This window comes from Rhizobium leguminosarum, from assembly GCF_004123835.1.
GTDB lineage: Bacteria > Pseudomonadota > Alphaproteobacteria > Rhizobiales > Rhizobiaceae > Rhizobium > Rhizobium leguminosarum_M.
The window spans coordinates 1516099-1628033 of sequence record NZ_MZMU01000003.1 but is presented as its reverse complement, the minus strand read 5'-3'; the positions used below and the strand labels follow the sequence as shown (position 1 = coordinate 1628033).

The following is a 111935-nucleotide window of genomic DNA, read 5'->3' as shown; positions in this document are numbered from 1 at the left end:
GTATTCGGATTGAAGGTGCCGCCGGCGCGATAACCCCAGATGCCGAGCATCTGGATTGCCGCCGACTTCAGCGCCAACTCCTGCGCCTTGTTCAAGGTCTTGATCGTCGGCAGCGCCGTCAAAACCACGCCGCGGCCATAGGCCTCGCCAGGGACGCGGTAATAACGCGGCACGGCGATCGGCTGGGTTCGATATCGCTCTTTGACGATAAATTCGGTGCTTTTCTGGCAATAGGCGCCGAAGTGCCAGCCGGACCCCGAAGGATCCGCCCAGAAGTCCTGCACAAGCTCGATTTCCGTGCCAGGGCTAGTCTTCGCCTTTTCCTTGATCTCGTCCGGAAAGTTGCCTTGCGGAAAAGCGGCGATCAGCTGCTCGTATTCGAGCATCTGTTTCCACGAAACGCGGATGACCCGGCCATAGGCATCGACGCCGATCGCCACCTGGTCGAAGGGAATGCAGCAGAACATCACCGGGTTTTCGCGAGTGCCCTTCACCGGCAGGATGCAGGCGGTGCCGACGGAAAGATCGATGCAGGCTTCATGCACCGCCGTGTCCCAATCGCCGGCCAGGAAGAAGGGGTGGATCAGCGACGAGATCTGCCCGAGCTCGCGGTCGAATGCCTTCGTTCGTTCCGCGCCGAGCAGCATCGCCGCGATCGGGCCGGTCTCAAGTACGAAGGCCGGTTGCCCCGCCGGGAATAGATCCCGCTGCAGGCTACCGGCGAAATACATCGCGCTCATTGGCGCGGTCATGTCGAAAAGGCGATCGGGCGCGTTTTTGCGCTGGCCTTGCCCGCCCGGGCGGCGCATCGGCACCGCGAAATCATAGGCTTCCTGGTAGATCGCATTCCAGGGCGTGCGCAGCGTCCAGAGCCGTTCGCTCTGCCGTTTGTGCGCGACGATATCGATGTCCGCCATCAGCCGAGCACCTCGGCGGCACTGTCCGGCCCGTCCTCGAATAGTCGCCGGCCGCGGGGCGCCCGCCTGGTCGCGGCAACCGCCTTGTCTTCAGTCTGCAGGCTGGCGAGCTGGCGATCGTTCGCCACCTGCTGCAGCTGCCGGCTTTCGGCTGCCGCCTTCTTGGCGCCGTTGTCGCCGCCGCCGAACAGTCCCTGCACAACTTTTCCCATGGCCGCCCCCTTTGAAGATCCAGAGCGTGTCATCCGCGTGGGAGAAGCCGGTGAGCCGCGCCATGCGCTCGCCTGCCCGGTTGCCGACTGCCACATGGCAGATGATCACGCTGCCAGTCTCGGCGAAACGGCCAAGCGTTAAGTGAGCCAACCGGCAGAGTGAAAGCATGCGGGGCGCTGCCTCGGGCTTGACCGCCATGGCGAGCTCGAGGCGACCCTGGCGATCGGGCACGAGGAAGGCGACGGCGAGCAGCTCGCCGGCGGCCGAGATCGACATGCTGTCGCCGATCGACTTCATCATCAGCATGGCCTTACGCGTGTACGCACGCGAGCCCCCCATATCGAGGCAGTCCGTCCAACTGACCGGCGTCTGCAGCGTCAGACGTTCCATACGTCGAATTCTCCCGGTCGCTGTTGTTGCTGATTTCGCCCGTCGCGCAGATCGCGAAGGTGCTGCAGGCTCATCACGTTGTCGCCACGGCCGAGATTGGCGGACGCGGCCATGACGCCGGCAGCGCCTCGATGGCCGAGGCACAGATACTGCAGGGCGTCGTGCGGGTGTGAATATTCGTTCTTGACCACCTCGGCCTTGTTGGTCGCCCCGATCGAGGCGTTCTTCGTCAGCATGTAGTGGGCCTCGAAGCCGCCGATGATCTTCTTGCAGCGCGGATCGATCAGGATCCTCGGCGTTGCTCCATCGATCAGGCCGGAGAGATACCAGCGCACGGCATCCTGGCGCAGGCTGGGCTCGTTGCTTTCCGTCGGCAGAATGCTCAGCGACAGGGCTTTTCCCACCGTCTGCATCCACGAGAGCTCGCCGTTTTCCGTGTCCGCACCCATGAACGCCGCCGGATCGCCGAACGCCTCGAGGAAGGCGAAACCTCGAAACCGCTCGATCAGCAGTTCATGGAATTGGATCGAGAAGCGCGCCGCTCCGGTTCCCGGCTTGGCGCAATGCTCGGCCAGCAGGCGCAGCTGCCCGTTCGGCAGAAATTGCCCAACAATGCCGGCAGGCGATCCGCCGGCGTCGATACCCGTCGATAGCGGCACGCCAGGCAGCGGCTCGAGCGGTTGGTCGGCCACATGTATCGAGCGGTTGAATTCGTCATAGACCGGATCGCCGGCGCCGACGTTGGCTGGTATCGAGTGCACCATCCGTTTGACCAGGCGCTTGTCTGTCGTCGTCGCCGCCTCGAGCTCATACGACGATCGCGGCTTGCCCTTCCGGTTCTCGGCATTCGGTGACAATCCACCGGGCTGCCAGAACCCGTTCCATCCCGGCGTAAAGTTATGGACAATCGACCCGGGCTTTGAGCTTTCGCCGAACGGCTGCAGGTAAGCGGGATGCTCGAGGCTCGGCGGCGGGTTCATGTCGCCCCACACGATGCGCGGCAGCACCGGCTCGTTTTCGTCGACCTGCAGGCCCATCGCCGCCATCGCCGCCCGGCCGTCTCGAGACACGCGCTCGAGCTCGGAAGGCGCGATCTGATCCATCGGCGGATAACGGCCGCAGCGCTGGAAGAACACCGGCAGCGTGTTCGCCGGCATCAGGTCGTATTCGTTCCCCCAAGCCATGGAGATTTCATAGCCCTTGGCGAAGGCCTCGAGGTCGTTGTCGCCGATCGCGCCGGTTTCCATGATGTATTCGACCTTGATCAGGTCGCGACCGCGATAAGCCTCCCAGCGCATCTTATGGACGACGGGCCGATCCTGGCCGCCTTCATGGCTGACGGTCCAGGCATGCTTGATCGGAAACATGTTGTACCAGCTCGCCAGCGCCGTCCTGGCGAAGCTGCGATAGGTGTCGCGAACGCATAGCGTCTTGACGCGCACCCATCCATCCTTGCAGACAGGCATGTACTGCGCCGCGTGCTTCGGTCCCTTGATCACCGACCCGACGGTCTTTCCCGAACCGCCTGGACCCATGATCGCATCGATGGGGCCGCGCGAGTTGATGAACGCCTCGCCGATCGGCCCTGGCGGCTCGTAGTGAGTGACTTCGATACCCAAGACCCGAAACCCTTTCGAAAACCCAGAACCCGCGCGCCCGTGCCCGCTTCCAGAGGTCCAAGGTAATTTCGGCCGAGGGGGGTTCAGTCGGGCACCGGCCGAATGGCCAGGTGTGTGTGTCTGGCGACCCCCGTACGGGGGGGCCTGCTGCGGGTTTTCAAGGCCGGCCCGCCGCGCGCGCCTGCACGCCCGCGAGGGCACCCCCTCTGCCGGCCGAGGTGGCCAGCCGGTTTCCCACGCGCGCGAGGCCCAGCTGGAAACCGTGCCACTAATTTTGGATAAGGGTCTGATGCAGCAATATCAAAGGCTTAGGTGCCGTGAGGCGGGATGCGCCTAGCGCCTCACGGCTAAGCTATTGATATCATTCGGACTGGTCGAAGCGGGTCAGATCGATCGTCTTGGCCTGCCCCGCGGGATCGGATGGCATGACGCCGATCACCATGACGCCCATGGCGCGCGCCTCGCCCGGGTCGATCGGCTGCGTCTTCTTGCTCTCGAAGTAGGGCAGCAGCTCGGCGTTCGCCTTGATGATCATCTGCATCGCCTGCTCGGGGCTGCAGCCGACCCGCCAGATGATGCCGTCCTTCAGCTGGTCGACAGACAGTTCCTTTGCCAGCTCGACGGGATCCGCGTTCGCCAGGGCGGCGAGGTTGAGGCCGGGATGCTTGAAGCCCATCCGCATCAGCGTCTCGCCGAAGGTGCGGGTGGCCTTGTTCTGGCTACCCTTCGGCCTCCCCCGCGCCCGCTGGGCGTTCTCGAGTGTTGACGCGACATGTTTCACGGGGCCGGCGAAGAGGCTGTGTTGAGCGTCCATCTCGTCGAGCAACAAGGATTGCTGCTCGGGTTCGTCGCCCTGGGCGAGCGCGGCCGCCAGGTCCGTCATGTCGGCCTCGATCGCCGCCCTGGTCGCGCCGACCTTCGCCGCGCGCTCGGAATTTTCCGGCGGTGTGCGTGTCTCAAAGAGCCCCGAATTCTCGCCTTCCTGGTCGGCCATCGCATTTCACCCGATTTGTTTATTCCGGCTACCCCGGCTACCGCTCGGCTACCTATGCGGTAGCCGCAAATCTTCAATCTTTACAGGACTATAATCCTCTCAGCTACCAAGCTACCATGAAATGAATGGTCTCACATATGCGCGCGCGCGTGAGAAACCTCTTATCGTCCGGTAGCTCGGTAGCCGCATGGTGCAAATCCCTGATTTCGTTGATTTATCGCGGCTACCGCCTTTGGTAGCCGCTCGGTAGCCGGTGGTAGCCACCCGGACCCGACGCGGCAGACGATCGCCACGCCGCAAGACTGCCACGATGCCTCGCTGTGTTAAGTGCTCGCGCCTCATTCGCTCTGCCCTCTCGTAGCGAGCGGGCACTTTATGGCGCTTGGCGTGTCGCCTTGATCCGCGAGCCTGTTTCGGCGCGGCGCGAGCTCCACTTTTCTCCCCTAGGGGCGGGGGAAAAGAGTTAAGTGCGCGGCGATTTGGGCCGGGGATCGAGGGGTGCGGGATCACTTGAAGGCCCAGATCAGCATGAACACTAGGATGATGACGGCCGAGATCAGCACGGGGATCAGACCGATCGCCGAGAGCTTCATGCCGAAGAACTGGAAGTGGATTTCATTCTGAGATTTGGGCATCGGGCGGTCCTCTCACCAAAACAAGGTTTGAGGACCTATTCCCAAAACAGTTGTCGCCACGAATGACCTAATGAGTCAATCACTATACTTTCAGAAGCGGCCTATGCTCGCCGTTCTATCAAGGCTTTTATGAAGCGTGTCTATTCGGCAACCGGTGTTGTTGCCCTGTCATAGGCGAGCATGTCGACCAGCAGGCACTTCTTATTCTGCCGGTTGATCTTCATCGTCTTGTATCGATCGTCGAGGCCGCGCAGCACGATGTCGGCCGGCGCCTGCTTGAGCACGTTGCTCCAGCCACCCTTGAAATAGTCCGTCTGCTCGAAGATCTTCGTCAGCTGCGGCGAGGAGTGCGGCACCGCCAGGCAGAAGCCTTTCGACGGTTCGCCGGCAGGCCGGAGACCGAGGCCGACCACGGCCAGGCTCGCCCTCGCCTCGTCGATGCTCATCGCCTGGTGTTCGTAGAGCTCGAGGATCTTGCCGACCGTATGCCGCTCGCCGGCCTTCCATTGATCTATCGAGGTCGACAGCAGCTGTTCCATGACGTCCTGCCACTTCTCTACCTGCTCCTCGAGCTCGACGGCCGTCGCGGCGCGCAGCGCGTCGATCGTCCATTGGCGATCGCCGGCCTCGAAGCCGATATCGGCCATGCCGTATTTTCCGACCAGGAGCTCGGCGACGGCGAGCAGCGTGCCATAGGTGTCGATCGCTCGAGCGTCGTAGCCGGCCTCGTGCAGGAGGGTCGCCCAGGCGGGCAAGAGATGGTGCTGCAGCTCGTGCCAGCCATCCATCAGCTGGCGCAGCAGCATGCGGCCCCACTCCTCCTGGATGACGGGCTCGGGCCCGGTCGCCTGCAGGGGATTGAGGTGCAGGATCGCCATGCGGCTGCGGTCCTGCTGCGAGAGCGGCGGCAGGTTGATGGCAGACAGCAGGAACGCCGAATACATCTGGAACTGCACGCCGTCATGATCGCTCGAGCCGCGATAGAGCTTGCTGCCATCATAGGAGTGGCGCGCGAGCTCGATGATGCCTTGCTCTTTATATGATCCCGCCTTGGCTTCGAATTCGTCTATCAGCACCGGCCGGCTGTCCTGCCCCATGTTCTGATAGATGCCGGCGGCCGTCGTGTTCTTGGTCGAATAGATCAGGGGTCCGAAGATCGTCTCGACATAATCGATCAGCGTCGACTTGCCTCGGCCGCGGCCGCCGGTCAGTCCGACGATCGGCCGCTTGCGCAATGCGCCGCCGAGGAAGCCGACGCCGATAAAGCCCAGCATGATGAGCGGATCGAGCCACGGCCGCTCCCACTGCCAGGTGGTCAGATGCTGCAGGATCTTCTGCGCCGGCGTGTCGTCAACGCCGATCGGCTTGCGCCAGGGCGCGAGCGTCTCGGCCGCCTTGGCATAGAGCTTGCCGTCGTGCTGTACCGGCGGCCGGCTGACCAGCTTGAAATCTTCGGCCTTGTTGTTCTTGGCGACGCGATATTCGACGGTCCACAGCTTTTCGCCGGAATGCCAGATGAATTCCTCGGCCGCCCGCCAGCCGCCGCGGCCGCGCACGCTCTGCTGGACGTCGAATGTGCCGCGCCTAGCCGCCTCGCTGATGATGCAGGTGGCGGCCTTGTCGCGCTCGAGGCGCTTGACCTTGACAGCTTCGTCGCCTGTCTCCGGATCCTTGATCGTGCCGAAACCCGGCCAGGCCCAGAGCGCATAATTGGGAAAGGGCGCGCACATGCGCATGATCGCCTGCAGGTCGATCGCCTTGACCTCCATCAGGTGATAGGTGGCGGTCCTGACATAGATGACGTCGCCGGCCTGGCCGAGCACCTCGAAGGGGCAGCCGGGTGGCATGCGGTCCCAGGGCGCGCCTTCCCACTGACCTGGCTTGATGCCGTCGCGGGTGAGTGAGGGGTTGGGATCGTTGACCGGTGTTGCCGCTGCCTGGATCTCGTCGAGCCCGTCCTCGACGATAGCGCGGATGGCGAGACTGCCGCCCTGTATTTTCGTTTTCTTTGCCACGTGCGCCCTGCAATGCTTGAGAATGCGGCCGCCGCGCCGGTTTCAGCGCGGCGGGTATTGTTTACTTCGTGTGGGTGCCTTCGACACCGCGACGCATGCGGGCAAGCGTCCGGCTCTGCAGCCAATGCTGCGCTTCTTCGATCTTCGTCAGCGCACAGGCATTTTCCTTGCAGGAATACGGTCCTGCCTGGAAAGAGCGAAGCCGATCGGCGACGATCGCTAGCAGAACTTCGTGCGTCAGGCCGTTAACCCCGACTTCGTTGATCGGGCCATTCTGGAAATAGATAACGGTCGAGGTCGCGGCATTCTGGACCACGCCGTCGCCGGCGCTGACGTTCGTCGACCGAGCCCGTCGAGGACCGATATCGTCAGCGTGTCGTTGGCTGGATTGACCTTGTGGTCGTCAATCGTTCGCATGTTCTTCTCCTGCGGTTTCCGCCGGCGGAATTGCCGGCGGCTCTTGAAGTTCGCGGATGCGCTTTTCGATCCTCCACATGAGGTCATCGCTCATTCCCTGGCTGCGCTGCGGCAACAGACCGAGAATGGTGCAGATCGCATCGTAAGCATCAGCTTTTGGGCTCAGCCGCCCGACGAGGTTACGAAGATCCTTGATCTCCGCGGCGCAGCGTTGCGCCATCTGGATGAATTCTTGCGTGCTAACTTCCTGCATGTTCTTCTCCTGCTGTTTCCGCCGGCGGGATTACAGGCGGCGACGCGAACACCACGACTTCATCAACTCGGCGTCCGGTATTCATCTGCACCTGGACTGCGCGATCGTCCCAAAGCTCGACCATCGCGAAGTCCTTCACATTCGTCACCTCGAGGAGCGGCAGGCCGTGGTGATGCAGCCAGTTGTGGATGGTTCTAATCACCATCCGGCGCTCTGGATCGGGCCCGCTGACGCGAGCGGTGAAGATCTTCATCGCCTGCCCTTCCGCCTGCCATTGCAGCACCCTCGCTGCCATTGCCGGCACGGGATCGCCGATGTGGCCGATCCCCTTCCATCCGTCGTAGTGAGCGAGAGTGCCGTCGAGGTCGATCCCGATCCATCCCAGCAGCCGCGCCATCAAAAGCCATCCATCGGCTCGTCGACGGCGCGATATGTCGTCTCCTCGATCGGCAAGGGCGGCGCTTCCGGCTTCGGTTTCGCCGCCTCCTGTTCGGCCGCCCAATCCTTTTCGAACTGGTCGAGCTCGGCGACGACGGTCGAGAAGATCCGGACGAGCATCAGCTCGGCCCGGGTGGCGGTCGCCGTCTCGCGGTGCTTGAGAAGCTTGAGCTGCTGCATCAGCACCTCGGGCGTCGCGCGATCGCGGCCGATCTGCCGCAGCAGCTTTGCCATCTCGACGCCGGATCCCCGGGCGTTGCCGGCCAGGTCCTGCATGCGCTCGACTTCGTCCTGCTCGAGCGGGAACATTTCCGTCAGGTAATCGAAGGCCCAATAGACCGCCCGCTCGGCCGTGAAAATCACGGCATCATATCCTTCCGGCTCCGGAGCATCCGGCTCAACAGCTCCCTCGTCGCCGGCGTTGGGTTGCCCTCGATGATCGTCACCGGCAGCCCCCGAAACGTCAGCCTCGCCGGATCCGGCGTCGGGTCCGGAGGCAACAGCTCCCGCAGCGTCTCCACCTCCTCCCGCGTCAGCAGCAGAGGTTCCGGTTCCGGCGCCGGCGGCATCGATGCCAGCATCTCCCGCAGCCTGGCCGCCGTCATCGGCGCCGGCGCCGGCGCCATCCGCGGATCCGTCGCCGTCGTTGGCTGCGCCATCGGTGCTCGAGGCGGGATCACGTTCACCATCTGCCGGACCCTTTGTTCCGGTATCGCCTGCAGATCCTTTCCCGCCGGCGCCGGCTTCAGATGTTTGCCCCGGGGCCAAACCACTTTCATCCGTCCGCCCTTGGCCATCGGTCACAACCTCCCCATCTTTGCCGCCAGTTGTTCCAGCGCCGGCGATTTCCAGCGGCTTGCCCGCGCCATCCACTGCCGTTTGGTGTTGGCCATCTCGGCTCGCTGGGCTTCCGTTGCCCGCCGGATCTGCGCCGGCCAGGTGGCCCGCGCTTCCCGCACCATCTTGAGGCGCTGCAGCTGCAGGTGCCGCCGTCTCTGCGCCAGTTTCCGATCCTGCAGTTGTCGTGACTTTCTCATTGGTCCTGCTCTTTCCTTTGCGCCTGGTCATGCTCGTCTCCTTCGGTTAGCCTTCCGGCGGTTCTTCGATCATGCCGAGCGCATGCAGGTAGGTGTCGAGGATCGCGTCCTCTTCCGCCCGCTGGTCGGCGTCCTTGCGTCGAAGTTGGATGACTTTCTTGAGGATCTTCACGTCGTAGCCCATGGCGCGGGCCTCGCCGTAAATGTCCTTCTTGTCGTCGTTCAGATCCTTGATTTCGCCCTCGACGAACTCGATGCGCTCGACGAAGGCGCGCAGCTGGTCGCGGCCGAGATTGTCGCCCTGCTCACTCATGCTCGCCCCTTTGCTGGAAAGTGCTTGAGTTCAAAGGCTTGGATGAATGCCCGCAGTTCGGCGTCGATCAGCGACATGCGATCGAGGTCCTTTTCGGTCGGCTCGGCGTCGGGTTCGAGGATCGTCATGATGCTGCTGAAGAGGTGATGCGCGCCGGCAAAGAATGCGTTCCGCATCTCTTCCAGTTGTGTTGGCGACGCGTCGAGCGGCACAGCGGCTATTCGCAAGCTGACCCATCCGGCTTCGATCAGCTTGCCCTTGTCAGTCAGATCGCGCGCCAGGCGTTCGAGATAAGCACGATCAGCCATCGACCCGGCCCTCCGGAACAGCGGCGCGGTCAAGCCGTTCAATCTCGGCAACGATCAGCGCGGCAGCGCGCACAAGGTCACGCCGGCGGTCCTTCGGCTTCCACCACATAGCGCCCCAAGGCCAAACCGAGCGGATCAACGAACCTTTGCCGTCAGAGTAAACGGGATGCCCGTTGCACCCGTGCACGGCGTAGCAGGCTGCTGCGAGGGCCATCTCTCCCCTCGTGTTCAGATCGTCTTGCTCGGCAGTGAACCCTTCCTCGGCGACCTGCCGATCACGCTCGAGGAAGATGTCTTTGAAGGCCTGCGAAACATCGTCCGGATCCCACCAGCCGTTTTCGATCGCATCGTCTTTCCAATTCGGGCCATCGTCGCCGTCACCCCAAGCTTCGTTGCTCATCACTCTTCCTCTTGTGCCAAATCGTTAAAATCATTCCCGGCGATGCTTTCGATCACGCCCACCGGTTTGCCGTGCCGCGCCAAGTGCTCGAGCACCTGGTCGAACTGCTTTTCCGTCGTCTTGCTCTTGAAGTGATCCTTCAGCACGATCGCCGAGGAGATGCAGGGCAGCCAAAGCGGCGCGTTCGCCATGTTCGACAGGCTGCCGGCGGCCCAGGCGCGCGCCTCGGGCGCCTCGATCGCCACCGACGTCGTCGTCTCGATGCCTTCGCCGATGATGACGGGGTGCGGGCGGACGGCCGTTTCCGGCGGTTCGCCCTCGGGACCGTGCGAGATCCGGATGACCGCGCCCTTCGCCTCGCCGAACATCAGCTTGGCATTCTCATCCTTGGAAACCGGCAGCTTCTTCGGCCCGAGCGGCGACAGGAATGTCAGATGCACCGCGACCAGCTGCCCGGTCGGCGCCCGCATGGCGGAATGAATGCAGGGAAAGCCCGGCCCGGCCTGCGCCTTGATATGCCGGCCGCCCGAATTGTCCCATTTCGCCCGCGGCCAGAATTCCGTCTCGGCCGAGAAACGGAAGGTGGCAAGATCGCGGTTCGGGATCCGCTCGAGCGGAATTTTGCGCGCCGCGAAATAGGCCCGCGCATAGGCCTCGGCCGCCGAGCCGGCGCCATCAAGCATGCCGGCCATAAACATGCGTTCGGCCTTCTGCAGGCGCTTCAGCCTGACTTCCTCGGCCTTGTCGTCGCTTTCCTTCTTGGCGGTCACCGTGCGCCGCTGCATGTCGTGCAGCTGCTCGCGGCTCATCTGGCGCATACCGAGAAAATCACGCGACCAGGCGATCGCCTCTTTGAAGTCGCACCTCATGCAATATTCGACCAGGCCGAACACGTCGCCCTTTTCACCGCTGCGCCAGTCGATCCAGGCGCCGTGATCGCGATCGAGCGCGACCTTGAATTCCGGGCTCTTCGGCGCGTCCATCGTCACGGGGTTGTTGGCGACCCAGAACCGACCACGCCGGACGCCATCCGGCAGCAGCCGGCGGCAAAGATCCTCGATCTTGTCCTTCAGCCCCTGCTTGATCAGTCCGGTGTCGTCCTGGCGCATCATGAAGAAAAGGCCTCCTCGACGGCTGCCAGCAGCTTTTCGAGAATGGGATCGCCGCGCTCGTCTTCGACGCCGTTCATGGCGATCGAGACGGCGGCCTTGCTCATTCGCGCCGCCCGGGCGAGCTCGGCCTGCGGCACGTTCAAATACTGGTTTGCGATGTAGACGGCCCAGCGCCTGGCGCGCGCCAGCCGCATCCATTCGCGATCGGCGGTCGCCCGGCGCGCCGGATCGGCCGCGAGGATCGCCTCGGGCTGCATCTCGAGCACCATCGCGACATAGGCGACGGCAAGCCGGTAGCTGCCCGATGACAGCACTTCGTTGACATTGGTTTCGCCGCGGCGGATCCGCGCGATCGCCAGCCGCACCCTGGTCAGCACCATGCGCGTCAGCGGCTTGTGACCCTTGCGGATCTTGTAGAGGTAGGCATTCGAAAGACCGGCGCCGCGCTCGATCGAGCCTTCGGAAAAGCCGGATGGAGTGATCAATCGGTCTAGTTCTGCAACGTCGAGCATGTGCCATCCAGAGGGTGGCCGTACGCAATACATGTTCGGCAATGGTGAAAGTCAGAGGTCTGTCGGCGATCCCGCCGGCAGGAGATGCTGGAAAGCGGCGACGCGGCGTTCGAGCTCGGCGACGCCGGCCTCGCCGTCGACGCGGCCGATCTCCTCGATGGCGGGCAAGCCCGTCTCTACGGAGCGCTGCACCTCATCACGGGTAGCGGGGCGGCCGGCGGCAAACCACAGCACCTCGAGCGGCTCGCCGATCGAAAACAGAATGCCCTTCTTGCCGGCATGCGGCCGGAAAGGCCTGTAGCTGTGGGTGAGCCAGACGCCGGTCACGCCCGGGTTGCGCTTCAGCGCGAAGCCGGCCGCATCGCCGGCGCCTTCCGGCATGTCGCTCGCCCGGCGCTTTGCCAGCGGCGAGCTGAGGAATGGGCAGTTGAGCGCCGAGAATATTGCGCACTCCCGATGCGATGGCGGATCCGCGATCGTCCGGTTGATGCCGCACATTGGCCCGATGACGAAAGCCTTGTATTTTCCGAGGCGAACGCCGCAGACCCAGCAGAGGTCATTGCGCACCGCATGCGCCATCTTGTCCGGCGAGACGATGCGGAAGTCACGCTTGCCGTCGATTTCGGCGGCGAAATAGGGAATGGGAAAGCCGCGATCATTGCGCGGCAGCACCTTTATCCGATCGGGCATGTTGTCGAAGATGCGGTCGATGCTCATGACCGCGCTCCAATCTGGATCTGATTGGACTGCAGGCCCTTGTTGTAGATCTCGACCAGCACCTTCGCGAGCGACACAGCCGCGTCGCCGCCGCCGATCCGTTGCAGCGCCGAAGCATCGGCCGAGAGGATCTTTCGATCCTTGCCGTGAAGCTTCGTCGCCATGCGGTCCTGGTCGACGATACTGAGATTGTTCTTGTAGAGCCGGGCAAGCGCCTGGATGATGACGCCGGCAAGCGCCACATTGTCCTTCGGCCACGCCGTGACAATCGTCCTGCAGGCGTCGGTCACCGCCTGGTCGCCGTAGCGGTCGATCGCCCGCTCGATCGCCGAGATCGAGCTCGTGCGTCTCGGCCCTGGTGATTTTGTACCGGGCGGCACGACTTCGCAGCCCGCCTCCTCGAGCACGCTGCAGATCCGCATCATCTTTTCATCGCCGGCCTCGATGCCGGCCCAGTATTTTTCGACCGTCGAGATCGCCGAGCGGTTGATGTTGACGCCGAGGAAGCTCTGCGCCTCCTCAAAAGCCTGGTCGAGGGTGACGATCGCCGCCGGCACTTCGGCAACGCCGGGATGCCGGCAGGCCGCCGCATGGCGATGTTGCCCGTCATAGACGGTAAAGGTGCCGTCGCCCTGGTCGACGAGCATCAGCGTGCCGAACTGTTTCCAGCTGAAATCCCGCAGGATCTGCTTGACACGCCGCTCTTTCAGCGGCCGCTGATAGCTCGCGTCGACGCGGATCAGCTTCTTGTCGATGAAGGCGAGCTCGGGCGCGGTCCCGATCTCCAGATTGATATCGCTCATCAGATCAACCTCGATTGTTTTGGCGGCTCTTCCGCGCGCTTTTCCTCTTCGATCTGCCGTTTGCGGAAAGCGCGCAGCTCGTCGATCGTGGCAAAGGCCTCGCCGGGCCGGATTTCAACGAAGACATAACCGTCCAACACGCCGAGATTGGCGATCACAGAACCCTCCCAGCCGTGGCGTTCGCGAGCCTCGGCGTTAAGGATGGCTAGCAAGGCGGTATAGAAGCCGGTCAGCTCGGCCGGATCCCCCGGCGGCTTGTCGGCAACATGGAGGGCGAGCGAGCTCATAGCGGCGACCATCCCTGTCGGAATGCCAGGAGCTGCTCGCGGCCGACGTCCGTCAATCGGAGATCGCCTTTCAAGCTGTGCCCGTCAGCGACGAGCTCGCCCTCGAGCCAGCCGAGAGAAAGCGCGTCCTTGGTGGGAGACGGTGCCCGGGCGATCGCAATGTGATGCGACACGGGGGCCCCGAGATCGTCGCCCTCCCAGGTGAAATGAAGGCTCGCCAGGACGTCGAAACGGGGATGGCTCATAGCGCCCTGCCCTCGTCGATGCGACGCTGAGCGGCGTTCTTCCAGTTGGCGAGCGCGCCCCATGCGCCACTCGTCGAGCTGGTCTTGATGCCGGCCATCTTCAGCGACGTGCCGTCGAACCGGGTGCCGACAGTCGCCGCCTCTTCCGCGACGAGCTCCTCGAGGATGCGCTCGGCGGCGGCGTGATAGCGACGATGATCGTCGCTATCCCATTCCTTCTTGAGCGGCGGCACCGCGTCCGTCTTCTCCTCGATGATCTGGATCAGCCGATCCAAGAGGTTCTTGCTCGCGCTCATTGGCGCACCTCGCCGCGATCGTCGAACTTGTCGGGGAAGATCGAACGGATGTTCGACTTGGTGCTCGGTTGCAGCCGGCTGTTCTTCGACAGGCCGTTGTAGATGGTCCGCTCGGACACATTGGCCCGGCGCGCAAGCTCGGCCTTTTCCATGCCGCGCTCCTCCCGCCACTCATCAACCGTCTTCCATGTGATGTGCATAGCCAAATTTCCTCATTGCATAATTCATGAAAAAAGTGATTTGCTGTCATCCGTCAATAGATATTTCAGAAATTCATATGTGAACGCCTCCACCTTATGTTCCTCGTTGTGGAAAATGTTCGTCGCAAACAACTGCAATGGCTCGCCTATATCCGAGAGGTTAAGGGCTGGAACGATGCTGAGCTCGCCAGGCGCACGGGCCGCAATGCTGCGACCTTCTCGAAGTTCGAGAATGATCAGGCGAACGAAGCCCAGCTCTCACCAAAGACGGTCACACTGATCGAGCAGGCATCGGGGATCCCGGCCTACCAAAGTGAAAAGATCGTGAAACCTCGCGGCCTGGCCGAAGTGGAAAGCGCGCCTTACGAGGCCGAGCAGCTGACCGCGATCGATGGCGCCGTGAAAGCGTTGAAGGCCGATCGCAACGCCATCGACCCGTGGGTGCTGCATTCGCGCTGCCTCGAGGCGGCCGGCTACATGCCCGGCGATATCCTTATGGTCGATCTCAATGCCCGCCCCACGCCAGGCGACGTCGTCTGCGCCCAGGTCTACGACCGCACCGGCCGGCCAGAGACTATCTTCCGCCTGTATGAGGATCCCTTCCTGGTGGCGGCCACCCTCGACAAGGGTCTGATGAAACCGCACCTGATCGACAACGACCGCGTCGTGGTGCGCGGCGTCGTCATCGCCTCGTTCCGGGAACGTCGAGCCGCTTGACGTTCACACTGAACTGAGGACTAGACGGCAAAAATCGGCGCGCACTGAACTGGGGGTTAGTCCTGACGATTTGCCCGCACTGAACTGAGGCATAGTCCCAGCGACCGGCGCGCACTGAATTGGGGCCTAGTCCTGAGAGGGTCGAATTCATGTACGTGATTTTCATTTATCCCCTCGGTCTCGCCCTTGCCTATCTCCTCTTCTTTCGACTTGCCCTTCCATTGGTCTTCATGACGCTCGTCGAGCGTATCGGCATCCGCCATCACGCGGGCGCGCTCGGCCTCTTCTCAACCGCCGCCTTGTGGTGCGGCTTGCTCTACTTGGCGTCGACTGGCTTTGGTCGATTGATCAACTAGGCGTCGTCTTTGTGTTGCGGGGGCGCAATTACCCACAGCTTTCATCCCAAGATCTTGCTATTTCAGTAACTACTAATCAGTAGAAATTCACGTTTTCATGTCGCGTCATGAATTAGTTGTTGAATTTGTCATGAATTTTTGAGAGCGTCGTGAATGTAGTGATTTGCACTCACATGGAGACGCACCCATGACACTCGCAGAGAACACCGTCGGCGCGGAAGAGATCGCCGCGGCGCTGGAGCTGACGAAGGAACATTTCCTTCGCAAGGTCCGGACGCTGACCGAAATGGAAGGCATGCCGGCGCGCCTGCCCGGCAATGCCAGGCGCCCGCGCTGGTCGCGGACCGCCGTCAGCCGTTGGCTGGATACTTACGGCGATCGCAAGCGCGCCGCCGAAACCAAGGCCGAGGCGGACGAGGCAGTCCTCGCCAACCGCCAGGCGCTCCACCTCGCCTATGTCCGTCCAGACCGCGCCGCCTTCACCGGCCCGCGCCTGGCGATCGACAACACGGGGGCACGGGCATGACGGACCAAACCGAAGTGCCGCGCGCCATCGGCGCAGAAGACGCGCTCACGCATCCCGATCCGATCGTCCGGATCATTGCGCGCGGATCCTTGTCGAAGTGGATCGACGTGTTTCAGGAGTGGGTGAACGAAGAGTTCCAGCGCTGCGACGACAGGCTCGATGTCCTTCACGGCATCAGCCGTCTGCTCGTCATGACGCATTCGTCGATCGCCGCCAACATGATGAAGGAAGGCGGGTTCCCGACGGCTGCAGAGGCGCTGAAGGTCACGGTTGACGAGGTCTATGTCAGCCATGCCGAGCAGTGCCGGATCAGCATCCAGGCAGTGAGGCGCGGCCGATGACACCTTCCGTCACTCCCGTCGCCGACAATCCCGCCGTCACCAATCCGCGCCGGGTTCTGAACATGGCACAGCGCGACGCGCTGCTGTCGATCGACTTCTTCCGCCACCATCGCCCGCGCGGCACGACCTGGGCGATCGGCGACAAGCGCTTCAACGTCCGGACCATCAACGCGCTGGCACGCCTCGACCTGGTCCGCGTCGGTCATCAATCGCTGCGGCTCACCACCGCCGGCCAGATCGCCGCCGCCAAGCTGAAAGGGGCATCCGATGGAACCGCGTGACCTGATAGAGCTGCTCGAGCTGTCGGCCGGCCAGACCGATCATCTGATGACGCGGCTGATTGCCGAGCTCAAGGAGCGCGGCGCCATCCTCGAGGATCTCGCCGCCCTGCAGCTGCGCCAGGTCGCCAGCCAGCAGGCCAATGCAAGCGTCATCGTCGAGGCGGCGATGACCGCCGGCACGCTCAACAGCACCACGCAGCTCCTCGGCCGCATGTATGGGGGGTCGATCCAATGAGCTGCACCGATCTCCCCCTCGGCGCCATCGCCGGCGCGATCCTGCTCAGCGAGATCGTCGGCTTCACCCTCATTCTCTGGGCCTGCAGCCTGCGCTTCCCGGCGGTACTCCCCGTCCGCAAGCGCAAGCGGTAGGCCGGGCGCCGCCACAGTCTCGCGTCTCCATGGCGGCGCGGGGCAGCGACCGCCGCCCTGTTGCTGCCCCACAAATTGCACGGCCTTGCTCACCCCCTTGCGCAAGGCCCTGCCAGCCCGGTTCACCCGGGCACACGAGACGGCCCGGCAGCCTGTGTTTTGCGTAGCTGCCGGGCCGATTTGTTTTCAGGAGGATGTTTTGAGTACCGACCGCACCGATCCCAAAATCACTTATGTCACCTGGCGCCATGGCCGCCCGCGCTTCATCCCGTCGAAGGGTTTGCGCGAGCGCGGCTATGAGGGCGAGGATCTGAAGAACGACGACGGCGCCTGGATGACCGCCGGGCAATGCCTGGAATGGTCCCGCGCCTTCACCCGCCAGCTCGCCCGCGAGGAGGCCGCCAAGCCGAAGAAGAAGGCCAAGGCGAAGAAGCCGACGCCGGCGGCCGTGCCGCTCACCCGTTCCTATTCAGTCGAGCAGCTGTTTGCCGACTGGCTCGAGCCGAAACTCAATCCGCATATGGGCACGCTCGCCAAGAAGACGGTCGACGAATACCGCTACAAGGGCAACGTCTTCAAGAATTACGCCCCCGATATCTGGACGTCGGAAGTAGAGGCGCTCGATAAACCGATCTGCCTCGGGGTCTACGACAAGCTGTTCGTTCTCGCCGGCCACGCATCCGCCCATGGCGCCATGACCATCCTCGGCATCGCCATCGAATGGGCGATCAGCCGCGGGCGCGTGCGAGGCCTGGTCGTTAATCCCGCCCACGGGCTCGGCATGGCAGCGCCGCCGGCGCGGCTGCGCGTCGGCTCGATCGAGGAGATCGACCATTACGTCGCCACCGCAGACGCCGCAGGATGGCCGGAGATTGGCGACATGATCATGCTGGGCGTCTGGACCGGGCAGAGGCAAGGCGACCGCCTGGAGCTGCGCTATGAGGGCGTGAGAGCCCGTCGCATGCACTTCCGGCAGATGAAGACCGGCGCCCGCGTCTCGATCCCGGTCGCGCGCGAGCTGCAGAAGCGCCTGGACGCCGCGATCGTCCGTCGCAAGGATCTCGGCATCGATGACGAGCACGTCGTCGTCTGCGAACGCCTGAAGCGGCCATTCACATCAAGCCACTACCGCCACAAGATCGAGGATATCCGCGCGATCGCCGCCTTGACTATGCCGTCGATCGCCGATCTGCGCGACCAGGACCTGCGCGACACCGCCGTCACCTGGTTGAAGCGCGCCGGCTGCGAGATCCACGAGATCTGCGCCATCACCGGCCACAGCCCCCGGACCATCTTCGACATTCTCAAGCACTACATGGCGATCGAGGAGGAGGATGCCACCGCCGCGATCGAGAAGATGGAAAAGTGGCATGCCAAAGAGCGAAGGAAGAGGAAAACCGCATGACGACCTGGCTACGTGTGAAGGCGTTCGATCTAGCGCAGTTTTATTTGATCGGTGGACTGCCCCCGGTGAAGCGCGACGACGGTACGGTCCTTGAATTTGTCGATCCGGATCCGCGCAGAACGCTGAAGCTCGCATCCATCTATGCCAAGCAGCTGCTGGCGAACGCTCGCAGTGTTCCGTCCTCACAGGCCGAGCTCTTCCACGCGTTGACCATCGCCTTCCATGAGCCCGTCCCGTTTCCCGAGCGAAGCCTTTTGGGCGAAGAACAGCGCCTGCGACAGAAGAGCGCCCACGAGCTCCTGCAGGAAACGATCAGCATCCTCTCGACGATGGATCAAAGCCGGTCATGGCGGCCGATGGAAACGGCACCTCAAGACGGCACCGTCATCGAGGCGTGCGCTCGCGTGGAGGGCGCGACGGCCGGTTTCCCGCAATACATCGATTTCATCGGCGGCCGGTGGATGGCCGCTACCTATGAGCGACGTCCCGTCATTCCTTGGTGCTGGCGCCCGCGCGACCAGTACTGGCCTGACGAGCGCACTTTCCAGGAGAGCGCAGCATGATGAAAGCCCTCACTATCTGGCAGCCATGGGCAACTCTGATCGCTATCGGCGCGAAGCCCTACGAGTTCCGAGGATGGAAGCCGCCCGGATGGCTCATCGGCAAACGGCTCGCCATTCACGCCGCCGCCCGGCCGATGAAGTTCCCCGAGATCTATGACCTTCATGCGCGCCTCTCCAATCCATCGCGAGGCGAAACCCCGTGTCTGCACGCCGCAATCGCCCTCCCTCTGCTGACAAGGATACTCGAGGCAGAGAAACGCGCCTTGCCGTCACTGCTGCCGCTGTCGCACGTCGTCTGCACCGTGATCGTCGGCGATCCAAAGCGGGGCGATGCTTGCGCTGCAGAGTTCGGCGACGCTGCCGGCAATGACAGCGATCGCGATGACACCTTCAACTGGGGCTGGCCGATGCTCGAGGTCGACGAGCTCGCGCCGCCGGCGCCGGCATGCGGCGCACAAGGCGTCTGGAATTGGAGTGGGCCATGAGCGGCGAACCGTTGGAGTTGCGCATGAGCGGCGAACCGCAGATCGAGATCAACGGCACGAAGCTGAGCGAAGGCCAGGCAATGGCGTTGCGGGTAGCCTGCACTTCTTTCTTTCAGAAAATGTCCGAGGGCGACAGCCCGCTCGGCCCCGACGAGCTCGGCCGCAGGATGGCTGCGCTTTACCGCGAAAGGCTGAGAGAGGTTCTTTGGCTGATCTCCGCCGCTTGAATGCGTGAGGCGGCCGTGAGACTTCGTGAGGCGGAGGCGGAAAATAACCGCCTCATATTATTGCGTTTCCGCCTCACGCCATCGCGTAAATATTTGCACCGAAAAGGGGATTTGGTGCCCCCGCCAGGGTTCGAACCCGGGACCCCCTGATTACAAATCAGGTGCTCTACCAACTGAGCTACAAGGGCAATAATTGCCCCAACTAGCAGATTCTGTGATTCTGTAAAGGGAAAATCCGTGCCTGCACGGACAGGTCGGCTGCAGCTCAAAACGCTGCGCGATAGAAAACGTCCTTGTCGCACAAGCCCTTTATCCTTTAGCTAGGGCAGCATCATAAAGGGCATTGCATGGGCCGTTCATTTCAGACGCTTTCCTTTCTCGCCTCACCAACGACGGAGGCGCTTGCCGCGCGCGAGGAGTTGATTGGCATCTATGGTGACGTACCGGCCGACGAAGCCGACGTCATCGTCGCGCTCGGCGGCGACGGTTTCATGCTGCAGACGCTGCACAACACCATGAACTCCGGCAAGCTGGTTTACGGCATGAATCGCGGCTCGGTCGGCTTCCTGATGAACGATTATCGCACCGACCGGCTTCAGGAGCGCATCTGCGTCGCCGTCGAAAACGTCTTTCGGCCATTGCAGATGACGACGGCCAACGCCGACGGCACCAACTCGACGGCGCTCGCCATCAACGAGGTCTATCTTTTTCGCCAGTCCTATCAAGCCGCGAATCTGAGGGTCATGGTGGACGGGCGCGTCCGTCTGGAGGAACTGATCTGCGACGGACTGATGGTCGCGACACCTGCCGGATCGACGGCTTATAATCTTTCCGCCCACGGCCCGATCCTGCCGCTCGAGGCGCCGCTGCTCGCCATGACGCCGGTCAGCGCTTTCCGGCCTCGGCGCTGGAGGGGCGCTCTGCTGCCGAACAAGGTGACCGTCGATATCGACATTCTCGAGCCGGAGAAGCGGCCGGTGAACGCGGTGGCCGACAACACCGAGGTCAAATCGGTGCTGCATATCCGCATCGCCCAGTCGGAGCATGTCACGGCGCGCATTCTTTCTGATCCCGACCGCTCCTGGTCCGACCGTATTCTCGCCGAGCAGTTCAAGGATTGAGACGATGGCAATGCGACGGATATTGATGACCAGCCTCCTGCTTGCGGGATGGAGCGTCACAGCGGAGACGGCGCCGGCGCAGGATGTCTTCCTGCCGGCATCGGTGATTTTCGCGACCAGCACCGGCTATTGGGAGGACGACGGCAACGCACCTGATGTCGAGCGGGCGCCGACGGGCGCCGAGAGCGTTGCCAATCCCGAGGGAGAGGCCGCGCAGCGCCACGGCTACTACAAGCTCTTTGCCGTGCGCCAACCGGACAGGACTTCGAAGGTCTATCTGCAGCAGATTGCCCAGACCGAGACCGGCCCAGCGATCGCCTCGACCATCGAGCTGCAGGAGTTCAGTGACCTGAAGCCTTACGTGACCGATATCCGCCCCGAGAATTCGAACGGCATCATCAAGCAGCCGGGGCTCTTCGCCACGGTCTATCTGAAGACCGACCCTGCGGCGGAGCCGGATGGCTGGACCGTGCTGATCGACGAATTCGGCGACATCACCGTCGAGAAGGCGACGAATTGAACGGCTGGGACGTGTTCAAAGGGCATTCAAGAGATGAAACTGGGCTTTCGCGACGGCGTCCTCTACGACGAGAAAAGGTCGAACTGGGACGCCGCCGGCCCCAGACCGATCAGTTGGTCCCTCTGGTACCCCGCCGCCGATGACGCACAAAGCGACGTCCCGGAAAGAAGCTGGTTCCAGAGGGCGGCCGTCGCCCGCGATGCACCCATCCGGCCGCAGGCCGGGCCCTATCCCCTCGTTCTGTTGTCGCATGGCACCGGCGGATCCGCGGCCGGACTGGAGTGGCTTGCGCGACGCCTGGTCGATCGCGGATTTGCAGCGCTCGGCGTCAGCCATCACGGCAATACCGGCATCGAGCCCTATCGCGCTGAAGGCTTTGCCTGCCTTTGGGAGCGGGCGCCTGACCTAAGCTACATGCTCGACCACCGCGACGAGTGGCTCAGCGATCTCTCTGGCCATATCGATACGAACAGTGTCTTCGCAGCCGGATTTTCGGCCGGAGCTTATAGCGTGATGCTGCTTCTTGGGGCTGTCGCCCAGTTCTCGCAGTTCGAACCATCGAGGATGAAGCCGGGTGGCGCGCGCGGACCAAGGGAGTTTCCTGACCTTGCCGATCATATCCCGGCATTGCTGCACACCAGCGATGTGTTTCGCGATTCGTGGTCCCGGATGTCGAACTCCTACCGAGATGACAGAATCAAGGCCGCACTCGTTTGCGCGCCGGGCCGGTCCGTTCTCGGCTTCGGCGAGGAAAGCTTGAAAGCTGTCGATGCGCCTGCCCTTATCCTGGTCGGTGACGCCGACAGGGCGGCACCGGCGGAAGAATGTTCGTCGTGGCTACATGCGCGGCTCCGGCGCAGCGCTCTTAAAATCTTCGGCGGCGGCCTTGGGCATTATGTCTTCGTGCCAGAGGGTACGGCGCTCGGCCTCGCCTTTGCAGCAGAACTCTTTACCGATCCCCCAGGCATCGAGCGCGCAGCCATTCATGACGAGGTTGCCGATCTGTCGGCAGCGCTGTTTCAAGACAACGACATCAGCGCGATGGCTTGAACAAAAGGAAAAGCCCCGTCTCCGGGGCTTTGCTAACTCAATCCATCGTCAATCCGATCAGTCGACATCCTCGACGACCGCGTCGGCAGCACCGCTGATGCGGTGAGCGAGTGCTGCTTCCATGAACTCGTTCAGGTCGCCGTCGAGAACGTCGTCCGGCGCGCTGCTGGCGACGCCGGTGCGCAAGTCTTTGACCATCTGATAGGGCTGCAACACGTAGGAGCGGATCTGGTGGCCCCAGCCGATCTCCGTCTTGGAAGCGGCTTCGGCGCTGGCGGCGTCCTCACGCTTCTTCAATTCGGCTTCATACATGCGGGCACGCAGCATGTCCCAGGCCTTGGCGCGGTTCTTGTGCTGCGAACGCTCCTGCTGGCACTGCACGACGATGCCGGTCGGGATATGCGTGATGCGCACGGCCGAGTCGGTGGTGTTGACGTGCTGGCCGCCGGCGCCCGACGAACGATAGGTATCGATGCGGCAGTCGCTTTCGTTGATCTCGATCTGAATCGAGTCGTCGACAACCGGATAGACCCAGATCGACGAGAAGGAGGTGTGGCGACGCGCATTGCTGTCGTAGGGCGAGATGCGCACCAGGCGGTGCACGCCCGATTCCGTCTTCAGCCAGCCATAAGCATTGTGGCCCTTGACGAGCAGGGTCGCGGACTTGATGCCCGCCTCTTCGCCGTCATGGACTTCGAGAAGCTCGACCTTGAAGCGCTGGCGTTCGGCCCAGCGGGTGTACATGCGCAAAAGCATGTTCGCCCAGTCCTGGCTTTCGGTGCCGCCGGCGCCGGAATGGACTTCGAGATAGGTGTCGTTGCCATCTGCTTCGCCGGAGAGCATGGCTTCCACCTGGCGGCGCCCGGCCTCGGCCTTCAAGGCCTTCAGCGTGTCTTCGGCTTCCTTGACGACGCTCTGGTCGCCCTCTTCCTCGCCAAGCTCGATCAGCTCGATATTGTCGTTCAGCTGCTGCTCGAGCTGCTTGACGCCGTTGATGCCGTCATCGAGCTGCTGGCGTTCGCGCATCAGCTTCTGCGCTTCCGAAGCGTCGTTCCAGAGATTCGGATCCTCTGCCTTGTTGTTCAACCAGTCCAGCCGTCTTATCGCCTGGTCCCAGTCAAAGATGCCTCCTCAGCAGGGTGATAGCCTGCTTGGTTTCATCGACCACGTTTTCGATTTCCGCTCGCATTTTCCTGCTTCTCTGTCTCGGTCTTCTTCAGGTGCTGGTGAGATAGCGCATTTCTGTTGTTCTCCGAGCCACGGAGATGCTCTATCTTTTTGGTTTCGCGCAATTCCGGACGCAAAACCGCTATGCACTTTTGCTGGAATTGCTCTAGAGACGCCCGCCGCGGATGTAAAGGGCCGCGGCAGGCGTACAAAATTCAGGTCTCGGTCAGAACAGGCCGGGCGTGCCGGTCTGGACGGCCTGGTTCGCCTGCGGCGAGGTCTTCAGGATTTCTTCCGGCGCCATGGTGCTGTCCATGCCGATGACGGAGAAGCTGTCGGCCGGGCCGGTGCCGGGCTTGAACGCCTCGACAATGGTGTTCGGGTCACCGTCGGCGGCCGCCATGCCTGTCTTGCGGTCGATCGGGATCAGGTTCATGCCTGATGGAATGACGAATTTGGATTCCGGCGTGTCCTTGACGGCGGCTTGCATGAATTCGTTGAAGATCGGGGCGGAAAGACCGCCGCCGGTGCCGCCGCGGCCGAGCGGGCCCGGCGTATCGAAGCCCAGATAGAGGCCGGCGACCAGATCCGGCGTGAAGCCGACGAACCAGGCATCCTTCTCGTCGTTGGTGGTGCCGGTCTTTCCGGCGACGTCGCGACCGCCGAGATCGATCTTGCCGGCAGCGGTGCCGCGCTGGATGACGCCCTGCATCATCGAGGTGATCTGGTAGGCGGTCATCGGATCGAGAACGGTTTCGCGATTGTCGACGACATTCGGCTCTTCCTGGTTCTGCCAGTCGCCGGCATTGCAGCCCTCGCAGAGACGCTCCTCATGCTTGAAGATCGTCTTGCCGTAGCGGTCCTGGATGCGGTCGATCAATGTCGGCTTGATCTGCTTGCCGCCATTGGCGATGACCGAATAGGCCGAGACCATGCGCAGCACCGTCGTGTCGCCGGCGCCGAGCGACATGGAGAGAACCGGCAGCATGTGATCGTAGATGCCGAAACGCTCGGCATATTCGGCGACGATGTTCATGCCGAGATCGTTGGCGAGGCGCACTGTCATCAGGTTGCGCGAATGCTCGATGCCCGAACGCAGCGTCGACGGGCCGCCGGATTCGCCGCCGTAGTTTTCCGGCCTCCAGACCTGGCCACCCGAGACGATTTCGATCGGCGCGTCCATGATGACCGAAGCCGGCGTATAACCATTGTCCATCGCCGCCGCGTAGACGAAAGGCTTGAACGAGGAGCCCGGCTGGCGCATCGCCTGGGTGGCGCGGTTGAATTCGGACTGGGCATAGGAGAAGCCGCCGACCATGGCGAGCACGCGGCCGGTCTTCGGATCCATGGCGACCAGGCCACCTTGCACCTTCGGCGGCTGCTGCAGGCGATAGGAGGTCGACGCGTCGTCACCGAGCTTTGCGACATAGACGACGTCACCAGGGGACACGGCGCCGACCGGCGATTTCGTGGTCTTGCGGGCGCCGTCGGCCGAACGGAAGGCCCACTGCATGTTCTTGGCGTCGATCGTGCCGCGCTGGCGGTCGGCGGCAACCTTGCCGCCTCCATCCTTGGCCGGCTGCAGGCCGATGTCGACGGCCGAGTCGGACACGGCGAGCACGACGGCAAGCCGCCATTCCGGCACGTCGGACAGGGTGGGAATATCGGCTAGCGCCTTGCCCCAATCACCGCTTGCATCGATCTGCTTGATCGGGCCGTGGAAACCGCGGCGCTCGTCGTAAGTGACCAGACCGTCCTGCAGCGCCTTGCGGGCAGCGAGCTGCATCTGCGGATCGAGCGACGTGCGCACCGAAAGGCCGCCCTCATAGAGGACCTTTTCGCCGTACTGGTCGATCAGCTGGCGGCGCACGGTTTCGGCGAAATAATCCGAAGCAAAGAGCGAGGGGCCAGTGGTGCGGGCGGTGACGCCGAGCGGCTGCTTCTTGGCCTCTTCGCCGTCGCTCTGGCTGACATAGCCGTTCTCGACCATGCGGTCGATCACCCAGTTGCGGCGCTCGAGCGCAGCTTCCGGGTGGCGGAAAGGATGATAATTGGCAGGGCCCTTCGGCAGCGAGGCCAGATAGGCTGCCTCGGCGACGGTCAGTTCGGTGACGGATTTGTTGAAATAGGTGAGTGCGGCGCCGGCGATGCCGTAGGAGTTCAGACCGAAGAAGATCTCGTTCAGGTAGAGCTCGAGGATCTTGTCCTTGCTATAGGCCTGCTCGATGCGGAAGGAGAGGATCGCTTCCTTGATCTTGCGGTCGATCGTCTGGTCCGAGCTCAAAAGGAAATTCTTGGCCACCTGCTGGGTAATGGTGGAGGCACCGACCGGGCGGCGGCCGGAACCGAAATTCTGCAGGTTGACGAGGATGGCGCGGCCGAGACCTGTGAGATCGACGCCCGGATGATTGTAGAAATTCTTGTCTTCGGCCGACAGGAAAGCGGCCTTGACGCGGTCGGGAATGGCCTGGATCGGCAGGAAAAGGCGCTTTTCCTTGGCGTACTCAGCCATGAGAGCGCCGTTGCCGGCATGAACTCGGGTGGTCACCGGCGGCGCATAGCTGTTCAGAACGGCATAGTCCGGAAGATCCTTGGCGACATTGGTGATATAGATGGCAACACCCGCTGCCGCGACCAGAAACAGGACGCAGGCCATTCCGAAGAAATATCCAAAAAGTCTAACCATATTTCAGCTACCGGTCTTTTCAATCTTCAATCGGCGCAGCCGCAACGATTGCACAGATCAAGGCAATTTGCACGTTGCGCGACTTACTCTATGAGCGCTACCGCCACAAGCCGATTCCGCGCTCAAGGCTTACGAAACATAAGCCGGAGTAACGGCGCGAATGTGAGCAAAATAGGGCTGTCTGCGCCGCATTCACCGCTGCGGCCGCGTTTCATTAGAACTGTCACATCCAAGCAACGCCCGTCGTCGTCGCCAATCTGAGGTATCTTCCTCAGAATTTGATTCATGCGGCGCACTTAAATCTTTGTTTTCATACAGGCCGCCGTGCCGCAACCGCTACAGATTTTTGACGGCGACCGTCAGCCGCCATTTGCCATGACGGCGGCGCGGTATCGCTTGACTGCGTCGGTCAAGAGACCGGCGATCTTGCCGCGCCAGGCCTCGTCGAGCAGCAGTTTCTCGTCCTCGGCATTCGAGAGGAACCCAATCTCGAGAAGGATCGACGGCACGTCGGGGGCCTGAAGCACGCGGAAGCCGGCATGACGGTGCGGATTGTTGATGGTGCCGACCTGATCCTTGAAAGAATTCAGCACGCTCTCGGCCAGCGAGATCGAGAAGGCCTGGGTCTCGCGCCGCGTCAGATCGAGCAGGATGTCGGCAACCTCGGGCGGCTCGGCGACCGTCTCCTTGCCGGCGATCTGGTCAGAGAGGTTTTCACGTTCGGCAAGGTCGGCGGCGAGCTTGTCGGATGCCTTGTCGGAGATCGTGTAGACGGTCGCGCCACGGATATCCTTCTGCTTCAGCGTATCGGCATGCAGCGAAATGAAGAGGCCGGCATGGTTCTGGCGGGCGATCAGCACACGCTGCGAAAGCGACAGGAACTCGTCATCCTCGCGCGTCAGGAAAGCCTTGATGCCCGGTTCCTTGTTCAGCCGGTCGGTCAAAGCCTTGGCGAAGGCAAGCGTCACCTGCTTTTCCTCGGTCTTGGTGTCGACGCCGATCGCACCGGTGTCGATGCCGCCATGGCCGGCGTCGACGGCGATGACGAAATCGCCGGGCGCAGCCTTTTGCGGTGCCGGAATGGCGCTCGTCGTCTGAGCCGCCTCAGTCCGATTGCTCCAGGCCCGATCGTTCCAGGATTGCGTCTTCACCAGTTCGGCAAAGGCCTTCTTGTCGATCATCTCCGCATCGAGCACGAGGCGATGGCCGTTGCCCGCCTCATCGGCTTGCACCTTGGCAAGCGCCAGCTTTACCGGCCCTGCCGTCGTCAGCACGATGCGCGCGCTCTCCTCGTCCATCTTGCCGTAGCGGATATCCTTGAACAGGCCTCGGGCGGCAAGATCCTTCGCCGGAAAACCGAAGGCGGTCGCCGGCAAGTCAACGACGATGCGTTCCGGATTGGCGATATAGTGGACGGAGAAACGCGGTTCGCGATCGAAATCGATGACGATGCGGGTCCTTGCGTCGTCGCCGACGATGCGCGCGCCATAGGCAAGCAGCGGATCCCTGGCCTCGACGGAGCTGGCAGCGGCCGGCAGCAGACTAGCGGCCAAAAGCGCCACCAGAACCCGCCTTGCGAATGTCGATCGCCGCGCTGCGGATTTTGCCGCGATCCGAGCCCTCTTAAACAATAAACCGCCACACCCTATCTGTATTGCGATGGACCGGACGCGGCTGCGGCCAAGGTCCTGTGACGAAACACCCGCTGCAGCCTGCCGAATCGCGATCACTTTATCCCCAGCTTCTATGCGTTGCGAAATCCATCAATATTATGGCACATTTGGCTTTTCCCTTGCTATTGTGACACAGAAAACATACAACGAATTTCAGGGTAAAGTGTTGACGGGATAGAGTCGCCGCAAAGGCTGCCAGCCAGATCAGGACCTGGCGCCACACCGGTCATCGTCCGCCGTCTCATGCGCTTCATCCCTAGAACTGGATCCTGATTTTCCGGCTTATTGTCGGAATTCATTGGTGGATCAGCCACCACGCTCTCAGGGAGCAAACTCATCGGACCCGAACGGGTCTTCGTATTTGTCGATCACGCTTGGTTGTTGATGGTTTCGCAGCAGGTTTTATCTGAAGTGTACAGGCCCCGGACCGAAATGGTTCCGGCTGCGGTCTGGCTGCTGCCCTCCCCCTCGCATCAGGCGCGACTTTCATTATCCGGCGCGGCCACAGTGGACCGCATTCTTTCTGTCTCAACAGCAGTCGGGAATGCGCTCTCGCGGCCACGCCGAGGAGCACAGCTTACATGGCAGACAAAATGCTTATCGATGCGTCTCACGAGGAAGAGACGCGCGTCGTTGTCGTTCGCGGGAACCGCATAGAAGAATTTGACTTCGAGTCCCAGCACAAGAAGCAGATCCGCGGCAACATCTATCTTGCAAAAGTAACGAGGGTTGAACCCTCGCTGCAGGCCGCCTTCGTCGATTACGGCGGCAACCGGCACGGCTTCCTGGCCTTCGCCGAAATCCACCCCGACTATTATCAGATACCGCTTGCCGACCGTCAGGCACTGCTTCGGGCCGAAGCCGAGGAGCATCGCCGCGACGAAGATGTCGAGCATGTCGAAACCGCGCCGATGGTCGATCTTTCCAAGCAGGATCAGCCGGATGTCGGCATCGTTCCGGCAGAGGCGCCGGAAACGGCTGCCGTAACGGAAGAGACCGCAGCGGTAGAGACCGCGGCATCGCTCGATGCCACCGAAGAAGCGCCGGCCAAGAAGGCAAGGCCGCGCCGCAGCCGCAAGAAGGTGGTAGAACCGGTTGCCGAAACGACCGCGACCGAGGACGCCGTTCCCACAGACGTCGAAGCCGAAGGCGCTTCGAGCGTCGACAATGAGGATGACGGTTCGACCGGCGGCGCGATGGCCGCGATGGTGGAAACCGACTCGATCTCCGAGGACGTCGATACCAGCAAGCGTCGCCACGATGACGACGACGACGATGACGATCACGGCGAAGAGGAAGTCATCGAATCCGTCGGCGCCGAAGACGCGATGGAAGAAGTGCCTGACCGCGTGCAGCGCAAGCCGCGCAAGCAGTACCGCATCCAGGAAGTCATCAAGCGCCGCCAGATCCTGCTCGTGCAGGTCGCCAAGGAAGAGCGCGGCAACAAGGGTGCAGCCCTTACCACCTATCTCTCGCTCGCCGGCCGCTACTCCGTGCTGATGCCGAACACGGCGCGCGGCGGCGGCATTTCCCGCAAGATCACCAATCCTGCCGACCGCAAGCGCCTGAAGGAAATTGCGCGCCTACTCGAGGTGCCGCAGGGCATGGGCGTCATCCTTCGCACCGCCGGTGCCAACCGCACCAAGGTCGAGGTCAAGCGCGATTTCGAATATCTGATGCGTCTCTGGGAGAATGTGCGCACGCTGACGCTGGCGTCCACCGCTCCCTGCCTTGTCTATGAGGAAGGCTCGCTGATCAAGCGTTCGATCCGCGACCTCTACAACAAGGATATCAGCGAAGTCATCGTTTCCGGCGAAGAAGGCTATCGTGAAGCGAAAGACTTCATGAAGATGCTGATGCCGAGCCATGCCAAGGTGGTTCAGCCCTACCGCGACATCCATCCGATCTTTTCGCGTTCCGGCATCGAGGCTCAGCTCGACCGCATGCTGCAGCCACAGGTGACGCTGAAGTCTGGCGGCTACTTGATCATGAACCAGACCGAAGCGCTGGTCTCGATCGACGTCAACTCCGGCCGCTCGACCCGCGAACATTCGATCGAGGACACCGCGCTGCAGACGAATCTTGAGGCTGCAGACGAAGTCGCCCGCCAGCTTCGCCTTCGCGACCTTGCCGGCCTGATCGTCATCGACTTCATCGACATGGAAGAGAAGCGCAACAACCGCGCCGTCGAGAAGAAGCTGAAGGAATGCCTGAAGAACGACCGAGCCCGCATCCAGGTCGGCCGGATCTCGCATTTCGGCCTGCTCGAAATGTCGCGCCAGCGCATCCGCGCTTCGGTTCTCGAATCGACCACGCAGGTCTGCTCGCATTGCGGCGGCAGCGGCCATGTGCGTTCGCAGTCCTCCGTCGCCCTGCATGTCCTGCGCGGCATCGAGGAATATCTGCTCAAGAACACCACTCACAACATCACCGTGCGCACCACGCCTGACATCGCGCTCTACCTGCTCAACCACAAGCGCCAGACGATCGTCGATTATGAGAGCCGCTTCGGCGTCGCGATCATCATCGATGCGGACGGCTCGGTCGGCGCGCAACATTTCGCGATCGATCGCGGCGAGCCGGTGGAAAACCCGGTCAAGATCGAAACGCTCTTCAACTTCGCAGCCATTCCCGAGGATGACGACGACGATATCGTCATCGAAGTGGATGAGGAGGAAGACGAGGAACTCGAGGAAAAGCCGGTCGTTTCCGAGCGGCCCGTCGCGGCACGTGCGGAAGGCGAAGCTGACGGCAACCGCAAGCGCAAGCGCCGCAGGCGCCGCCGCGGCCGCAACGGCAATGCCGAACAGCCGGTATCGGCAGGCGAAGCCGGCGACGAGGATGAGGACGGCGACGACGAGGGCGGCGAAGGTGATGAAAACACCGAAGCCACGCCCGAGACACGTGCTGAAAGCGAGGAATCGCAGCGCCGCAAGCGCCGCCGTCGCGGCAAGCGTGGCGGCCGTCGCAATCGCGCCGAGGATGGTTCCGAACTGACGGCTGGCGAAGCCGGTGAAGACAATGGCGGCGACGAGGACGAAGGCGACGACGTTTCGAACGACGGCGCTCCGAGCGAAGCCGTAGCGGTCGAGGCGATTGCCGAACAGGCCGACGAAGGCCAGGCTGCGATGGCAGCCGTCGAGAGCGCGCCTGTTATAACCGAAGAGGTGAAGCCCGCCCGTACCCGCGGCCGCCGTAAACCGGCCGCAGCGCCGGTCGAGGAACCGGTTGCAGAGACGGCCCCTGCGGTCGAGGCCGAACCGGAGTTGGTGGAAGCCTCCGCCGATCTCGGAACGCCCGCTCGGGAAGATGCCCAGGAAGAAGCAAAGCCGGTTCGCGCCAACCGCGAATCCAACATCTCCTCCTCCGAGCCAACGGTGAAATCCACCACCCGCGCCGAGAATGGCGAAGGCGATGACGGCAAGCCGAAGAAAGCCGGTTGGTGGCAGCGCCGTGGCTTCTTCTGAACGCTAATTTTCGGACGTAAGCATTGATATCCGGCCGCGGCGACGCGGCCGGATTTTCGTTTATGGCGAGAGTATCGTTGGAATCAGCGTGGTCTTTGCTGTTGCGCGTCTTCGAGCCCGGCCCCGGGAAGTCGCCGAGACCAGCCCCTCATCCGGCTGCCGCCACCTTCTCCCCGTAAACGGGGCGAAGGGGATATGCCGCACCGGCCTCCCCCAACCTCGACGCTGCGTTTGGTACGTCCCCTCGCCCCGTTTACGGGGAGAGGGTTAGGGTCATAGGCGCTAGGTTAGGGTATAGACAGCCAAGACTATGGATGTGAATCAAACCCGGGATGTCGATTTGACCCGATATTGTGGACCCCTGGCCGAAGGTTGAGGCGCGGCTGCCCGTCGGCTTAGAGCCTAACCTAGCGCCTATGAGGGTTAGGGTGAGGGGCAGCCATCGGCGTAAAGCGCTTCGATATCGCTCGGCTCGACGCCAGCGAAGAGTAACCATCATTCCCGCGGCGGCGATCAGGCCGCCGGCGGATAGAGCAGGTCGACGATGTAGCTGGCGTCGAAGCGGGAATCGAGCATGCCGTAGGTGGAGCGCCAGCCGCCGGCAAGACGCGTCTCGATGAAGGCATCGGCAATGCGCCCTGCCCCAAGGCGATAGAGTTCGGCTGCACCGGCGGCGAGCGCCAGCTGCTCGACGAGCAGGCGTGCGGCGCCCTCATCCTGTTCGCACAGCGCGATTGCGGCGCGCAGCACGTCGATCGTCTTCTTGCCGGCAGGGCCGAGATCGCGGGCAAGGCCGGCAAAGACCGTTTCGAACAGATCCTTGCCGCGGTTGAGCACGCGCAGCACGTCGAGCGCCATGACGTTGCCGGAGCCTTCCCAGATGGCGTTGACGGGAGCCTCGCGGTAATGGCGGGCGATCGGGCGCTCTTCGATGTAGCCGTTGCCGCCGATGCATTCCATCGCCTCGTAGATCAGCGCGGGCGCGATCTTGCAGCACCAGTATTTGGCGACCGGCGTCATGACGCGGGCATAGGCCGCTTCCTCGGCATTGCCGCGCGCCTTGTCGAAGGCGTCGGCTAGACGGAAGGACAGTGCCGTTGCGGCGGCGACATCGAGCGCCATGTCGGCGAGCACGCGCGTCATGATCGGCTGGTTGACGAGCATCTTGCCGAAGACGCTGCGGCCGCGGGTGTGGTGCACAGCTTCGGCGAGCGAGGCGCGCATCATGCCTGACGAGGCCAGCGCGCAGTCGAGCCGGGTCAGCGTCACCATGTCGAGGATGGTGCGGATGCCGGCATCCGGACCACCGAGCAGGAAACCGAACGTGTCTGTAAATTCGACCTCGGAAGAGGCGTTGGAGCGGTTGCCGACCTTGTCCTTCAACCGCTGGAATTGCAGCCCGTTGGCGGAACCATCCTCCAGAAGGCGCGGCACGAGGAAGCAGCCCATGCCTTCCTTCGTCTGCGCCAGCATGATGAAGGCATCGCTCATCGGCGCGGACATGAACCACTTGTGGCCGGAAAGCCGGTAGATGCCCTCGCTGACCTTTTCGGCAGCGCTCCTGTTGGCGCGCACATCCGTGCCGCCCTGCTTTTCCGTCATGCCCATGCCGATGGTCACGGCGGATTTCTGCATGGCGGGCTTGTTCGACGAATCATATTTGCGCGAGAGAATTTTCGGCGCCCAGTCCTTCTGTACCGCGGGCGAAGCCGAGAGCGCCGCGACGGAGGCGCTCGTCATCGTCAGCGGGCAGAGATGGCCGGATTCCAGCTGCGACGTCAGATAAAACCGCGCGGCGCGAACCTTGTGGGCCTCGTCCTTGGCGTCGGTGTCGGCCTGTGGATCCCAGACGGAGGAATGCAGGCCGACCGACATGGAGCGGCGCATCAATGCATGCCAGGCAGGATGGAATTCGACGACGTCGAGGCGCTCGCCACGCGGACCGTGGGTTCGCAGCTGCGGCGCGCCCTGGTTTGCCATGCGCGCCATCTCCTGCGCCTCCGGCGAGGTGACGTAGCGGCCCATGTTTTCCAGGTCTTCGCGGATGCCGCGCGGCAGAGCAGCCGTCAGATCGACGATTAGCGGATCGGATCGATAGGCGTTGATGCCGGACCACAGGCTCGGCTGGTTGAGTTCTGCGAGTTTGTCGTCAGTCCGGTTGGCGGAGGTCATAATTCGCTTCTAGTGTAAGAGCCCGGCAAAGGGAAACCGGAAGTTATGATTCGGTTCATTCTGCTCTATCGGAATTCGGGCGAAAATGCATGGGGACATAAGCCTTTGCCCACAGCACATGCTTGCCCCGGCGGGCAGCACTCTTTATAGACCCGCCAGAGACAGCAAGAGGCAGGGTCATGGTCTTTTTCCCCCACCGCCACCTTATCGGCATCAAGGGCCTCACCGAGCAGGATATCACCTATCTTCTCGACAAGGCGGACGAGGCCGTCAAGATCAGCCGCCAGAGAGAAAAGAAAACGTCGACGCTGCGCGGGCTGACGCAGATCAACCTCTTCTTCGAGGCATCGACCCGCACGCAGGCCTCCTTCGAGCTTGCCGGCAAACGGCTCGGCGCCGACGTCATGAACATGTCGGTCGGCAATTCCTCGGTGAAGAAAGGCGAAACGCTGATCGACACGGCGATGACGCTGAACGCGATGCGCCCCGACGTGCTGGTGATCCGCCATTCGAGCGCGGGTGCGGCCGCCCTTCTCGCTCAGAAGGTCTCCTGCTCGGTCGTCAATGCCGGCGACGGCCAGCACGAACATCCGACCCAGGCACTGCTCGACGCGCTGACGATCCGCCGTGCCAAAGGCAAGCTTTCGCGCATCATCGTGGCGATCTGCGGCGACGTGCTGCATTCGCGGGTGGCGCGCTCCAATATCCTGCTGCTCAATGCGATGGGCGCCCGCGTCCGTGTTGTTGCGCCAGCGACCCTCCTGCCTGCCGGCATCGCCGAGATGGGCGTCGAGGTCTTCCATTCGATGAAGGAAGGGCTGAAGGACGCCGACGTGGTGATGATGCTGCGGCTACAGCGCGAGCGCATGTCCGGCGCCTTCGTGCCCTCGGTGCGCGAATATTATCACTTCTACGGGCTCGACGCCGAAACACTGAAGGCAGCGAAGGATGATGCGCTGGTCATGCATCCCGGCCCGATGAACCGCGGAGTCGAGATCGCCTCGGAAGTGGCGGACGGGCCGCAGAGCGTCATCGCCGAACAGGTGGAAATGGGGGTCGCTGTGCGCATGGCCGTCATGGAGACGCTGCTCGTCTCGCAGAACCAGGGTCCCCGAAGCGATGGAATGATGGCATGAGCAACCCGATCGTCCTCAAGAACGTCCGCATCATCGATCCATCGCGCAATCTCGACGAGGTCGGGACGATCATTGCCGAAAACGGCATGATTCTCGCCGCCGGCCACAAGGCGCTGAACCAGGGCGCGCCGGAAGGCGCCGTCATCCGCGACTGCACGGGCCTTGTCGCGACGCCCGGCCTTGTCGATGCGCGCGTCCATGTCGGCGAACCCGGCGGCGAGCACCGCGAGACGATCGCCTCGGCGAGCCGGGCGGCGGCAGCCGGCGGCGTCACCTCGATCATCATGATGCCGGACACCGATCCCATCATCGACGACATCGCGCTCGTCGAATTCGTCAAGAAGACGGCGCGGGATACGGCCGCCGTCAACGTCTATCCGGCAGCCGCCATCACCAAGGGCCTTGCCGGCGAGGAGATGACGGAGATCGGCCTGCTGATGCAGGCGGGCGCCGTTGCCTTCACCGATGCCCATTCCAGTGTCCACGACACGCAGGTGCTGCGCCGGATCATGACCTATGCGCGCGAATTCGGCGCTGTCGTGTCCTGCGAGACGCGCGACAAATATCTCGGCGCCAACGGCGTCATGCATGAGGGGCTTTTTGCCAGCTGGCTCGGGCTCTCCGGCATTCCAAGGGAAGCCGAGCTCATCCCGCTCGAACGCGATCTCAGGATCGCGCAGCTGACGCGCGGTCGTTATCACGCCGCGATGATCTCGGTGCCGGAATCGGTCGAGGCGATCGAGCGCGCCCGCAGCCGCGGCGCCAAGGTGACCTGCGGCATCTCGATCAACAATCTGGCGCTCAACGAAAACGACATCGGCGAATATCGCACCTTCTTCAAGCTCTATCCGCCGCTGCGCCCGGAAGACGACCGGGTGGCGATGGCCGACGCCGTTGCGAGCGGCGCGATCGATATCATCGTCTCCTCGCATGACCCGCAGGACGTCGATACGAAGCGCCTGCCCTTCGGCGAGGCGGAGGATGGCGCGATTGGCCTCGAAACCATGCTGGCAGCAGCGCTCAGGCTTCACCATGGCGGCCAGGTGAGCCTGATGCGCCTGATCGACGCGATGTCCACCCGCCCCGCTGAGATTTTCGGCCTGAATGCCGGCACGCTGAAGCCGGGCGCTACGGCCGATATCGCGCTGATCGATCTCGATGAGCCTTGGCTTGTCGCCAAAGACATGCTTCTCTCCCGCTCGAAGAATACGCCGTTCGAGGATGCGCGCTTCAGTGGGCGGGCGGTCGCGACATACGTCTCGGGAAAGCTTGTCCACGCAATTTAGAACCGACACGATCGCCGTCCATCCCCCAGCGGGAGAAGGCTGACTCAAGGATAGGCCACGGAGAGGCTGAGGGGGCATATGTTATCCAATCTCATGTCATGGCAGATCACACTGCCGATCGCGCTTGCCGCCGCCGTTATCGGTTATCTCTTCGGCTCGATCCCGTTCGGCCTGATCCTTACGCGCGCCGCCGGCCTCGGCGACGTGCGCAGCATCGGCTCCGGCAATATCGGCGCGACCAATGTGCTGAGAACAGGAAACCGGACGCTCGCCGCGGTGACACTGCTCCTCGATGCGCTGAAGGCATCGGCCGCGGCCTGGGTCGTCGGCTATTTCCTCGGTGAGGAGGCCGCGATCATCGCCGGCTTTTTCGCCTTCATCGGGCATCTCTTCCCGGTCTGGATCGGCTTCAAAGGCGGCAAGGGTGTCGCCACCTATATCGGCACTCTGCTCGGCGTCGCCCCGATCATGGTCGTGCTCTTCGCCGCCGTCTGGCTGGCGGTCGCCTTCACCACCCGCTACTCCTCGCTGTCGGCGCTGGTTGCCATGCTTGTCATTCCAGTTGCGCTGTGGATACTGGGCAACGAAAAGGTTGCGGCAGTGATGGCGATCATGACCCTCATCTCCTACTGGAAGCACAAGGCGAATATTTCGCGCCTGATGGGCGGGACGGAAAGCAAGATCGGGGCAAAGGGATAATGGATGCGCTGAGCGCCGGATCAAAGGGCGTCGTGCTGACCGAGCGGCAAAGAATTGCCTGGCTGCGTCTCATCCGTTCCGACAATATCGGCCCTGCCACCTTTCGCGACCTCATCAATCATTTCGGCTCGGCCGAGGCAGCGCTTGCCGCGCTGCCGGAGCTTTCGGCGCGTGGCGGCGCCATACGGGCAATCCGCATCGCCAGCGAGGCCGAGGCGCATCGGGAACTGGAGGCGGCACGTCGCTTCGGCGCCCGCTTCGTCGGCATCGGTGAGCCGGACTATCCGCAAGCGTTGAAGCAGATCGACGGCGCACCGCCGCTTCTGGCCGTCAAGGGCGCGCTTGCCGCTGCCAAACGACCGGCCGTCGGCATCGTCGGCTCGCGCAACGCCTCGATCGCGGGCGCGAAATTCGCGGCGATGGTGGCGCGCGACTGCGGCCGGGCGGGTTATACCGTGGTCTCCGGCCTGGCGCGCGGCATCGACACCGCTGCCCACCGGGCAAGCCTCGACACAGGCACGATCGCAGCACTCGCCGGCGGCCTCGACCAGCCCTACCCGCCGGAGAATATCGGCCTGCTCGAAGAGATAACCAGTGGCAATGGCCTGGCGGTGAGCGAGATGCCCTTCGGCTGGGAACCCCGCGCCCGCGACTTCCCACGCCGAAACCGGCTGATCGCCGGCATCGGACTCGGCCTCGTCGTCATCGAAGCGGCGACGCGTTCGGGCTCGCTGATCACGGCGCGGCTTGCCGGCGAGTTCGGCCGCCTGGTGTTTGCCGTGCCCGGCTCGCCGCTCGATCCGCGCTGCCATGGCACCAACGGCCTGCTGAAGGACGGCGCTTCGATCGTCACCGCACCCGCCGATGTCGTCGAGGCCTTGGCGCCGCTTGCACAATTCGACCTGTTCCCGTCATCGATGGCGGAGGAACCGGCGCCCGACGGTAAGGCAATGTCGGTGCCGCCCGGCGATTCCGATCGAAACCGCCTCATCGATGCGCTCGGGCCGACGCCGGTCGAGATTGACGACGTCATCCGCCATACCGGCTTGTCGGCATCCGCGGTCTATCTCATCCTTCTGGAACTCGATATTGCCGGCAGGCTGCACCGGCATCAGGGTGGCCTCGTCTCGCTTTCCGATTGAACCTGGGGACGACATTAGGCGGTGGCTTTGCGATTTGCTTAGCATATCTGGAATTGTATTTTGACAATACTCTCGCTTTGGCTGCAGCAGACGCAAGAGGTAAAATTGTATCAAACCCCTTGACCGCGGCGATTTCCCTGTCCATGTCGGAGGGCCGATATCCATGTTGCGGTGTGTGTCGCGCTGGCTTCAACGCTGGCGTCGTTTCCTTTTTAGAGAATCATCATGAATGTTGTAGTGGTGGAATCGCCTGCCAAGGCCAAGACGATCAATAAGTATCTGGGTCCGGGATACAAAGTGCTCGCTTCCTTCGGCCATGTGCGCGATCTGCCTGCCAAGGATGGCTCAGTCCTCCCCGATCAGGATTTCGAAATGCTTTGGGAGGTCGATAGCGCCTCCGCCAAGCGGATGAAAGACATTGCCGACGCGGTGAAGTCTGCCGATGGCCTGTTTCTCGCGACCGACCCGGATCGCGAAGGCGAAGCGATTTCCTGGCACGTTCTCGACATGCTGAACAAGAAGCGCGTGCTGAACGGCAAACCGGTCAAGCGCGTCGTCTTCAATGCGATCACCAAGAAGGCGGTGCTCGACGCGATGGCCGATCCGCGCGACATCGACGTGCCGCTGGTCGACGCCTATCTGGCGCGCCGCGCGCTCGACTATCTCGTCGGCTTCAATCTTTCGCCGGTGCTCTGGCGCAAGCTGCCCGGCGCACGTTCGGCCGGCCGAGTTCAGTCTGTGGCGCTTCGCCTGGTCTGCGACCGCGAATCCGAGATCGAACGCTTCATTTCGGAAGAATACTGGAACATCTCGGCGCTCCTGAAGACGCCGCGCGGCGACGAGTTCGAAGCAAGACTGGTTGCGGCGAACGGCAAACGGTTGCAGCCGCGCGCAATCGGCAACGGTGAGGATGCCGGCCGGCTCAAGGCCTTGCTCGAAGGTGCGAGCTATGTCGTCGATACGGTCGAGGCGAAGCCGGTCAAGCGCAACCCGGGACCGCCGTTTACGACCTCGACGCTGCAGCAGGCGGCCTCCTCCAATCTCGGCTTCTCCGCCTCGCGCACCATGCAGATCGCGCAGAGGCTCTATGAGGGTGTCGATATCGGCGGCGAGACGGTCGGTCTCATCACCTATATGCGAACCGACGGCGTGCAGATGGCGCCCGAGGCGATCGACGCGGCGCGCAGCGCCATCGTCGATCAGTTCGGCGAGCGCTACATGCCGGAGAAGCCGCGCTTCTACTCGACCAAAGCGAAGAACGCCCAGGAGGCGCACGAGGCGATCCGCCCGACCGATTTCTATCGTTCGCCCGATCGTGTGCGCAAATTCCTCGATGCCGACCAGATCCGGCTGTACGAGCTGATCTGGAAGCGCGGCATCGCCAGCCAGATGGCGTCGGCCGAGATCGAGCGCACGACGGCTGAAATCACCGCCGACAACAAGGGCGAGAAAGCCGGGCTTCGCGCCGTAGGTTCGGTCATCCGCTTCGATGGTTTCATCGCCGCCTATACCGACCAGAAGGAAGATGGCGAGCAGAGCGACGACGGCGACGAGGATGGCCGCCTGCCGGAGATCAATGCGCGCGAGGCGCTCGCCAAGCAGAAGATCAATTCGACGCAGCATTTCACCGAACCGCCGCCGCGCTATTCGGAAGCCTCGCTGATCAAGAAGATGGAAGAGCTCGGCATCGGCCGCCCCTCCACTTATGCCGCGACGCTTGCGACGCTACGCGACCGCGACTATGTGACGATCGACAAGCGCAAGCTGATCCCACAGGCCAAGGGCCGGCTGGTGACGGCTTTCCTCGAGAGCTTCTTCACCAAATATGTCGAATACGACTTCACTGCCGATCTCGAGGAAAAGCTCGACCGGATTTCCGCCGGCGAGCTGAACTGGAAGCAGGTGCTGCGCGATTTCTGGAAGGATTTCTTCGCCCAGATCGAAGACACCAAGGAACTGCGCGTCACCAACGTGCTCGATTCGCTGAACGAGGCGCTGGCACCCCTCGTCTTCCCGAAACGGGAGGACGGCAGCGATCCCAGGATCTGTCAGGTCTGCGGCACCGGCAACCTGTCGCTGAAGCTCGGCAAATACGGTGCCTTCGTCGGCTGCTCGAACTATCCGGACTGCAACTACACCCGCCAGCTCTCCTCCGAAAACGGCGGGGAAGCTGACGGTGCTGCGCTCAACGAGCCGAAGAACCTCGGCACCGATCCGACGACCGGCGAGGAGCTGACGCTGCGTTCCGGCCGCTTCGGCCCCTATATCCAGCGTGGCGACGGCAAGGAAGCCAAACGAGCTTCGCTGCCAAAGGGCTGGAAGCCCGAGGAAATCGACTATGAAAAGGCGATGGCGCTGATCTCGCTGCCGCGCGATATCGGCAAACACCCGGAATCGGGCAAGATGATTTCGTCAGGCATCGGCCGCTACGGGCCGTTCCTCCTGCATGACGGCTCCTATGCCAATCTGGAAACTGTCGAGGACGTGTTCTCGGTCGGCCTCAACCGTGCCGTGACGGTCATCGCCGAAAAGGCGAACCAGGGGCCCGGCCGGGGCGCGCGCGGTACGCCGGCGGCGCTGAAGACGCTCGGCGATCATCCCGATGGCGGCGCCATCACCGTTCGCGACGGCAAGTACGGTCCCTACGTCAACTGGGGCAAGGTCAATGCGACACTGCCGAAGGGTAAGGATCCGCAGGCGATCACCGTCGAGGAGGCACTTACGCTGATCGTCGAAAAGGCCGGCAAGGCACCGGTCGGCAAGGCGGCCAAGGCGAAAGCCAAGCCGAAGGCGGCAGCCGCCGAAGCCAAGGCCACCAAGACGGCCGCCAAGCCGAAGGCAGCGAAGGCGAAAGCGCCCGCGAAATCGAAAAAGAGCTGACGTGAGCAGGATACCGCGCGACAGAACGAACCCTGCGGGCAAGCGTCCGGGCAAGACCGGCCGCGCCGGTAAGGATGCTCCCGCCGTCGAGCCGCTGAACATCGTCCACGGCGCGCTGCCTTCGCGCGAGGTGATCCTGCGCTTCATCGCCGATCATCCGCAGAAAGCGTCTAAGCGTGAACTCGCCAAGGCTTTCGGCCTGAAGGGCGACAACCGCGTTGAGCTCAAGCACATGCTGCAGGAGCTCGAGCAGGAAGGCATGCTGCAGAAGAACCGCAAGTCGCTGATCCGGCCCGGTGCGCTGCCGCCTGTCACCGTCCTCGATATCACCACGCGCGACAAGGATGGCGATCTGATCGGCCGGCCGGCGGAATGGCCCGAGGACCAGGGCGTCGCACCCGCCGTCGCCATCCGCCAGCAATCGCCCGCAGGCCGCCAGGGCAAGGGCAAGGCGCCTGTCGCCGGCCTCGGCGACCGCATCCTGGCGAAGATCTTCCCGGCAGTCGATCGCGGCGGACCGGCCTATACGGCGCGGATCATCAAGGTGATCGACAGGCGCCGCGGCGCCTCGATGGGCGTTTTCCGCACTGCACCCGGCGGCGGAGGCCGGCTGCTACCGATCGAACGGCGCGGCGAGGAGATGGTGATCGATCCCGACTTCACCGGCGGCGCCACGGACGGCGACCTGGTCGAAGTCGAAATCGCCCGTCTCGGCCGTTTCGGCCTGCCGCGCGCCAAGGTGCTTTCCGTCGTCGGTTCCGTCGGTTCGGAAAAGGCGATCTCGATGATCGCGATCCATGCGCACGGCATCCCGCATGTCTTCCCGCCGGCCGTCATCGCCGAAGCGGAGGCTGCAAAGGCTGCGACCATGTCGCATCGGGAGGATTGGCGCGACGTGCCGCTGATCACCATCGACCCCGCCGACGCCAAGGACCATGACGACGCCGTCTATGCCGAGCCCGATCCCTCGCCCGACAATCCCGGCGGCGTCCTCGTCACCGTCGCGATCGCCGACGTCTCCTGGTATGTCCGACCCAATTCGCCGCTCGACCGCGAGGCGCTGAAGCGCGGCAACTCGGTCTATTTTCCCGATCGTGTCGTGCCGATGCTGCCGGAGCGCATCTCCAACGATCTCTGCTCGCTGAAAGAAGGCGTCGACCGCCCGGCGCTCGCCGTGCGCATGAGCTTTTCCGGGGAAGGCCGCAAGATCGGCCATACTTTCCATCGCATCATGATGAAGAGTGCCGCCAAGCTCTCCTACCAGCAGGCGCAGGCGGCGGTCGACGGAAAGCCGGACGATCAGACCGGACCGATGCTCGAGCCGATCCTGAAGCCGCTCTGGCACGCCTATGAGGTGATGAAGCGCGGACGCGACCGGCGCCAGCCGCTGGAACTCGATATGCCGGAGCGCAAGATCCTGCTGAAGCCCGACGGCACGGTCGACCGGGTCGTGGTGCCGCCACGGCTCGATGCGCATAAGCTGATCGAAGAGATGATGATCCAGGCGAACGTCTGCGCCGCCGAGACCCTGGAAAAGAAACGTCAGCCGCTGATCTATCGCATCCATGACGGCCCGACGCTTGCCAAGCAGGAGATCCTGCGCGAGTTCCTGGCCACGCTCGGCATCTCGCTTGCCAAGGGTGGCAACATGCGCGCCAACAACTTCAACGGCATTCTTGCGAAGGCGGACGGCACGCCGCATCAGACCATGGTGAGCGAGATGGTGCTGCGTTCGCAGAGCCAGGCGATCTACGGCCCGGAGAATATCGGCCACTTCGGCCTCAACCTGATGAAATACGCCCACTTCACCTCGCCGATCCGCCGTTATGCCGACCTCATCGTGCATCGCGCCCTCGTCGGCTCGCTCGGCTTCGGCGAAGGCGGCATCACGCCCGAAGAAGAGGCGGCGCTCGACGATATCGCCGCCGAAATCTCGACCTTCGAGCGCCGGGCCATGGCAGCCGAGCGCGAGACCGTCGACCGGCTGATCGCGCATCATCTCAGCGGCCGCGTCGGCGAGGAATTTGCCGGGCGGGTCTCGGGCGTGACAAAATCGGGACTTTTTGTTTCCCTGCCGGACTATGGCGCCGACGGTTTCGTCCCTATATCTACGCTCGGCAGCGATTATTTCATCTATGACGAGGCGCATCAGGCACTCTCGGGTGAACGAACAGGGCTCGGCTATCGCCTGGGCGATAGCGTCACCGTGAAACTTGCTGAAGCGATCCCGCTTGCCGGTGCACTGCGTTTCGAGATGATCAGCGAGGGCCGCGAAATGCCGGCGGCGGTGCGCTCCTTCCACAGGGCGGGCCGCCGCGACAGGGGCCAGGTTCGCAAGAAGCCCGGAACGAGGCCGCCGCGCGGACGGCACTAAAGCGCGTCGCAATCTTTCAGATTGGCTCCCCCGCGCTTTAGGTCCTTGTTTTTACGCATGTCGTTATCGCAAACCGCTGCACAGTTTTGCGCGACGTGTTTTAGATCCGAAGAGGAACATGCGATGAGCACACCGACCGATCCGGCCGCCCGCTACGGCGATACGCCCGAGGTCGAGCGTCCGCTTGGGCGCTCCATCATGCGCGGGCTGATGAACCGCTGCCCGGCCTGCGGCAACGGCAAGCTCTTTCGTGCCTTCCTGAAGCCGGTCGATCATTGCGCCGCCTGCGGCGAGGCGATGCATCACCAACGCGCCGACGACTTGCCGCCCTATATCGTCATCCTCGTCCTCGGCCACGTCGTGGTCGGCGGTTATATGCTGACCGACATGACCTACGTGCTGCCGGTCTGGGTGCATCTCGCCATCTGGGCGCCGATTACCGTCATCACCGCTCTCGCCTCGATCCAGCCGATCAAGGGCGGGGTCATCGGTCTGCAATGGGCGCTGCGCATGCACGGCTTCGGTGGCGAGAGTGACGGTCCGGACGATTACGACATCCCCGGCCGGCCGAATTAGAGCATGTCGCGCAAAAGTGTGCAGCGGTTTTGCGAAAACGACATGCGTAAAAACAAAGACCTAAAGCGCGAAGAGCGAATCTGAAAGATCGCGACGCGCTTTAGCGCCTTCACCTTCCAGACATATTTAACGTGTAGTGCCAGCCCTCCACCGACCACCACCCAAATGCGGGAGCCAAGGATCCTCAAGACCTGACATGGTTAGCATTTCTTGCCCGAACGGGCTTTACATTCCGCAGATGGTCACTCACATCGGAAATACTGCGAAGCGGCATCCGTCACCTGGATTTGGCACGTCCGTGTCTATCTATCTGACGGGATCGATCGATTCGTTCGCGCACCTCTCTAAGGATGGATAAATGTCTCAGCCGAGAACCGGCACACCGGGCGATGTCGAAGAAATCCATTGGCCTTCTCTGGTGGCAGCCATCTCGTCCATATCAGCCGTTGGCATAGCAATCGGCCTCGGTCTGCCCCTCCTCAGCATCATCCTCGAAAAACGCGGTATCTCGTCAACCCTGATCGGGCTCAACACGGCGATGGCCGGGGTCGCGGCGATGGCCGCCGCACCGATCACCACCAAACTCGCCCATAAGTATGGTGTGGCGCCGACGATGATCTGGGCCGTGCTGATTTCAGCACTGAGCGCGCTCGGTTTCTATTACGCCCAGGATTTCTGGATGTGGTTTCCGCTGCGTTTCGCCTTCCACGGCGCGACGACGACGCTGTTCATCCTCTCCGAATTCTGGATCAACGCCGCTTCGCCGCCTTCCAAGCGCGGTTTCGTGCTCGGCATCTATGCGACGGTGCTTTCCCTTGGCTTCGCGGCCGGACCGCTGCTGTTTTCGATCCTCGGCAGCGACGGCATCTTCCCCTTTCTGATCGGTGCCGGCGCGATCCTGCTGGCCGCCATCCCGATCTTCATCGCCCGCGACGAAAGCCCGGTGCTCGAGGAAAAACCGGAGCTGCATTTCATGCGCTACGTTTTCCTGGTGCCGACGGCGACGGCAGCGGTCTTCATCTTCGGCGCGGTCGAAGCGGGCGGGCTGTCGCTTTTCCCGATCTTTGCCGTGCGCGCCCATTTCACCGAATCGCAGGCCGCACTTCTGCTCACCATGATGGGCGTCGGCAACGTCATCTTTCAGATCCCGCTCGGCCTGCTTTCCGACCGCATCGCCGATAAGCGGCCGCTTCTGGCCGGTATGGCGCTGATGGGCTTCATCGGCTCGATGATGTTGCCGCTGTTGCTCAACAACTGGCTGCTGATGGCCGGGCTCCTGCTTTTCTGGGGTGGCTGTGTCTCAGGCCTCTATACGGTCGGCCTCAGCCATCTCGGCTCGCGGCTGACGGGCTCCGATCTTGCAGCGGCCAATGCTGCCTTTGTCTTCTGTTATGCGATGGGAACCGTGGCCGGGCCGCAGGCGATCGGCGCGGCGATTGATGTCGCTGGAAATAACGGGTTTGCCTGGGCGATTGCCGCTTTCTTCGGTCTTTACGCCCTACTTTCCGGCATCAGACTGATGTTCATTCGAAAACGGGCTTGACTTTTCGGGCGGGATTCGTAGTTTCGCGCCAGGATTTGCCGTGGAGCCCATCCGGCTTCCACGGCTTTCATTTTCTTAAAGGCAGGACGACCATGGCCAAGGCTACAACAATCAAGATCAAGCTGCTGTCGACAGCCGACACCGGTTTCTTCTACGTCACCACGAAGAACAGCCGTACGATGACGGACAAGATGACGAAGACGAAGTACGACCCGGTTGCAAAGAAGCATGTCGAGTTCAAGGAAACCAAGATCAAGTAATCACTTGGCCTGACGGATTTCACAAAAAGCGCGCGCCTTCGGGTTGCGCGTTTTTTTATTGTCCGGCTTTCTGGTTTTCACGATGATAGCGCAAACAGACAAAACGCCGCCCTTCCATCTTCGGGAAGTGGCGGCGTTTTCGTGAAAGGGGGTCGGCCAGCATGCAAAACGGCACGAGGAACCGCTATAACTTGCCTACTAGCCGACCGACCCCACGACCCAGGAGATGCGGCGGACCTGAGCATCATGGGGTATCGACAACTCCTCAACGGGAGCGCTTCTCTTATGAGCGATAATTTGCGCAAAAATGAAAGAAAATCAACAAATTCTTAATGATGAATTTTCTCATCTTGATTCTATGGTTAAAAGTCCAGATTTGGGACATACAAAGATTTGTCGCCTCTGCTTTGGATCGAAGCGTAGCGCCTGCTCTTTCCAAGAAATTCGACAATATAACTTAATAACTTACGCCTTCCCTCCCCTTACGTGAGGTGACGTCGCCGCAATCTATTTGACCCCGTCGGCGATAGGCATTTTTTATAGTCTTCATTTCATATTGAGCTACGGCCTGACGCTCTCAAGACTATCGCGCGGCAACACATCCGCGGCAACGCGGCGAGTCCATTTTTGGGCTATTGGGCTGCAATTTTTTCTCCCCGCAGTGCACAGGCGGAGATTAAAAATCGGTAACAATTCGCTTACCGCAGTGGAAAACCCGCAAACGGCGCCTAATGGCGGCAAATGATTCGTCAGGCGGCGGCGGCGACCACGCGGTTGCGGCCGGTATTCTTGGCCTCGTAAAGGGCCAGATCCGCCTGTTTCATCAGTTGGTCCGGGGTCAGCACCGACGTAATGCGCGAGGCGATGCCGAAGGAAGCCGTGACGTTCAGTGCTTCCCCGGCGTGTTTCAGCATGAAGGGAGCGTTTTCGATCGCCGCACGCAGGCGCTCTGCGACGGCGGCGGCAATTTCCGGCGAGGTGTCGGGCATCACGACAACGAATTCCTCTCCGCCGTAGCGGCAGGCGAGATCGGCACCGCGGATGGTCGACCGGACGCGATTTGAAAATTCCCGCAGCACCTCGTCGCCGCCGTCATGGCCATAGGTGTCGTTCACATGCTTGAAGCGGTCGATATCGGTGATCAGCACCGAAAGCGGCCGACCCCGCGCCATCGAACGATTGAAGAGCACGTTCAGGTGATTGTCGAGATAGCGCCGGTTATAAAGGCCGGTCAGCGGATCGGTCACGGCAAGCTCGATCGTCTGCTTGACGCTGGCGCGCAGCCGGTCGTTATAGCGCTTGCGGCGGATCTGCGTCAGGCTGCGGGCAACCAGCTCATTGGGATCGACCGGACGGATGATGTAGTCGTTGACGCCGAGATCGAGCGCGCGCACGACCATTTCGTCAGCGCCCTGCTCGGTGATGATCAGGATCGGCAGGAAGCGGGTGCGCTCCAGCGAGCGCAGCTGCGAGCAGAGGCGAAGCGGATCGTAGTCGTCGAAGTTGGCGTTGACGATGACGAGATCGAACGCGCTTTCGGCCGCCTCGAAGAGGGCGGCCTGCGGATCGGAAAGGGCAAGTACGTCGGCGACGGGCTTCAACGCTTTGATGATGCGCTCCTGCGAATTCGCGCGGCCGTCGACGAGCAGGACCTGAGCGGCCTCGTCGGCGCGGCCCTCGCCTGCCCGTGTGAGGTCATCGATGCCCATCGTATGAGCGGTGTCGGCGCGGATGCGCAGCTCATCGCTCAACGTCTTCAGCCGCAGCAGGCTCTTCACCCGGGAGATCAGCTGCAGATCGTTGACCGGTTTGGTGAGAAAATCGTCAGCGCCAGCCTTCAGGCCGCGTACGCGGTCGGTCGGCTGGTCGAGCGCGGTGACCATGACGACTGGAATATGGGCGGTCTTCTGGCTGGCCTTCAGCCGCTCGCAGACCTCGAAACCGTCTATGCCGGGCATCATGATGTCGAGCAGGATGAGATCGACCTGGTTGCGCTCGCAGATCGCCAGTGCCGTATAGCCGTCGGCTGCGGTCATCACGTCGAAATACTCCGCAAGCAGCCGCGCTTCAAGCAGCTTCACGTTGGCCGGAATATCGTCAACCACCAGTATTCGCGCAGTCATCAGCGTCTTTCCGATGCGTCAGGCATCGCCCAGATAGGTCTTGATCGTCTCGATGAATTTCGGAACCGAGATCGGCTTGGAAACATAGGCCTCGCAGCCGCCCTGGCGGATCCGCTCCTCGTCCCCCTTCATCGCGAAAGCCGTAACGGCGATGACGGGAATCACGTGCAGCTCGTCGTCTTCCTTCAGCCATTTCGTGACTTCGAGGCCGGAGACCTCGGGAAGCTGAATATCCATCAGGATGAGGTCGGGGCGATGCTTGCGCGCCAGATCGAGCGCCTCCATACCGTTTCTGGTCTGGATCGTCGTGTAGCCGGACGCCTCGATGAGGTCGCGAAAGAGCTTCATGTTGAGCTCGTTATCTTCTACAATCATCACCTGTTTGGGCATGACAAGCTGTCCCTACGTCCGTTCGCGCAGCGGTTCGTCCCATGAGAAAGGCACATGCGGACAAATAGCTCGTGAAACCGATAGCGCACGCTACCGGTATTTGGTTGAAGAAAAGGTAACTTACCCAGCGAAATGCAAAGCAACTTCAAGACTTCGAAACAACAGGCCGCCGACCCGCACGAGACGGCGATCGCCGTGCTCGGCTGGCTTGCCGACGATCCCGACATGTTCGGCCGCTTCCTCGCCCTGACGGGTGTGGCGCCCGGCCAGGTGCGCAACGCCGTAAACGATCCGGGATTCCTTGCCGGCTTGATGGATTTTCTGATGAACCACGAACCGACGGCCATGGCCTTCTGCGCGGCGAGCGGGATCAGCCCAGAGACGGTGACCGCCGCCTGGCAGCATTTCTCGTCACCGGGCCTCGATTCCGGAGAATACTGACCGTGACCTCCGGGGAACTCGACATCTCGCATATCCGCCTCGGCGAACGGCCGTTGATCGTCTGTGACGTCGACGACGTCGTGTTGCAGTTCATCGGTCCCTTCCAGCTTTTCCTTCAGAGCCAGGGGCACGCGTTTCTGCCGCGATCGTTCCGGCTTCACGGCAACATCGTCTCGCAAGCCGACGGCGTGGAGATCGAGGATCAAGAGGTCAGCCGGCTGATCGAGGAGTTCTTCGAGGCTCAAGAGCTGTGGCAGACGCCGCTCGACCGCGTCGTCGAAACGCTCGACCGGCTTTCGGAAGAGGCCGATGTGCTTTTCCTGACAGCCATGCAGCCACGGTTCCAGGACCAGCGCCGCCGCCTGCTGGACAGGATGGGCCTGCTCTTTCCGCTGCTTGCCACCGAACAACCCAAAGGGCCGATCGTTCACGCATTGCATGCCAGCCGCTCCCTTCCCGTCGTCTTCATTGATGATATGGCGCGCAATCTGCATTCCGTCAGGGATCACGTCGCCGATTGCCTGCTGATTCACCTGATGCCGAACTCGCCCGTCCATCGTTTCGCACCGGCCGCCGCTGACGACATCACCCGCGCTACCGACTGGACCCATGCGGCCGAGCTGATCGAGGCGCATTTTGTTTCCGGCACCTTCACGCACGCAGTTCCAGCCGCATGAGCGGACGGCCGTCCTTGCGCCGTGCTACCGTCTCGAAACCGGCGGCATCGAAGATCGCCGTCGAGCCGATGCAGAGCGTCACGGATTTCGACTGCTTCACATGATCGATCGGACAGGCTTCGAGCAGCCGCGCTCCCTGGCGCCGCGCATGGTCGATCGCCCCGGCGAGCAGACGGTGGCTCATTCCCTTGCCGCGCAGTTTGGGCAGCAGGAAGAAGCAACTGACGGCCCAGATGGATGGATCATGCGCATCGCCCTCCTCCAGCGGCCGCGAGACGGTGCGCGGCGAATTGAACTGCGGCACGTCGTGGCGCGGCCCGACCTGCACCCAGGCGACCGGCGCGCCGTCGGCATAACAGAGGATGCCAGGCGGCGGATCCGCCTTGATCCGCTCCCGCATATGCGCCTTGCGCTCGTTGGCCGCCATCTTGGTCCTCACCGCATGTGGCAGGCGCAACGCGACGCACCAGCAGTTATAGAAGCCACCCTGCGGCCCGAACAAGGTTTCGAAGTCATCCCAGCGTTCTGGCGTTACCGGCTCGAAACGAAGATCGTTATCCAAAGGCAAAGCTTCCACCCTATCTTGTGACTCGGAAGCTTAAGGCGTAACCTCACAATGTTCAATCTTTGTTCCCATGATGACGCCCACGCCTGACAAGACACCCGGCTTCTGTCGCGACTGCCTTGCCGAGCAGAAGGGCGAGGCGCGCCGTTGCGTTTCCTGCGGCAGCCCGCGCCTCGTACGCCATCGCGAACTCTACGCATTGACGCTCGCCCATATCGACTGCGACGCCTTCTACGCAGCCGTCGAGAAACGCGACAATCCGGAACTTGCCGACAAGCCTGTCATTATCGGCGGCGGCAAACGCGGCGTCGTCTCCACCGCCTGCTATATCGCCCGTATCCATGGCGTGCGGTCGGCCATGCCGATGTTCAAGGCGCTGGAAGCATGCCCTCAAGCGATCGTCATCCGCCCCGACATGGAGAAATATGTCCGGGTCGGACGGCAGGTGCGCGCCATGATGCAGGATCTGACGCCGCTGGTGCAGCCGCTATCGATCGACGAGGCCTTCCTGGAGCTCGGCGGCACCGAGAGGCTGCATCACGATCCGCCGGCACGCACGCTGGCCAAATTCGCCCGTCGCATCGAAACGGAGATCGGCATCACCGTTTCGGTCGGGCTTTCCTATTGCAAATTCCTCGCCAAGGTCGCCTCCGATCTGCAGAAGCCACGCGGCTTTTCGGTCATCGGCCGCGAGGAAGCGGTCGAGTTCCTGGCGCCGCGTCCTGTCACTACCATCTGGGGCGTCGGCAAGGCCTTTGCGGCGACGCTGGAAGCCGACGGCATCCGCACCATCAGCCAGTTGCAGCAGATGGAGGAAAACGACCTGATGCGCCGCTACGGCAGCACCGGCCAGCGGCTCGCACGGCTGTCGCGCGGCATCGACGACCGAGAGGTGCATCTCAACGATGCGGCCAAGAGCGTATCGGCCGAGACAACCTTCTTCGACGACATATCGCGCTACGACGACCTGGTGCCGATCCTGCGCAACCTTTCCGAAAAGGTGTCCTGGCGGCTGAAGAAAAACGGCATTGCCGGCCATACCGTCGTCCTGAAGATGAAGACCGCCGATTTCAAATCGCGCACCCGCAACCGCAAGCTCGAAGACCCGACCCAACTTGCCGACAGGATCTTCCGCACCGGGCTCGAACTTGTCGAAAAGGAAACGGACGGCACGAAATTCCGCTTGCTCGGCATCGGCGTCACCGATCTCGGCGATGCCGGCCGCGCCGATCCGCCCGATCTCATCGACCAGCAATCAGGGCGGCGAGCGGCTGCCGAAGCGGCGATGGACAAGCTGCGCGAGAAGTTCGGCAAGAAGACGGTCGAGACCGGCTACACCTTCGGCAGCAAGCGCGATCACTAAGGCGTGAAACCTGCGGGTGATCCAGCCTATAAAATCTTCCTTAAACTTCGTCCCATAATGTGCCGGGCAAGTATTGCGTATGGTTGGGTATCATGTTCTTGCGTCTCGTCTTCGGCCTCGGCTTGCTGTCGGCCACCGCACTCGTGCACCCCGCTCTTGCCGCGGATGTGCGCACGCTGCAGATCATCGTCTCGAAGGACAAGCAGTCGCTTGCGGTCTATGATGGCACCGAGGTCGTCGCGACCTCGAAGGTCTCGACCGGCAAGGACGGCCACACGACGCCGAGCGGCATCTTTTCGGTGCTGGAAAAGCAGAAATACCACGAATCCAATCTCTATTCCAACGCCCCGATGCCGTTCATGCAAAGGCTGACATGGTCCGGCATCGCGCTGCATGAATCGAATTCGGTGCCGCGTTATCCGGCATCGCATGGCTGCGTGCGTATGCCCGGCGCCTTCGCAAAAATGCTCTATGGGATGACCGACCGCGGTGTCCCCGTCATTATCAGCGACGGTGAACTGGCGCCGCAGCCGATCGAGCATCCGACGCTTTTCCATCCGGATGCACCGGCGATGCCGCTGCTGTCAGACGTCGAACTGCGGCCCTCCATGCCCGACAGCCCCGAGAAGCCTGTGCAGGTGGCGATGAACGACACGGCTGCGATGCCGATGCCGGCAGCGCCACCGATTGCAGCGCCCGAACCCGAGCCGCCGTCCGAGCCGATCAGCATGCTCGTTACGCGCCGGACCCTTCGCGAGACGGTGATCGACATCCAGGCCCTCCTCAACCAGCTCGGCTTTTCCGCCGGCAATCCGGACGGCTTCCTCGGTCCGTCGACCGTGCAGGCGATCAAGGCTTTCAGGACATTGCGGCCGACGGAATTCGCCGCCGACAGGAGCCTGGTCTCCGACACACTCCTCAGGGAAGTTTATGCCGCGGCCGGCAAGGGTCAGCCGCCGAACGGCGTCATCATGGTGCGGCAGGCCTTCAAGCCCCTCTTCGAAGCGCCGGTGACGATCGCCGATCCGGGACTGGCGCTTGGCACGCATTTCTTCACGTTGCATGCCGTCGATGCAAAGGCCGGCACAGCGGACTGGCTCGGTATCACGCTCGAGAACAATCTCTCCCGCGAAACGATGAAGCGGATCGGCATCACCAATCAGGAAAGCTCGATCATCACAGGCAAGCCGATCGCCCGTTCGCTCAGCCGGATTACCATCCCCCATGAGACCCGCCGCAAGATCGACGCCCTCATCGCGCCGGGCTCGACGCTGACGATCTCCGATACCGGCCTCGGCCGGGAGACCGGCGAAGGCACGGATTTCATCACAATCACCCGCGGGTGATGGCCATCACACTCTTTGTTTTATGCATGTCGTTATCCCGGAACCGCCGCACACTTCCGGGCGACATGCATTAATCAGACGAGCTCGACGTCGACGACGCCGGGAGCGGCGCGAAGGGCGGCGGCAATCTCCGGCGTGATGCGGTATTTCTCCGACAGCGCCACTTCCACTTCGCGTTTGCCATCCTCCTTGATGACGATGAAGGAAACCAGGCCGTCGCCCTTGGCATTCAAATGGCCGGCCACCATCCTCAGCGGTCCGGAATCGCGGACATAGACGCGTAGCGCCTTCTGCATCTGCAGCGACTTTTCCTCCAGCGACTGGATCGTCTGGATGCGCAGGCCGATGCCCTCCGGCCGCTCCTCGCCCGTCGCGGTCAGCACGAAAGATTTTCCCGATTCGAGCACATCGCGATACTGGTTCAGCATTTCCGAAAACAGCACCGCTTCGAACTGGCCCGAAGAATCCGAAAAGACGATGATGCCCATCTTGTTGCCGGTGCGGGTCTTACGCTCCTGCTTCGAGATGACGGTACCGGCAAGCCGCGCATTGGCCGCGCCCTGTTTGATGGCGGCGGAAAACTCGGCAAAGGTCTGCACCCGCATCTTCTGCAGGATGTTGTTGTAGGAATCGAGCGGGTGGGCTGTGAGATAGAAGCCCAGCACCTGGAATTCCTTAAGCAGCCGCTCGGAGGGGAGCCAGGGCGAGAACGGCGGCAGGGAGATCTTCTCAGGCCCCGACGTCAGCGTGCTGCCGAAAATGTCCGACTGGCCGCTCAGCTTGTTCTCCTGGGCGCGCTGGGCATAACCGAGAACACGGTCGAGGCCGGCTGCCAGCTGGGCGCGGTCCAAGTCGAAACAATCGAAGGCGCCGGCATAGATCAGGCTTTCGAGCACGCGACGATTGACCTGACGCGGATCGATGCGCAGGCAGAAATCCTCGATACTGGCAAAGGGCTTGTCGCCGCGCACCTCGACGATATGGTCGACGGCGGACTCGCCAACGCCCTTGAGGGCGGCGAGCGCGTAATAGATGCGGTTGTCGCCGGTCTCGAAATGGCGGAAGGAGGTCTGCACCGAGGGTGCGATCACCTCGATGCCGAGGCGCTTGGCATCCTGACGGAAATCATTGACCTTTTCCGTGTTGGACATGTCGAGCGTCATTGAGGCGGCGAGGAATTCGACCGGATAATGCGCCTTCATGTAGGCCGTCTGGTAGGAGACGATGGCATAGGCGGCGGCATGCGACTTGTTGAAGCCGTAATTGGCGAACTTCGCCAGCAGCTCGAAGATATTGTCGGCCTGCGGCTTCGATACGCCATTCTTGACGGCGCCAACGACGAAGCGTTCGCGCTGCTGGTCCATCTCGGCCTTGATCTTCTTGCCCATGGCGCGGCGCAGAAGGTCGGCTTCGCCCAGCGAATAGCCGGATAGTACCTGGGCGATCTGCATCACCTGTTCCTGATAGACGATGACACCCTGGGTTTCCTTGAGCAGGTGGTCGATCATCGGATGGATCGATTCCAGCTCTTCGTCGCCGTGCTTGCGGGCATTGTAGGTCGGGATGTTCTCCATCGGGCCTGGACGATAGAGCGCCACCAGCGCGATGATATCCTCAATGCAGTCCGGCTTCATGCCGATCAGCGCCTTGCGCATGCCCGCACTTTCCACCTGGAACACGCCGACCGTCTCGCCGCGCGACAGCATCTCGTAGGTCTTCTTGTCGTCGAGAGGAATGGCCGCGAGGTCGACCTTGACGCCGAGCTTGGCGACGAAATCGACCGCGACTTTCAACACGGTCAGCGTCTTCAGGCCGAGGAAGTCGAACTTGACGAGGCCTGCCTGCTCCACCCATTTCATGTTGAACTGGGTGACCGGCATGTCGGAGCGCGGATCGCGATACATCGGCACCAGCTTGGAAAGCGGGCGGTCGCCGATGACGATGCCGGCGGCATGCGTCGAGGCATGGCGGTAAAGCCCCTCGATCTTCTGGGCGATGTCGAGCAGGCGCGCGACAACAGGTTCTTTCGCCGCCTCCTCCTGCAGCTTCGGCTCCTCCTCGATCGCCTTGGACAGCGGCGTCGGATTGGCCGGGTTGTTCGGCACGAGTTTGCAGATCTTGTCGACCTGGCCGTAGGGCATTTCCAGCACGCGGCCGACGTCGCGAAGGGCGGCGCGCGCCTGCAGCGAACCGAAGGTGATGATCTGCGCCACCTGCTCGCGGCCATATTTGGCCTGGACGTAACGGATGACCTCTTCGCGGCGGTCCTGGCAGAAGTCGATGTCGAAGTCGGGCATCGAGACGCGTTCCGGATTGAGGAAGCGCTCGAAGAGCAGCGAAAAACGCAAGGGATCGACATCGGTGATCGTCAAGGCATAGGCGACCAGCGAACCAGCGCCCGAACCACGGCCGGGACCGACCGGAATGTCATGCTGCTTGGCCCATTTGATGAAGTCGGCAACGATCAGGAAGTAGCCGGGGAAACGCATGCGCTCGATGACGCTGAGCTCGAAATCCAGCCGTTCGCGATAATCCTTTTCCTCGTAACCCGGCGACATGCCGAGCGTTGCAAGCCGCATGTCCAGCCCTTCGACCACCTGGCGGCGCAGCTCGCTCGCCTCGGCGCGTTCGGCCTCCTCGGCATCGTCGGTCGCACCGGTGAAGCGTGGCAGGATCGGCTTTCGCGTCTTCAGCACGAAGGAGCAGCGCGTGGCGATCTCGATCGTATTTTCCAGCGCTTCCGGCAGGTCGGCGAAGAGCTTGACCATCTCGGCCCTGCTCTTCAGATAGTGATCCGGCGTCAGGCGAAAGCGGCTGTCGTCGGAGACGATGGCGTTGTGCGCGACCGCCATCAGCGCATCATGGGCGTCGTAATCGTCGCGGGTCGGAAAAAAGGCCTCGTTGGTCGCAACCAGCGGCAGGTCGTTTGCATAGGCGAGCCCGATAATCTTCTGCTCGTGCCGCTTGTCGTAGGTGCCGTGCCGCTGCAGCTCGACATAGAGCCTGTCGCCGAAGAGGCGCTTCAGCGTGAGCAGCCGGGCTTCCGCCTGAGCGGGATGGCCTTCCTTGATCGCCACGTCGACCGGCCCGGTCAAGGCACCGCTCAATGCGATCAGCCCTTCCGTGCCTGCCTCCTCCAGCCAGGAGGAGCTGATATGAACAGCCTGGTTGCTCTCGCCGCCGAGATAGGCCCGGCTGACGAGATCGACCAGCCGTTCGTAACCGGCATCCGTCGCGGCGAGAAGAACGATCGACGGCAGCTTGACCAGGGCCTGCTGGCCGCCGCGCTTTTCCGTTTCCAACCCGTCTTCCATGTCGATCGAGACCTGGCAGCCGATGATCGGCTGCAGGCCGTCTTCCATCGCTTTCTGGGAGAATTCGAGGGCGACGAACAGATTGTTGGTGTCGGTAATCGCAATCGCCGGCTGGCTGTCGCCGGTCGCCTTGTAGAGGATCTTCTTCAGCGGCAGGGCGCCCTCGAGAAGCGAATAGGCGGAATGGACCCTCAGGTGGATGAAGCCCGGCGTGCCGGTCGCCTCACCCGTTGAACCCTTTGCCGTATCCGCCATGACATGCCTTCCCAATCACCCGAATGAATCGGACGCATTGTCGGCATAGAGGGCGATGATGTCCAGAAGAAGTCCCGCGTCCGGACCGCATGATTGCCATACAGTCCCCTGAAACTTTAGAGCGCCATGACGATGAGCGAGAAGCTGGCAACGAACATTGCGATGGAGGTGAATGCTGCGATATCACGGATCATGTCAGTCATCGGTCTCTCCTTTACTCGTTATGTTTTCACTTTGTTCCATGTATGTTCCGTTGTCAACGGGAATCTTTTCCTTCTTTCTTGTGTTGAAAACTCCCGGATGCGCGGGGCGAATCGCACGAGCTGGCACTGATTGTAATCGGTAGCCGCCATGCCCTTTCCCCGCCCCGCAGATCAGACATCGTGTTCGGGCGGCCGACGTCCACCCAAGGTGATCCGCTTATTTCCCTCCGGGGTTCTCTTTTTGTTCTTTACATGTCGCGGCCTATTTGCCAGCATCGGGCAAGAGGAGAACGACATGCTCGACATTGCGGTGCTGAACGAATTCATCGTAGAGGCGAAGGCTGCGACCTATGTCGGCGGCGGCGTACCGAGCGTACCCTGCCGGCTGGGTGCCCACGATATCGGTTACGAACGCGGCGACTGGCGCTATCTCGACAGCTATTTCGGTGGAACCGATTTCGCCGGACAGGAAGTGGTGTGGTTTGCCGGCGAGCCCGTCTGGGCGATGAATTATTTCGGCTGCGTCATTGCGCCTGATCTCATCGACGGCGCAGCAGCCGGAACGCTGATCAAGGCTGCCCTTTCGGCGATGTATCGCGAGGGCCGGTTTCTTGGCGGGATGGAATTCGACCATCCGTTCGGCCGCTATATCGACAGCAGCGAAGGCGGCTGCGAGCGGTTCAGCGGCCACGAATGCATCATGGTCGATGGCCAGAAGGCCTATATGCTGGACTATCGAGGCGGGCTGGTCATCCCCTGATTGTGGCCCACGGCTGTTCTGTAAAAGTGCATAATATCCCGCCAGGAGATCGGCGAGATCAGCCCCTCATCCGGCTGCCGCCACCTTCTCCCCGTAAACGTGGCGAAGGGACATGCCGCGACCTCTCCGTCCCCACTCGCTCTCACAGGGCACGTCCCCTCGCCCGTTTACGGGGGTCCGAAGGACGAGGCGAGACCAGTGGCTCGACCCCGGTAGGTTAGGGTCAGGGGCAGTCATCGGCGTCAACCGAACAGCCATGGACCGCAGTCTCAGAAATCGACGATCTTGCCGTCGGAGATCGTCACGCGCCGATCCATGCGGCGGGCGAGCTCGTGATTATGGGTGGCGATGAGGGCCGCAAGGCCGGACTGGCGCACCAGCGCTTCCAGCGCGTCGAAGACGTAGCTTGCCGTTTCCGGGTCGAGATTGCCGGTCGGCTCGTCGGCAAGAAGCAGGGTCGGCGCATTGGCGACGGCGCGGGCAATCGCAACGCGCTGCTGCTCGCCGCCGGAAAGTTCGCCCGGGCGATGCGAGCCACGATGGCCGATGCGCATATAATCGAGAAGCTGGCCGGCCCGCTCGCCGGCTTCCTTCCAGGAAAGCCCGGCGATCAGCTGCGGCATCATGATATTTTCGAGCGCCGAGAATTCCGGCAGCAGGTGGTGGAACTGGTAGACGAAGCCGATTTCGCTGCGGCGGATGGCGGTGCGTTTCTCGTCGCTCAGGCCGTCACAGGCATGGCCGTTGATGTTGACCTCACCGCCGTCTGGATGCTCCAGCAGGCCGGCGACATGCAGCAGTGTCGACTTGCCGGTGCCGGAAGGGGCGACGAGAGCGACAATCTCCCCCTTCGATATCGAAAAATCCGCGCCCTTCAGGATCGAGAGCAGCGTACCGCCCTGCCCGTAATGGCGCTCGACGCCGGTAAGCTTGAGAACGACGTTGCGTTTCATGAAGGCGGCATTCCTTATTCGTAGCGCAGGGCCTGCACCGGATCGAGCCTGGAGGCACGCCAGGCCGGGAAGATGGTCGCGATGAAGGAGAGCGTCAGCGCCATGACGACGATCGAGATCGTTTCGCTCAGATCCATCTCGGCCGGCAGTTGGCTGAGGAAATAGACCTGAGGATTGAAGAGCACGGTGCCTGAAATCCAGGAGAAGAACTGGCGGACGGATTCGATGTTGACGCAGACGAGAACGCCGAGCAGCACACCGGCAATAGTGCCGACGATGCCGATCGCCGCCCCGGTCATGAAAAAGATGCGCATGATCGCGCCGGCGCTGGCGCCCATGGTGCGCAGGATAGCGATATCGCTGCCCTTGTCCTTCACCAGCATGATGAGGCCGGAGATGATGTTCAGCGCCGCCACGAGCACGATCAACGTCAGGATCATGAACATGACGTTGCGCTCGACCTGCAGCGCCGAGAAGAAGGTCTGGTTGCGCTGGCGCCAGTCGGTGATGGCGATCTGGCGGCCGGCCGCCTCCTCCACCTTGGGCCTAAGATCGTCGATATCGTCGGGGTTATCGACGAAGAGCTCGATCGACTGCACCAGTCCCTCGGCATTGAAATAGAGCTGCGCTTCCTCGAGCGGCATGAAGATGATCGAGGAGTCATATTCCGACATGCCGATCTCGAAGAGGCCGGAGATCTTGTAGGATTTGATGCGAGGGCTGACGCCCATCGGTGTGATGTCGCCATCCGGTGACGTCAACGTAATGAGATCGCCAACGCGCAGACCTAGTTGATCGGCCATGCGGCTGCCGATCAGCACGCCATCGCCGGAGGCATAACCCACCATATCGCCTGATTTGATGTTGTCGGAGACCGTCGTGAGCTTGGTCAGGTCCTCGGCGCGGGCGCCGCGCACCAGAGCGCCGGTACTGCCGCCGGCTTGGGCTGAGGCGAGCACCTGGCCTTCCACCAGGGGGAGCGCCATCTTGACGCCGGGCACGGCGGCGAGCTTGCTGCTGAGGACAGGATAATCGGTGAAGGGGCCGTCGACCGGCTGGACGATCATGTGGCCGTTGATGCCGAGGATGCGCGAGACGAGCTCGGTGCGAAAGCCGTTCATCACGGCCATGACGATGATCAGCGTCGCAACGCCGAGCATGATGCCGACGAAGGAGAAGCCGGCGATGACCGATATGAAGGCCTCCTTGCGGCGGGCGCGCAGATAACGCCACGCCACGAGGCGTTCAAAGGTGGAAAATGGCTTGCCAGCCGGACCCAAGCCGGATTTCGAACTCCGGTCCACTGCTGCCTCTGCCATTTCGCCTCCGTTTCCTTAAGCCACGAACCGATTGATCGCCGCTTCGATGGTCATCGTTTCGCGGGCGCCGGTCTTGCGGTCTTTCACCTCAACTTCGCCGTTTGCGACCGCGCGCGGGCCGGCGATGATCTGGACGGGTACACCGATCAGGTCGGCGGTCGCGAATTTCGTGCCGGCCCGGTCGTCGGTATCGTCATAGAGCACATCCTTGCCGGCCTTGGTCAGCGCGGCATAGATCAGCTCGCAGGTATCGTCACAGGCCTGATCGCCCGCCTTCATGTTGATCACAACGATATCGAAGGGCGCGACCGATGCCGGCCAGATGATTCCGTTATCATCATGCGATGCTTCGATGATGGCGGGAACAAGGCGTGTCGGGCCGATACCGTAGGAACCCATATGAACGAAATGTTCCTTGCCGTCTGGTCCCTGCACTTTCGCGCCCATCGGCTCGGAATACTTCGTGCCGAAATAGAAGATATGGCCGACCTCGATGCCGCGCGCCGACAGGCGGTCGCCCTCGGGAACGGCGTTGAAGGCCGCCTCGTCGTGCATTTCCGAGGTCGCCGCGTAGAGCGAGGTCCACTTGTCGAAGATCGCCTGCAGACCCTCAACGCTGTCGAAATCTGTGCGCTCGCCCGGAATATCGAAATCGACGAAATCCTTGTGGCAGAAAACCTCGGATTCGCCGGTGTCGGCGAGGATGATGAATTCATGGCTGAGCTTGCCGCCGATCGGGCCGGTATCGGCGCGCATCGGGATGGCGCGCAGGCCGAGCCGGTCGAAAGTGCGCAGGTAGGCGGCGAACATCTTGTTATAGGAATGCTCCGCCGCTTCGCGCGTCAGATCGAAGGAATAGGCATCCTTCATCATGAATTCACGCGAGCGCATGGTGCCGAAGCGCGGACGGATCTCATCACGGAACTTCAGCTGGATATGATAGAGATTGAGCGGCAGGTCCTTATAGGACTTGACGGAGGAGCGGAAAATATCCGTTACCATCTCTTCGTTGGTCGGGCCGTAGAGCATCGGCCGATCCTGACGGTCCTTGATGCGCAGCATCTCCTTGCCGTAGGCGTCGTAGCGGCCGCTTTCCTGCCAGAGCTCGGCCGATTGCAGGGTCGGCATCGACAGTTCGATGGCGCCGGCGCGGTTCTGCTCGTCGCGGATAATGGCGTTGACCTTATCGAGCACGCGCTTGCCGAGCGGCAGCCAGGAATAAATGCCCTGCGACTGCTGGCGGATCATGCCGGCACGCAGCATCAGCCGGTGGGAGACGATTTCCGCCTCCTTGGGGTTTTCCTTGAGGATGGGCATGAAATAGCGGGACAGACGCATGGCGGATTCCGAAGCAGTTGAGATCCCGCAGCAGGCGGAATCGAAAGACCATTGTTAATGTCGGGAGCGTTCATAGCCGCTTCGCGGCAGGAAGGAAACCCGCAACGGATGCCGGCAACCTCCCGGAAGCGCATGTTCGCACCTGCAAAAAGAAAGGGCATGAAAAAGCGCGTGTTTATAAGGACTTGAACGAAAATCTTGTCAACAGAAAAATTTTGCTAGAGTGTAGCAAAAATGCAAAAAAAGCTGATGACAAAGCCCAATGTTTGAGCTAGTTTTAGCTCACAAAACAGGCAGGAAGTTAAATTCTTGCCGAATTCGCGGTCAAGTCTTGGGAGGATCAGATCTTAGGCGCGCTCGTCGCAGCCCCGGCAACGGTTACAGATCACGCGATACTTAAAACAAGGCTTTTAGCCTTGTTTTTTTTTGGCTTTCCAGCCTCCATCCCATCCAAAAAACCAGCTGACTTCCGTAAGGGGATGGCCTTCCTTCCGTTACGAGAGCTGTTTGCCGCAACAGTATGACGCTGGTATGACGAAGTTCGCTATCAATAAGTTTACATCTGCTCAAAGTTTGAGCAAAAGCCACACTCAGTGGAAGCTGGGGCCGAGTTGAGGCAGGGCGTCGAAGCCCCAGCCGAAATAGGTGTCGCAGACGTACCAGAGGCCGTAGACCAGGGCCGAAATCAGCGTCGTCAGCGAAAACACGAAGACGGCGCGAAACCAGGTGGGCGCGCTCGGAACGGTGCCGAGCACGACGTCGTTGTCGTCCGCCTGGGTGCGCAGGCCGATCGGCAGGACGGCGAAAAGCGTCATCCACCAGATGATGAAGTAGACGGCAAATCCCTGAAGAAAGATCTGGAGCATTATGGTTCCCGTTGGTGTCGCGTCGTTATACGGCGGAATGGCGACCAACTCAAAGCGGACGAAAGGTTTAGCCGTCTTCGGGTCACTCTGCCGCAGCAGGGCTTTCACTCTGCCGCAGGGCTCAGGCCTGTTCGAGTTCGATCAGCGTGCCGAAGAAATCCTTGGGGTGCAGAAAGAGCACCGGCTTGCCATGCGCGCCGGTTCTCGGCTGGCCGTCGCCGAGCACCCTCGCGCCCGCCTCTACCAGCCGGTCCCGGGCGAGAAGGATATCGTCCACCTCGTAGCAGATGTGGTGCATGCCGCCGGACGGGTTCTTTTCGAGGAAGGCTGCGATCGGCGAGGCAGCCCCGAGCGGCTGCAGCAATTCGACCTTGGTGTTCGGCAACTCGACGAAGACGACGGTGACGCCGTGCTCAGGCAGAGCCTGCGGCTGCGATACGGCGGCACCCAGCGTATCGCGATAGGCCGCCGTCGCCGCGGCCAGATCGGGCACGGCGATGGCGATATGGTTGACCCGGCCGAGCATGGTCAGACCTTGGTGACGAAGGCGGTGACAAGAGGTTTCTTGCCCCATGTGTTGTTCGCGGCCGAGCGGATGGCGCGGCGCACGGCCTCCTGCAGCATGTCGATATCCTTGCGGCGGGCGCGCGGAATGCTCTCGATGGCGCTGACCGCCGCGTCGAAGAGCGTATCCTCCATATCCTCGCCCTCATCATCGTAGGTCGGCAGGCCGATCGAAATGAGGTCGGGTTCGCCGACGATGTCATAGCGGGCGTCGAGCAAGACGTTAACAGCGACATGGCCGACATAGGAGAGCTTCTTGCGCTCGCCGATACCCATCTCGTCGAAATCGCCGATCAGCGTACCGTCCTTATAAATCCGGCCATGCGGCGCCTCGCCGATCACCTCGACGGGACCGGGCGCCAACCGCAGGATATCGCCGTTGCGCACCCGGGGCACCAGCGCGATGCCGGATTGCTCGGCAAGTTCCTTGTGTGCCGTCAGATGCGTCGCCTCGCCATGCACCGGCACGACAATCTTCGGCCGCGTCCACTCGTACATCCGCTGCAACTCATTGCGGCGCGGATGGCCTGAAACGTGGACCAGCGCCTCGGTATCGGTGATGATGTGCACACCTTGCTCGACGAGGCCGTTCTTGATGTCCTGGATCGCCTTCTCGTTGCCGGGAATGGCGCGCGAGGAAAAGACGACGATATCGCCGGCCGCAAACGCCACATTGCGCATCTCGTCGCGAGAGAGCTTGGCAAGCGCTGCCCGCGCCTCGCCCTGGCTGCCGGTCAAGATGACGACGACCTTATCGCGCGGGATGTAGCCGTATTCGTCCTCGGAGATGAAGGGTTTCACGCCTTCCATCAGGCCGATGTCCTGGGCAACGTTGACGACGCGCTTCAGCGAACTGCCGAGCAGCAGCACTTCGCGGCCTGCCGCCTCTGCAGCCTCGGCAACGGTACGGATGCGCCCGACATTCGACGAGAAGGTGGTGATCGCCACCCGGCCCTCGGCATTCTCGATGATCTTGCGCAGGCTTTCCGACACATCCTTCTCAGAGGGCGAAACACCGTCGCGCAGCGCATTGGTGGAATCGCATATCAGCGCCAGCACGCCCTCGTCGCCGAGCTGGCGGAAGCGTGTCTCGTCGGTCAGAGGCCCGAGCGAAGGCTCGTGGTCGATCTTCCAGTCGCCGGTATGGATGACATTGCCGACCGGCGTGCGGATCATCAGCGACATCGGCTCGGGGATCGAATGGTTGACGGCCACACCTTCGATACTGAAGGGGCCGACATTGATCGTATCGCCTGCCTTGAACGGAGTTACCGGCACTTCGCCGATCGTCGCTTTCTCGAAATTGCGCTTGGCTTCGAGCAGACCTGCGGTAAAACCAGAGGCATAGACCGGCACATTGAGCCCGGGCCAGAGGTCGGCGAGCGCGCCATAATGGTCTTCATGCGCATGGGTGATGATGATCGCCTTGAGGTTTTTGCGTTCGCTGGCGAGGAAGCGGATATCGGGCAATACGAGGTCGACGCCCGGCAGGTCAGGCCCCGGAAAAGTGACGCCACAATCGACCATGATCCACTGGCGATGCTCGGGCGGGCCGTAGCCATAGAGAGCGAGATTCATGCCTATCTCGCCAACGCCGCCCAGAGGCAGGAATACCAGTTCGTCCTGTTTCGCCATAATTTTTGTTTTTTCCGCTATCCAAAAAACACATCACCGGCAGCAATGAGCATTATCCTGCCAGCGCCGGTATCGAGCATCAACAAGCCATTATCATCAATTCCGGCGAATTGTCCGGAAATCGATCTGTCCGGCAAATTCACCGTAATCTTTTCGCCGACGCCGCAGGCGATCGCGCGCCAGAGCGCCGTGATCTCGCCGATGCCGCGGCCCTGATCCCATATTTCAAGCACTTCCGCCGTGGCCGCGAAGAGATGCGCGAAGAGTTCCTCCGGAGACGCCGCACTTCCCTGCTGACGCAGGCAGGTGACGGGATAGAGCGGATTGTCCGGCATCACAGAGATATTGACGCCGATGCCAACGATCAGCGCGTAACGTCCGTCCGGCAACCCCTCGCCTTCGACGAGAATGCCGCAGGTCTTCTTTCGACCGATGAGGATATCGTTCGGCCATTTGACCTCGAGCGGCTCGGCGCCCAGTGGCAGCACCCTGCGGATCGCCTGGTGCACGGCAACGGCGATCGCCAGCGGCAGCGAGCCCAGGCGTTCCATCGGCGCCGGGTCGATCAGAAGAAGAGAAGCGTAGAGATTGCCGCGCTCGGAAACCCAGAGCCTGCCGCGGCGGCCGCGGCCGCCCGTCTGCCTCTCGGCGGTCACCCAGAGATTGCCGCCATCGCCTGCCCGAGCCCGGGCGAGGCATTCGCTGTTGGTAGACGATGTTTCCGACAGAGCCTCGTGCCTGAAATCGCCGAGCGATATCCGGCGCCGTCCGTCGGAAGCCATCAAAAGAGCGTCGCTGCGGCAAGCTCTGCCGCGCCGCCGATCGGGCCGCCGATGAGGACATAGGCGGTGACGAAGAGACCGGAGAGACCGAAGACCAGACGCAGCGCTCCGGAGACACGGGCGAATTCGCCGGTCGCCTCATCGAACCACATCAGTTTGATGACACGCAGATAGTAGTAAGCGCCGACGACCGAGGCAAGGACGCCGATGATGGCGAGCGCATAGAGCTTGGCCTCGATGGCGGCAACGAAGACGAAGTACTTCGCGAAGAAGCCGGCGAGCGGCGGGATGCCGGCGAGCGAGAACATCAGCGCCGTCAGCACCACGGCCATGAACGGGTTGGTTGTGGAGAGGCCGGCGAGATCGTCGACATTTTCGACGACGGTGCCATCCTTGCGGCGCATCGACATGATGATCGCAAAGGTGCCGAGCGTCATGACCATGTAGATGACCATGTAAAGCATGACGCCGGTGACGCCGGTCTGGTTGCCGGCGGCAAGGCCGACCAGCGCATAACCCATGTGGCCGATCGAGGAATAGGCCATCAGTCGCTTGATGTTCTTCTGGCCGATCGCGGCAAACGAGCCGAGCAGCATCGAGGCGATCGAGATGAAGACGACGACCTGCTGCCAATCCGCCAGAACCGGCTGGAAGGCAGTGATGACGATGCGCGTCATCATCGCCATGGCGGCAACCTTGGGTGCTGCGGCAAGGAAGGCGGTGACCGGTGTCGGCGCGCCTTCATAAACATCCGGCGTCCACATATGGAAGGGAACGGCCGAGATCTTGAAGGCGATGCCGGCGAGGATGAAGACCAAGCCGAAGATCAGGCCGAGCGAACGCGCGCCCTCAACGGACAGCGCCTGGGCGATTTCGGAGAAATGGGTATGGCCGGTGAAGCCGTAGACCAGCGACATGCCATAGAGCAGCATGCCGGAGGAAAGCGCGCCGAGGACGAAATATTTCAGGCCGGCTTCGGTCGATTTCAGGCTGTCGCGGTTGATCGCTGCGACGACGTAGAGCGCCAGCGACTGCAGTTCCAGCGCCAGATAGAGCGAGATCAGGTCGTTGGCCGAGATCATCAGCAGGATGCCGAGGGTCGCAAGCACTAGGAGAACCGGGAACTCGAACTTGTCGAGCTGATTTTCGCGGGCGTGGCCGATCGACATGAAGATGGCGACCAGCGAACCGATCAGCGCCACCAGCTTCATGAAGCGCGAGAAGCCGTCGGCCATGTAGACCCCGCCATAGGCAAGGCCTTCTGCGGGCACGAAGAGCAGCCACAGGCCGGAGGCCAGGAGCAGGACGATGGCCAGGCCAGTGACGACAAGGCCTGACCGCTCGCCTGAGAAGACGCCGACCATCAACAGGACAAGGGCGCCGACCGCGAGGATGAGCTCCGGCGCGGAAAGATGCAGACTGAGGAGAATTGTTTCAGCGGTCATGTCCAATAAGTCCCGTCATCATTTCATAGACAGCGCAACATTCTGCGCTGCGTGCACGGCGGCCGTGTAGTTGTTGACCAGCAGATCCACCGAGGCGGCCGTCGCATCGAAGACCGGAGCCGGGTAAACGCCGAAGAAGATGGTCAGCGCGACCAGCGGGTAAAGGATCAGCTGTTCGCGCGGCGAAAGATCGAGCAGCGCCTTCAGCTTTTCCTTCTCCAGCGCGCCGAAGATCACCCGGCGATAAAGCCAGAGCGCGTAAGCGGCCGAGAGGATGACGCCGGTGGCGGCAAAGAGCGCTACCCAGGTATTGACCCGGAAGACGCCGATCAGTGTCAGGAATTCGCCGACGAAGCCCGACGTGCCGGGAAGCCCGACATTGGCCATGGTGAAGACCATCATCGCCACGGCGTATTTCGGCATGTTGTTGACGAGGCCGCCATAGGCGTTGATCTCGCGGGTGTGGGTACGGTCGTAAACGACGCCGACGCAGAGGAAGAGCGCGCCGGAGACGATGCCGTGCGAGAGCATCTGGAAGATCGACCCCTGAACGCCCTGCATGTTGGCGGCAAAGACGCCCATGGTCACGTAGCCCATGTGCGCCACGGAGGAATAGGCGATCAGCTTCTTGATATCGTCCTGCATCATCGCCACCAGAGAGGTGTAGATGATGGCAATGACGGACATGGCGAAGACGAGCGGCGCGAAATAATCGGACGCGACCGGGAACATGCCGAGCGAGAAACGGATGAGGCCGTAGCCCCCGAGCTTCAAGAGCACGCCGGCCAGGATCACCGAGCCTGCGGTCGGCGCCTGAACGTGGGCATCGGGAAGCCAGGTATGGACCGGCCACATCGGCATCTTCACCGCGAAGGAGGCGAAGAAGGCAAGCCATAACCAGGTCTGCAGCGCCGGCGGGAATTTGTAGGCGAGCAGCGCGGTGATGTCGGTCGTGCCGGCCTGCCAGTACATCGCCATGATGGCGAGCAGCATCAGCACCGAGCCGAGCAGCGTATAGAGGAAGAATTTGTAGCTCGCATAGACGCGGTCCTTGCCGCCCCAGACGCCGATGATCAGGAACATCGGAATGAGGCCCGCCTCGAAGAAGACGTAGAAGAGCACGATATCGAGCGAGACGAAGACGCCGATCATCATCGTTTCGAGGATGAGGAAGGCGATCATGTATTCCTTCAGGCGCTTCTCGATCGAGAGCCAGCTCGCCAGCACGCAGAAGGGCATGAGGAAGGTCGACAGGATGACGAACAGCATAGAGATGCCGTCGACGCCGACGTGGTAGCCGATGCCGGTGCCGAGCCAGTTATGCTTCTCGACCATCTGGAAGCCCGGATTGGCATTGTCGAAGCCGATCCAGATGAAGAGCGAGACGACGAAGGTGAAGACGGTGGTGATCAGCGAGATCCACAGCACGTTCTTCCGGCCGGTTTCGCTTTCGCCGTTCATCAGCAGCAGGAGCACCACGCCGACAAGCGGCAGGAAGGTGACCGTTGAAAGAATAGGCCAATCGGTCATCAGAAGGAACTCCCGAGCATCATCCAGGTAACGAGCGCCGCAATGCCGATCAGCATGGCGAAAGCGTAGTGATAGAGGTAACCGGTCTGCAGGCGAACGACCCGATCGGTGACGGCGACGACGCGGGCGGCGACGCCGTTCGGGCCGTAGGTGTCGATGACGCCGACATCACCCTTCTTCCACAGGAAGCGGCCGAGCGCCTTGGCGGAGCGGACGAAGAGGAAGTCGTAGAGTTCGTCGAAATACCACTTGTTCAACAGGAACTTGTAGAGCACGCGGTGCTGCTGCGCGAGGATGCGCGGCGTCTGCGGCGAGCGGATATACATGTACCAGGCGGTGACGAAACCAAGCACCATGGCGATGAACGGGCTCAAAGCCACGAGCGCCGGAACATGGTGGAACTCTTCGACCAGTTCGTTCTCGGCGCCGGTAAAGAGCGCACCCTTCCAGAATTCGGCATATTCCTCGCCATAGAACCGGCCTTCGAAGATCACGCCTGCAAGCACTGCGCCGATCGCGAGCAGATAGAGCGGCACAAGCATGACCTGCGGCGACTCGTGGACATGGTGCATCACCTCGTGCGAGGCGCGCAGCTTGCCGAAGAAGGTCATGAAGATCAGGCGCCAGGAATAAAAGCTGGTGAACAGAGCCGCGATGACGAGCAGCGCGAAGGCAAAGCCGGAGACGGGCGAATGCGAGGCATAGGTCGCCTCGATGATCACGTCCTTGGAGAAGAAGCCGGCAAAGCCGACCGGCGTGAAAGGAATGCCGACGCCGGTGATCGCCAGCGTGCCGATGATCATCAGCACGGCGGTAACTTTAATATGCGGCCACAGGCCGCCCATGTAGCGCATGTCCTGCTCGCCATCGACGGCATGGATGACCGAGCCGGCGCAGAGGAAGAGCAGCGCCTTGAAGAAGGCGTGGGTGAAGAGATGGAAGATCGCTGCGCCATAGGCCCCGGCTCCGAGCGCTACGAACATGTAGCCGAGCTGCGAGCAGGTGGAATAGGCGATGACGCGCTTGATGTCGTTCTGCACGAGAGCAACGGTTGCCGCGAAGAAGGCGGTGATCGCGCCGATCACGGTGACGACAACCAGCGCATCCGGCGACAGTTCGAAGAGCGGCGACATGCGGGCGACGAGGAAGACGCCGGCTGTGACCATGGTGGCGGCATGGATCAGGGCCGAGACCGGGGTCGGGCCTTCCATGGCGTCCGGCAGCCAGGTGTGCAGCAGGAACTGCGCCGACTTGCCCATCGCGCCCATGAAGAGCAGCAGGCAGACGCCGGTCAGCGCATGCGCCTTGTCGAGCTGCATGCCGAAGAGGTTGAGGATCACCTCGCCCGCGTCGCCGCCGCCTTCATGCGGGGCGAAGTTCGAGGCATTGGCGAAGATCGTGTCGAGGTTGATCGAGCCGAACAGTACGAAGACGCCGGCAATGCCGAGCACGAAGCCGAAGTCGCCGACGCGGTTGACGATGAAGGCCTTCATCGCCGCGGCCGTCGCCGACGGCTTCTTGAACCAGAAGCCGATCAGCAGATAGGAGGCGAGACCGACACCTTCCCAGCCGAAGAACATCTGGGCAAGGTTGTCAGCGGTCACCAGCATCAGCATGGCGAAGGTGAAGAGCGAGAGATAGGCGAAGAAGCGCGGACGATGCGGATCGGTATGCATGTAGCCGATCGAATAGACGTGCACGAGCGTCGAGACGGTGTTGACGACGATCAGCATGACTGACGTCAGTGTATCCACGCGCAGCGACCAGGAGACGTCGATGCCGCCGGACTGGATCCAGCGCAGCACCTCGACCTTGATCGGACCGCCTTCGGCATGGCCCATGCCGACGGTGAAGAAGACGACCCAGGACAGGATGGCGGCGATGATCATCAGGCCGCTGGTGACATATTCCGAAGCCTTGGCGCCGATCGCGCGGCCGAAAAGGCCGGCGACGATCGCACCGATCAAGGGAAGAAAGACGATAGCCTTATAGAGGAACATGAGCCACTCAGCCCTTCATCATATTGACGTCTTCGACCGCGATCGAGCCGCGGTTGCGGTAGAAGACAACGAGAATTGCAAGACCGATCGCCGCTTCGGCAGCCGCGACCGTCAGGATGAACAGCGCGAAGACCTGGCCGACGATGTCGTTCAGGAAGGAGGAGAAGGCGACCATGTTGATGTTGACGGCAAGCAGGATCAGCTCGATCGACATCAGGATGACGATGACGTTCTTCCGGTTCAGGAAGATTCCGAAGACGCCAAGCGTGAAGAGGATGGCGCTGACCGTCAGGTAGTGGGAAAGTCCGATGACCATGTTCTTTGTTCCTTGACCTGCCTTTAGACGCCCTGCCCGGGCTTGACCGAAACCACCTCGACGGCAGTGGCGGGCGTGCGGGCAACCTGCCTGGGAATATTCTGCCGCTTGATGTTGGTGCGGTGCCGCAACGTCAGCACGATCGCGCCGATCATGGCGACCAGGAGCACCAGACCGGCGATCTGGAAGAAATAGACGTAGTTGGTGTAGAGCACGTCGCCGAGGGCAGCGGTATTGGTGCGCTCGCTCAGCGCCGGGATCGGCATGGCGACTGATTTGGCGATCTCAGGCGAGATGACGCTGCCGCCGATGACGACGATCAGTTCGGCTGCGAGGATCACCCCGATCAGCCCGCCGATCGGCGCATATTCGAGAACGCCGGCCCTCAGTTCGGTGAAGTCGATATCGAGCATCATCACCACGAACAGGAAGAGGACGGCGACGGCGCCGACATAGACGACAAGCAGGATCATCGCCAGGAATTCGGCACCGAGCAGCAGGAAGAGGCCGGCCGCATTGAAGAACACCAGGATCAGGAAGAGAACCGAGTGAACCGGGTTCTTCGCCCAGATGACCATGAACGCCGACGCCACCGCGACAAAGGCGAAAAGATAGAAAAATAGAGCCTGCAGACCCATGTTGGTGCCTTTTTCATCTTCCCCCGGGCAGCCGGGAGTTTCCCTGCCCGATGAAGCTCTCCCTGGCGTTAACCGGAAAAGCTCCTGTGCATATTAACCGCAACAGGAGCAACTGCGCTCCATCGCGGCATTTCAAAATCTCAATCAGCGGTACGGCGAGTCGATCGCGATGTTGCGGGCGATTTCGCGCTCCCACCGGTCTCCGTTATCCAGAAGCCGCGCCTTGTCGAAATAGAGCTCTTCGCGGGTTTCCGTCGCAAATTCGAAATTCGGGCCTTCGACGATCGCGTCGACCGGGCAGGCTTCCTGGCAGAAGCCGCAATAGATGCACTTCACCATGTCGATGTCGTAGCGCACCGTACGGCGCGTGCCGTCATTGCGGCGCGGACCGGCCTCGATGGTGATCGCCTGGGCAGGACAGATCGCCTCGCAGAGCTTGCAGGCGATGCAGCGTTCCTCGCCGTTCGGATAACGGCGCAACGCATGCTCGCCGCGGAAACGCGGGGAGACCGGACCCTTTTCGAAGGGATAGTTGATCGTCGCCTTCTGGCGGAAGAAATAGCGCATCGACAGAAAGAACGCGCCGACGAATTCCTTGAGAAACAGCGAGCTGATGGAGCCGGACAAGCTTGCCATCTTCAACCTCCAATTTTGCCGAAAACGAGAGTGGGCACCATCATGCCCAACCCATCAGTTTCAGCACGAATGCAACGATGACGACCATGGCGAGCGACAGCGGCAGGAAGACCTTCCAGCCGAGGCGCATGAGCTGATCGTAGCGGTAGCGCGGAACGAAGGCCTTGACCATCGCGAACATGAAGAACACGAAGCAGGCCTTCAGCGTGAACCAGATGATGCCTGGGACCCAGTTGAGGATCCAGATATCGACCGGGGGCAGCCAGCCGCCGAGGAAGAGGATCGTCGTCAGCGCGCACATCAGGCAGACGGCCGCATATTCGCCGAGCATGAACATCATGTATGGCGAGGAGCCGTATTCGACCATGAAGCCGGCGACGAGTTCCGATTCGGCTTCAGGAAGGTCGAAGGGCGGACGGTTCGTCTCGGCGAGTGCCGAAATGAAGAAGATGATGAACATCGGGAACAGCGACAGCCAGTGCCAGTCGAGGAACGACGCCGGCAGGCCGAGCATGGTGCCGAGGCCGGTATGCTGCGCATTGACGATATCGGTCAGGTTCAGCGAGCCGACGCAGAGAAGCACGGTGACGATGACAAAGCCGATCGAGACTTCATAGGACACCATCTGTGCCGCCGAGCGCAGCGCGCCGAGGAACGGATACTTCGAGTTCGAAGCCCAGCCGCCCATGATGATGCCGTAAACCTCGAGCGAGGAGATCGCGAAAATATAGAGGATGCCGACATTGATGTTGGCGATCACCCATCCGTCGGCCAGCGGCACCACCGCCCAAGTGGACAGCGCCAGAAGCACCGTCACCAGCGGGGCAAGCAGGAATACCGCCTTGTTGGCGCCGGCTGGAATGATCGGCTCCTTGAAGACGAACTTCAAAAGATCGGCGAAGGACTGGAACAGGCCGAAGGGACCGACGACGTTCGGGCCGCGGCGCAGCTGCACGGCCGCCCAGATCTTGCGGTCGGCGAGCAACACGTAGGCGATGAAGACGAGCAGGCAGACGAGAAGCAGCAGCGACTGACCGATCATGATGATCGCCGGCCAGACATAGGTCGAAAAGAAAGAATCCATAGTCCCCTGCCCTTACTCTGCCGCGACTTTGAAGTTGTTGCGGGCCAATGCCGAGCACTCCGCCATGACAGCCGAGGCACGCGCTATCGGGTTCGTCAAATAGAAGTCTTTCACCGGCGACGCAAACCCGGATTTGTTCATCTTGCCGGCTTTTTTCGCAACTGCGGCAATTTGGGCGCTATCGGTTTCGGCGATCTCGTCGATGGCGGCGAAATGCGGGAAAGCGGCATAGAGCCGGACGCGCAATTCGCTGAGCGAATCGAAGGGAAGCTTCTTGCCGAGCACGTCGGAAAGGGCACGGATGATCGCCCAGTCCTCGCGGGCGTCACCCGGCGCAAAACCTGCGCGGTTGCCCATCTGGACGCGGCCTTCGGTGTTGACCCAGGTGCCGGACTTTTCGGTATAGGCTGCGGCCGGCAGGATGACGTCGGCATGGTGCGCGCCGTTATCGCCATGCGAGCCGATATAGACGGTGAGCTTGGCCTTCTTGGCGGCAAAGTCGAGTTCGTCGGCGCCGAGCAGGAAGAGCACGTCCATCGCGCTCAGCATCTCGGCGGCATTGACGCCCTTGGCGCCCGGCACGAAGCCGAGATCGAGGCCGCCGACGCGTGAGGCCGCGGTGTGGAGGACGGCAAAGCCGTTCCAGCCTTCGGCGACAGCGCCGACCGAGCCGGCAAGCTTGGCAGCACTGGCGAGAACGCCGGCGCCATCAGTGCGCGACAGCGCGCCCTGGCCGATGATGATCATCGGCTTGGAGGCATTCTTCAGCACGTCGGCGAAGGCATGGGTGCCGTCGACCAGATCCTTCAGCGTGTCGGGACCGCCACCGAGGTAATCATAGCTGTAGCGCAGTTCGCCCGGCTCGCCGATCACGCCGATCGGGAACTTGCCGCGGCGCCAGCGCTTGCGGATGCGAGCATTGAGGATAGCGGCCTCAAAGCGCGGATTGGCGCCGATGATCAGCAGCGCATCGGCCTGGTCGATGCCCGATATGGTCGGGTTGAAGAGGTAGCTTGCGCGGCCGAGCGACGGATCGAGTGCCGCTCCATCCTGGCGACAGTCGAGATTGACCGACCCCAGCGATTTCACCAGTTCGGAGAGCGCATACATTTCCTCGACGGAAGCGAGGTCGCCTGCTATCGCGCCGATTTTGTCGCCCGAGGTTGCGCCGACGGCGGCCTTGATGGCGCCAAAGGCTTCGGCCCAAGTGGCGGGCTGCAGGCGGCCGTCGCGGCGGACATAGGGCCGGTCGAGGCGCTGGGTCTTCAAGCCGTCCCAGATGAAGCGGCTCTTGTCGGAGATCCACTCCTCATTGATCGTCTCATTGACGCGCGGCAGGATGCGCATGACTTCGCGGCCACGGGTGTCGACGCGGATCGCCGAACCGACGGCGTCCATGACGTCGATCGATTCAGTCTTGTTCAATTCCCACGGGCGCGCGGTGAAGGCGAAGGGCTTGGAGGTGAGCGCGCCGACCGGGCAAAGGTCAACGACGTTGCCCTGCAGCTCGGAGGTCATCGCCTGCTCGAGATAGGTGGTGATCTCGGCATCCTCGCCGCGGCCGATCAGGCCGAGTTCGGAAATTCCGGCGACCTCGGTGGTGAAGCGGACGCAGCGCGTGCAGTGGATGCAGCGGTTCATCACCGTCTTGACGAGCGGGCCGATATACTTGTCCTCGACGGCGCGCTTGTCTTCCTGATAGCGCGAGGTGTCGATGCCGAAGGCCATCGCCTGGTCCTGCAGGTCGCATTCGCCGCCCTGGTCGCAGATCGGGCAATCGAGCGGATGGTTGATCAGCAGGAATTCCATCACACCTTCGCGGGCCTTCTTGACCATCGGGGTGTTGGTGAAGACCTCAGGCAGTTCGCCGTTCGGGCCGCCGCGGATATCGCGCACGCTCATGGCGCAGGAAGCCTGCGGCTTCGGCGGGCCGCCCTTCACCTCGACAAGGCACATGCGGCAATTGCCGGCAACCGACAGGCGCTCATGGAAGCAGAAGCGCGGAACCTCGGCACCGGCATCCTCGCACGCCTGCAATAGCGTGTAATGATCCGGAACTTCGATCTCGTTGCCGTCAATCTTCAGTTTTGCCATCGTCGCTCAGTCCTGTTTCCCGTTTGCCTGATGACGGCAAACAAACCTATTTTTGCAGCACTCTCATTGCCAAGCCGGATCTTTCGTCCTGCCGACATCTGATGTCGCCCAAATTCTCTGTCGCGCGTTCCAGACCCGGAACCCGCACCGGCATCGGCAGCTTGAGGTCCCCGCCCGTCCGCCGATCTGCCCATCCTTCCGGCCGATTGCACGGCCGGACAGTTCATTTCTTCCTGCGGCTCCGCCCTGCCAGAACTTTCGCCTGACCGGTCCAGTCGTCACGCCCGATGCGGCCGTTGAAGCCGAGCTCTGTGTCGAACCGGGCGATTTCCTCATCGGTCCAGGCGGCAATCTCGGCGAAGTTGCGAATGCCCTTGGCGTTCAGCACCTGCTCCAGCTTCGGGCCGATACCGGCGATCAGCTTCAGATCGTCGGCCTTTCTCGCCCGGGCAACCGGTTTTGCCTTCACGGCCGACTTCGGTTGGCTAGCCTTCGTTTGGCTGGCTGGCTTCGCTTGGCTGGCTGGGATCGGCTCGCTGACCGGCTTGACAACAGTCAGTGTCGGCCTTGCCTTCTTCTCGGCCGGCGGCTTGGTGAAAGCCCTGACATCCGGGCGAATATTCTCCGGCCGAATATCGACATCGGGCTTCAGTTCGTCCGGCGGCGTGTCATCGAGGGCGGCCGCGACCTTGCCGGTCGTTTCCAGGGCGCTCTGGAAGGCGCCGAAGAAGGCGCCCGCCATCTGGGTCGAGAAACCGAAGCCGATCGCCGTTGCTGCAGCAAAGGCTGCAGCGGGATGCGCCATCAGCGGATGTACCGGCATCGCGCGTGCATTTTTCAGCATCTCGGCGGCAAGACGGCCGAAACCCGCCGCGAAATCGGCGGCTTCTTCCTTTTTCCCAACCTTGGATGCATTGTCCGCCATGATTATTCAGCCGCCTCCAGAACCGCACCGTGATCAAGCGCGCTCGCCGTATACTGGTCGATGCGCTTTTCGATCTCCGGACGGAAGTTACGGATCAGACCCTGCACCGGCCATGCGGCGGCATCGCCGAGCGCACAGATGGTATGACCTTCGATCTGCTTGGTTACCTGGAACAGCATGTCGATTTCGCGCTTCTGGGCATTGCCCTTGGCCATGCGCTCCATCACCCGCCACATCCAGCCCGTGCCTTCGCGGCAGGGCGTGCACTGGCCGCAGCTCTCATGCTTGAAGAAGGCGGAGATGCGGGCGATCGCCTTGATGACGTCGGTGGACTTGTCCATGACGATCGCGGCGGCCGTGCCGAAGGAAGAGCCGACGCCGCGCAGGCCGTCGAAATCCATCGGGCAATCGATGATGTCCTTGGCCGGAACGATCGGGCAAGATGCTCCGCCTGGAATGACGGCAAGCAGGTTGTCCCAGCCACCGCGGATGCCGCCGGCATGGCGATCGACCAGTTCGCGGAAGGTGATGCCCATTTCCTCTTCGACGGTGCACGGCTTGTTGACGTGGCCGGAGAGCATGAACAGCTTGGTGCCGACATTGTTGGCACGGCCGATAGCCGAGAACCAGCCGGCGCCGCGGCGCAGGATTGTCGGCGCGACAGCGATCGATTCGACGTTGTTGACCGTCGTCGGGCAGCCGTAGAGGCCCATATTGGCAGGAAACGGCGGCTTCAGACGCGGCTGGCCCTTCTTGCCTTCGAGGCTTTCGAGCAGTGCGGTTTCCTCGCCGCAGATATAGGCGCCGGCGCCGTGATGGACGAAGATGTCCATGTCCCAGCCGAGCTTGTTGTTCTTGCCGAGCAGGCCATAGTCATAGCACTCGTCGATCGCCGCCTGCAGCGCCTCACGCTCGCGGATATATTCGCCGCGCACGTAGATGTAGGCCGCATTGGCGCCCATCGCGAAGCTCGCGATGACGCAGCCTTCGATCAGCGTATGCGGATCGTGGCGCATGATGTCGCGGTCCTTGCAGGTGCCGGGCTCCGATTCATCGGCGTTGACGACGAGGTAATGTGGGCGGCCGTCGCTTTCCTTCGGCATGAAGGACCATTTGAGGCCCGTGGGGAAACCGGCGCCGCCGCGACCGCGAAGGCCTGACGCCTTCATCTCGTTGATGATCCAGTCGCGGCCCTTTTCGAGGATCTGCTTGGTGCCGTCCCAGTGGCCGCGGCTCATCGCGCCCTTCAGGGATTTGTCCTTGAGGCCGTAGATGTTGGTAAAGATGCGGTCTTTATCTTGTAACATGCTTCACCTCTTACCGCGGCTTCTTGCCGAAGACCTTGATATATTCCGCTTCCCCGCCCTTGGCGAGCGCCTTGGCCTGCTTGACCCAGTCATCGCGCTCGATGCGGCCGCGGAAATTCAGATAGCCGTCGACCCATTCGCGTTCGGCCTTCTTCCAGCCTGCGACTTGCGCGAAGGTGAAGATGCCGATTTCGTTCAACGTCGCCTCGATCTTCGGGCCGACACCCGAGATCATCTTCAGATCGTCCGGGGCGGCGGGCTTTTCGATGCCGGCCGGACGGTTCTTGTCGATCAGCGCAGGCTTTACCGTCGGAGCGGCTTCGGCCTTGACGGCAGTCTTCGGCGCCGGTTCGGCAGCCGCAGTGCCTGATATCGGCTGCTGCTCGGCAGCCTTGGCGTTTTTCGCAGCCGCCTTCGGCGCCGTTGCCGGCGACTTCAGGGCAGGATTGGTCTCGGCATCGGTGCTCTTCGGGCGGGCGGCCTCGGAAGGCGGAACCGGAGCGGCGTCGACCGAAGCCGACACGGTTTCGGCATCGGCTTTCTTGGCGCGCGTCCTTGCCTTCGGCTCTTCGGTCGTCAGCGAGGTCGGGCCGCCTTCAGGCGCCGAAAACACCCGGTCGATCTGGGTGCCGGGCTTGATGCTGGCGCCGTTGCCGGCGGCAAAGACATCGATGATCTCTTCGAGACGCTCGGGCGTCAGGTCCTCATAGGTGTCCTTGCCGATCATCACCATCGGCGCATTGACGCAGGCCCCGAGACATTCGACCTCTTCCCAGGACAACGTGCCTTCGGCATTGCGCTCGAAGGCATGAGCATGGATCTTGCTCTTGCAGACCGACATCAGCGCTTCCGAGCCGCGTAGCATGCAGGGCGTCGTGCCGCAGACCTGCACATGGGCACGCGTTCCCACAGGATGCAGCTGGAACTGCGTATAGAAGGTCGCGACCTCGAGCACGCGGATATAGGCCATGTCCAGCATGTCGGCGATCTTTTCGATCGCCGCGCGCGTGACCCAGCCGTCCTGCTCCTGCGCCCGCATCAACAGCGGGATGACCGCCGATTGCTGGCGGCCGGCGGGGTATTTCTGGATCGTCTTGTCCGCCCAGACCGCATTCTCATCGCTGAAGGCGAATGCGGCAGGCTGGAATTGATCTTCGGCTAATCGACGAACGGACATTCTTCCTCACGCCTTGTCAGTTTAGGGTTCCACACCGCGAAGCGGTCAAAGACTGCATTTCGCAGGCATAGGCCGACTGGTCTTTTTGCATAAACACTACGAATTTGCTGCCGTTCGGAATGGCAGCCTTGATCTGATAGCCCTTGGACAAAAGCTCGCCCATGGACGATTGCTGCGCCGGCGGCGTATCTTCCTTATGGCCCAGCGGCGTGCCGAGGCTATCGGACTCCTGAGCCGAAACCCCGGATGCCGAAAGAAGGATTGCGACGGCCAGCGGCAGAAGCTGCATCAGCGATCCACCTCGCCGAAGACGATGTCGAGCGAGCCGAGAACGGCCGCGACGTCGGCAAGCTGGTGGCCGCGGCACATGAAGTCCATCGCCTGCAAATGGGCGTAACCCGGGGCGCGGATCTTGCAGCGGTAGGGCTTGTTGCTGCCGTCGGAGACCAGATAGACGCCGAACTCGCCCTTCGGCGCCTCGACGGCGGTATAAACCTCGCCGGCCGGCACGTGGTAGCCTTCGGTATAGAGCTTGAAGTGGTGGATTAGCGCTTCCATCGAGCGCTTCATCTCGCCACGCTTCGGCGGCACGACCTTGCCGTCGATCGACGAGAAGGGACCGGTCTTGGCATCCGAGAGCAGGCGGTTGACGCATTGCTTCATGATGCGGACCGATTCTCGCATCTCTATCATGCGGATCAGATAGCGGTCGTAGTTGTCGCCATTCTTGCCGATCGGGATGTCGAATTCGAGATCGGAATAACATTCATAGGGCTGGGCGCGACGCAGATCCCAGGCCGCACCCGAACCGCGCACCATGACGCCGGAGAAGCCCCAGGCCCAGCATTCCTCCAGCGAGACCACGCCGATATCGACGTTGCGCTGCTTGAAGATGCGGTTGCCGGTCAACAGGCTGTCGATGTCGTCGAGCGCCTTCAGGAACGGGTCGCACCAGGCGCCGATATCCTGCACGAGCTGTTCCGGCAGATCCTGATGGACGCCACCCGGACGGAAATAGGCGGCGTGCATGCGTGAGCCGCTGGCGCGCTCGTAGAACACCATCAGCTTTTCACGCTCTTCGAAGCCCCAGAGCGGCGGCGTCAGCGCGCCGACGTCCATGGCCTGCGTCGTGACGTTCAGAAGGTGCGAGAGGATGCGGCCGATTTCCGAATAGAGAACGCGGATCAGCTGGCCGCGAATCGGGATCTCGATGCCGAGCAGCTTTTCGACGGCCATCGCAAAGGCATGTTCCTGGTTCATCGGCGCGACGTAGTCGAGACGATCGAAATAGGGCACGGCCTGAAGATAGGTCTTTGTCTCGATCAGCTTCTCGGTGCCGCGATGCAAAAGGCCGATATGCGGATCGACACGCTCCACAATTTCGCCGTCAAGCTCCAGGACAAGACGAAGAACGCCATGCGCCGCCGGATGCTGCGGTCCGAAGTTGATGTTGAAGTTGCGGACGTTATGTTCTGTCATGGCGATGAGCTCGCTTAGAGTGAGTAGTGGCTAGTGAGTAGTGATTAGTTTTCAACCGTTCACTATTCATCAGCTTTCCGGTGCTGAACGCTTCGAATAAGCGATCCCAGCATCTTTCCAATTTCGTCGCATCGGTCGAGCAATTCGTCCAACGCCGAGGCTTGAAGAAAGCCAATTCGTCCGGCGATGATCAAATGCGTCTCCAATTCTTTCAACGAGCCCTGAGCGATCTTGAGAAATTGGGCGAACGAACCTCGATTTTCTCTTCCATATCCCTCCGCGATATTCGCGGCCACGGAAGCAGAAGATCGTCTAATCTGGCTGGTCAACCCATAAATCTCTTCCCGCGGGAAGGTTCTCGTCACCTCATAACAAACAACAGACAGCTCGATAGCAAATTGTCAGACTTTCAAGTCACGGTAGGAAGTGATTTTCCCGTTCGTTACCCAGATATCTGCCCGCTACTCACTACTCACTGCTTCGCCTTTTCATCACCGGGGAGAACATATTCAGTCCCCTCCCAGGGCGACATAAAGTCGAAGTTGCGGAATTCCTGCTTCAGCTCGACCGGCTCGTAGACGACTCGCTTTGCCGCGTCGTCGTAGCGAACCTCGACGAAACCGGTGGTCGGGAAATCCTTGCGCAGCGGATGGCCTTCGAAGCCGTAGTCGGTCAGGATGCGGCGCAGGTCCGGATGGCCGGTGAAGAGCACGCCGTACATGTCCCAGGTCTCGCGCTCGAACCAGTCGGCGCCCGGATAGACGGGGCAGGCCGACGGAACCGGCGTATCCTCGTCGGTCGCGACCTTGACGCGGATGCGCAGGTTCTTCTTCGGCGACAGCAGGTGGTAGACGACGTCGAAACGCAGCTCGCGCTGCGGCCAGTCGACGCCGCAAATATCGATCAGATTGATGAAACCGCATTTGGCGTCGTCGCGCAGGAAGGTCAGAAGCGCGACCACGTTTTCACCCGTCGTCGTCAGCGTCAGCTCGCCATACTTCATCTGCGATGCGGCGATCAGATTGCCGCGCGCTTCGCCAAGGTAGGACGCAAGCTCAGTCAGGGCTTCACTCATATGCCTTGTCCTTAACCCTTAGCGTTCGATCGTGCCGGTACGCCGGATCTTCTTCTGCAGCAGAAGCACGCCGTAAAGCAGCGCCTCTGCCGTGGGAGGACAGCCCGGCACGTAGATGTCGATCGGCACGATGCGGTCGCAACCGCGCACCACCGAATAGGAATAGTGATAATAGCCGCCGCCGTTGGCGCAGGAGCCCATCGAGATGACATAACGCGGCTCGGGCATCTGGTCGTAGACCTTGCGCAGCGCCGGCGCCATCTTGTTGGTCAGCGTGCCGGCGACGATCATCACGTCGGACTGGCGCGGCGAAGCGCGCGGCGCAAAACCGAAGCGCTCGACGTCGTAACGCGGCATGGACAGCTGCATCATTTCGACGGCGCAACAGGCAAGACCGAAGGTCATCCACATCAGCGAGCCGGTACGGGCCCAATTGATCAGCTCGTCGGTCGAGGTGACGAGAAAACCCTTGTCGGCAAGCTCGTTGTTGATCTCACCGAAAAATGGGTCGTTGCTGCCGATCGGCTTGCCGGTCGAGGGATCGATGATCCCCTTCGGCTGCTCTGCGACGAGCGGCTGATTGCTCACAGGGGCTACTCCCATTCCAGGGCTCCCTTCTTCCATTCATAGATAAAGCCGATGGTCAGCACGAGAAGGAAGACCATCATGGACCAGAAGCCGAACCAGCCGATGGCGCCGAAAGACACGGCCCAGGGAAAGAGGAAGGCGACTTCGAGGTCGAAGATGATGAAGAGAATCGACACGAGATAGAAGCGGATGTCGAACTTCATGCGGGCGTCGTCGAAAGCGTTGAAGCCGCATTCGTAAGCCGAGAGCTTTTCCGAATCAGGCGCTTTGAAAGCCACGGCGAACGGCGCAATGAGCAGCGCCAGGCCGATAACGAGCGCAATAGCAATGAAGATAGCGATCGGAATATAAGAACTGAGCAGTTCAGTCATCATGTTCATCCCTGCTTGCCGGAGACGCCAGGGGGCGCATTTGGGCAAATGCCCGGCAAGCGAACGTGCGTTGCAACAAGCCGTGGTTAGCGCAGCCGAAGCCCCGGCGCAAGACTTTTACAGAGGCAATTCGACGCGTGTCGCGCGGACATTATCAAGCAGATGCAACGATGTCGCGACAAATCCGTGCAAGCCGTTTGAACCTGCATGCCTGACCATCGGAAACTGCATGGCTTTCGGAAGAAATGGCGCGAGTGACGGGGCTCGAACCCGCGACCTCCGGCGTGACAGGCCGGCACTCTAACCGACTGAGCTACACCCGCGCATTGATCGGCCACTTTGCGGCCGCGAGGATGAAGAGAACCGGACAAACGACAAATCGCATTTGCGTTTTACAAAACTTGAAATGGCGCGAGTGACGGGGCTCGAACCCGCGACCTCCGGCGTGACAGGCCGGCACTCTAACCAACTGAGCTACACCCGCAATTCATTTCAAGCAGTCCGGATGCCTTCGCACCCTCTCCAAAACGGCTGCCCGTTTCGATGAGCGGCTAACTACGGGGTTCGCCTTTTAGTGTCAAGCAGGTTTGGAGACAAAACCATGACAGTTCGTGAATTGTTTCGGCGGCTTGGGCGCCGGACGAACAAAAGCCGGCACTTCCGTCTTCCGCAGCGATGCTCAGGCGCAAACGCAGCGCCTTCGAAACGGGCATGCTCGCCGCCCTCGCCTCACTTTTCCACAGCCGAGCCGAGCCTAAGCGGCACTGCAAGACACGGGACCACCACCAAAAAAATCAAAAAATCTTCACAAACACTCTTGCGGTTTTGCCGCGATCCGCATAGATCACGGCCACCAACGCGGCAGGCCGATCCGGCTTCGTTTGCGATGGGCGATTAGCTCAGTTGGTAGAGCGCCTCGTTTACACCGAGGATGTCGGCGGTTCGAGTCCGTCATCGCCCACCATTACCAAACTTTCTCGCAACTTGTTCATCAGAGTTAGGGTCCCGAATTAGCTCGCTAATCCGGTCACGATCTGCGCAAGGTGTTTTGTCAGGAGACACCTCATGAAAACCGTTGCCATCATCTCTACGCTGCTTCTCGCCAGCGTGGCTGCGCCGCCGTGCATTGCCAGAGAGCCAGCGCAAGAGGTTTTCCTGTCTGCCGCGGATCAGACCATGACGACCTCGGGAGAAACCCCAGCGCGTGAAGCCAGCACCTATCTCCTGAGAATGCCGTCCGATCTGCCGATTAATTTTTCGGTCGATGCCGACAATTCAGCCTGCAGCCTGGAAATCAAGAAAACCAGCCAGCGCGGCGTCTTCAGCACAATCAACCGATTTCCGGCGTCCTTTAAAGACCGCGGTCAAACTGGCGATGAATATACGTTTTCGTTTTTCCAAAATCGCGTTTCATTTATGAGCGGCGCCCGATGCGCCTTCTCATTTTCTCTGACGCAGATGTGACGGCCTGATCGGGGCAATGGGTATGCCTCGCCGTCTGGCGGGGCCTATCGCTTGTCATTTCATCCCTTCGCCAGTTCTCTCTCCACCGCCGAAACCAGCCGCGAATCATCCGCCGTCACGTCAGGCGCAAAGCGGGCGGCGACTTTGCCGTCGCGGCCGATCAGGAATTTTTCGAAGTTCCAGAGGATGTCGTCCTCATCGCCTGTCATGCCGTGGGATTTCAGGCGTTCGCGCATCGGGCCGTCGCCCGTCGTCTTCACACCCGACTTGGTCAATTGCCGGTAAAGCGGATGCTGCGCCTCGCCCTTGACCGAGATTTTCGAGAAGATCGGGAAGGTGACGTCATAGGTGCTGGTGCAGAAGTCGAGGATTTCGGCGTCGGTGCCGGGCTCCTGGCCCTTGAAGTCGTTGGCGGGAAAAGCGGCGATGACAAAGCCGCGTTCACGCTTTTCGCCATAGAGCTTTTCCAGCCCCTCATATTGCGGCGTGAGCCCGCATTTCGAGGCGACATTGACGACCAGGAGCACCCTGCCCTTGTATTCGTTGAGCGTGGTCTCGCGACCATCCACGGTCTTGACCGGGATATCCAGCACATTGCCCGTCACGGGAACCTCCAATTTCGTAAGAATATGTTTCGCCCGAGCTTAGCGATATCGCCGCCGTTGTCATCAGCGTCGGGATCAACTTGGCTTCCACAGGACGCCGGTGCGGCTTCCGGCCGCACCGGGCCTCAGCACCTCAGGCGGGAGACGTTTCCTTCACGTCGTCGAGCAGGAAGTGCACGACGAGATAATCCGTCTTGTAACGGCGGCCACTGTCCGACACGGAATCGACGCTGCCGCCGTCCTTCGGGTGCCACGCGTGGTAATGGGGATTGGTGGTGATCAGCGTGATGGCCTTGCCATCTCTTTCGCCAAGCCGGAAGCGCATCTCGGCGAGCGGCCAGATCCGCTCGTAATCCTGCATGGTGATTCGCGCCTTCAGCGCCTTGCGCTGCAGCGGCGCTTCGCCGGCCTCGGCTGGTGTTTCCAACATCACCTCCTCAGCTCCGCTGATGATGGCGTTGAATTCTTCAGGCCACATGCGTCTCATGAAATCGCTCCTCCCGAGGCTTTTTCGTCAGTTCACAGATGGAACTTAGCGGTTTGTTCGAAAGAAGCAAATTCCTGTCATGCGGTTGTCATCGGTGCCGGCTGCTCCTACCTTCCCGTCAAACCGCATCAGGGCCGTCAGTCGCCCGCAATCCCGAGATCACAGATGAAGACACGTGAAGATAGGCAGGCGCTCCGGGCGAGCATGCCGCGCACTCCGCTCAGCGCCCATCATATGGAAAACGCCCGGCTGCTGCCGGATCGCGGCGAATTGCTTTATCGGATCCCGAACGGCGGCATCGGCGTCGAGGTCGGGGCAGCCTTCGGCGAATATACGGCGGAGATCCTGGAAAAGAACCGACCGGCGCAGCTCTACCTCATCGATCCCTGGTCGATGGATCGCTACAGCTCCGGGCTCGACTCGATCCACACGAATTTCGCCGCCGAGATCGAAGCCGGCCGGCTGCACCTGATGCAGGGCACATCGCTCGACAAGCTTGCCGAATTCGAGGACGATTTCCTCGACTGGGCCTATATCGATACCGATCATTCCTTCGAGCTCACCTGGCAGGAACTCCTGCTCTGCGAAAAGAAGGTGAAGCGGACGGGGCGCATTGCCGGGCACGATTTCTGCACCGGCAATACGGTCAAGCCGATCGTCTATGGTGTCGTCGAGGCGGTTACCAAATTCTGCAAGGACTATGGCTGGCAATTCGAGTTCCTGACGGTCGAATCGCACGCGCATTTTTCCTATTGCCTGAAGCGGCTCTGATCAGTCTAAAGCGCGGCGCGATCTTTCAGATTCGCTTCACGCGCTTTAGGTCCTTGGTTTTGCGCATGTCTTTACCGCAAAACCGCTGCACACTTTTGCGTGACATGCTTTAAGCTTGGCCGGAATATTGCTCGTCGCTGACCTTTTCCATCCAGTCGACGTGATTGCCGTCCAGCGCCTCATGAATGGCGATGTGCGTCATCGCCGTATCCGGGGCAGCACCATGCCAATGTTTTTCGCCCGGCGCGAACCAGACGGTATCGCCGGCGCGGATCTCGCGGATGTCCCCACCCCAATTCTGGGCGAGGCCCTTGCCTGATGTCACGATCAGCGTCTGGCCGAGCGGATGCGTATGCCAGGCCGTGCGGGCGCCGGGTTCGAAGGTGACGGAGACCGCCCTCGCCCGTGCCGGCGCCGGCGTTTCCATCAGCGGATCCTGGCGAACGGCGCCGGTGAAATAGTCGGCCGGTGGCTTCGTCGAGGGGCGAGAGCCGACGGGTTTGATCTCCATGATCTTTCCTTTTCCATCCATGCGGTTGAAGCCTTGTAGCAAAACGATATTTCATCGGGGCGACCAATCAAAGCCGGATCGACAATTGCCGCAAAGTCACCCGGCTGATAGTGCCAGTGTCTTTCATCAGCGCGTCGCATCTTGCTTGAATCATGCGACGTGCTTTGGCTCTTTGTTTTTATGCATGTCGTTGTCCCCGCACACGTCCGGGCGACATGCAGTAAGGAGAATTTTTCATGAAACACCATGCTTTCGGCCGGATGCCCTTCACCGTCACCAATGTCGGCTTCGGCGCCTGGCAGATCGGCGGCTCCTGGGGCGATATCAGCGAGGCGGACGGGCGCGCGGCACTGAATGCCGCCCTCGATGCCGGCATGACCTTCATCGATACGGCAGACGTTTATGGCGATGGCCGCTCGGAAAAGATCATCGCCGACGTGCTGAAGACGCGCGGCGGCGAACGGCCGATGGTCGCCACCAAGGCGGGCCGCCGCCTCAACCCGCATGTCGCGGAAGGCTACACAAAGGCTAATCTTGAAGGCTTTATCGACCGCAGCCTCGCGAATCTTGCCGTCGACAGTCTCGACCTCGTGCAGCTCCATTGCCCGCCGCGCGACGTGCTTTACCAGCCCGAGGTCTTCGAGGGCCTGAACGAACTGCAGAAGGCCGGCAAGATCAAAGGCTACGGCGTCAGCGTCGAAAAGGTCGAGGACGGCCTGAAGGCGATCGAATATCCCGGCGTCGTCAGCATCCAGATCATCTACAACATCTTCCGCCAGCGCCCCGATCACCTGTTCTTCCAGGAAGCACGCCGCAGGAATGTGGCGATCATCGCCCGCGTGCCGCTCGCCAGCGGTCTTCTCTCCGGCAAGATCACCCGGGACACACATTTTGCCAGCGACGACCACCGCAATTTCAACCGCAACGGCGAGGCCTTCGATGTCGGCGAGACTTTTGCCGGCGTTCCCTTCGAGGTCGGCCTGCAGGCGGTGGAAGAGGTGCGCAAGTTGGTACCCGAGGGCGCGACTATGGCTGCCTTCGCGCTCCGCTGGATCCTGATGAGCGACGCAATCACCGTCGTCATCCCCGGCGCCCGCAATGCCGATCAGGCCAGGGCCAACGCGGCTGCCGCCGTCCTTGCGCCGCTTTCGGCCGATCTCATGGCGGCAACGCGCGAGATCTATGAGCGGCTGATCGCGCCGCATGTGCATCAGCGCTGGTAGGGCTGGAGTGCTGCTTCTTTGCCGGGAAGGCCAGATGGCCCCTCATCCGGCTGCCGCCACCTTCTCCCCGCTCGCGGGGCGAAGGGACCAAGCCGCGACCTCTCCGTCCAACGCCGACCTTTCGCAGGGCACGTCCCCTCTCCCCGTTTTTACGGGGAGAGGGCTAGGGTGAGGGGCAGCTTTCAGTTTGTCGCGCTCAGCTCGACCGGGAAGAACAGGGTCTCGCCGGAGGAGTCGCTGACGCCGTCATTGTCGGTCACGGCGTAGGGTTTGCCCGAGGCGTCGAAGGTGAAGCCTTCGAGCTTGTCGAGCACATAGCCGTTGCTGGCAGACTTCAGTTCGCCGAGGAAGTCATGGGCTTCGGTTTTCTTGACGACCGGCAGCTCGGCCCCGAGCTTGGCGGGCTTCAGCTCCGAAATCGCGACCTTGTAGAGCTTCTTCAGCCTGGCGGCATCGCCGACGAGGTTGTCGCGCTCGATGATGTAGACGCTGTCGCCCTGAGCCGAGATTTCCGACAGGCCGACCCAGCCGCTTTCCGTCTTGTCGAGCGGATAGCGAACGGCACCCCATTCCTTCTTCTTCGGATTGTAGGAGACGAGCTTGACGAAGCCCTTCTCGTCGTCGCTCCACTCGCGCTGGACCGCCATCCAGAGCGTGGTGTCGTCGCCGGTGCCGACAATGGTCACGCCTTCGAAGCCGTAGCGGATTTCGTTGGCGGCAAGCTCCTTCGGCAGGGCGATCTCGGCCTTGATGTCACCCTTGGCATTGACGTTGTAGAGGGCGTGCGGGACGAGACGCTCGCTGTAGCCTTCCGAGGCGAGCCAGAAGGAGCCATCGGCGGCAGCCGCAATGCCTTCGATATCGAGCTTCTGGGCCGCAGCGCCGTCACGCTTGACGACGAGGGCGTCAGTGATGACGGCCGGCTTCTTGCTGGCATCGATCGTGTAGATCGTCGGCTGCGAGCCCAGAACGCTGTCGCTGACGGCGTAGAGCAGGCCCGGCTTGCCCGGAACGGCGGCGAGACCCGAAAGGGCTGCGAAGCCGATCGGATTGCCGTCCTTCTCGGCGGAGACGATCTGCGGATAGGCCTTCTCGCCTTCCGAGCGCTCGTAGATCATCACATGCGAACGCGTGCCGCCGTCCTTGCCGAGATCGAGCTCGTTGGCGGTCGCAAGAAGATTGCGGGCGGGAATGGCGATCGCGCCTTCCGGCGAAATGCCGGACGGCAGCAGTTGGACGAGTTCGGGATCGGCGCCGGTATCCTTATAGACGCCGACGACCGAGGCACGTTCGGCGAGCAGGAAGAAATACTGGTCGTCGCCGAACTTGGCGGCTTCGAGGCCTTCCGGCTCGACGCCCTTCGATCCAGAGCGGCTTTCCGGATAGTGGCCGATATGGGCGACGGCGCGTTCGAAGGATGCGCCCGATTCGTAGAGAAGCTTGCCCGTCTTGTCGAAGATGGTGAAGCCGCGCGAGCCGCCCTGGTAGTCGCCTTCATTGGCGACGACGAGGCGGTTGTCGTCCAGCCACTTCACGGCGTCCGGCTCGCGCAGCACGCCCTTGGCTTCGCCGGTGAATTTCAGAGCGCCGTCACGCTTGGTGTCGATGCCAGTGAGATCGACGCTACCGGCGGAGAAGTGCGTCTTCACCTGTGCCGTGTTGGCGTCGATGATGACGATCTCATTGTTTTCCTGCAGCGTCAGGGCAATCTCGTTCAGGCTGTTGAAGGCGACGAATTCCGGCTCCGGATCCTCCGGGGCGACGCCGGCAAGCCCGGTCAGCGTCACGTGCTTGATGGTGCCGCAATCGACAGTGCCGTTCTTCACCTGGAAGACGACGAGGTCGCCGGCCGGCATCTGCGGGATCTTGCCGTCATTGACGTCTTCGTCGCGCTCGTTTTCGATTGCGATGGTGCCGAGCGTCTTGTCCTTGTTGAGGGCGATCGAATCCGGCTGGCCGCCGAGATCGCACGTGTTTTCGATCTTCTTGCTCGCCACGTCGACGATCGCGAGACGGCCCGAGGGCTTCGCCTTGCTTTCGGAGGTGTTGACGGCAACGAGCGCCTTGCCGGCGCTCGAGGTGACCGAGGTCGGCTCGCCGTCCATCATCAGCGCGCCGCCGGCCTTCGGGGCCTTGGCATCGGTAATGTCGATAAAGCCGATCGCGCCGAGCGGGCTGTCGCTATAGATCAGCGTGTTGCCGTCGTCGGTCGCGGTGATGATTTCGGCGGAGCTCACCGAAAGCTTGTCCTTGTCGGCTGGCAGGTTCTCTGCGACCGGGAAGGACGCGATGCGGTTGAAAACCGGCTCGGCCGCAGCGGGAAAGGCAACGGATGCGAGAAGCACGGCAGCAAGTGCTGCCTTGCGCGATGAAATTGTCATGAAATCCCCCATGTGTCGAATATTCGAAACATGAGTTTTCTGCGGGAGCGGCATGACAGAGGCATGACAGATGCGGCATTTTGCGTCAGATCATGTCAGGCGAGTTTCCGCTCCCGGCGCATCTCGTTTCGCATGATGAACAGCGAAGCCGCGAGAATAAGAGCCGCTCCCAACCAGAGGTAGCCCGCCGGCGCGTAACCGAAGAACAGCCAACCGGCCAGCACGTTCAACGGCAGTTTCAGATCGTCGAATGGCTGGACGTAGGCGGCATCCGCTGCTGCATAGGCAAGCGTCAGGAAATACTGCGCTGCGGCGGTCAGCAGCCCCGCCAGCAGGAACAGGGCAAGTGTTGCACCCGTCGGCACTGCAAAGCCTGCCGCAAGCGCCAGCCCGCCGTTTATCGGCGTCAGCAGAACGAGAAGCCAGACGGTGATCGTCTCCGGTCGTTCAATGCCCGTCAGGCTCTTGGTGATCAGCGACGAGGCGCCCCACAGCAGCGCCGAAAGCACAGGCAAGAGAGCCGCCCAGCCAAAGCCGTCCGACCATGGCTGCAGAATGATCATCGCTCCGGTGAAGCCCGCCGCCGTCGCTGCCCAGCGGGCCGGGCCGACGCGCTCACCAAGGAAAAGCCGGGCACCCAGAATGATGAAGAAGGGCGAGGTCATCACCAGTGCGATCGCCTGCCAGATCGGCACTGTGGCGAGGCCGGCGACCCAAGCCTCGACGCCGAGCGCGGCAAGCGCGACGCGCGCGAGGTGACGCCAGGGATAGCGCGTGCGCATCGCCGCAAGGCCGAGTCTCTTCAGGAACGGCAGCGAAAACAGGAAGGCGAAGCCGTATTGCCAGAAGGCTGCCGAGGCCGAGGGGAAGGCAAGCTTCATCGTCAGCCATTGGGTGACGACGTTGAGAAGCGAAAAAGCAATGCCGGCAAGGACCATCCAGATTGCACCGACAACGGCACGGGACGGCGAGACTGCAAGGGAAGTCTGATTCATGTCTTTCATCCAGAACAGGGACCAACACAAATCAGGACGCATGAACCCCGACCAAGCGACACAGGGCAACCCCTGCCCTTCGCATGGCCGACACGCATTCTCTTCCATCCGGACTTTAACCGTCGGCTCCGGAATCGCACCGGATCTGCTGACCCTTCCTCCGCATGGGCGCGGAAGGAGGCGCTCGCGGGCTCAGGCCGAAACCCTTACCGCCGGTGGGGAGTTTCGCCCCGCCCTGAGAACAGAAATGTCGTAGATCAAAGCCCGCGCGGCGGCAATGCCTGCCAAACGCAAAAGGGGTCCGGCAAAGCCGAACCCCTCTCAAATCCTGCACAACCGGTCTCGTTTCCGGCTGGTGGATAATCTCAGATCAGCCGTTGACGGCGTCCTTCAGGCCCTTGCCGGGCGTGAATTTCGGCACGTTGCGAGCCGGAATGTCGACTTCAGCGCCCGTCGACGGGTTACGGCCCTTCGTTGCGGCACGATGAGAAACGGTGAAGCTGCCGAAACCCGCGAGGCGGATGTCGCCCTTGTTCTTGAGTTCAGCCTGGACAACGTCAAAAACCGCGTCAACAGCGGAAGCCGCGTCAGACTTCGTCAGTCCTGCCTTTTCGGCGACTGCGGACACGAGTTCATTCTTGTTCATGTTTCCACCCCTTTCTAAATGGTATGAAACGACTCAAAAGTAAGCTAGGCGCAGAATAGGTTTCATCAGGCCCGCCGAAAACCCAAAAGCCCTGCAAATCAAGGAAAAGCAAGCGTCTACATGACGTTTTCACAAAAAAGGCTGGCGTTTCCGCCAGCCTTTTTCCGTGTTTTGCGCCAATTGGGCATAAATGTGGCAAAGGCCACTCAATGCGCTATGGTTGCGCCTGTCTCGTCGAGGCCTTCGACCGATGTGATGACCGGCGTTTCCACCGTGCCGTCCCATTCGATCGGCTCCGGCCGCCGGATCAGTGCGTGCTTGATCACCTCGCCCATGCGGGATACCGGGATGATCTCCATATTGTTCTTCACGTTGTCAGGAATCTCCGCCAGGTCCTTGGCGTTTTCCTCCGGAATCAGCACCTTCTTGATGCCGCCGCGAAGCGCTGCGAGCAGCTTTTCCTTGAGACCGCCGATCGGCAGCACACGACCGCGAAGGGTGATTTCACCGGTCATGGCCACATGCCTGTCCACCGGTATGCCGGTCATGATCGAGACGATCGCGGTTGCCATGGCAACGCCAGCCGAGGGGCCATCCTTCGGCGTCGCGCCTTCCGGCACGTGCACGTGGATGTCGCTCTTGTCGAAGCGCGGCGGCTCGATGCCGAAATCGACAGCGCGCGAGCGGACATAAGAGGCCGCTGCCGAGATCGATTCCTTCATGACTTCCTTCAGATTGCCGGTGACCGTCATGCGGCCCTTGCCCGGCATCATCACACCTTCGATGGTCAGCAGCTCGCCACCGACTTCCGTCCAGGCAAGACCGGTCACGACGCCGACCTGATCCTCGCCCTCTGCTTCGCCATGGCGGAAGCGCGGGACGCCCAGATAGTCGGAGATGTTGGCGGCCGTCACGTGAACGGCCTTCGTCTTGCCCTTGATGATCTCCGTGACCGCCTTGCGGGCGAGTTTCATCAATTCGCGTTCGAAGTTGCGGACGCCGGCTTCACGGGTGTACTGCTGGCTGATCGCCATCAGGGCGTCGTCGCTGACCGAGAATTCTTCCGGCTGCAACGCATGTTCCTTGATGGCCTTCGGCAGCAGGTGCCGCTTGGCGATTTCGCGCTTTTCATCCTCGGTGTAGCCGGCGATACGGATGATCTCCATGCGGTCCATCAAAGGCGCTGGAATATTCAGCGTATTTGCCGTCGTGATGAACATCACATCCGACAGGTCGTATTCGACTTCCAGATAGTGGTCCATGAAGGTCATGTTCTGGGCCGGATCGAGCACTTCGAGCAGGGCCGAGGACGGATCGCCGCGATAGTCCTGGCCGAGCTTGTCGATCTCGTCGAGCAGGAAGAGCGGGTTGGACTTCTTCGCCTTCTTCATCGACTGGATGACCTTGCCGGGCATCGAGCCGATATAGGTGCGGCGGTGACCGCGGATTTCGGCTTCGTCGCGAACGCCGCCAAGCGCCATGCGGACATACTCACGGCCGGTCGCCTTGGCGATCGACTGGGCGAGCGAGGTCTTGCCGACACCCGGAGGACCGACGAGGCAGAGGATCGGGCCCTTGATCTTGGTAGCACGGGCCTGCACGGCCAGATATTCGACGATACGCTCCTTGACCTTGTCGAGACCGAAGTGATCGGCTTCGAGGATCTTCTCAGCATTGTTGAGATCGGCCTTGATCTTCGACTTCTTGCCCCAGGGGATGCCGAGCAGCCAGTCCAGATAGTTGCGCACGACGGTGGCTTCCGCCGACATCGGGCTCATCTGGCGCAGCTTCTTCAGCTCCGCATCGGCCTTTTCACGGGCCTCCTTGGACAGCTTGGTCTTGGAGATGCGCTCTTCCAGTTCGCTCATCTCGTCGCGGCCTTCCTCGCCGTCGCCGAGTTCCTTCTGAATCGCCTTCATCTGTTCATTGAGGTAGTACTCGCGCTGGGTCTTCTCCATCTGGCGCTTGACGCGCGAGCGGATGCGCTTTTCGACCTGCAGGACCGAGATCTCGCCTTCCATGAAGCCGAGGGCCTTTTCGAGGCGCTGCTTGACGCTGGTGGTCTCCAGCATCTCCTGCTTCTCGGTGATCTTGATCGACAGATGCGAGGCGACCGTATCGGCGAGCTTGGAATAGTCATCGATCTGGCTGGCGGCGCCGACCACTTCGGGCGAAATCTTCTTGTTGAGCTTCACGTAGCTCTCGAATTCGGAGACGACCGAACGCGACAAGGCTTCCAGTTCGACCGGATCGTCATGCGGCTCCTCGAGCACATGGCCGAGCGCCTCATAGAAATCCTCGCGGCTGGTATAGGTGTCGATCTCGGCGCGGGCGCGGCCTTCGACCAGAACCTTCACGGTGCCGTCGGGCAGCTTCAGGAGCTGCAGCACGTTCGCCACGGTGCCGACATTGTGGATCGCGGAAGGATCCGGATCGTCGTCGCTGGCGTTGATCTGCGTCACCAGCATGATCTGCTTGTCGGAACCCATGACCTCTTCGAGCGCACGGATCGACTTTTCCCGTCCGACGAACAGCGGCACGATCATATGCGGGAAAACCACGATGTCGCGCAGGGGCAGAACAGGGTAGGCAGTGCTGCTCGCTACAGACGTTTTCTTCGTCATTTTATGTCCTTTCCATCGTCCCGTTGCCGGGCTCTCTGCACGGCCGCTTGGGACCGGCCGGCACTCTCACTTGTTGCTACAAGTGGAGGTTCTGACTACGCTTTTCAAGCCACGCTAACGCCCGCGTCCCTCGGATGTGACAGCTTTATTACAACGGAACGCCAACACTATGAAGCGCGTGGCTGGACCGGCGCTGACCACTTCCGACCCGGCTAAAATACAAACGCCAGCAATAGGCTTACGGAATTACGGCATCATTGCCAAGCACTACCCCTTGCGCAACATCGGCAAAGGCAACTCCCGTTCCCACGGGCAAATACTAACAGCGCCTTGTATGGTTTTTCAAATAGAAAGGGGCCTGCCTATGGCAAGCCCCTCAAAATAATGGTGCGAAAGTCACAAGGTCACGCCGAAGCGTTGGCCTTTTCTTCCTGCCGGTCGGCATAGATGTAAAGCGGACGGGCCGAACCGCGCACCACTTCCTCGGAGATGACGACCTCGCGCACGCCTTCCAGCGTCGGCAGTTCGAACATCGTGTCGAGCAGGATCTTCTCCATGATCGAGCGAAGGCCGCGGGCGCCGGTCTTGCGCACGATCGCCTTCCGAGCGATTTCGCGAAGAGCGTCCTCGTGGAAGTTCAGTTCCACGTCTTCCATCTCGAACAGGCGCTGATACTGCTTGATCAACGCGTTCTTCGGCTCGGACAGGATCTGGATCAGCGCGTCCTCATCGAGGTCCTCGAGCGTCGCCAGAACCGGCAAGCGGCCGATGAACTCAGGGATCAGGCCGAACTTGACCAGATCTTCAGGCTCCAGTTCGCGCAGAACCTCGCCGACGCGGCGGTCATCCTGCGACTTGACGCTAGCGCCAAAGCCGATCGAGGTCTTCTCGCCACGGGCAGAGATGATCTTGTCGAGGCCGGCAAAAGCGCCGCCGCAGATGAACAGGATGTTCGTCGTGTCGACCTGCAGGAATTCCTGCTGCGGGTGCTTGCGGCCGCCCTGCGGCGGAACGGAAGCGACCGTGCCTTCCATGATCTTCAGCAGCGCCTGCTGCACGCCCTCGCCCGAGACGTCGCGGGTGATCGACGGGTTGTCGGACTTGCGCGAAATCTTGTCGACTTCGTCGATGTAGACGATGCCGCGCTGCGCACGCTCGACGTTGTAGTCGGCCGACTGCAGCAGCTTCAGGATGATGTTTTCGACATCCTCGCCGACATAACCGGCCTCTGTCAGCGTCGTCGCATCAGCCATGGTGAAGGGAACGTCGATGATGCGGGCGAGCGTCTGGGCAAGATAGGTCTTGCCGCAGCCGGTCGGGCCGACGAGCATGATGTTCGACTTCGCCAGCTCGACTTCGCCGTTCTTGGAGGCGTGCGCCAGGCGCTTGTAATGGTTGTGAACGGCAACCGACAGGATCTTCTTTGCCTGCCGCTGGCCGATGACGTATTCGTCGAGAACCTTGATGATGTCCTGGGGCGTCGGAACGCCATCGCGGGACTTGACCATCGAGGACTTGTTCTCCTCGCGGATGATGTCCATGCACAATTCGACGCATTCATCGCAGATGAAGACGGTCGGTCCGGCAATCAGTTTCCGGACTTCGTGCTGGCTCTTTCCGCAGAACGAACAATAAAGCGTGTTCTTGGAGTCGCCGCCGTTGCTGCCGCTGACCTTGCTCATATCACTTTCCTTCCAGCACGCCGCATTTCAAGGCGAAATCGCGGTCCACTCTATCAGCTCCTGGCGGCACTCCGTTTCCGGAGCCTTTGCCGAGAAGGGCTTCAGGGGCTACGAACCGGGCCCAATCAATCATGTCCGGGTTCCGGCGGCAACGAATTCCCCTTCGAATGCCGAATGCTATGTCATAAAAATTCAACATAGCATTAATAGTTACTATTAGCGTCTTCGTCGCCGTATGAAAGCCCTTGTTCAATCACAAATGGGATAGAACTGTGGCGAGGAAAACACCATCCCTATTAATTACTAGGCCTGTTCGCCTTCCATTTCGAGGCGCGACGTCAGAACCTTGTCGATCACGCCCCAGCTCTGGGCTTCGTCCGCATCCATGAAATGGTCACGATCGAGCGTCTTTTCAACTTCCTCGTAGGAGCGGCCGGTGTGCTTGACGTAGACCTCGTTCAGGCGGCGCTTCATCTTGAGGATGTCGCGGGCATGACGCTCGATGTCCGAAGCCTGGCCCTGGAAGCCGCCCGAAGGCTGGTGCACCATGATGCGGGAATTCGGCGTGGCAAAGCGCATGTCCTTGTGGCCGGCAGCCAGCAGCAGCGAGCCCATGGACGCAGCCTGGCCGATGCAGAGCGTCGAAACCGCGGGCTTGATGAACTGCATCGTATCGTAGATCGCCATGCCGGCGGTGACGACGCCACCGGGCGAATTGATGTAGAGGGCGATTTCCTTTTTCGGGTTTTCGGCCTCGAGGAAAAGCAGCTGGGCGCAGACGAGCGTCGCCATATGGTCCTCGACAGCACCTGTCAGGAAGATGATGCGTTCCTTCAACAGGCGGGAATAGATGTCGTAGGAGCGTTCACCGCGGTTGGTCTGTTCCACGACCATCGGAACGAGGGCCATTGCGGTATCGACTGGGTTTCTCATGTGCGTCCTTTGTCAACGTCTCGCCGGCCGGCGCCGGGAATCAAAGAAAAATGTCTTACCCCTACATAGAGTGTCCCGGCCCTCCTCTTCAAGACACGCATGAGGATAACGTTAAGAAGGCGGGGCAAGGCGGCTCCTGGTAGCCTCTTTCCCCCAAACGCCTGTTAACGGCGAGCCCTTGGCACTGTCTCCCCCGGCTTTTCTCCATGACAGGATGAAGGAAGGCTTACTCTATTCGACTGTGCTCATACACGTTTACCCAACGGAAAGCCTACCGGCAGATATCGGCCTAAAACAATGCCGCAGCGCAGCGACATTAAGGAAGTGGCGAGCTTCCTCGGCAAGGATGCGACCTGACAGACAAGGGCCGACAGACGAGGGGTTTGCTGCCGTGTTCAATATTGCTACAGGTCTCGCCATCTGGTGTTCCGAGGCCATGACGCTCGCTTTGGTGCTGTTCGTCGCCTGGCGTCACAACGTCAGGAACGAGGCCTATCTCTATTGGGGCTTGGGCTTCCTCCTGACCGGCATCGGCTTTGCGATGGTCGCGCTGCGCGGCGAAATCCCCAGCGTGCTTTCAGTAGAGGCGGGCAATGCCATCGCCCTGCTCGGCCAGAGCGCCTGGGTGGCTGGTTTTCTGGCACTCGACCGCAAGAGGATCGAATGGTGGGCACTGCTGCCGCCGGCAATCTGGCTCGCCGGTGTCTTCCTGCCCTGGGTCAATAGCGATTATTCAAACCGGGTGGTGCTCTACAACCTTGCTTCGGCAACGGGTGCGACGGCACTCGCCATGGCGGTCGCCGCCGGCGACATGCGCCGTGAGCGTACCCGCATCAAGCTGATGGGCGTGTTCGTCCTCCAGGGCTGCCTGTGCTTCGGCTCAGCGCTGACGATGGCGCTGACGATGCCAAGCGATATCGAGGCGACGAATCTCGGCGGCGCCTCCGCCATGGCCAGCGCCTTCCTGCTGACCATCGCCTTCGCGTTCACCTGCCGGCTGATCATGGAGCGCTCCGAACGACACCTGCGTGCCCTCACCCTGACCGACTCGCTGACCGGCGTGCTCAACCGCCGCGGCCTGCTCGGCTATTTCGACGACATTCAGGAAAGAGCTCATAACGAGCAGAGCCAGGTTGCGGTGATCCTTTTCGATCTCGACCATTTCAAGCGCGTCAACGACCGTTTCGGCCACCAGTCCGGCGATGCCGTGCTGACCGCCTTTGCGCGCATGGCCCGCCAGTATATTCCGAACAACATCTTCGGCCGCATGGGCGGCGAGGAATTCGCCGCATTCGCCGCCGTCGCGGACCAGACGGAAGCCGAGGCGATCGCCGAAGCGATCCGCACCGAATTCTGCCGTCTTCCCGTCAGCACCGGCGAAGCGATCGTTCCGGTCACCGTCAGCATCGGCATCGCGCTCGCCTCCTCGATCGAAGCCAATATCGACAAGCTGATCTCGGCCGCCGACCGAGCGCTCTATGCGGCGAAGGCCGCCGGCCGCAACTGCACGGTCACCTTCGGCGAAGCGGAGGCCGCAGCCCCTGCACCGGCCACGCCGAGCAGCACTGCCGGCGAACTCGTGCCGACGGTCGACGACCAGGTGGAAGCGCTGCGACGCATGGGCACACTGTCACGGGCCGGGTAATCCGGGATCGCTTGCCCCACATCTTTCCGAGGTCCGGCAAATCCGCTAAGGCTCGGGGCATGATGATCCCATCCTTTCTCTCGATCGACCGCGCCAACCGTCATGTCTCGCTGGACAGCCGCAACCCGGCCTTCTACGGCGACCCGAATGCCGTCTATGCCGCACTTCACGCCCATTGCCCGACCTTCTACTGGAGTGAGCAGAAGCAGTGGTTCTTCACGGGTTACGACCATGTGAACGGGCTGCTGCGCGATCGCCGCTTCGGCCGGCAGATCCTGCATATCGCCAGCCGCGAGGAGCTTGGCCTTGCCAAGCCAATGCCGCATCTTGCCAGTTTCGATCTCTCGGAACGTTATTCCCTGCTCGAACTCGAACCGCCGGAGCACACGCGGCTGCGCACGCTCGTCAACCGCGCCTTCGTCTCCCGCCATGTGGAGAAGATGAAACCGGAGCTTGCCGAACTTGCCAACCGGCTGATCGACGGCTTCGCGGAGAAGCGCGAGGTCGAGCTGCTCTCGGCCTTTGCCGACATCATCCCGGTGACGATGATCGCCCGGATGATCGGCATCCCCGAGGAGATGGGACCAAAACTGCTCGCCTGGTCACACGCCTATGTCCGCATGTACATGTTCGGCCGTACGCGCGAGCAGGAGGAAGAGGCCGAACAGGCGGCGAAGGAATTTTCCGATTACGTCAAGACGGTGATCACAGAACGCCGCGCCGAACCGGCCGACGACCTGCTGACCCACATGATCCATACCGAGCACAAGGGCCAGTATCTGACCGAGGAGGAGCTCGTCTCGACGACGATCGTGCTGCTCAATGCCGGGCATGAGGCGACCGTGCACCAGATCGGCAATTCCGTACGCACCATCCTCGACAGCGGCTGCGATCCGGCGGAACTCTTCCGGGACGAGACGACGACGGAGCGCACCGTCGAGGAAACCCTGCGCATCTGCGCGCCGGTCCACATCTTCCAGCGCTGGGCCCTGGAGCCGGCCGAAATCGACGGCGTCTCCTTCAAGCGCGGCGACAAGGTGAGCCTCGTCCTTGCCGCCGCCAATCTCGACCCGGCGAAATTCACCGATCCGCTGACCTTCCGGCCCGACCGCAACGAGGCGGCAAACCTCTCCTTCGGCGCCGGCATCCATTTCTGCATCGGCGCGCCGCTGGCGCGGCTGGAGCTCAACGTCGTGCTGCCGATCCTGTTCGAGCGGCTTGCCGGCCTGAGGCTGGCGAAGACACCGGTGGTCAAGGATGTCTACCATTTCCACGGGCTGGACCGGCTGGATTTGCAATGGTGACCCACTCTTTGCGGATCAGCCGTAACGGCCGGTGATGTAGTCTTCCGTGCGCTTGACCTTCGGCGACTGGAAAATCTCGGCGGTCGGGCCGTATTCCACCAGTTCGCCCAGATACATGAAGGCGGTGTTGTCGGAGATGCGGCTTGCCTGCTGCATGTTGTGGGTGACGATGACGATGGTGAAATCCGTCTTCAGCCGGGCGACCAACTCTTCCACCTTGGCAGTCGAGATCGGGTCCAGGGCGGAGGTCGGCTCGTCGAGGAGAAGCACTTCGGGGCGAAGCGCCACGGCACGCGCGATGCAGAGACGCTGCTGCTGACCGCCGGAAAGGCCGAGGCCACTGCCCTTCAGCTTGTCCTTGACCTCTTCCCAAAGCGCTGCCGAGCGTAGCGCCTGCTCGACGCGGACATCCATCTCGGCCTTGGAGATGCGCTCGTGGTGGCGGATACCGTAGGCGATATTGTCGTAGATCGACATCGGGAACGGCACCGGCTTCTGGAAGACCATGCCGACCCGGGCGCGCAACTCGTTCATCGAATAGCGGGGGTCGAGGATATTCTGGCCGTCGAGCGTGACGGAGCCGGTGGCGCGCATCTTCGGGTAGAGCATGTAGATGCGGTTGAGGATGCGCAGCAGCGTGGACTTGCCGCAGCCGGACGGGCCGATCAGGGCCGAGACCTGGCGTTCCGGAAAGCTCAGGGTGACATCGCGGATCGCGTGGGCATCGCCGTAGTAGAAGTTGACGCCGGTCAGCGCCATCTTGTCGACTGTTATGGCCGGGTGGGCCGGGCGAGGTTCGAAGGCCTTGTTCTCAAGCATCATCTCGCATTCCTGCGGTTGAGGATGGCGCGGGAGCCCACGCTGAGGATAAGCACGATCGCCGTCATGACGAAGGCGCCTGCCCAGGCAAGATTCTGCCATTGCTCATAGGGGCTCATAGCGAACTGGAAGATGACGACGGGAATATTCGCCATCGGCTGCGACATGTCCAAGCTCCAATACTGGTTGTTCAGAGCCGTAAAAAGGAGTGGCGCGGTTTCGCCCGAAATGCGCGCAATCGCAAGGAGGATACCGGTCAGGATGCCTGTGGAAGCGGCGCGGTAGAGTACGTTGACCGTTACCTTCCAGCGCGGGATGCCGAGCGAAAGTGCTGCCTCACGCATGACATCCGGAACCAGCCGCAACATCTCATCGGTCGTGCGCACCACGACCGGCAGAAAGATGAAGGCGAGCGCGATGCCGCCGGCAAAGCCGGAGAAGCGCGACGTCGGGCGGACGACCAGTTCATAGACAAACAAGCCGATGATGATCGACGGCGCCGAAAGCAGGATATCGTTGACGAAGCGGATTGCCCCGCCAATCTTCTTGCCGCGGCTGAACTCCGACAGGAAGGTGCCGGCCAGCACGCCGATCGGCGTGCCGATGATAACAGCCAGAACGACCATCAGCAGGCTGCCCATGAAGGCGTTGGCGAGACCGCCGCCATCTTCGCCGGGCGGCGGCGTCATTTCCGTGAGGAGACTAGGGCTGAGCGCAGATAGGCCGTGTATTAGCGTCGTCCAGAGGATCCAAACCAGAAAGACCAGGCCGACCACGGTCGCTATGCCGCAAAGCGACAGCGCGATCATGCTGCCGATCTGGCGGCGGCGGTAAATGGAACCAGAATGTGTGGCCATGACTACTCTCCCCTCTGTCTTGCCATGCGCACCAGCATGAGCTTGGCGGCCGCCAGAACGATGAAGGTGACAACGAAGAGGATGAGACCGAGCGCCGAGAGCGACGACCTGTAGAGGTCATCCGAAGCTTCGGCAAACTCGTTGGCGAGCGTCGCAGCGATCGACGTGCCGGGCTCCATCAGCGACACCGCGATGTTATGGGTGTTGCCGAGTACGAAGGTGACCGCCATGGTCTCTCCGAGCGCGCGGCCGAGACCAAGGAAGATGCCGCCGACGACAGCGGTGCGGGTGTGCGGAATGATGATGTCGCGCACCACTTCCCACTTGGTCGAACCAAGCGCATAGGCCGATTCCTTCAGCTGTGCTGGGACGACCAGGAAGACGTCGCGCATGACCGAGGAGACGAAGGGGATGATCATGATCGCCAGCACGATGCCCGAGGTCAGCATGCCGATGCCGAGCGGGGCGCCGGTGAACAGTGCGCCGATTATCGGGATCGGGCCCAGCCAGTCGATCAGCACCGGTTGGACGTAATCCGACATGAAGGGAGCAAAGGTGAAGAGACCCCACATGCCGTAGATGATCGAGGGGATACCGGCGAGAAGCTCGATGGCGCCGCCGATCGGGCCGCGAATGGAGCGCGGCGCAACTTCGGTAATGAAAACGGCGATACCGAGGCTCACGGGAACGCCGATGATCATGGCGAGCGCCGAGGTGACCAGCGTGCCGTAAATCGGTACAAGGCCCGAGAACCGCTGCGCAACCGGATCCCATTCCATGCCGGTCAGGAAGCCAAAGCCGAAGGTCCGGAACGCGAGAAACCCGTCCCAGACCATGGAGAACGCCGCTGCGAACAGTGCGACCAAAACAAGCAGGCCGCAGCCCAAAACTATCCAATAAAAAATACGATCGCCTGTCGCGCCGTCGCGGCGCTTCACGCCCGCGGTTGTGGCGGGCAGCGATGCCGTTGCTTCGCTCATATCCGTCCGCTCTGCTGCTTTGAGGGGGTTTCAAAGGCATCGGAGCGCGACGCCGAAACGTGTAAGCGGTTTTCGGGTGACATCATGCTCTAACCCCTTAATTTAGAACGGGATTCAGATTTTAGGCCAAATTGGCCTAAAATCATCCTGTTCCAGGACCGAAAGCCAAGCTTCCCGCCCCGACCGCAGTTTCGTCAGGATCAGCCCTTGAAGGAGGCTGTCCAATAATCTTCGATCTGCTTCACCAGGGTCTCCGGAAGCGGAACGTAGTCGAGCGAGGAAGCTTCCTTCTGGCCGTTTTCGAGCGCCCATTTGAAGAAGGCGAAGGCAGCCTTGGAGCGCGCCGCATCCTTCGGCTCCTTGTACATGATCGCCCAGGTCGTGGCGGTCACCGGCCAGGCCTTTTCGCCCGGAGCGTTGGTCATAATCAGATAGAAGTCCTGAGCCTTGGTCCATTCGGCGCTGGCGGCGGCAGCCGAGAAGCTTTCGGCATTCGGCTTCGGATACTGGCCTGCGGCGTTCTGGATCAGCACGTAGGGCAGCTTGTTCTGCAGGGCGTAGGCGTATTCGACGTAACCGATCGAATCCTTGACGCGGGTGACGTAAGCGGCAACGCCTTCATTGCCCTTGCCGCCGATGCCGACCGGCCAGTTGACGGCCGTGCCTTCGCCAACCTTGCTCTTCCAGTCCTCGTTGACCTTGGAGAAGTAGTTGGTCCAGTTGAAGGAGGTGCCCGAACCGTCCGAACGGTGGACGACGGCGATCTGGCTGTCGGGCAGCTTCAGGCCCGGGTTCAGATCGGCGATGGCCTTGTCGTTCCATTTCATGACGTTGCCGAGGTAGATATCGGCGAGAACCTTGCCGGTGAGCTTCAGTTCGCCCGACTTGATGCCCTTGACGTTGATGACCGGCACGATGCCGCCGACGACGAGCGGGAACTGGCCGAAGCCGCCCGTCGTCAGGTCTTCCGGCTTCATCGGGGCGTCGGACGCGCCGAAGTCAACCGTTGCAGCCTTGATCTGGGCGATGCCGCCGCCCGAACCGATCGACTGGTAGTTCAGCTTGTCGCCGGTCTGCTTGTTGTAGTCCGCAGACCATTTGGACAGGACGGGATAGACGAAGGTAGAGCCGGCGCCAGTGATATCGGCGGCGGAGGCCGAAACCGCCAGAGCGGCAACCAGGCCGGCGCCGAGACAGGCCGAAAGAAGTTTCTTGGTGAGCATATGAAGCGCTTCCCTAATGGATTTGAAAAACAACGAGACCAGCGCCATGGAGGGGGTGTCCATTGTCTGGGGCGCTGAAATTCCCGTCACAGCAGGCGGGCTAGGCGCGTTTTATTACAGTTTGATGACGGAATTTGACGGTCGCAACCGACCGCGAGGCCGTGCCTCAAATGCTCCCGTTGAGGCCTTTTCGTTGAATCGCGGATTTAACAAAGCCTTAGCAAAAACATTGGGATAGATTGACGCATGGCTGTGGTGGATTGCCGCAGCGATGCCTGGAAATGTCGTTTTCAGGAATTCGAAATGCCGGGCCGCTCGTGCCCGATACCGAATTCGTGCGATGGCCTTTACGAGATCACGCGACCGACTCTTCTCGCAGCCTGATGGATATGTCGCATGCCGACATGGGTTTTCCGAGCATATAACCTTGAAGCTGGTCGCAGCCGGCGTCTCGCAAGATCGCCGCCTGACGGGTATTCTCAATACCTTCCGCGGTCACGGGAATCAGCAGAGCAGTCGCCAAGGAGATAGTTGCCCGAAGAATATCGACGCCATTTGCGGTTTCATCGAGAGCGGACACGAGCGAGCGGTCGATCTTCATGCGATCAAACCCAAATTGACGCAATGCGCCGATGCTGGCGTAGCCGCAGCCAAAATCATCAAGAGCAAACTTTATGCCGACGCGCTTGAGTTGGTCTATCGACCGGCGGGCTTGATCCGGATTTGTCATCAAAACGCCTTCCGTGATTTCAAGTGTCAGGCGGTTTGAATCGAAATCCAACTCCTGCAGGATCGTGATCACTTGGGCAGCAAATTCCGGATTGCAGAGCTGGATCGGCGAAACGTTCACCGACAAAGTCAGAACGGGCCAGTTCTTGGCATGCCCGATCGACGTTCTCAGCATATGGACGCCGAGGGCATCGATGAGGCCGCATCTTTCAGCAAGAGGGATGAATATTTCCGGGCTGATGTTCCCCGTTGCAGTTTTCCAGCGCGCCAGTGCTTCAAGACCGGTGACAGCGCCGGTCGAAGCAGAGACGAGAGGCTGGAAAACGGCTTCGATTGCGCCGCTGCCGATGGCGTTTTTCAAGAGACCTTCCAGCTCGGCGACCCGTATGCGTTCCCGGTCCAGTTCGGGATCGTATTCAACCGCCTGACCTTTGCCATTTGCCTTGGCACGATACAGCGCCATGTCGGCTCTGCGAAGAAGCTCCAAAGGCGATATGTCTCCATCGCGCGCCGCAGCGCCGATGCTTGCGCCAACTTCGATCGTTCGCCCGTCAATTTTGAAGGGCTCGGCAAACAGCGCCAGAATCGCCTCTTCCATCTCTTCGCGTGCAGTGGATCCCACGTGCACCAGCGCGAATTCGTCGCCTCCCAGCCGGGCCGCGGCCAGGACTTCGTGATGACTGGTGATCAGTGCGTTCGAGACGATCCGGATCAAATCATCCCCAACCGCATGCCCCCAAGCATCGTTGACCGCCTTGAAGCCGTCCAGATCAACCAAGTAAAGCCGCGGCGGCGAAGAATCCGGGCTCTCCAGATCCTCCAGCAGGCGGAGAAGCCCCTGTCTGTTCAACAAGCCACTCAAGCTGTCATGGCTCGCTTCGAAGCGAGCCGTTTGCGCCAGTTGGCGCAGGCGACGCGCCTCGGATGCGCCAACCAACAGAACGCCGATCAAGAATAGCGAAAGGATGACGGTAGAAGCTGCAAGATAAGGATAGACCTGGTGAAACACGGCGCTTCCGGGCGCTTTGCTGGGCCAAACGAGGTAGCCGATCACGGCTCCCTTCATGTCGGTGATCGGCGTGTTCAGGAATCCCGGCTTGGGCATCGTCTCGAGGCTCAGCCCCTCGAGTTCATGTTCGTTGGAGAGGGTGTCGAGAACCTCCGACGTAAACGCCTTGTAGAAACTGAGCACACTGAACTTCGGAACCTCGGGGGCGGCCTCGAACGGCTGGATGGCCTGCGAGGCGATCAGCGCTATACCGCTTTTGGTCTTGATGAAATTGACCACCGGCGCCTTGGCCGGAGCTGCAGCCGCATTGATCTGCTGATAAAAGGCTTCCCCGAAAAACGTGCGCGGCTGGAAGGGCTTGCCTTTGGCATAGGCTGAGACGATCGAAGACTCGTCAGGGCCGGTCACGATCGCGCCGTCATAAAGCGCATAATCCTCGCTGGTTTTTCCCCAATTCTCATAGGCCCAATCCGCAGCGGCCGGAGATGAGACGGCACTATAGGCATCGTCCCATATGGCATTGTCCGTCGTTGTTCCGCTCAAGCGAGCCACAAAGGCTGCAACCGCCGCGCGGGCGGCGCGACTGGCCCTGGCATCGTCGATCTCGTTCGCCGACCGGGTCATCGTGACGACGACATGTGCCATAAGGCCGGTCAATACGAGGGCGACGACAAGGAAGCAGACGGTTGTCGCAATGATGGAAGACGTTTGAGTCCGAACGTGCCTAGCTGCAAGATTCGACGACATGCAAATTCCGCAAAGATTAATTGCAAGGCCATGTCTGTGGGACGGCAGGAGACATCATGTCCGCAATGCGCTGCAGATAAGGTTTAGCATTTGCCGATGTAGGCACGATTAATGGGATTGGTTAAAAGCTTTCAATCCGGGATAAAGGCCCGCTTGCCGTTTCGGATCATCGCTGCGACCGTCAAACCTTGATCACATAATCCTTGCGAGTCGTTTCAACGACTTCCCACGTTCCCTTGAAGCCGGGTCTGAGGATCATCCGGTCACCCGCCTTCAGATGAACCGGCTCACCGCCGTCCTCCGTCACGATCGAATGGCCGGACAGCAGGCTGAAATATTCCCATTCCTCGTAGACGATCCGCCACTTGCCCGGTGTCGCCTCCCAGATGCCGGAATAAAGGCCGCCTTCGGCCTCCTCCAGGCTCCAGGTACGGAATTGCGGATCGCCCGAGATGATCCGGCCGGGCTCCGGGGCGCCGAATTCCGGTTCGACGCTATCGATGCTGAAGGTGATGAAGTTTTCCGTGGTCATCATGGATCCCTCTGATCGCAGATCTTCGAGAGCGCCTGTTCGAGATCGGCGATGATGTCCTTGACGTCCTCGATGCCGACGGAAAGGCGCACCACGTCAGGCCCCGCGCCGGCAGCGATCCTCTGCTCGTCGGTCAATTGCCGGTGCGTCGTCGAGGCCGGATGGATGACGAGCGAGCGGGTGTCGCCGATATTGGCAAGATGGGAGAAGAGCTCCAGCCCCTCGACCAGTGTCTTGCCCGCCTCATAGCCGCCCTTGACCCCGAAGGTGAAGACAGAGCCGGCGCCCTTCGGCGAGTAGCGCTGCTGCAGGGCGTGGTTCGGGTCGTCGTCGAGGCCGGCATAATTCACCCAGGCGATCTTGCTGTGCGCCTTCAGCCATTTCGCGACGGCGATCGCATTGTCGCTGTGGCGCTGCATTCTGAGCGGCAGCGTCTCGATGCCGGTCAGGATCAGGAAGGCGTTGAAGGGCGAGATCGCTGGCCCGAGGTCGCGCAGGCCGAGCACACGGGCGGCGATCGCAAAGGCGAAATTGCCGAAAGTCGCATGCAGGACCATGCCGTTATATTCCGGCCGCGGGCTCGACAGCATCGGATAATTGCCGGATTTCGACCAGTCGAAAGTGCCGCCGTCGACGATGAGGCCGCCCATGGAATTGCCGTGGCCGCCGAGAAACTTCGTCAGTGAATGCACGACGATATCGGCGCCGTGTTCGATCGGACGGATGAAATACGGCGTTGCCATCGTATTGTCGACGATCAGCGGCAGGCCGTTGCGATGCGCGACGTCGGCGATGGCGGCGATATCGACGAAAGTGCCGCCGGGATTGGCGAGACTCTCGATGAAGATGCCGCGCGTCTTGTCGTCGATCTGGCTTTCGAAGCTTGCCGGATCGGCGGCATCGGCCCAGCGCACCTGCCAGCCAAAATTCTCGAAGGCATGGCCGAACTGGTTGATCGAACCGCCGTAGAGCTGGCGGGCAGCGATGAAATTCTCGCCAGGACGCATGATATTGTGGAAGACGATCACCTGCGCCGCATGGCCGGAGGCGACGGCAAGGGCTGCGGTGCCGCCCTCGAGCGCTGCGACACGCTCCTCGAGCACGGCCTGCGTCGGGTTCATGATGCGGGTGTAGATGTTGCCGAAGGCCTGCAGGCCGAAAAGGGCGGCTGCATGATCGGAATCATTGAAGACGAAAGCGGTCGTCTGGTAGATCGGCGTTACCCGCGCGCCAGTCGTCGGATCGGGCTGCGCACCGGCATGGATCGCCAACGTGTTGAATCCCGGATCGTTCTTGGCCATGTCGTCCTCCAGTTGTTGCTGACGGGCAGGATCATAGCCGGTCGCTTGCGAAAGTTAATCGCGATCCGTTTCAACCCATGGGCGTTCGGTGGAAAATCCGTCTCAGCGGACCGCAACTCAGGCAATAAGACGGGGATACTCGATCGCCGGGCAGCGGTTCATCACCATCTGGATGCCGGCGGCCTCCGCCTTTGCCGCAGCCGCATCGTCGCGAACACCAAGTTGAGACCAGATGATCTTCGGCAGCGGCCTCAGCGCCAGCGCCTCCTCGACGACCCCGTCCAGATATTCGGAGGCGCGAAAGACGTCGACCATGTCGATCGGCACCGGAATGTCGGCGAGCCGGGCATACACGGTACGGCCCTGGATCTGTTTGCCCGCCTGCCCCGGATTGACAGGAATGACCTCGTAGCCGCGCGACAGCAGATAGCCCAGGACGCCGTTGCTCGGCCGGGCCGGATTGGGCGAAGCGCCGGTCAGCGCGATGGTCTTTACCGAATGCAGGATTCCGGCGAGGTAATCATCCGTGTAGGCGTCGTGATTCATGTCCGCTTCTCCACTCCCGAAAGCCCTTCGGCACGGCCGGCATGTTTTTTTTGCGTTTCCGTGAAACCGGCTGCGTGTCTTTCCCGTATATATGAATTGGCCCGTATATACGAACTGGATACTCCTTGAGGATGATTCGATGAAAAAAATCGCTCTTGCCCTCATGCTCGTGCTCGCCGCATCGCCGGCGCTGGCTATCTCGCGCTACAATCCGCTCACCATGAGCTGTGCCAGTGCGCGCCGCCATCCACAATCAGGGCGCCGTCATCTTCCGCTACCAGTCTCCCCGTGGCTTGCCGCTCTACGATCGCTATGTCCGCAACAGCAATTATTGCGACGCGACCGATTATGCGGAATGGACGCATATCCCTTCGAAAGACACTCCCCGCTGCCAAGTGCTAAACTGCCAGAACATCGACAACCTTGACGGGATGCTCTTCGTTCCGCATCATCAGCTCTGATGTTTTTCACCGTCATGGCGGACGCAGGAACTGTACGCCTTTCGCGCTTGCGAAAGGTTTGTGCTCAATTCCGCGCTGCGATTTCCTGAAGATTGCACAATCATAAGCTTTAATTTTCCCCTATGTCAAAGCTATAGAATAATATCTATATTTCAGCAGCATAGAATAATCGGCTCCGTCATTCCTGCAGATACTTTCTTTTTTTGTTCCTGATAATTTCCCTCTTTGTTCTTCCATCCATTAGAAACATCTCATAGTTGAAAGGATCGCCTGGATTGAACGCATGTCGCGCGCACGTAAAAATTGCTCCCATTGTTCACATACCGAAAGGATGCTATTCGACATATGAACGCATAAGCGACCGCAGCCGTACATTTTCGTGCAAATCCCAGTTGTCTTTTCAGGAATTTGAAACGCCAAAGGCGAGGCGTATTCCGCTTACTCCCATCCTCCGGATTTACTCCCTTGCCTCTCGACGTCATCCTGCTCGTTCTCTTCGGCGCACTGCTGCACGCGACATGGAACGCCATCGTCAAGGCCGGCAGCGATAAATCCCTCGATGCGGCGCTGATCTCGGCCGGCGGCGCGGTTTCCGCACTGCCGTTCCTGCCATTCCTGCCGTTGCCGCACGCCTCGGCCTGGCCGTTCATCGGCGCCTCGGCCATCCTGCAATTCGCCTATTTTCAGCTGGTCGCCGCCGCCTACCGGGCCGGCGATATCGGCCTCGTCTATCCGCTGATGCGTGGCTGCGCGCCACTCCTGATCGCCGCGACAAGCGGTTTCATCCTGAAGGAAAATCTTTCCGGCGGCGCCCTTGCAGGCACGATGACGATCTCGGCCGGCGTGCTGACGCTCGCCCTGGAGGCGCGGCGTGGCAGCAGCCGCGCCGTCATCCTCTCGCTTGCCAATGCCTGCGTCATCGCCAGCTACACCTATGTCGACGGAATCGGCGCACGCATCTCCGGCAATGCGGTTTCCTATACTTTGTGGATGTCGCTGCTGCCGCCAGTACTGCTGTTTTCCTGGGCAGCGTCCCAGCGCGGCGCTTTCGCAGTAGTGCGTCACGTTCGCCGCAACTGGTGGCGCGGCCTCATCGGCGGCGCCGGCTCGATCGCTTCCTACGGACTGGCGCTCTGGGCGATGACGAAAGCCCCGGTCGCGACCGTCGCCGCCCTGCGCGAAACCGCAATCCTCTTTGCGCTGGTAATCTCGATCACCGTCTTCAAGGAAAAAGCCAGCATCTGGCGCTACGTCGCCGGCGTCGTCATCGCGATCGGCGGGCTGCTTCTGAAGCTGGCGTGATCACTCACCCGTCCATTCGGCCTTGCGCTTGCCGAGGAAGGCACCGATCCCTTCCCGCGCATCCTCAGTCAGCATGTTCTCGACCATCACCCGGGTGGTATAATCATATGCCGCCTCCACCGGCAGTTCGAGCTGCCGGTTGAAGGCTTCCTTGCCGATCTTCAGCGTCAGCGGCGACTTGCTGGCGATCACTGCCGCATATTTGGACACCACCTGCGCCAGATACTGCTTCGGCACGATACGGTTGACGAGGCCGAAATCCTTGGCGGTCGAGGCGTCGATCGTCTCGCCGGTCAGCAGCATCTCCATCGCCTGCTTGCTGTGCGCGGCACGGGAAACAGCCACCATCGGCGTCGAACAGAACAGGCCGATGTTGACGCCCGGGGTGCAGAATGTCGAACTGTCCGTGCAGATCGCCAGATCGCAGGAAGCAACGAGCTGGCAGCCCGCAGCCGTTGCAAGCCCGTCGATCTCGGCGATGACGGGCTGCGGCAGATGCGCGATCTTCAGCATCAGATCGGCGCAGAGCCGGAAGGACCTTTCGAAGAAACCGACCCCCTGATCTTCATCGGCGCGATGGGCGGTGAGTTCCTTGAGATCATGCCCGGCGGAAAAGACATTCCCGCTCGAGGCGATGACGACGACGCGCACATCCGGCTCCGCTCCGGCCGTCTCGAGCTCTTCCATCAGCGCTTCGAGAAGCGCGATCGAAAGCACATTGGCCGGTGGGTTGTTGAGCACGAGCCGCAGCACGCCGTCGCGCAGCGAGCGGGTCAGCAAGCCGCCCTCTTCCGCTCCGGCGGCGTCCTTTCGGAAGGATACGATTTCGGCCATGATGCTGCTCCCTGCGCTCGATTCCAGGCAGACGTTTTGCCACAAGGCGCCTGAAATTTCGAGCAGGATCCGCACGCCCTGCAGCGGCCGCTGCCGTCAGGACCAGAACCAGGATTTCGATATTTCTGCCCTCGCTTGCGCACGGGTCAGACCAACATCGCAAAGCTCGTCGTCGGTGAGTTCTAAAAGCGTGCGGCGGCTGCGGCGCTTTTCGAGGTGATGTTCGATCGTCATAAGCAGCCGCAGGCTCCAGCGCGCCATCCCGTGAAGTCTCGACCGAACGATATCGCGAGGTGTGTCAAGGATCCCGCTTAATTCCAGGGCCATCTCTTTCTTCCCTTCTTCAACGGCTGAAAGATGCGCTGGAAGATGCCATGAAGGAAGCTTATGGATATTATGATATGCATAAGGATTTCTTTTGTATGCCTCTCCACCTCGATCAGCTTGCCACCTTCGTCAATGTCGCCGATCTCGGAAGCTTTACGGCTGCGGCCGACAAGGAAGGCCTGACCCAGCCAGCCGTCAGCCTGCAGGTGAAGGGGCTGGAACAGCGGCTCGGCGTCCGGCTGATCGAACGCGTCGGGCGGCGGGCGCAGCCGACCGCGGCAGGCCTCGACCTGCTCGTGCATGCAAGGCGGCTGCTCCAGGAATCGGCTGCCGCGGAGGAAGCGATGATGCCGTACAGAGATGGCGCCAGCGGCCGCGTGCGCATCGGCAGCGGCGGCACGGCATCGATCCATCTGCTTCCTCGCGCCATCGCCGTTGCCAGAAAATCCATGCCCGGCCTCGAAATCACCGTGCGCATCGGTGATGCCGACGACATTCTGCGCGATCTGGAGGCCAACAGCCTCGATATCGCCGTCGTCGCCCTGCCGGCATCCGGACGGAACTTCGAGACCGAACCGTTCTACGAGGAGGAATTGCTGGCCGTCGCCCCCGCGGGCAGCCTGATGCCCGAAGGCGGGCCGGACGCCGCCTTCATGCGCGACAGGACGCTGCTGCTTTATGAGGGCGGCAATACCAGGCGCGCAATCGACGCGTGGCTGGCTGCACCGGATACCAGGATCCGACCTGCGATGGAGTTCGGCAGTATCGAGGCGATCAAGGAGCTGGTGGCCGTGGGGCTCGGCTGGTCGATCCTGCCGGGCCTGGCGCTCACGCGCGACCGCGCCGGCCTCGTGACGACTGCATCGCTGAACCCGCGGCTCACGCGCCGTCTCGGCATGGTTCTACGCCGAGACAAACATCTGACACGCGGGCTTCGCGAAATGATTAAATGCCTGCGCGCGTTCAAAGGTTGAGAGCTGCTTTCGACCGTCGGACGCTATTTCAAACCGGTAGAGGCGACGTGAAAAACGTCAGGCGCAGCAGTCCGCGATTGCGGAAATATGAGGTATCAAGATACCTCATATTTAAGTACTTGTTTTTGTTTAATTTTTTTTCAAAACCTTCGGAAGGTCGATATTGACCCGATATCATATTCCCTTTATACACCGCGCCAGAACGCAGCCTATCCGGGCTGCTTTCTTTTTGGCATGCCTCGAGCGTGCCAATCCAAGCAACAAGAAACGCCCTTCAAGCCTTCGGGCCAAGGGTCCCAAAAGAGAGTATTCACTATGGCAACCTTCTCCCAGAAGCCTGCAGAGGTGGAGAAGAAGTGGGTGATCATCGACGCCGAAGGGCTGGTCGTTGGCCGTCTCGCTTCCATCATCGCTATGCGCCTGCGCGGCAAGCACAAGGCAACCTTCACGCCTCACGTTGACGACGGCGACAACGTCATCGTCATCAATGCCGAAAAGGTCGTTTTCACCGGCAAGAAGTATTCCGACAAGGTCTACTACTGGCACACCGGTTATGCCGGCGGCATCAAGGAACGCAGCGCACGCCAGATCATCGAAGGCCGCTTCCCGGAGCGCGTCCTCGAAAAGGCCGTCGAACGCATGGTTCCGCGTGGTCCGCTCGGCCGTCGCCAGATGAAGAACCTGCGCGTTTACGCCGGCTCCAACCATCCCCATGAAGCCCAGCAGCCGGTCGCCCTCGACGTTGCCGCGCTCAACAAAAAGAACGTAAGGAGCGCCTGATATGGCTGACCTCTCCTCCCTGAAGGATCTCGGCACGGCTTCCGAAGCTGCTGCTCCGGCCCACGTCCGCAAGGTCGATTCGCTCGGCCGCTCCTACGCGACCGGCAAGCGCAAGAACGCCGTCGCCCGCGTCTGGGTCAAGCCGGGCTCCGGCAAGATCATCGTCAACGGCAAGGAATTCGCGGAATATTTCGCCCGTCCGGTGCTGCAGATGATCCTGCGCCAGCCGATCGTCGCGGCTGCCCGTGACGGCCAGTTCGACATCATCGCAACGGTTGCCGGCGGCGGCCTCTCCGGCCAGGCCGGTGCGGTTCGCCACGGCGTGTCCAAGGCGCTCACCTACTTCGAACCGGGCCTGCGCGCGGTGCTGAAGAAGGGCGGCTTCCTGACCCGCGACAGCCGCGTCGTCGAACGCAAGAAGTACGGTAAGGCAAAGGCCCGCCGCTCGTTCCAGTTCTCCAAGCGTTAATCGCTTCGGACAGACGGAATTTACGAAGGCCGGGGCAACCCGGCCTTTTTTTGCGCTGTTTAAACCAATCGG

At 61.5% G+C, this 111935-nt stretch carries 113 protein-coding genes, 4 tRNA genes, 1 pseudogene and 1 riboswitch (1 of these 119 running past the window's edge); of the genes and pseudogenes, 41 read left to right on the top strand and 77 right to left on the bottom strand.

What is annotated here, in order from left to right; translation table 11 throughout:
* Together B5P46_RS11925 and B5P46_RS11920 are read right to left on the bottom strand one after the other, a co-directional pair.
* A protein-coding gene (locus B5P46_RS11925) for a portal protein (RefSeq protein ID WP_129418807.1) crosses the window boundary here: on the bottom strand, window positions 1-917 show its 5' portion. 688 nt of this gene lie to the left of the window's left edge; the window shows 917 of its 1605 coding nt (coding positions 1-917); its start codon is at window positions 915-917; its stop codon lies beyond the left edge, outside the window.
* The gene (locus B5P46_RS11920; protein WP_129418806.1) at window positions 917-1129 is read right to left on the bottom strand and encodes a hypothetical protein; all 213 of its coding nucleotides are present in this window, start codon (window positions 1127-1129) and stop codon (window positions 917-919) included. Before B5P46_RS11920 ends, B5P46_RS11925 begins: the two co-directional genes overlap by 1 nt.
* Between B5P46_RS11920 and B5P46_RS34390 the strand changes: the two genes are divergently transcribed.
* Window positions 1128-1271 (top strand): hypothetical protein, encoded by a 144-nt coding sequence (locus B5P46_RS34390; RefSeq protein ID WP_164986475.1) that lies wholly within the window; start codon window positions 1128-1130, stop codon window positions 1269-1271. The genes B5P46_RS11920 and B5P46_RS34390 overlap by 2 nt on opposite strands.
* A 236-nt stretch (window positions 1272-1507) precedes the next feature.
* Here B5P46_RS34390 and B5P46_RS11915 read toward each other — a convergent pair whose 3' ends face one another.
* The 21 genes from B5P46_RS11915 to B5P46_RS11825 all read right to left on the bottom strand — a co-directional run bounded on the left by B5P46_RS11915 (window position 1508) and on the right by B5P46_RS11825 (window position 14121).
* On the bottom strand, window positions 1508-3139 hold the full coding sequence (locus B5P46_RS11915) for a hypothetical protein (RefSeq protein ID WP_129418805.1): 1632 nt from the start codon (window positions 3137-3139) through the stop codon (window positions 1508-1510).
* A gap of 361 nt (window positions 3140-3500) precedes the next feature.
* Window positions 3501-4133: a hypothetical protein gene (locus tag B5P46_RS11910; RefSeq protein WP_129418804.1), complete on the bottom strand. Its 633-nt coding sequence runs from the start codon at window positions 4131-4133 to the stop codon at window positions 3501-3503.
* A gap of 506 nt (window positions 4134-4639) precedes the next feature.
* Window positions 4640-4768 carry a hypothetical protein gene (locus tag B5P46_RS35270; protein ID WP_258719884.1) on the bottom strand — a complete coding sequence of 43 codons (129 nt, stop codon included), beginning with the start codon at window positions 4766-4768 and terminating at the stop codon, window positions 4640-4642.
* Window positions 4769-4908: 140 nt separating this feature from the next.
* Window positions 4909-6783, bottom strand: coding sequence for a hypothetical protein (locus B5P46_RS11905; protein ID WP_129418803.1), 1875 nt, complete (start codon window positions 6781-6783; stop codon window positions 4909-4911).
* Window positions 6784-6844: 61 nt separating this feature from the next.
* Window positions 6845-7099, bottom strand: coding sequence for a hypothetical protein (locus B5P46_RS11900; RefSeq protein WP_129418802.1), 255 nt, complete (start codon window positions 7097-7099; stop codon window positions 6845-6847).
* Between the two features lie 87 nt (window positions 7100-7186).
* Window positions 7187-7453: a hypothetical protein gene (locus B5P46_RS11895; protein WP_129418801.1), complete on the bottom strand. Its 267-nt coding sequence runs from the start codon at window positions 7451-7453 to the stop codon at window positions 7187-7189.
* The gene (locus B5P46_RS11890; protein ID WP_206735332.1) at window positions 7440-7850 is read right to left on the bottom strand and encodes a hypothetical protein; all 411 of its coding nucleotides are present in this window, start codon (window positions 7848-7850) and stop codon (window positions 7440-7442) included. The genes B5P46_RS11895 and B5P46_RS11890 overlap by 14 nt, the downstream gene beginning before the upstream one ends.
* Complete coding sequence (locus tag B5P46_RS11885) at window positions 7850-8254, bottom strand: hypothetical protein (protein ID WP_129418800.1); 405 nt, start codon at window positions 8252-8254, stop codon at window positions 7850-7852. The genes B5P46_RS11890 and B5P46_RS11885 overlap by 1 nt, the downstream gene beginning before the upstream one ends.
* Window positions 8251-8688 carry a hypothetical protein gene (locus tag B5P46_RS11880; RefSeq protein ID WP_129418799.1) on the bottom strand — a complete coding sequence of 146 codons (438 nt, stop codon included), beginning with the start codon at window positions 8686-8688 and terminating at the stop codon, window positions 8251-8253. Before B5P46_RS11880 ends, B5P46_RS11885 begins: the two co-directional genes overlap by 4 nt.
* A 3-nt stretch (window positions 8689-8691) precedes the next feature.
* Window positions 8692-8928, bottom strand: coding sequence for a hypothetical protein (locus B5P46_RS11875; protein WP_129418798.1), 237 nt, complete (start codon window positions 8926-8928; stop codon window positions 8692-8694).
* Window positions 8929-8974: 46 nt separating this feature from the next.
* Window positions 8975-9241 carry a DUF2312 domain-containing protein gene (locus tag B5P46_RS11870; RefSeq protein WP_129418797.1) on the bottom strand — a complete coding sequence of 89 codons (267 nt, stop codon included), beginning with the start codon at window positions 9239-9241 and terminating at the stop codon, window positions 8975-8977.
* Window positions 9238-9582, bottom strand: coding sequence for a hypothetical protein (locus tag B5P46_RS11865; protein WP_129418796.1), 345 nt, complete (start codon window positions 9580-9582; stop codon window positions 9238-9240). Before B5P46_RS11865 ends, B5P46_RS11870 begins: the two co-directional genes overlap by 4 nt.
* Entirely contained in the window at window positions 9542-9949 is a 408-nt protein-coding gene (locus tag B5P46_RS11860; protein WP_129418795.1) for a hypothetical protein, read from the bottom strand. Before B5P46_RS11860 ends, B5P46_RS11865 begins: the two co-directional genes overlap by 41 nt.
* Entirely contained in the window at window positions 9949-11061 is a 1113-nt protein-coding gene (locus tag B5P46_RS11855; RefSeq protein WP_164986474.1) for a DUF7146 domain-containing protein, read from the bottom strand. Before B5P46_RS11855 ends, B5P46_RS11860 begins: the two co-directional genes overlap by 1 nt.
* Window positions 11058-11573, bottom strand: a complete 516-nt coding sequence (locus tag B5P46_RS34385; protein WP_164986473.1) for a hypothetical protein — start codon at window positions 11571-11573, stop codon at window positions 11058-11060. The genes B5P46_RS11855 and B5P46_RS34385 overlap by 4 nt, the downstream gene beginning before the upstream one ends.
* A 51-nt stretch (window positions 11574-11624) precedes the next feature.
* Window positions 11625-12290 carry a hypothetical protein gene (locus tag B5P46_RS11850; RefSeq protein ID WP_129418793.1) on the bottom strand — a complete coding sequence of 222 codons (666 nt, stop codon included), beginning with the start codon at window positions 12288-12290 and terminating at the stop codon, window positions 11625-11627.
* Window positions 12287-13093 carry a DUF6551 family protein gene (locus B5P46_RS11845; protein WP_129418792.1) on the bottom strand — a complete coding sequence of 269 codons (807 nt, stop codon included), beginning with the start codon at window positions 13091-13093 and terminating at the stop codon, window positions 12287-12289. The genes B5P46_RS11850 and B5P46_RS11845 overlap by 4 nt, the downstream gene beginning before the upstream one ends.
* A complete protein-coding gene (locus B5P46_RS11840; protein WP_129418791.1) occupies window positions 13093-13380 on the bottom strand; it encodes a hypothetical protein in 288 nt (95 codons plus the stop codon). Before B5P46_RS11840 ends, B5P46_RS11845 begins: the two co-directional genes overlap by 1 nt.
* The gene (locus tag B5P46_RS11835) at window positions 13377-13625 is read right to left on the bottom strand and encodes a hypothetical protein (RefSeq protein WP_129418790.1); all 249 of its coding nucleotides are present in this window, start codon (window positions 13623-13625) and stop codon (window positions 13377-13379) included. The genes B5P46_RS11840 and B5P46_RS11835 overlap by 4 nt, the downstream gene beginning before the upstream one ends.
* The gene (locus B5P46_RS11830) at window positions 13622-13921 is read right to left on the bottom strand and encodes a hypothetical protein (protein WP_129418789.1); all 300 of its coding nucleotides are present in this window, start codon (window positions 13919-13921) and stop codon (window positions 13622-13624) included. The genes B5P46_RS11835 and B5P46_RS11830 overlap by 4 nt, the downstream gene beginning before the upstream one ends.
* A complete protein-coding gene (locus B5P46_RS11825) occupies window positions 13918-14121 on the bottom strand; it encodes a helix-turn-helix domain-containing protein (RefSeq protein WP_129418788.1) in 204 nt (67 codons plus the stop codon). The genes B5P46_RS11830 and B5P46_RS11825 overlap by 4 nt, the downstream gene beginning before the upstream one ends.
* A 96-nt stretch (window positions 14122-14217) precedes the next feature.
* Here B5P46_RS11825 and B5P46_RS11820 point away from each other — a divergent pair, with 96 nt between their 5' ends.
* The 11 genes from B5P46_RS11820 (at window position 14218) to B5P46_RS11775 (ending at window position 19391) form a co-directional block, all read left to right on the top strand.
* Entirely contained in the window at window positions 14218-14838 is a 621-nt protein-coding gene (locus B5P46_RS11820; RefSeq protein ID WP_129418787.1) for a hypothetical protein, read from the top strand.
* A gap of 149 nt (window positions 14839-14987) precedes the next feature.
* Window positions 14988-15194 (top strand): hypothetical protein, encoded by a 207-nt coding sequence (locus B5P46_RS11815; protein ID WP_129418786.1) that lies wholly within the window; start codon window positions 14988-14990, stop codon window positions 15192-15194.
* Between the two features lie 187 nt (window positions 15195-15381).
* On the top strand, window positions 15382-15720 hold the full coding sequence (locus B5P46_RS11810) for a hypothetical protein (protein ID WP_129418785.1): 339 nt from the start codon (window positions 15382-15384) through the stop codon (window positions 15718-15720).
* Window positions 15717-16061 (top strand): hypothetical protein, encoded by a 345-nt coding sequence (locus B5P46_RS11805; RefSeq protein WP_129418784.1) that lies wholly within the window; start codon window positions 15717-15719, stop codon window positions 16059-16061. Before B5P46_RS11810 ends, B5P46_RS11805 begins: the two co-directional genes overlap by 4 nt.
* Complete coding sequence (locus B5P46_RS11800) at window positions 16058-16342, top strand: hypothetical protein (RefSeq protein ID WP_129418783.1); 285 nt, start codon at window positions 16058-16060, stop codon at window positions 16340-16342. The genes B5P46_RS11805 and B5P46_RS11800 overlap by 4 nt, the downstream gene beginning before the upstream one ends.
* The gene (locus B5P46_RS11795; protein ID WP_129418782.1) at window positions 16329-16577 is read left to right on the top strand and encodes a hypothetical protein; all 249 of its coding nucleotides are present in this window, start codon (window positions 16329-16331) and stop codon (window positions 16575-16577) included. The genes B5P46_RS11800 and B5P46_RS11795 overlap by 14 nt, the downstream gene beginning before the upstream one ends.
* Entirely contained in the window at window positions 16574-16711 is a 138-nt protein-coding gene (locus tag B5P46_RS34380) for a hypothetical protein (RefSeq protein WP_164986472.1), read from the top strand. The genes B5P46_RS11795 and B5P46_RS34380 overlap by 4 nt, the downstream gene beginning before the upstream one ends.
* A 199-nt stretch (window positions 16712-16910) precedes the next feature.
* The gene (locus tag B5P46_RS11790) at window positions 16911-18116 is read left to right on the top strand and encodes a tyrosine-type recombinase/integrase (protein ID WP_129418781.1); all 1206 of its coding nucleotides are present in this window, start codon (window positions 16911-16913) and stop codon (window positions 18114-18116) included.
* On the top strand, window positions 18113-18679 hold the full coding sequence (locus B5P46_RS11785; protein WP_129418780.1) for a hypothetical protein: 567 nt from the start codon (window positions 18113-18115) through the stop codon (window positions 18677-18679). The genes B5P46_RS11790 and B5P46_RS11785 overlap by 4 nt, the downstream gene beginning before the upstream one ends.
* Window positions 18676-19164, top strand: coding sequence for a hypothetical protein (locus tag B5P46_RS11780; RefSeq protein ID WP_129418779.1), 489 nt, complete (start codon window positions 18676-18678; stop codon window positions 19162-19164). Before B5P46_RS11785 ends, B5P46_RS11780 begins: the two co-directional genes overlap by 4 nt.
* Window positions 19161-19391: a hypothetical protein gene (locus B5P46_RS11775; protein ID WP_129418778.1), complete on the top strand. Its 231-nt coding sequence runs from the start codon at window positions 19161-19163 to the stop codon at window positions 19389-19391. The genes B5P46_RS11780 and B5P46_RS11775 overlap by 4 nt, the downstream gene beginning before the upstream one ends.
* A gap of 112 nt (window positions 19392-19503) precedes the next feature.
* Here the strand turns inward: B5P46_RS11775 and B5P46_RS11770 are convergent.
* Window positions 19504-19579 (bottom strand) — tRNA-Thr (locus tag B5P46_RS11770).
* Between the two features lie 159 nt (window positions 19580-19738).
* On the opposite strand from B5P46_RS11770, the gene B5P46_RS11765 reads away from it, so the two are divergent.
* The 3 genes from B5P46_RS11765 to B5P46_RS11755 are packed head-to-tail and all read left to right on the top strand — an operon-like array spanning window position 19739 to window position 22082.
* Window positions 19739-20512, top strand: a complete 774-nt coding sequence (locus tag B5P46_RS11765; protein WP_025394132.1) for an NAD kinase — start codon at window positions 19739-19741, stop codon at window positions 20510-20512.
* A gap of 4 nt (window positions 20513-20516) precedes the next feature.
* Window positions 20517-21032 carry a hypothetical protein gene (locus tag B5P46_RS11760; RefSeq protein WP_129418777.1) on the top strand — a complete coding sequence of 172 codons (516 nt, stop codon included), beginning with the start codon at window positions 20517-20519 and terminating at the stop codon, window positions 21030-21032.
* A gap of 33 nt (window positions 21033-21065) precedes the next feature.
* Entirely contained in the window at window positions 21066-22082 is a 1017-nt protein-coding gene (locus B5P46_RS11755) for an alpha/beta hydrolase family protein (protein ID WP_129418776.1), read from the top strand.
* A 57-nt stretch (window positions 22083-22139) separates the two neighbouring features.
* Here the strand turns inward: B5P46_RS11755 and prfB are convergent.
* The 3 genes from prfB to B5P46_RS11740 all read right to left on the bottom strand — a co-directional run bounded on the left by prfB (window position 22140) and on the right by B5P46_RS11740 (window position 27566).
* A protein-coding gene (gene prfB / locus B5P46_RS11750; protein WP_128404385.1) for a peptide chain release factor 2 occupies window positions 22140-23271 on the bottom strand; the annotation gives its coding sequence in 2 pieces (ribosomal slippage) (window positions 22140-23201 and window positions 23203-23271; 1131 coding nt in all).
* A gap of 204 nt (window positions 23272-23475) precedes the next feature.
* Entirely contained in the window at window positions 23476-25935 is a 2460-nt protein-coding gene (locus tag B5P46_RS11745) for a penicillin-binding protein 1A (RefSeq protein ID WP_129418775.1), read from the bottom strand.
* Window positions 25936-26294: 359 nt separating this feature from the next.
* Window positions 26295-27566: an N-acetylmuramoyl-L-alanine amidase gene (locus tag B5P46_RS11740; protein WP_129418774.1), complete on the bottom strand. Its 1272-nt coding sequence runs from the start codon at window positions 27564-27566 to the stop codon at window positions 26295-26297.
* A 623-nt stretch (window positions 27567-28189) separates the two neighbouring features.
* Here B5P46_RS11740 and B5P46_RS11735 point away from each other — a divergent pair.
* Entirely contained in the window at window positions 28190-31075 is a 2886-nt protein-coding gene (locus tag B5P46_RS11735; protein ID WP_129418773.1) for a ribonuclease E/G, read from the top strand.
* Between the two features lie 513 nt (window positions 31076-31588).
* Here the strand turns inward: B5P46_RS11735 and B5P46_RS11730 are convergent.
* A complete protein-coding gene (locus tag B5P46_RS11730; RefSeq protein ID WP_129418772.1) occupies window positions 31589-33247 on the bottom strand; it encodes an acyl-CoA dehydrogenase family protein in 1659 nt (552 codons plus the stop codon).
* Window positions 33248-33426: 179 nt separating this feature from the next.
* Here B5P46_RS11730 and B5P46_RS11725 point away from each other — a divergent pair, with 179 nt between their 5' ends.
* The 9 genes from B5P46_RS11725 to rpmG all read left to right on the top strand — a co-directional run bounded on the left by B5P46_RS11725 (window position 33427) and on the right by rpmG (window position 45143).
* Window positions 33427-34383, top strand: coding sequence for an aspartate carbamoyltransferase catalytic subunit (locus tag B5P46_RS11725; RefSeq protein WP_129418771.1), 957 nt, complete (start codon window positions 33427-33429; stop codon window positions 34381-34383).
* A complete protein-coding gene (locus tag B5P46_RS11720) occupies window positions 34380-35669 on the top strand; it encodes a dihydroorotase (RefSeq protein WP_129418770.1) in 1290 nt (429 codons plus the stop codon). The genes B5P46_RS11725 and B5P46_RS11720 overlap by 4 nt, the downstream gene beginning before the upstream one ends.
* A gap of 78 nt (window positions 35670-35747) precedes the next feature.
* Window positions 35748-36368: a glycerol-3-phosphate 1-O-acyltransferase PlsY gene (plsY, locus tag B5P46_RS11715; RefSeq protein WP_129418769.1), complete on the top strand. Its 621-nt coding sequence runs from the start codon at window positions 35748-35750 to the stop codon at window positions 36366-36368.
* A complete protein-coding gene (gene dprA / locus B5P46_RS11710; protein ID WP_129418768.1) occupies window positions 36368-37510 on the top strand; it encodes a DNA-processing protein DprA in 1143 nt (380 codons plus the stop codon). Before plsY ends, dprA begins: the two co-directional genes overlap by 1 nt.
* Window positions 37511-37735: 225 nt before the next feature.
* Window positions 37736-40390 carry a type I DNA topoisomerase gene (gene topA / locus B5P46_RS11705; protein ID WP_129418767.1) on the top strand — a complete coding sequence of 885 codons (2655 nt, stop codon included), beginning with the start codon at window positions 37736-37738 and terminating at the stop codon, window positions 40388-40390.
* Window position 40391: 1 nt separating this feature from the next.
* Complete coding sequence (gene rnr, locus B5P46_RS11700; RefSeq protein ID WP_129418766.1) at window positions 40392-42764, top strand: ribonuclease R; 2373 nt, start codon at window positions 40392-40394, stop codon at window positions 42762-42764.
* Between the two features lie 123 nt (window positions 42765-42887).
* Window positions 42888-43340, top strand: a complete 453-nt coding sequence (locus tag B5P46_RS11695) for a DUF983 domain-containing protein (protein ID WP_129418765.1) — start codon at window positions 42888-42890, stop codon at window positions 43338-43340.
* A gap of 358 nt (window positions 43341-43698) precedes the next feature.
* Entirely contained in the window at window positions 43699-44883 is a 1185-nt protein-coding gene (locus B5P46_RS11685; RefSeq protein WP_027665386.1) for an MFS transporter, read from the top strand.
* 92 nt (window positions 44884-44975) lie between these two features.
* Complete coding sequence (gene rpmG / locus B5P46_RS11680; RefSeq protein ID WP_003547442.1) at window positions 44976-45143, top strand: 50S ribosomal protein L33; 168 nt, start codon at window positions 44976-44978, stop codon at window positions 45141-45143.
* 749 nt (window positions 45144-45892) lie between these two features.
* Here rpmG and B5P46_RS11675 read toward each other — a convergent pair.
* Window positions 45893-47266 carry a PleD family two-component system response regulator gene (locus tag B5P46_RS11675; protein ID WP_129418764.1) on the bottom strand — a complete coding sequence of 458 codons (1374 nt, stop codon included), beginning with the start codon at window positions 47264-47266 and terminating at the stop codon, window positions 45893-45895.
* Between the two features lie 18 nt (window positions 47267-47284).
* Window positions 47285-47656: a response regulator gene (locus B5P46_RS11670; protein WP_003547430.1), complete on the bottom strand. Its 372-nt coding sequence runs from the start codon at window positions 47654-47656 to the stop codon at window positions 47285-47287.
* Window positions 47657-47788: 132 nt separating this feature from the next.
* On the opposite strand from B5P46_RS11670, the gene B5P46_RS11665 reads away from it, so the two are divergent.
* A complete protein-coding gene (locus tag B5P46_RS11665) occupies window positions 47789-48097 on the top strand; it encodes a DUF3572 domain-containing protein (protein WP_029872830.1) in 309 nt (102 codons plus the stop codon).
* Window positions 48098-48099: 2 nt separating this feature from the next.
* Window positions 48100-48774, top strand: coding sequence for a hypothetical protein (locus tag B5P46_RS11660; RefSeq protein ID WP_129418763.1), 675 nt, complete (start codon window positions 48100-48102; stop codon window positions 48772-48774).
* Here B5P46_RS11660 and B5P46_RS11655 read toward each other — a convergent pair.
* Window positions 48749-49336: a GNAT family N-acetyltransferase gene (locus tag B5P46_RS11655; RefSeq protein ID WP_129418762.1), complete on the bottom strand. Its 588-nt coding sequence runs from the start codon at window positions 49334-49336 to the stop codon at window positions 48749-48751. The genes B5P46_RS11660 and B5P46_RS11655 overlap by 26 nt on opposite strands.
* Before the next feature lie 76 nt (window positions 49337-49412).
* Between B5P46_RS11655 and B5P46_RS11650 the strand changes: the two genes are divergently transcribed.
* Both B5P46_RS11650 and B5P46_RS11645 read left to right on the top strand, forming a co-directional pair.
* Window positions 49413-50702 (top strand): DNA polymerase IV, encoded by a 1290-nt coding sequence (locus B5P46_RS11650; protein ID WP_129418889.1) that lies wholly within the window; start codon window positions 49413-49415, stop codon window positions 50700-50702.
* Window positions 50703-50794: 92 nt separating this feature from the next.
* Window positions 50795-52048, top strand: coding sequence for a L,D-transpeptidase family protein (locus tag B5P46_RS11645; RefSeq protein ID WP_129418761.1), 1254 nt, complete (start codon window positions 50795-50797; stop codon window positions 52046-52048).
* A gap of 74 nt (window positions 52049-52122) precedes the next feature.
* On the opposite strand, the gene dnaE is transcribed toward B5P46_RS11645, so the two are convergent.
* Window positions 52123-55617, bottom strand: a complete 3495-nt coding sequence (gene dnaE, locus B5P46_RS11640; RefSeq protein WP_129418760.1) for a DNA polymerase III subunit alpha — start codon at window positions 55615-55617, stop codon at window positions 52123-52125.
* Window positions 55618-56115: 498 nt separating this feature from the next.
* On the opposite strand from dnaE, the gene B5P46_RS11635 reads away from it, so the two are divergent.
* Entirely contained in the window at window positions 56116-56580 is a 465-nt protein-coding gene (locus B5P46_RS11635) for a DUF5680 domain-containing protein (protein WP_129418759.1), read from the top strand.
* A 269-nt stretch (window positions 56581-56849) separates the two neighbouring features.
* Here the strand turns inward: B5P46_RS11635 and B5P46_RS11630 are convergent, their stop codons facing one another.
* The 26 genes from B5P46_RS11630 to B5P46_RS11500 form a co-directional block, all read right to left on the bottom strand.
* Window positions 56850-57533 carry an ABC transporter ATP-binding protein gene (locus B5P46_RS11630; RefSeq protein WP_017963867.1) on the bottom strand — a complete coding sequence of 228 codons (684 nt, stop codon included), beginning with the start codon at window positions 57531-57533 and terminating at the stop codon, window positions 56850-56852.
* A 14-nt stretch (window positions 57534-57547) separates the two neighbouring features.
* Window positions 57548-58852 carry a lipoprotein-releasing ABC transporter permease subunit gene (locus tag B5P46_RS11625; RefSeq protein WP_129418758.1) on the bottom strand — a complete coding sequence of 435 codons (1305 nt, stop codon included), beginning with the start codon at window positions 58850-58852 and terminating at the stop codon, window positions 57548-57550.
* A 15-nt stretch (window positions 58853-58867) separates the two neighbouring features.
* On the bottom strand, window positions 58868-60190 hold the full coding sequence (proS, locus tag B5P46_RS11620; RefSeq protein WP_129418757.1) for a proline--tRNA ligase: 1323 nt from the start codon (window positions 60188-60190) through the stop codon (window positions 58868-58870).
* A gap of 590 nt (window positions 60191-60780) precedes the next feature.
* Complete coding sequence (locus B5P46_RS11610) at window positions 60781-61056, bottom strand: DUF1467 family protein (protein WP_129418756.1); 276 nt, start codon at window positions 61054-61056, stop codon at window positions 60781-60783.
* A 121-nt stretch (window positions 61057-61177) separates the two neighbouring features.
* A complete protein-coding gene (gene mce, locus B5P46_RS11605; protein ID WP_129418755.1) occupies window positions 61178-61582 on the bottom strand; it encodes a methylmalonyl-CoA epimerase in 405 nt (134 codons plus the stop codon).
* Window positions 61583-61584: 2 nt separating this feature from the next.
* Window positions 61585-63255 carry a ribonuclease J gene (locus B5P46_RS11600; protein WP_129418754.1) on the bottom strand — a complete coding sequence of 557 codons (1671 nt, stop codon included), beginning with the start codon at window positions 63253-63255 and terminating at the stop codon, window positions 61585-61587.
* Between the two features lie 17 nt (window positions 63256-63272).
* Window positions 63273-64037, bottom strand: coding sequence for a biotin--[acetyl-CoA-carboxylase] ligase (locus tag B5P46_RS11595; RefSeq protein ID WP_129418753.1), 765 nt, complete (start codon window positions 64035-64037; stop codon window positions 63273-63275).
* Window positions 64037-65482 carry an NADH-quinone oxidoreductase subunit NuoN gene (gene nuoN / locus B5P46_RS11590; protein WP_128404361.1) on the bottom strand — a complete coding sequence of 482 codons (1446 nt, stop codon included), beginning with the start codon at window positions 65480-65482 and terminating at the stop codon, window positions 64037-64039. Before nuoN ends, B5P46_RS11595 begins: the two co-directional genes overlap by 1 nt.
* Before the next feature lie 18 nt (window positions 65483-65500).
* Window positions 65501-67012: an NADH-quinone oxidoreductase subunit M gene (locus B5P46_RS11585; protein ID WP_129418752.1), complete on the bottom strand. Its 1512-nt coding sequence runs from the start codon at window positions 67010-67012 to the stop codon at window positions 65501-65503.
* Window positions 67012-69012, bottom strand: a complete 2001-nt coding sequence (gene nuoL / locus B5P46_RS11580) for an NADH-quinone oxidoreductase subunit L (RefSeq protein WP_129418751.1) — start codon at window positions 69010-69012, stop codon at window positions 67012-67014. The genes B5P46_RS11585 and nuoL overlap by 1 nt, the downstream gene beginning before the upstream one ends.
* 7 nt (window positions 69013-69019) lie before the next feature.
* A complete protein-coding gene (gene nuoK / locus B5P46_RS11575) occupies window positions 69020-69328 on the bottom strand; it encodes an NADH-quinone oxidoreductase subunit NuoK (protein WP_003547388.1) in 309 nt (102 codons plus the stop codon).
* A gap of 23 nt (window positions 69329-69351) precedes the next feature.
* A complete protein-coding gene (locus tag B5P46_RS11570; RefSeq protein ID WP_003547387.1) occupies window positions 69352-69966 on the bottom strand; it encodes an NADH-quinone oxidoreductase subunit J in 615 nt (204 codons plus the stop codon).
* Between the two features lie 144 nt (window positions 69967-70110).
* The gene (gene nuoI / locus B5P46_RS11565) at window positions 70111-70602 is read right to left on the bottom strand and encodes an NADH-quinone oxidoreductase subunit NuoI (protein WP_003547385.1); all 492 of its coding nucleotides are present in this window, start codon (window positions 70600-70602) and stop codon (window positions 70111-70113) included.
* 40 nt (window positions 70603-70642) lie between these two features.
* The gene (gene nuoH / locus B5P46_RS11560) at window positions 70643-71686 is read right to left on the bottom strand and encodes an NADH-quinone oxidoreductase subunit NuoH (protein WP_003547383.1); all 1044 of its coding nucleotides are present in this window, start codon (window positions 71684-71686) and stop codon (window positions 70643-70645) included.
* Window positions 71687-71698: 12 nt separating this feature from the next.
* A complete protein-coding gene (nuoG, locus tag B5P46_RS11555) occupies window positions 71699-73780 on the bottom strand; it encodes an NADH-quinone oxidoreductase subunit NuoG (RefSeq protein WP_129418750.1) in 2082 nt (693 codons plus the stop codon).
* A 223-nt stretch (window positions 73781-74003) separates the two neighbouring features.
* Window positions 74004-74705: a 5' DNA nuclease gene (locus B5P46_RS11550; RefSeq protein WP_129418749.1), complete on the bottom strand. Its 702-nt coding sequence runs from the start codon at window positions 74703-74705 to the stop codon at window positions 74004-74006.
* A gap of 2 nt (window positions 74706-74707) precedes the next feature.
* Complete coding sequence (gene nuoF, locus B5P46_RS11545; RefSeq protein ID WP_129418748.1) at window positions 74708-76012, bottom strand: NADH-quinone oxidoreductase subunit NuoF; 1305 nt, start codon at window positions 76010-76012, stop codon at window positions 74708-74710.
* A gap of 10 nt (window positions 76013-76022) precedes the next feature.
* Complete coding sequence (locus B5P46_RS11540) at window positions 76023-77189, bottom strand: NADH-quinone oxidoreductase subunit E (protein WP_129418747.1); 1167 nt, start codon at window positions 77187-77189, stop codon at window positions 76023-76025.
* Between the two features lie 16 nt (window positions 77190-77205).
* On the bottom strand, window positions 77206-77478 hold the full coding sequence (locus tag B5P46_RS11535) for a hypothetical protein (protein WP_129418746.1): 273 nt from the start codon (window positions 77476-77478) through the stop codon (window positions 77206-77208).
* On the bottom strand, window positions 77478-78668 hold the full coding sequence (locus B5P46_RS11530) for an NADH-quinone oxidoreductase subunit D (protein ID WP_129418745.1): 1191 nt from the start codon (window positions 78666-78668) through the stop codon (window positions 77478-77480). The genes B5P46_RS11535 and B5P46_RS11530 overlap by 1 nt, the downstream gene beginning before the upstream one ends.
* 62 nt (window positions 78669-78730) lie before the next feature.
* The gene (locus B5P46_RS11525; RefSeq protein ID WP_281022782.1) at window positions 78731-79054 is read right to left on the bottom strand and encodes a four helix bundle protein; all 324 of its coding nucleotides are present in this window, start codon (window positions 79052-79054) and stop codon (window positions 78731-78733) included.
* An 86-nt stretch (window positions 79055-79140) separates the two neighbouring features.
* The gene (locus tag B5P46_RS11520; RefSeq protein ID WP_129418744.1) at window positions 79141-79743 is read right to left on the bottom strand and encodes an NADH-quinone oxidoreductase subunit C; all 603 of its coding nucleotides are present in this window, start codon (window positions 79741-79743) and stop codon (window positions 79141-79143) included.
* Window positions 79744-79761: 18 nt separating this feature from the next.
* Complete coding sequence (locus tag B5P46_RS11515) at window positions 79762-80346, bottom strand: NuoB/complex I 20 kDa subunit family protein (RefSeq protein WP_064245931.1); 585 nt, start codon at window positions 80344-80346, stop codon at window positions 79762-79764.
* Window positions 80337-80702 carry an NADH-quinone oxidoreductase subunit A gene (locus B5P46_RS11510; protein WP_010055493.1) on the bottom strand — a complete coding sequence of 122 codons (366 nt, stop codon included), beginning with the start codon at window positions 80700-80702 and terminating at the stop codon, window positions 80337-80339. Before B5P46_RS11510 ends, B5P46_RS11515 begins: the two co-directional genes overlap by 10 nt.
* A gap of 246 nt (window positions 80703-80948) precedes the next feature.
* A tRNA-Asp gene (locus tag B5P46_RS11505) sits at window positions 80949-81025 on the bottom strand.
* A gap of 84 nt (window positions 81026-81109) precedes the next feature.
* Window positions 81110-81186, bottom strand: a tRNA-Asp gene (locus B5P46_RS11500).
* A 404-nt stretch (window positions 81187-81590) separates the two neighbouring features.
* Here B5P46_RS11500 and B5P46_RS11495 point away from each other — a divergent pair.
* Both B5P46_RS11495 and B5P46_RS11490 read left to right on the top strand, forming a co-directional pair.
* Window positions 81591-81666: transfer RNA gene (locus tag B5P46_RS11495), tRNA-Val, on the top strand.
* 101 nt (window positions 81667-81767) lie between these two features.
* Complete coding sequence (locus B5P46_RS11490; protein WP_129418743.1) at window positions 81768-82166, top strand: hypothetical protein; 399 nt, start codon at window positions 81768-81770, stop codon at window positions 82164-82166.
* Between the two features lie 59 nt (window positions 82167-82225).
* Here the strand turns inward: B5P46_RS11490 and B5P46_RS11485 are convergent, their stop codons facing one another.
* Window positions 82226-82771 carry a glutathione peroxidase gene (locus tag B5P46_RS11485; protein WP_129418742.1) on the bottom strand — a complete coding sequence of 182 codons (546 nt, stop codon included), beginning with the start codon at window positions 82769-82771 and terminating at the stop codon, window positions 82226-82228.
* Between the two features lie 133 nt (window positions 82772-82904).
* The gene (locus tag B5P46_RS11480; protein ID WP_129418741.1) at window positions 82905-83258 is read right to left on the bottom strand and encodes a hypothetical protein; all 354 of its coding nucleotides are present in this window, start codon (window positions 83256-83258) and stop codon (window positions 82905-82907) included.
* Window positions 83259-83423: 165 nt separating this feature from the next.
* Between B5P46_RS11480 and B5P46_RS11475 the strand changes: the two genes are divergently transcribed.
* Window positions 83424-84029, top strand: coding sequence for a class I SAM-dependent methyltransferase (locus B5P46_RS11475; RefSeq protein WP_112902545.1), 606 nt, complete (start codon window positions 83424-83426; stop codon window positions 84027-84029).
* 109 nt (window positions 84030-84138) lie between these two features.
* On the opposite strand, the gene B5P46_RS11470 is transcribed toward B5P46_RS11475, so the two are convergent.
* Window positions 84139-84540 carry a (R)-mandelonitrile lyase gene (locus B5P46_RS11470; protein ID WP_245456136.1) on the bottom strand — a complete coding sequence of 134 codons (402 nt, stop codon included), beginning with the start codon at window positions 84538-84540 and terminating at the stop codon, window positions 84139-84141.
* 236 nt (window positions 84541-84776) lie between these two features.
* Between B5P46_RS11470 and B5P46_RS11465 the strand changes: the two genes are divergently transcribed.
* Window positions 84777-85763, top strand: a complete 987-nt coding sequence (locus tag B5P46_RS11465) for an aldo/keto reductase (RefSeq protein ID WP_129418739.1) — start codon at window positions 84777-84779, stop codon at window positions 85761-85763.
* Window positions 85764-85945: 182 nt separating this feature from the next.
* On the opposite strand, the gene B5P46_RS11460 is transcribed toward B5P46_RS11465, so the two are convergent.
* From B5P46_RS11460 to clpP, 6 genes are all read right to left on the bottom strand, one after another.
* A complete protein-coding gene (locus B5P46_RS11460) occupies window positions 85946-88156 on the bottom strand; it encodes an esterase-like activity of phytase family protein (protein ID WP_206735331.1) in 2211 nt (736 codons plus the stop codon).
* 83 nt (window positions 88157-88239) lie between these two features.
* Window positions 88240-89148: a riboflavin transporter RibN gene (gene ribN / locus B5P46_RS11455; protein WP_129418737.1), complete on the bottom strand. Its 909-nt coding sequence runs from the start codon at window positions 89146-89148 to the stop codon at window positions 88240-88242.
* Between the two features lie 83 nt (window positions 89149-89231).
* A riboswitch (FMN riboswitch) is annotated at window positions 89232-89386 on the bottom strand.
* A gap of 123 nt (window positions 89387-89509) precedes the next feature.
* Window positions 89510-89785 (bottom strand): DNA-binding protein HupB, encoded by a 276-nt coding sequence (hupB, locus tag B5P46_RS11450; RefSeq protein WP_003558438.1) that lies wholly within the window; start codon window positions 89783-89785, stop codon window positions 89510-89512.
* A 206-nt stretch (window positions 89786-89991) separates the two neighbouring features.
* Complete coding sequence (gene lon, locus B5P46_RS11445) at window positions 89992-92409, bottom strand: endopeptidase La (protein WP_003547341.1); 2418 nt, start codon at window positions 92407-92409, stop codon at window positions 89992-89994.
* 404 nt (window positions 92410-92813) lie between these two features.
* Window positions 92814-94091 carry an ATP-dependent Clp protease ATP-binding subunit ClpX gene (gene clpX, locus B5P46_RS11440; protein WP_003547337.1) on the bottom strand — a complete coding sequence of 426 codons (1278 nt, stop codon included), beginning with the start codon at window positions 94089-94091 and terminating at the stop codon, window positions 92814-92816.
* A gap of 303 nt (window positions 94092-94394) precedes the next feature.
* Window positions 94395-95024 carry an ATP-dependent Clp endopeptidase proteolytic subunit ClpP gene (gene clpP / locus B5P46_RS11435; RefSeq protein WP_129418736.1) on the bottom strand — a complete coding sequence of 210 codons (630 nt, stop codon included), beginning with the start codon at window positions 95022-95024 and terminating at the stop codon, window positions 94395-94397.
* 214 nt (window positions 95025-95238) lie between these two features.
* Between clpP and B5P46_RS11430 the strand changes: the two genes are divergently transcribed.
* Window positions 95239-96669, top strand: a complete 1431-nt coding sequence (locus tag B5P46_RS11430) for a GGDEF domain-containing protein (protein WP_206735341.1) — start codon at window positions 95239-95241, stop codon at window positions 96667-96669.
* 59 nt (window positions 96670-96728) lie between these two features.
* Window positions 96729-97973 carry a cytochrome P450 gene (locus B5P46_RS11425; RefSeq protein ID WP_129418734.1) on the top strand — a complete coding sequence of 415 codons (1245 nt, stop codon included), beginning with the start codon at window positions 96729-96731 and terminating at the stop codon, window positions 97971-97973.
* A gap of 15 nt (window positions 97974-97988) precedes the next feature.
* Here B5P46_RS11425 and pstB read toward each other — a convergent pair whose 3' ends face one another.
* From pstB to B5P46_RS11385, 8 genes are all read right to left on the bottom strand, one after another.
* Window positions 97989-98795, bottom strand: coding sequence for a phosphate ABC transporter ATP-binding protein PstB (gene pstB / locus B5P46_RS11420; RefSeq protein WP_129418733.1), 807 nt, complete (start codon window positions 98793-98795; stop codon window positions 97989-97991).
* On the bottom strand, window positions 98792-99649 hold the full coding sequence (pstA, locus tag B5P46_RS11415; protein WP_129418732.1) for a phosphate ABC transporter permease PstA: 858 nt from the start codon (window positions 99647-99649) through the stop codon (window positions 98792-98794). The genes pstB and pstA overlap by 4 nt, the downstream gene beginning before the upstream one ends.
* A 2-nt stretch (window positions 99650-99651) precedes the next feature.
* Window positions 99652-100629: a phosphate ABC transporter permease subunit PstC gene (gene pstC / locus B5P46_RS11410; protein ID WP_129418731.1), complete on the bottom strand. Its 978-nt coding sequence runs from the start codon at window positions 100627-100629 to the stop codon at window positions 99652-99654.
* Window positions 100630-100829: 200 nt separating this feature from the next.
* Window positions 100830-101852: a phosphate ABC transporter substrate-binding protein PstS gene (pstS, locus tag B5P46_RS11405; protein ID WP_129418730.1), complete on the bottom strand. Its 1023-nt coding sequence runs from the start codon at window positions 101850-101852 to the stop codon at window positions 100830-100832.
* A 355-nt stretch (window positions 101853-102207) separates the two neighbouring features.
* The gene (locus tag B5P46_RS11400; RefSeq protein WP_129418729.1) at window positions 102208-104337 is read right to left on the bottom strand and encodes a bifunctional diguanylate cyclase/phosphodiesterase; all 2130 of its coding nucleotides are present in this window, start codon (window positions 104335-104337) and stop codon (window positions 102208-102210) included.
* A gap of 181 nt (window positions 104338-104518) precedes the next feature.
* Entirely contained in the window at window positions 104519-104872 is a 354-nt protein-coding gene (locus B5P46_RS11395) for a cupin domain-containing protein (protein WP_129418728.1), read from the bottom strand.
* On the bottom strand, window positions 104869-106170 hold the full coding sequence (locus tag B5P46_RS11390) for an O-acetylhomoserine aminocarboxypropyltransferase (protein WP_129418727.1): 1302 nt from the start codon (window positions 106168-106170) through the stop codon (window positions 104869-104871). Before B5P46_RS11390 ends, B5P46_RS11395 begins: the two co-directional genes overlap by 4 nt.
* A 117-nt stretch (window positions 106171-106287) precedes the next feature.
* Window positions 106288-106716 (bottom strand): CoA-binding protein, encoded by a 429-nt coding sequence (locus tag B5P46_RS11385; RefSeq protein WP_129418726.1) that lies wholly within the window; start codon window positions 106714-106716, stop codon window positions 106288-106290.
* 139 nt (window positions 106717-106855) lie between these two features.
* On the opposite strand from B5P46_RS11385, the pseudogene B5P46_RS11380 reads away from it, so the two are divergent.
* Window positions 106856-107177, top strand: a pseudogene (locus B5P46_RS11380) (hypothetical protein).
* Between the two features lie 465 nt (window positions 107178-107642).
* Window positions 107643-108479, top strand: coding sequence for an EamA family transporter (locus B5P46_RS11375; RefSeq protein ID WP_129418725.1), 837 nt, complete (start codon window positions 107643-107645; stop codon window positions 108477-108479).
* Here B5P46_RS11375 and B5P46_RS11370 read toward each other — a convergent pair whose 3' ends face one another.
* Both B5P46_RS11370 and B5P46_RS11365 read right to left on the bottom strand, forming a co-directional pair.
* Window positions 108480-109313 (bottom strand): enoyl-CoA hydratase, encoded by an 834-nt coding sequence (locus tag B5P46_RS11370; RefSeq protein WP_129418724.1) that lies wholly within the window; start codon window positions 109311-109313, stop codon window positions 108480-108482.
* A gap of 96 nt (window positions 109314-109409) precedes the next feature.
* Window positions 109410-109640, bottom strand: a complete 231-nt coding sequence (locus tag B5P46_RS11365) for a DUF1127 domain-containing protein (protein WP_129418723.1) — start codon at window positions 109638-109640, stop codon at window positions 109410-109412.
* A gap of 74 nt (window positions 109641-109714) precedes the next feature.
* Here B5P46_RS11365 and B5P46_RS11360 point away from each other — a divergent pair, with 74 nt between their 5' ends.
* The 3 genes from B5P46_RS11360 to rpsI all read left to right on the top strand — a co-directional run bounded on the left by B5P46_RS11360 (window position 109715) and on the right by rpsI (window position 111863).
* Complete coding sequence (locus B5P46_RS11360; RefSeq protein ID WP_206735340.1) at window positions 109715-110614, top strand: LysR family transcriptional regulator; 900 nt, start codon at window positions 109715-109717, stop codon at window positions 110612-110614.
* Between the two features lie 315 nt (window positions 110615-110929).
* Entirely contained in the window at window positions 110930-111394 is a 465-nt protein-coding gene (gene rplM, locus B5P46_RS11355) for a 50S ribosomal protein L13 (protein ID WP_003558420.1), read from the top strand.
* A gap of 1 nt (window position 111395) precedes the next feature.
* Window positions 111396-111863 carry a 30S ribosomal protein S9 gene (rpsI, locus tag B5P46_RS11350; RefSeq protein ID WP_018241561.1) on the top strand — a complete coding sequence of 156 codons (468 nt, stop codon included), beginning with the start codon at window positions 111396-111398 and terminating at the stop codon, window positions 111861-111863.
* Window positions 111864-111935 lie beyond the last annotated feature (72 nt).

What these genes read in the sequence shown, in the direction of transcription:
- B5P46_RS11780 (WP_129418779.1), top strand. Translation starts at nt 18,676, where the DNA reads ATGATGAAAGCCCTCACTATCTGGCAGCCATGGGCAACTCTGATCGCT.
- rplM (WP_003558420.1), top strand. Translation starts at nt 110,930, where the DNA reads ATGGCAACCTTCTCCCAGAAGCCTGCAGAGGTGGAGAAGAAGTGGGTG.
- B5P46_RS11475 (WP_112902545.1), top strand. Translation starts at nt 83,424, where the DNA reads ATGAAGACACGTGAAGATAGGCAGGCGCTCCGGGCGAGCATGCCGCGC.
- B5P46_RS11675 (WP_129418764.1), bottom strand. Translation starts at nt 47,266, where the DNA reads ATGACTGCGCGAATACTGGTGGTTGACGATATTCCGGCCAACGTGAAG.
- pstC (WP_129418731.1), bottom strand. Translation starts at nt 100,629, where the DNA reads ATGAGCGAAGCAACGGCATCGCTGCCCGCCACAACCGCGGGCGTGAAG.
- B5P46_RS11425 (WP_129418734.1), top strand. Translation starts at nt 96,729, where the DNA reads ATGATGATCCCATCCTTTCTCTCGATCGACCGCGCCAACCGTCATGTC.
- B5P46_RS11610 (WP_129418756.1), bottom strand. Translation starts at nt 61,056, where the DNA reads ATGCTCCAGATCTTTCTTCAGGGATTTGCCGTCTACTTCATCATCTGG.
- B5P46_RS11570 (WP_003547387.1), bottom strand. Translation starts at nt 69,966, where the DNA reads ATGGGTCTGCAGGCTCTATTTTTCTATCTTTTCGCCTTTGTCGCGGTG.
- B5P46_RS11630 (WP_017963867.1), bottom strand. Translation starts at nt 57,533, where the DNA reads ATGAAACGCAACGTCGTTCTCAAGCTTACCGGCGTCGAGCGCCATTAC.
- B5P46_RS34390 (WP_164986475.1), top strand. Translation starts at nt 1,128, where the DNA reads ATGGCCGCCCCCTTTGAAGATCCAGAGCGTGTCATCCGCGTGGGAGAA.
- B5P46_RS11685 (WP_027665386.1), top strand. Translation starts at nt 43,699, where the DNA reads ATGTCTCAGCCGAGAACCGGCACACCGGGCGATGTCGAAGAAATCCAT.
- B5P46_RS11470 (WP_245456136.1), bottom strand. Translation starts at nt 84,540, where the DNA reads ATGGAGATCAAACCCGTCGGCTCTCGCCCCTCGACGAAGCCACCGGCC.
- B5P46_RS11845 (WP_129418792.1), bottom strand. Translation starts at nt 13,093, where the DNA reads ATGAGCGATATCAATCTGGAGATCGGGACCGCGCCCGAGCTCGCCTTC.
- B5P46_RS11880 (WP_129418799.1), bottom strand. Translation starts at nt 8,688, where the DNA reads ATGGCCAAGGGCGGACGGATGAAAGTGGTTTGGCCCCGGGGCAAACAT.
- B5P46_RS11490 (WP_129418743.1), top strand. Translation starts at nt 81,768, where the DNA reads ATGAAAACCGTTGCCATCATCTCTACGCTGCTTCTCGCCAGCGTGGCT.
- B5P46_RS34380 (WP_164986472.1), top strand. Translation starts at nt 16,574, where the DNA reads ATGAGCTGCACCGATCTCCCCCTCGGCGCCATCGCCGGCGCGATCCTG.
- B5P46_RS11365 (WP_129418723.1), bottom strand. Translation starts at nt 109,640, where the DNA reads ATGGCCCTGGAATTAAGCGGGATCCTTGACACACCTCGCGATATCGTT.
- nuoN (WP_128404361.1), bottom strand. Translation starts at nt 65,482, where the DNA reads ATGACCGCTGAAACAATTCTCCTCAGTCTGCATCTTTCCGCGCCGGAG.
- B5P46_RS11805 (WP_129418784.1), top strand. Translation starts at nt 15,717, where the DNA reads ATGACGGACCAAACCGAAGTGCCGCGCGCCATCGGCGCAGAAGACGCG.
- B5P46_RS11535 (WP_129418746.1), bottom strand. Translation starts at nt 77,478, where the DNA reads ATGCAGCTTCTGCCGCTGGCCGTCGCAATCCTTCTTTCGGCATCCGGG.
- lon (WP_003547341.1), bottom strand. Translation starts at nt 92,409, where the DNA reads ATGACGAAGAAAACGTCTGTAGCGAGCAGCACTGCCTACCCTGTTCTG.
- B5P46_RS11795 (WP_129418782.1), top strand. Translation starts at nt 16,329, where the DNA reads ATGGAACCGCGTGACCTGATAGAGCTGCTCGAGCTGTCGGCCGGCCAG.
- B5P46_RS11650 (WP_129418889.1), top strand. Translation starts at nt 49,413, where the DNA reads ATGACGCCCACGCCTGACAAGACACCCGGCTTCTGTCGCGACTGCCTT.
- topA (WP_129418767.1), top strand. Translation starts at nt 37,736, where the DNA reads ATGAATGTTGTAGTGGTGGAATCGCCTGCCAAGGCCAAGACGATCAAT.
- B5P46_RS11645 (WP_129418761.1), top strand. Translation starts at nt 50,795, where the DNA reads ATGTTCTTGCGTCTCGTCTTCGGCCTCGGCTTGCTGTCGGCCACCGCA.
- B5P46_RS11395 (WP_129418728.1), bottom strand. Translation starts at nt 104,872, where the DNA reads ATGATGACCACGGAAAACTTCATCACCTTCAGCATCGATAGCGTCGAA.
- B5P46_RS11835 (WP_129418790.1), bottom strand. Translation starts at nt 13,625, where the DNA reads ATGAGCCATCCCCGTTTCGACGTCCTGGCGAGCCTTCATTTCACCTGG.
- B5P46_RS11625 (WP_129418758.1), bottom strand. Translation starts at nt 58,852, where the DNA reads ATGGCAGAGGCAGCAGTGGACCGGAGTTCGAAATCCGGCTTGGGTCCG.
- B5P46_RS11760 (WP_129418777.1), top strand. Translation starts at nt 20,517, where the DNA reads ATGGCAATGCGACGGATATTGATGACCAGCCTCCTGCTTGCGGGATGG.
- pstA (WP_129418732.1), bottom strand. Translation starts at nt 99,649, where the DNA reads ATGGCCACACATTCTGGTTCCATTTACCGCCGCCGCCAGATCGGCAGC.
- B5P46_RS11665 (WP_029872830.1), top strand. Translation starts at nt 47,789, where the DNA reads ATGCAAAGCAACTTCAAGACTTCGAAACAACAGGCCGCCGACCCGCAC.
- B5P46_RS11360 (WP_206735340.1), top strand. Translation starts at nt 109,715, where the DNA reads ATGCATAAGGATTTCTTTTGTATGCCTCTCCACCTCGATCAGCTTGCC.
- plsY (WP_129418769.1), top strand. Translation starts at nt 35,748, where the DNA reads ATGTTATCCAATCTCATGTCATGGCAGATCACACTGCCGATCGCGCTT.
- proS (WP_129418757.1), bottom strand. Translation starts at nt 60,190, where the DNA reads ATGCGTCTGTCCCGCTATTTCATGCCCATCCTCAAGGAAAACCCCAAG.
- B5P46_RS11430 (WP_206735341.1), top strand. Translation starts at nt 95,239, where the DNA reads ATGAAGGAAGGCTTACTCTATTCGACTGTGCTCATACACGTTTACCCA.
- B5P46_RS11830 (WP_129418789.1), bottom strand. Translation starts at nt 13,921, where the DNA reads ATGAGCGCGAGCAAGAACCTCTTGGATCGGCTGATCCAGATCATCGAG.
- B5P46_RS11720 (WP_129418770.1), top strand. Translation starts at nt 34,380, where the DNA reads ATGAGCAACCCGATCGTCCTCAAGAACGTCCGCATCATCGATCCATCG.
- B5P46_RS11530 (WP_129418745.1), bottom strand. Translation starts at nt 78,668, where the DNA reads ATGACAGAACATAACGTCCGCAACTTCAACATCAACTTCGGACCGCAG.
- nuoF (WP_129418748.1), bottom strand. Translation starts at nt 76,012, where the DNA reads ATGTTACAAGATAAAGACCGCATCTTTACCAACATCTACGGCCTCAAG.
- B5P46_RS11585 (WP_129418752.1), bottom strand. Translation starts at nt 67,012, where the DNA reads ATGACCGATTGGCCTATTCTTTCAACGGTCACCTTCCTGCCGCTTGTC.
- B5P46_RS11755 (WP_129418776.1), top strand. Translation starts at nt 21,066, where the DNA reads ATGAAACTGGGCTTTCGCGACGGCGTCCTCTACGACGAGAAAAGGTCG.
- B5P46_RS11520 (WP_129418744.1), bottom strand. Translation starts at nt 79,743, where the DNA reads ATGAGTGAAGCCCTGACTGAGCTTGCGTCCTACCTTGGCGAAGCGCGC.
- B5P46_RS11515 (WP_064245931.1), bottom strand. Translation starts at nt 80,346, where the DNA reads ATGGGAGTAGCCCCTGTGAGCAATCAGCCGCTCGTCGCAGAGCAGCCG.
- B5P46_RS11815 (WP_129418786.1), top strand. Translation starts at nt 14,988, where the DNA reads ATGTACGTGATTTTCATTTATCCCCTCGGTCTCGCCCTTGCCTATCTC.
- B5P46_RS11480 (WP_129418741.1), bottom strand. Translation starts at nt 83,258, where the DNA reads ATGAGACGCATGTGGCCTGAAGAATTCAACGCCATCATCAGCGGAGCT.
- B5P46_RS11595 (WP_129418753.1), bottom strand. Translation starts at nt 64,037, where the DNA reads ATGGCTTCCGACGGACGGCGCCGGATATCGCTCGGCGATTTCAGGCAC.
- nuoK (WP_003547388.1), bottom strand. Translation starts at nt 69,328, where the DNA reads ATGGTCATCGGACTTTCCCACTACCTGACGGTCAGCGCCATCCTCTTC.
- B5P46_RS11775 (WP_129418778.1), top strand. Translation starts at nt 19,161, where the DNA reads ATGAGCGGCGAACCGTTGGAGTTGCGCATGAGCGGCGAACCGCAGATC.
- B5P46_RS11820 (WP_129418787.1), top strand. Translation starts at nt 14,218, where the DNA reads ATGTTCCTCGTTGTGGAAAATGTTCGTCGCAAACAACTGCAATGGCTC.
- nuoG (WP_129418750.1), bottom strand. Translation starts at nt 73,780, where the DNA reads ATGGCAAAACTGAAGATTGACGGCAACGAGATCGAAGTTCCGGATCAT.
- B5P46_RS11870 (WP_129418797.1), bottom strand. Translation starts at nt 9,241, where the DNA reads ATGAGTGAGCAGGGCGACAATCTCGGCCGCGACCAGCTGCGCGCCTTC.
- B5P46_RS35270 (WP_258719884.1), bottom strand. Translation starts at nt 4,768, where the DNA reads ATGCCCAAATCTCAGAATGAAATCCACTTCCAGTTCTTCGGCATGAAG.
- B5P46_RS11635 (WP_129418759.1), top strand. Translation starts at nt 56,116, where the DNA reads ATGCTCGACATTGCGGTGCTGAACGAATTCATCGTAGAGGCGAAGGCT.
- clpP (WP_129418736.1), bottom strand. Translation starts at nt 95,024, where the DNA reads ATGAGAAACCCAGTCGATACCGCAATGGCCCTCGTTCCGATGGTCGTG.
- B5P46_RS11800 (WP_129418783.1), top strand. Translation starts at nt 16,058, where the DNA reads ATGACACCTTCCGTCACTCCCGTCGCCGACAATCCCGCCGTCACCAAT.
- nuoL (WP_129418751.1), bottom strand. Translation starts at nt 69,012, where the DNA reads ATGTTCCTCTATAAGGCTATCGTCTTTCTTCCCTTGATCGGTGCGATC.
- B5P46_RS11890 (WP_206735332.1), bottom strand. Translation starts at nt 7,850, where the DNA reads ATGGCGCGGCTGCTGGGATGGATCGGGATCGACCTCGACGGCACTCTC.
- pstS (WP_129418730.1), bottom strand. Translation starts at nt 101,852, where the DNA reads ATGCTCACCAAGAAACTTCTTTCGGCCTGTCTCGGCGCCGGCCTGGTT.
- B5P46_RS11895 (WP_129418801.1), bottom strand. Translation starts at nt 7,453, where the DNA reads ATGCAGGAAGTTAGCACGCAAGAATTCATCCAGATGGCGCAACGCTGC.
- ribN (WP_129418737.1), bottom strand. Translation starts at nt 89,148, where the DNA reads ATGAAAGACATGAATCAGACTTCCCTTGCAGTCTCGCCGTCCCGTGCC.
- nuoI (WP_003547385.1), bottom strand. Translation starts at nt 70,602, where the DNA reads ATGGCAAGCTTGTCCGGCTCCATCAGCTCGCTGTTTCTCAAGGAATTC.
- B5P46_RS11670 (WP_003547430.1), bottom strand. Translation starts at nt 47,656, where the DNA reads ATGCCCAAACAGGTGATGATTGTAGAAGATAACGAGCTCAACATGAAG.
- B5P46_RS11390 (WP_129418727.1), bottom strand. Translation starts at nt 106,170, where the DNA reads ATGGCCAAGAACGATCCGGGATTCAACACGTTGGCGATCCATGCCGGT.
- B5P46_RS11735 (WP_129418773.1), top strand. Translation starts at nt 28,190, where the DNA reads ATGGCAGACAAAATGCTTATCGATGCGTCTCACGAGGAAGAGACGCGC.
- B5P46_RS11850 (WP_129418793.1), bottom strand. Translation starts at nt 12,290, where the DNA reads ATGAGCATCGACCGCATCTTCGACAACATGCCCGATCGGATAAAGGTG.
- B5P46_RS11875 (WP_129418798.1), bottom strand. Translation starts at nt 8,928, where the DNA reads ATGAGAAAGTCACGACAACTGCAGGATCGGAAACTGGCGCAGAGACGG.
- B5P46_RS11825 (WP_129418788.1), bottom strand. Translation starts at nt 14,121, where the DNA reads ATGCACATCACATGGAAGACGGTTGATGAGTGGCGGGAGGAGCGCGGC.
- B5P46_RS11725 (WP_129418771.1), top strand. Translation starts at nt 33,427, where the DNA reads ATGGTCTTTTTCCCCCACCGCCACCTTATCGGCATCAAGGGCCTCACC.
- B5P46_RS11765 (WP_025394132.1), top strand. Translation starts at nt 19,739, where the DNA reads ATGGGCCGTTCATTTCAGACGCTTTCCTTTCTCGCCTCACCAACGACG.
- B5P46_RS11385 (WP_129418726.1), bottom strand. Translation starts at nt 106,716, where the DNA reads ATGAATCACGACGCCTACACGGATGATTACCTCGCCGGAATCCTGCAT.
- pstB (WP_129418733.1), bottom strand. Translation starts at nt 98,795, where the DNA reads ATGATGCTTGAGAACAAGGCCTTCGAACCTCGCCCGGCCCACCCGGCC.
- B5P46_RS11550 (WP_129418749.1), bottom strand. Translation starts at nt 74,705, where the DNA reads ATGGCGGACAATGCATCCAAGGTTGGGAAAAAGGAAGAAGCCGCCGAT.
- B5P46_RS11540 (WP_129418747.1), bottom strand. Translation starts at nt 77,189, where the DNA reads ATGTCCGTTCGTCGATTAGCCGAAGATCAATTCCAGCCTGCCGCATTC.
- B5P46_RS11600 (WP_129418754.1), bottom strand. Translation starts at nt 63,255, where the DNA reads ATGGCGAAACAGGACGAACTGGTATTCCTGCCTCTGGGCGGCGTTGGC.
- B5P46_RS11810 (WP_129418785.1), top strand. Translation starts at nt 15,382, where the DNA reads ATGACACTCGCAGAGAACACCGTCGGCGCGGAAGAGATCGCCGCGGCG.
- B5P46_RS11860 (WP_129418795.1), bottom strand. Translation starts at nt 9,949, where the DNA reads ATGAGCAACGAAGCTTGGGGTGACGGCGACGATGGCCCGAATTGGAAA.
- dnaE (WP_129418760.1), bottom strand. Translation starts at nt 55,617, where the DNA reads ATGGCGGATACGGCAAAGGGTTCAACGGGTGAGGCGACCGGCACGCCG.
- B5P46_RS11745 (WP_129418775.1), bottom strand. Translation starts at nt 25,935, where the DNA reads ATGGTTAGACTTTTTGGATATTTCTTCGGAATGGCCTGCGTCCTGTTT.
- B5P46_RS11855 (WP_164986474.1), bottom strand. Translation starts at nt 11,061, where the DNA reads ATGATGCGCCAGGACGACACCGGACTGATCAAGCAGGGGCTGAAGGAC.
- clpX (WP_003547337.1), bottom strand. Translation starts at nt 94,091, where the DNA reads ATGAGCAAGGTCAGCGGCAGCAACGGCGGCGACTCCAAGAACACGCTT.
- B5P46_RS11910 (WP_129418804.1), bottom strand. Translation starts at nt 4,133, where the DNA reads ATGGCCGACCAGGAAGGCGAGAATTCGGGGCTCTTTGAGACACGCACA.
- B5P46_RS11920 (WP_129418806.1), bottom strand. Translation starts at nt 1,129, where the DNA reads ATGGGAAAAGTTGTGCAGGGACTGTTCGGCGGCGGCGACAACGGCGCC.
- B5P46_RS11730 (WP_129418772.1), bottom strand. Translation starts at nt 33,247, where the DNA reads ATGACCTCCGCCAACCGGACTGACGACAAACTCGCAGAACTCAACCAG.
- rpmG (WP_003547442.1), top strand. Translation starts at nt 44,976, where the DNA reads ATGGCCAAGGCTACAACAATCAAGATCAAGCTGCTGTCGACAGCCGAC.
- hupB (WP_003558438.1), bottom strand. Translation starts at nt 89,785, where the DNA reads ATGAACAAGAATGAACTCGTGTCCGCAGTCGCCGAAAAGGCAGGACTG.
- B5P46_RS34385 (WP_164986473.1), bottom strand. Translation starts at nt 11,573, where the DNA reads ATGCTCGACGTTGCAGAACTAGACCGATTGATCACTCCATCCGGCTTT.
- rpsI (WP_018241561.1), top strand. Translation starts at nt 111,396, where the DNA reads ATGGCTGACCTCTCCTCCCTGAAGGATCTCGGCACGGCTTCCGAAGCT.
- dprA (WP_129418768.1), top strand. Translation starts at nt 36,368, where the DNA reads ATGGATGCGCTGAGCGCCGGATCAAAGGGCGTCGTGCTGACCGAGCGG.
- B5P46_RS11465 (WP_129418739.1), top strand. Translation starts at nt 84,777, where the DNA reads ATGAAACACCATGCTTTCGGCCGGATGCCCTTCACCGTCACCAATGTC.
- mce (WP_129418755.1), bottom strand. Translation starts at nt 61,582, where the DNA reads ATGCTCGGCCGGGTCAACCATATCGCCATCGCCGTGCCCGATCTGGCC.
- B5P46_RS11370 (WP_129418724.1), bottom strand. Translation starts at nt 109,313, where the DNA reads ATGGCCGAAATCGTATCCTTCCGAAAGGACGCCGCCGGAGCGGAAGAG.
- B5P46_RS11510 (WP_010055493.1), bottom strand. Translation starts at nt 80,702, where the DNA reads ATGACTGAACTGCTCAGTTCTTATATTCCGATCGCTATCTTCATTGCT.
- nuoH (WP_003547383.1), bottom strand. Translation starts at nt 71,686, where the DNA reads ATGGATTCTTTCTTTTCGACCTATGTCTGGCCGGCGATCATCATGATC.
- B5P46_RS11785 (WP_129418780.1), top strand. Translation starts at nt 18,113, where the DNA reads ATGACGACCTGGCTACGTGTGAAGGCGTTCGATCTAGCGCAGTTTTAT.
- B5P46_RS11460 (WP_206735331.1), bottom strand. Translation starts at nt 88,156, where the DNA reads ATGGGGGATTTCATGACAATTTCATCGCGCAAGGCAGCACTTGCTGCC.
- B5P46_RS11400 (WP_129418729.1), bottom strand. Translation starts at nt 104,337, where the DNA reads ATGTCGTCGAATCTTGCAGCTAGGCACGTTCGGACTCAAACGTCTTCC.
- B5P46_RS11840 (WP_129418791.1), bottom strand. Translation starts at nt 13,380, where the DNA reads ATGAGCTCGCTCGCCCTCCATGTTGCCGACAAGCCGCCGGGGGATCCG.
- B5P46_RS11695 (WP_129418765.1), top strand. Translation starts at nt 42,888, where the DNA reads ATGAGCACACCGACCGATCCGGCCGCCCGCTACGGCGATACGCCCGAG.